The 111,774-nt window shown below is 66.5% G+C and carries 110 protein-coding genes, 2 tRNA genes and 1 pseudogene (2 of these 113 running past the window's edge); 65 read left to right on the top strand and 48 right to left on the bottom strand.

Going from position 1 to position 111,774, the window contains the following annotated elements:
* From C8D95_RS06325 to C8D95_RS06280, 11 genes are all read left to right on the top strand, one after another.
* Positions 1–467: the 3' portion of a LacI family DNA-binding transcriptional regulator gene (locus C8D95_RS06325; RefSeq protein WP_109758314.1), read on the top strand. Its footprint begins 583 nt before the window's first position; the window shows 467 of its 1,050 coding nt (coding positions 584–1,050); the start codon falls outside the window, past its left edge; its stop codon occupies positions 465–467.
* 1 nt (position 468) lies between these two features.
* Positions 469–1,797, top strand: a complete 1,329-nt coding sequence (locus C8D95_RS06320) for a GH1 family beta-glucosidase (protein ID WP_109758313.1) — start codon at positions 469–471, stop codon at positions 1,795–1,797.
* Positions 1,794–2,741: a glucokinase gene (locus C8D95_RS06315; RefSeq protein WP_109758312.1), complete on the top strand. Its 948-nt coding sequence runs from the start codon at positions 1,794–1,796 to the stop codon at positions 2,739–2,741. Before C8D95_RS06320 ends, C8D95_RS06315 begins: the two co-directional genes overlap by 4 nt.
* A gap of 109 nt (positions 2,742–2,850) precedes the next feature.
* Positions 2,851–3,126, top strand: coding sequence for an STAS domain-containing protein (locus C8D95_RS06310; RefSeq protein ID WP_164721676.1), 276 nt, complete (start codon positions 2,851–2,853; stop codon positions 3,124–3,126).
* Entirely contained in the window at positions 3,123–3,488 is a 366-nt protein-coding gene (locus C8D95_RS06305; RefSeq protein WP_109758310.1) for a response regulator, read from the top strand. Before C8D95_RS06310 ends, C8D95_RS06305 begins: the two co-directional genes overlap by 4 nt.
* A gap of 11 nt (positions 3,489–3,499) precedes the next feature.
* Positions 3,500–4,609 (top strand): Hpt domain-containing protein, encoded by a 1,110-nt coding sequence (locus C8D95_RS22470; protein ID WP_241239659.1) that lies wholly within the window; start codon positions 3,500–3,502, stop codon positions 4,607–4,609.
* A 9-nt stretch (positions 4,610–4,618) separates the two neighbouring features.
* Positions 4,619–5,635 (top strand): chemotaxis protein CheA, encoded by a 1,017-nt coding sequence (locus C8D95_RS22465; protein ID WP_241239660.1) that lies wholly within the window; start codon positions 4,619–4,621, stop codon positions 5,633–5,635.
* A 1-nt stretch (position 5,636) separates the two neighbouring features.
* On the top strand, positions 5,637–6,119 hold the full coding sequence (locus tag C8D95_RS06295) for a chemotaxis protein CheW (RefSeq protein WP_109758309.1): 483 nt from the start codon (positions 5,637–5,639) through the stop codon (positions 6,117–6,119).
* Positions 6,116–6,952, top strand: a complete 837-nt coding sequence (locus C8D95_RS06290) for a CheR family methyltransferase (protein ID WP_109758308.1) — start codon at positions 6,116–6,118, stop codon at positions 6,950–6,952. The genes C8D95_RS06295 and C8D95_RS06290 overlap by 4 nt, the downstream gene beginning before the upstream one ends.
* A 27-nt stretch (positions 6,953–6,979) precedes the next feature.
* Positions 6,980–7,366 (top strand): response regulator, encoded by a 387-nt coding sequence (locus C8D95_RS06285; RefSeq protein WP_109758307.1) that lies wholly within the window; start codon positions 6,980–6,982, stop codon positions 7,364–7,366.
* Positions 7,367–7,738 (top strand): hypothetical protein, encoded by a 372-nt coding sequence (locus C8D95_RS06280; protein ID WP_109758306.1) that lies wholly within the window; start codon positions 7,367–7,369, stop codon positions 7,736–7,738.
* Between the two features lie 622 nt (positions 7,739–8,360).
* On the opposite strand, the gene C8D95_RS06275 is transcribed toward C8D95_RS06280, so the two are convergent.
* The 3 genes from C8D95_RS06275 to C8D95_RS06265 all read right to left on the bottom strand — a co-directional run bounded on the left by C8D95_RS06275 (position 8,361) and on the right by C8D95_RS06265 (position 10,394).
* The gene (locus tag C8D95_RS06275; protein ID WP_109758305.1) at positions 8,361–8,945 is read right to left on the bottom strand and encodes an HNH endonuclease; all 585 of its coding nucleotides are present in this window, start codon (positions 8,943–8,945) and stop codon (positions 8,361–8,363) included.
* Positions 8,946–9,093: 148 nt separating this feature from the next.
* A complete protein-coding gene (locus tag C8D95_RS06270) occupies positions 9,094–9,765 on the bottom strand; it encodes an alpha/beta hydrolase (protein WP_109758304.1) in 672 nt (223 codons plus the stop codon).
* Positions 9,762–10,394: a DNA-3-methyladenine glycosylase family protein gene (locus tag C8D95_RS06265; protein WP_109758303.1), complete on the bottom strand. Its 633-nt coding sequence runs from the start codon at positions 10,392–10,394 to the stop codon at positions 9,762–9,764. Before C8D95_RS06265 ends, C8D95_RS06270 begins: the two co-directional genes overlap by 4 nt.
* Before the next feature lie 103 nt (positions 10,395–10,497).
* Here C8D95_RS06265 and C8D95_RS06260 point away from each other — a divergent pair, with 103 nt between their 5' ends.
* From C8D95_RS06260 to C8D95_RS06230, 7 genes are all read left to right on the top strand, one after another.
* Positions 10,498–11,703, top strand: coding sequence for an MFS transporter (locus C8D95_RS06260; protein ID WP_109758302.1), 1,206 nt, complete (start codon positions 10,498–10,500; stop codon positions 11,701–11,703).
* Between the two features lie 215 nt (positions 11,704–11,918).
* The gene (locus tag C8D95_RS06255; RefSeq protein WP_109758301.1) at positions 11,919–13,721 is read left to right on the top strand and encodes an extracellular solute-binding protein; all 1,803 of its coding nucleotides are present in this window, start codon (positions 11,919–11,921) and stop codon (positions 13,719–13,721) included.
* A 6-nt stretch (positions 13,722–13,727) separates the two neighbouring features.
* Positions 13,728–13,844 carry a lipoprotein gene (locus C8D95_RS06250; protein WP_109758300.1) on the top strand — a complete coding sequence of 39 codons (117 nt, stop codon included), beginning with the start codon at positions 13,728–13,730 and terminating at the stop codon, positions 13,842–13,844.
* A gap of 82 nt (positions 13,845–13,926) precedes the next feature.
* Complete coding sequence (locus C8D95_RS06245) at positions 13,927–14,142, top strand: hypothetical protein (RefSeq protein ID WP_109758299.1); 216 nt, start codon at positions 13,927–13,929, stop codon at positions 14,140–14,142.
* Between the two features lie 109 nt (positions 14,143–14,251).
* The gene (locus C8D95_RS06240) at positions 14,252–15,757 is read left to right on the top strand and encodes a class I adenylate-forming enzyme family protein (RefSeq protein ID WP_109758298.1); all 1,506 of its coding nucleotides are present in this window, start codon (positions 14,252–14,254) and stop codon (positions 15,755–15,757) included.
* Positions 15,754–16,407, top strand: a complete 654-nt coding sequence (locus C8D95_RS06235; protein ID WP_109758297.1) for a DsbA family oxidoreductase — start codon at positions 15,754–15,756, stop codon at positions 16,405–16,407. Before C8D95_RS06240 ends, C8D95_RS06235 begins: the two co-directional genes overlap by 4 nt.
* A complete protein-coding gene (locus C8D95_RS06230) occupies positions 16,404–17,612 on the top strand; it encodes a multidrug effflux MFS transporter (RefSeq protein WP_420902625.1) in 1,209 nt (402 codons plus the stop codon). Before C8D95_RS06235 ends, C8D95_RS06230 begins: the two co-directional genes overlap by 4 nt.
* Here the strand turns inward: C8D95_RS06230 and zapE are convergent.
* The 3 genes from zapE to dksA form a co-directional block, all read right to left on the bottom strand.
* Positions 17,609–18,682: a cell division protein ZapE gene (zapE, locus tag C8D95_RS06225; RefSeq protein WP_109758538.1), complete on the bottom strand. Its 1,074-nt coding sequence runs from the start codon at positions 18,680–18,682 to the stop codon at positions 17,609–17,611. The genes C8D95_RS06230 and zapE overlap by 4 nt on opposite strands.
* A 40-nt stretch (positions 18,683–18,722) precedes the next feature.
* Positions 18,723–19,850 (bottom strand): FAD-dependent oxidoreductase, encoded by a 1,128-nt coding sequence (locus C8D95_RS06220; RefSeq protein WP_109758296.1) that lies wholly within the window; start codon positions 19,848–19,850, stop codon positions 18,723–18,725.
* Positions 19,851–19,953: 103 nt separating this feature from the next.
* The gene (dksA, locus tag C8D95_RS06215; protein ID WP_109758537.1) at positions 19,954–20,376 is read right to left on the bottom strand and encodes an RNA polymerase-binding protein DksA; all 423 of its coding nucleotides are present in this window, start codon (positions 20,374–20,376) and stop codon (positions 19,954–19,956) included.
* Between the two features lie 196 nt (positions 20,377–20,572).
* Here dksA and C8D95_RS06210 point away from each other — a divergent pair, with 196 nt between their 5' ends.
* On the top strand, positions 20,573–21,412 hold the full coding sequence (locus C8D95_RS06210; protein ID WP_109758295.1) for an AAA family ATPase: 840 nt from the start codon (positions 20,573–20,575) through the stop codon (positions 21,410–21,412).
* On the opposite strand, the gene C8D95_RS06205 is transcribed toward C8D95_RS06210, so the two are convergent.
* From C8D95_RS06205 to C8D95_RS06195, 3 genes are read right to left on the bottom strand one after another with little or no spacing between them, the layout of a single operon-like run.
* Complete coding sequence (locus tag C8D95_RS06205; protein ID WP_164721677.1) at positions 21,409–21,963, bottom strand: SRPBCC family protein; 555 nt, start codon at positions 21,961–21,963, stop codon at positions 21,409–21,411. The genes C8D95_RS06210 and C8D95_RS06205 overlap by 4 nt on opposite strands.
* On the bottom strand, positions 21,963–22,526 hold the full coding sequence (locus C8D95_RS06200) for an SRPBCC family protein (protein ID WP_109758536.1): 564 nt from the start codon (positions 22,524–22,526) through the stop codon (positions 21,963–21,965). Before C8D95_RS06200 ends, C8D95_RS06205 begins: the two co-directional genes overlap by 1 nt.
* On the bottom strand, positions 22,519–22,857 hold the full coding sequence (locus C8D95_RS06195; protein WP_109758293.1) for an ArsR/SmtB family transcription factor: 339 nt from the start codon (positions 22,855–22,857) through the stop codon (positions 22,519–22,521). Before C8D95_RS06195 ends, C8D95_RS06200 begins: the two co-directional genes overlap by 8 nt.
* A gap of 95 nt (positions 22,858–22,952) precedes the next feature.
* Between C8D95_RS06195 and C8D95_RS06190 the strand changes: the two genes are divergently transcribed.
* The 6 genes from C8D95_RS06190 (at position 22,953) to C8D95_RS06170 (ending at position 28,001) form a co-directional block, all read left to right on the top strand.
* Complete coding sequence (locus C8D95_RS06190; protein ID WP_109758292.1) at positions 22,953–23,849, top strand: AEC family transporter; 897 nt, start codon at positions 22,953–22,955, stop codon at positions 23,847–23,849.
* A gap of 18 nt (positions 23,850–23,867) precedes the next feature.
* Positions 23,868–24,335: a GNAT family N-acetyltransferase gene (locus C8D95_RS06185; RefSeq protein WP_249033312.1), complete on the top strand. Its 468-nt coding sequence runs from the start codon at positions 23,868–23,870 to the stop codon at positions 24,333–24,335.
* Positions 24,332–25,699 carry a DUF2927 domain-containing protein gene (locus tag C8D95_RS06180; RefSeq protein WP_109758290.1) on the top strand — a complete coding sequence of 456 codons (1,368 nt, stop codon included), beginning with the start codon at positions 24,332–24,334 and terminating at the stop codon, positions 25,697–25,699. The genes C8D95_RS06185 and C8D95_RS06180 overlap by 4 nt, the downstream gene beginning before the upstream one ends.
* The gene (locus tag C8D95_RS21965) at positions 25,696–25,863 is read left to right on the top strand and encodes a hypothetical protein (RefSeq protein ID WP_164721678.1); all 168 of its coding nucleotides are present in this window, start codon (positions 25,696–25,698) and stop codon (positions 25,861–25,863) included. Before C8D95_RS06180 ends, C8D95_RS21965 begins: the two co-directional genes overlap by 4 nt.
* Positions 25,863–27,047: a vWA domain-containing protein gene (locus tag C8D95_RS06175; protein ID WP_109758289.1), complete on the top strand. Its 1,185-nt coding sequence runs from the start codon at positions 25,863–25,865 to the stop codon at positions 27,045–27,047. The genes C8D95_RS21965 and C8D95_RS06175 overlap by 1 nt, the downstream gene beginning before the upstream one ends.
* A 261-nt stretch (positions 27,048–27,308) precedes the next feature.
* Positions 27,309–28,001, top strand: a complete 693-nt coding sequence (locus tag C8D95_RS06170) for a M48 family metallopeptidase (protein WP_109758288.1) — start codon at positions 27,309–27,311, stop codon at positions 27,999–28,001.
* On the opposite strand, the gene C8D95_RS06165 is transcribed toward C8D95_RS06170, so the two are convergent.
* Genes C8D95_RS06165 through C8D95_RS22920 form a run of 3 tightly spaced genes read right to left on the bottom strand, consistent with a single transcriptional unit; the run spans position 27,992 to position 29,870 of the window.
* A complete protein-coding gene (locus C8D95_RS06165; protein ID WP_109758287.1) occupies positions 27,992–28,537 on the bottom strand; it encodes an RSP_2648 family PIN domain-containing protein in 546 nt (181 codons plus the stop codon). The genes C8D95_RS06170 and C8D95_RS06165 overlap by 10 nt on opposite strands.
* The gene (locus tag C8D95_RS06160; RefSeq protein ID WP_109758286.1) at positions 28,534–29,727 is read right to left on the bottom strand and encodes an RSP_2647 family RNA methyltransferase; all 1,194 of its coding nucleotides are present in this window, start codon (positions 29,725–29,727) and stop codon (positions 28,534–28,536) included. The genes C8D95_RS06165 and C8D95_RS06160 overlap by 4 nt, the downstream gene beginning before the upstream one ends.
* A 38-nt stretch (positions 29,728–29,765) precedes the next feature.
* Entirely contained in the window at positions 29,766–29,870 is a 105-nt protein-coding gene (locus C8D95_RS22920; RefSeq protein WP_420902626.1) for an RSP_7527 family protein, read from the bottom strand.
* A 194-nt stretch (positions 29,871–30,064) separates the two neighbouring features.
* Between C8D95_RS22920 and edd the strand changes: the two genes are divergently transcribed.
* A complete protein-coding gene (edd, locus tag C8D95_RS06155; RefSeq protein WP_109758285.1) occupies positions 30,065–31,867 on the top strand; it encodes a phosphogluconate dehydratase in 1,803 nt (600 codons plus the stop codon).
* A gap of 31 nt (positions 31,868–31,898) precedes the next feature.
* Positions 31,899–32,537, top strand: a complete 639-nt coding sequence (gene eda / locus C8D95_RS06150) for a bifunctional 4-hydroxy-2-oxoglutarate aldolase/2-dehydro-3-deoxy-phosphogluconate aldolase (RefSeq protein ID WP_109758284.1) — start codon at positions 31,899–31,901, stop codon at positions 32,535–32,537.
* Here eda and C8D95_RS06145 read toward each other — a convergent pair.
* Both C8D95_RS06145 and C8D95_RS06140 read right to left on the bottom strand, forming a co-directional pair.
* A complete protein-coding gene (locus C8D95_RS06145) occupies positions 32,534–32,800 on the bottom strand; it encodes a hypothetical protein (protein ID WP_109758283.1) in 267 nt (88 codons plus the stop codon). The two genes, eda and C8D95_RS06145, sit on opposite strands and share 4 nt — an antisense overlap.
* Complete coding sequence (locus C8D95_RS06140) at positions 32,797–35,598, bottom strand: [protein-PII] uridylyltransferase family protein (protein ID WP_109758282.1); 2,802 nt, start codon at positions 35,596–35,598, stop codon at positions 32,797–32,799. Before C8D95_RS06140 ends, C8D95_RS06145 begins: the two co-directional genes overlap by 4 nt.
* Positions 35,599–35,674: 76 nt before the next feature.
* Between C8D95_RS06140 and C8D95_RS06135 the strand changes: the two genes are divergently transcribed.
* The 4 genes from C8D95_RS06135 to C8D95_RS06120 all read left to right on the top strand — a co-directional run bounded on the left by C8D95_RS06135 (position 35,675) and on the right by C8D95_RS06120 (position 38,184).
* Positions 35,675–36,142, top strand: coding sequence for a YbaK/EbsC family protein (locus C8D95_RS06135; protein WP_109758281.1), 468 nt, complete (start codon positions 35,675–35,677; stop codon positions 36,140–36,142).
* Between the two features lie 152 nt (positions 36,143–36,294).
* A complete protein-coding gene (locus tag C8D95_RS06130; protein WP_109758280.1) occupies positions 36,295–36,726 on the top strand; it encodes a DUF2852 domain-containing protein in 432 nt (143 codons plus the stop codon).
* A gap of 104 nt (positions 36,727–36,830) precedes the next feature.
* Complete coding sequence (locus C8D95_RS06125; RefSeq protein ID WP_109758535.1) at positions 36,831–37,274, top strand: RDD family protein; 444 nt, start codon at positions 36,831–36,833, stop codon at positions 37,272–37,274.
* Between the two features lie 85 nt (positions 37,275–37,359).
* Positions 37,360–38,184, top strand: a complete 825-nt coding sequence (locus tag C8D95_RS06120; RefSeq protein WP_109758279.1) for an arginyltransferase — start codon at positions 37,360–37,362, stop codon at positions 38,182–38,184.
* Between the two features lie 54 nt (positions 38,185–38,238).
* On the opposite strand, the gene C8D95_RS06115 is transcribed toward C8D95_RS06120, so the two are convergent.
* From C8D95_RS06115 to C8D95_RS06105, 3 genes are all read right to left on the bottom strand, one after another.
* Complete coding sequence (locus C8D95_RS06115) at positions 38,239–40,593, bottom strand: TRAP transporter large permease (protein ID WP_109758278.1); 2,355 nt, start codon at positions 40,591–40,593, stop codon at positions 38,239–38,241.
* Positions 40,594–40,603: 10 nt separating this feature from the next.
* Complete coding sequence (locus C8D95_RS06110; RefSeq protein ID WP_109758277.1) at positions 40,604–41,506, bottom strand: TRAP transporter small permease subunit; 903 nt, start codon at positions 41,504–41,506, stop codon at positions 40,604–40,606.
* A 72-nt stretch (positions 41,507–41,578) separates the two neighbouring features.
* Positions 41,579–42,661, bottom strand: coding sequence for a TRAP transporter substrate-binding protein (locus C8D95_RS06105; protein WP_109758276.1), 1,083 nt, complete (start codon positions 42,659–42,661; stop codon positions 41,579–41,581).
* A 210-nt stretch (positions 42,662–42,871) separates the two neighbouring features.
* Between C8D95_RS06105 and C8D95_RS06100 the strand changes: the two genes are divergently transcribed.
* The 6 genes from C8D95_RS06100 to C8D95_RS06075 all read left to right on the top strand — a co-directional run bounded on the left by C8D95_RS06100 (position 42,872) and on the right by C8D95_RS06075 (position 48,951).
* Complete coding sequence (locus tag C8D95_RS06100; protein WP_109758275.1) at positions 42,872–44,290, top strand: cache domain-containing protein; 1,419 nt, start codon at positions 42,872–42,874, stop codon at positions 44,288–44,290.
* The gene (locus C8D95_RS06095; RefSeq protein ID WP_109758274.1) at positions 44,287–44,931 is read left to right on the top strand and encodes a response regulator transcription factor; all 645 of its coding nucleotides are present in this window, start codon (positions 44,287–44,289) and stop codon (positions 44,929–44,931) included. The genes C8D95_RS06100 and C8D95_RS06095 overlap by 4 nt, the downstream gene beginning before the upstream one ends.
* A gap of 232 nt (positions 44,932–45,163) precedes the next feature.
* A complete protein-coding gene (locus C8D95_RS06090; RefSeq protein WP_109758273.1) occupies positions 45,164–46,927 on the top strand; it encodes an acetolactate synthase 3 large subunit in 1,764 nt (587 codons plus the stop codon).
* The gene (locus C8D95_RS06085) at positions 46,927–47,415 is read left to right on the top strand and encodes a CreA family protein (RefSeq protein WP_420902627.1); all 489 of its coding nucleotides are present in this window, start codon (positions 46,927–46,929) and stop codon (positions 47,413–47,415) included. Before C8D95_RS06090 ends, C8D95_RS06085 begins: the two co-directional genes overlap by 1 nt.
* 9 nt (positions 47,416–47,424) lie before the next feature.
* Positions 47,425–47,994, top strand: coding sequence for an acetolactate synthase small subunit (gene ilvN, locus C8D95_RS06080; RefSeq protein ID WP_109758272.1), 570 nt, complete (start codon positions 47,425–47,427; stop codon positions 47,992–47,994).
* Positions 47,995–48,117: 123 nt separating this feature from the next.
* Positions 48,118–48,951: a helix-turn-helix domain-containing protein gene (locus tag C8D95_RS06075; protein ID WP_109758271.1), complete on the top strand. Its 834-nt coding sequence runs from the start codon at positions 48,118–48,120 to the stop codon at positions 48,949–48,951.
* On the opposite strand, the gene C8D95_RS06070 is transcribed toward C8D95_RS06075, so the two are convergent.
* The 7 genes from C8D95_RS06070 to pdxH form a co-directional block, all read right to left on the bottom strand.
* On the bottom strand, positions 48,945–49,403 hold the full coding sequence (locus tag C8D95_RS06070; protein WP_109758270.1) for a DUF305 domain-containing protein: 459 nt from the start codon (positions 49,401–49,403) through the stop codon (positions 48,945–48,947). The genes C8D95_RS06075 and C8D95_RS06070 overlap by 7 nt on opposite strands.
* 252 nt (positions 49,404–49,655) lie before the next feature.
* Positions 49,656–53,336: a vitamin B12-dependent ribonucleotide reductase gene (locus tag C8D95_RS06065; protein ID WP_109758269.1), complete on the bottom strand. Its 3,681-nt coding sequence runs from the start codon at positions 53,334–53,336 to the stop codon at positions 49,656–49,658.
* 421 nt (positions 53,337–53,757) lie between these two features.
* Complete coding sequence (locus C8D95_RS06060) at positions 53,758–54,357, bottom strand: VPLPA-CTERM sorting domain-containing protein (RefSeq protein WP_109758268.1); 600 nt, start codon at positions 54,355–54,357, stop codon at positions 53,758–53,760.
* Between the two features lie 270 nt (positions 54,358–54,627).
* Positions 54,628–54,704 (bottom strand) — tRNA-Pro (locus C8D95_RS06055).
* A 48-nt stretch (positions 54,705–54,752) separates the two neighbouring features.
* Complete coding sequence (locus C8D95_RS06050; RefSeq protein WP_109758267.1) at positions 54,753–55,250, bottom strand: DUF192 domain-containing protein; 498 nt, start codon at positions 55,248–55,250, stop codon at positions 54,753–54,755.
* On the bottom strand, positions 55,202–55,756 hold the full coding sequence (locus tag C8D95_RS06045) for a cold-shock protein (RefSeq protein ID WP_241239661.1): 555 nt from the start codon (positions 55,754–55,756) through the stop codon (positions 55,202–55,204). The genes C8D95_RS06050 and C8D95_RS06045 overlap by 49 nt, the downstream gene beginning before the upstream one ends.
* A gap of 115 nt (positions 55,757–55,871) precedes the next feature.
* A complete protein-coding gene (pdxH, locus tag C8D95_RS06040; protein WP_109758265.1) occupies positions 55,872–56,477 on the bottom strand; it encodes a pyridoxamine 5'-phosphate oxidase in 606 nt (201 codons plus the stop codon).
* A gap of 91 nt (positions 56,478–56,568) precedes the next feature.
* Between pdxH and fabI the strand changes: the two genes are divergently transcribed.
* The 5 genes from fabI (at position 56,569) to C8D95_RS06015 (ending at position 62,175) form a co-directional block, all read left to right on the top strand.
* Positions 56,569–57,384, top strand: coding sequence for an enoyl-ACP reductase FabI (gene fabI, locus C8D95_RS06035; RefSeq protein ID WP_109758264.1), 816 nt, complete (start codon positions 56,569–56,571; stop codon positions 57,382–57,384).
* Between the two features lie 4 nt (positions 57,385–57,388).
* Positions 57,389–57,892 carry a xanthine phosphoribosyltransferase gene (gpt, locus tag C8D95_RS06030; RefSeq protein ID WP_109758263.1) on the top strand — a complete coding sequence of 168 codons (504 nt, stop codon included), beginning with the start codon at positions 57,389–57,391 and terminating at the stop codon, positions 57,890–57,892.
* Between the two features lie 107 nt (positions 57,893–57,999).
* Complete coding sequence (locus C8D95_RS06025; protein ID WP_109758262.1) at positions 58,000–59,838, top strand: peptidyl-prolyl cis-trans isomerase; 1,839 nt, start codon at positions 58,000–58,002, stop codon at positions 59,836–59,838.
* A gap of 1 nt (position 59,839) precedes the next feature.
* On the top strand, positions 59,840–61,351 hold the full coding sequence (gene trpE / locus C8D95_RS06020; RefSeq protein ID WP_109758261.1) for an anthranilate synthase component I: 1,512 nt from the start codon (positions 59,840–59,842) through the stop codon (positions 61,349–61,351).
* Entirely contained in the window at positions 61,348–62,175 is an 828-nt protein-coding gene (locus tag C8D95_RS06015) for a bifunctional allantoicase/(S)-ureidoglycine aminohydrolase (RefSeq protein WP_109758260.1), read from the top strand. Before trpE ends, C8D95_RS06015 begins: the two co-directional genes overlap by 4 nt.
* A 55-nt stretch (positions 62,176–62,230) precedes the next feature.
* Here the strand turns inward: C8D95_RS06015 and C8D95_RS06010 are convergent, their stop codons facing one another.
* The 4 genes from C8D95_RS06010 to C8D95_RS21960 form a co-directional block, all read right to left on the bottom strand.
* Positions 62,231–62,719 carry an ureidoglycolate lyase gene (locus C8D95_RS06010; protein WP_109758259.1) on the bottom strand — a complete coding sequence of 163 codons (489 nt, stop codon included), beginning with the start codon at positions 62,717–62,719 and terminating at the stop codon, positions 62,231–62,233.
* Positions 62,716–64,122, bottom strand: coding sequence for an allantoinase PuuE (puuE, locus tag C8D95_RS06005; protein WP_109758258.1), 1,407 nt, complete (start codon positions 64,120–64,122; stop codon positions 62,716–62,718). The genes C8D95_RS06010 and puuE overlap by 4 nt, the downstream gene beginning before the upstream one ends.
* A gap of 70 nt (positions 64,123–64,192) precedes the next feature.
* The gene (locus C8D95_RS06000; RefSeq protein ID WP_109758257.1) at positions 64,193–65,602 is read right to left on the bottom strand and encodes a uracil-xanthine permease family protein; all 1,410 of its coding nucleotides are present in this window, start codon (positions 65,600–65,602) and stop codon (positions 64,193–64,195) included.
* The gene (locus tag C8D95_RS21960) at positions 65,599–65,754 is read right to left on the bottom strand and encodes a hypothetical protein (RefSeq protein ID WP_164721680.1); all 156 of its coding nucleotides are present in this window, start codon (positions 65,752–65,754) and stop codon (positions 65,599–65,601) included. Before C8D95_RS21960 ends, C8D95_RS06000 begins: the two co-directional genes overlap by 4 nt.
* Here C8D95_RS21960 and uraH point away from each other — a divergent pair.
* The 3 genes from uraH to C8D95_RS05985 are packed head-to-tail and all read left to right on the top strand — an operon-like array spanning position 65,753 to position 68,000.
* Entirely contained in the window at positions 65,753–66,106 is a 354-nt protein-coding gene (gene uraH / locus C8D95_RS05995) for a hydroxyisourate hydrolase (protein WP_109758256.1), read from the top strand. The two genes, C8D95_RS21960 and uraH, sit on opposite strands and share 2 nt — an antisense overlap.
* Before the next feature lie 7 nt (positions 66,107–66,113).
* Complete coding sequence (locus C8D95_RS05990; RefSeq protein ID WP_164721681.1) at positions 66,114–67,016, top strand: glycosyltransferase family 8 protein; 903 nt, start codon at positions 66,114–66,116, stop codon at positions 67,014–67,016.
* A gap of 36 nt (positions 67,017–67,052) precedes the next feature.
* Positions 67,053–68,000 carry a polysaccharide pyruvyl transferase family protein gene (locus tag C8D95_RS05985; RefSeq protein WP_109758254.1) on the top strand — a complete coding sequence of 316 codons (948 nt, stop codon included), beginning with the start codon at positions 67,053–67,055 and terminating at the stop codon, positions 67,998–68,000.
* Between the two features lie 4 nt (positions 68,001–68,004).
* Here the strand turns inward: C8D95_RS05985 and C8D95_RS05980 are convergent, their stop codons facing one another.
* The gene (locus C8D95_RS05980) at positions 68,005–69,225 is read right to left on the bottom strand and encodes a DEAD/DEAH box helicase (protein ID WP_109758253.1); all 1,221 of its coding nucleotides are present in this window, start codon (positions 69,223–69,225) and stop codon (positions 68,005–68,007) included.
* A gap of 329 nt (positions 69,226–69,554) precedes the next feature.
* On the opposite strand from C8D95_RS05980, the gene C8D95_RS05975 reads away from it, so the two are divergent.
* Positions 69,555–70,817 (top strand): urate hydroxylase PuuD, encoded by a 1,263-nt coding sequence (locus C8D95_RS05975; RefSeq protein WP_109758252.1) that lies wholly within the window; start codon positions 69,555–69,557, stop codon positions 70,815–70,817.
* A gap of 82 nt (positions 70,818–70,899) precedes the next feature.
* Positions 70,900–71,457 (top strand): lipid-binding SYLF domain-containing protein, encoded by a 558-nt coding sequence (locus C8D95_RS05970; protein WP_109758251.1) that lies wholly within the window; start codon positions 70,900–70,902, stop codon positions 71,455–71,457.
* 244 nt (positions 71,458–71,701) lie between these two features.
* Here C8D95_RS05970 and C8D95_RS05965 read toward each other — a convergent pair whose 3' ends face one another.
* Complete coding sequence (locus C8D95_RS05965) at positions 71,702–72,574, bottom strand: NAD(P)-dependent oxidoreductase (RefSeq protein ID WP_109758250.1); 873 nt, start codon at positions 72,572–72,574, stop codon at positions 71,702–71,704.
* A 153-nt stretch (positions 72,575–72,727) separates the two neighbouring features.
* Here C8D95_RS05965 and C8D95_RS05960 point away from each other — a divergent pair, with 153 nt between their 5' ends.
* Positions 72,728–75,187, top strand: a complete 2,460-nt coding sequence (locus C8D95_RS05960) for a penicillin acylase family protein (RefSeq protein WP_109758249.1) — start codon at positions 72,728–72,730, stop codon at positions 75,185–75,187.
* Between the two features lie 60 nt (positions 75,188–75,247).
* Here C8D95_RS05960 and hflX read toward each other — a convergent pair whose 3' ends face one another.
* From hflX to trkA, 4 genes are all read right to left on the bottom strand, one after another.
* Positions 75,248–76,525 (bottom strand): GTPase HflX, encoded by a 1,278-nt coding sequence (hflX, locus tag C8D95_RS05955; RefSeq protein WP_420902628.1) that lies wholly within the window; start codon positions 76,523–76,525, stop codon positions 75,248–75,250.
* Positions 76,526–76,527: 2 nt separating this feature from the next.
* Entirely contained in the window at positions 76,528–76,761 is a 234-nt protein-coding gene (hfq, locus tag C8D95_RS05950) for an RNA chaperone Hfq (protein WP_109758248.1), read from the bottom strand.
* 139 nt (positions 76,762–76,900) lie between these two features.
* Positions 76,901–78,406 (bottom strand): TrkH family potassium uptake protein, encoded by a 1,506-nt coding sequence (locus C8D95_RS05945; RefSeq protein WP_109758247.1) that lies wholly within the window; start codon positions 78,404–78,406, stop codon positions 76,901–76,903.
* A complete protein-coding gene (gene trkA, locus C8D95_RS05940; protein WP_109758532.1) occupies positions 78,406–79,782 on the bottom strand; it encodes a Trk system potassium transporter TrkA in 1,377 nt (458 codons plus the stop codon). Before trkA ends, C8D95_RS05945 begins: the two co-directional genes overlap by 1 nt.
* Before the next feature lie 211 nt (positions 79,783–79,993).
* Between trkA and C8D95_RS05935 the strand changes: the two genes are divergently transcribed.
* The 4 genes from C8D95_RS05935 to C8D95_RS05920 all read left to right on the top strand — a co-directional run bounded on the left by C8D95_RS05935 (position 79,994) and on the right by C8D95_RS05920 (position 82,405).
* Positions 79,994–80,410 (top strand): DUF7282 domain-containing protein, encoded by a 417-nt coding sequence (locus C8D95_RS05935; protein ID WP_109758246.1) that lies wholly within the window; start codon positions 79,994–79,996, stop codon positions 80,408–80,410.
* Between the two features lie 144 nt (positions 80,411–80,554).
* A complete protein-coding gene (locus tag C8D95_RS05930; RefSeq protein ID WP_109758245.1) occupies positions 80,555–81,097 on the top strand; it encodes a sigma-70 family RNA polymerase sigma factor in 543 nt (180 codons plus the stop codon).
* Positions 81,094–81,777: an anti-sigma factor gene (locus tag C8D95_RS05925; RefSeq protein ID WP_164721682.1), complete on the top strand. Its 684-nt coding sequence runs from the start codon at positions 81,094–81,096 to the stop codon at positions 81,775–81,777. The genes C8D95_RS05930 and C8D95_RS05925 overlap by 4 nt, the downstream gene beginning before the upstream one ends.
* Positions 81,778–82,006: 229 nt before the next feature.
* Positions 82,007–82,405 (top strand): (R)-mandelonitrile lyase, encoded by a 399-nt coding sequence (locus C8D95_RS05920; RefSeq protein WP_109758243.1) that lies wholly within the window; start codon positions 82,007–82,009, stop codon positions 82,403–82,405.
* 7 nt (positions 82,406–82,412) lie between these two features.
* Here C8D95_RS05920 and ntrX read toward each other — a convergent pair whose 3' ends face one another.
* The 5 genes from ntrX to dusB all read right to left on the bottom strand — a co-directional run bounded on the left by ntrX (position 82,413) and on the right by dusB (position 89,654).
* A complete protein-coding gene (gene ntrX / locus C8D95_RS05915; RefSeq protein WP_109758242.1) occupies positions 82,413–83,837 on the bottom strand; it encodes a nitrogen assimilation response regulator NtrX in 1,425 nt (474 codons plus the stop codon).
* Between the two features lie 13 nt (positions 83,838–83,850).
* The gene (locus tag C8D95_RS05910) at positions 83,851–86,112 is read right to left on the bottom strand and encodes a sensor histidine kinase NtrY-like (RefSeq protein ID WP_109758241.1); all 2,262 of its coding nucleotides are present in this window, start codon (positions 86,110–86,112) and stop codon (positions 83,851–83,853) included.
* Between the two features lie 102 nt (positions 86,113–86,214).
* The gene (locus tag C8D95_RS05905; RefSeq protein WP_109758240.1) at positions 86,215–87,582 is read right to left on the bottom strand and encodes a response regulator; all 1,368 of its coding nucleotides are present in this window, start codon (positions 87,580–87,582) and stop codon (positions 86,215–86,217) included.
* 15 nt (positions 87,583–87,597) lie between these two features.
* The gene (locus C8D95_RS05900) at positions 87,598–88,671 is read right to left on the bottom strand and encodes a two-component system sensor histidine kinase NtrB (protein WP_109758239.1); all 1,074 of its coding nucleotides are present in this window, start codon (positions 88,669–88,671) and stop codon (positions 87,598–87,600) included.
* Entirely contained in the window at positions 88,668–89,654 is a 987-nt protein-coding gene (gene dusB / locus C8D95_RS05895) for a tRNA dihydrouridine synthase DusB (protein ID WP_109758238.1), read from the bottom strand. The genes C8D95_RS05900 and dusB overlap by 4 nt, the downstream gene beginning before the upstream one ends.
* 184 nt (positions 89,655–89,838) lie before the next feature.
* On the opposite strand from dusB, the pseudogene ispF reads away from it, so the two are divergent.
* The 4 genes and pseudogenes from ispF to C8D95_RS05880 form a co-directional block, all read left to right on the top strand.
* Positions 89,839–90,315, top strand: a pseudogene (ispF, locus tag C8D95_RS22460) (2-C-methyl-D-erythritol 2,4-cyclodiphosphate synthase); the annotation flags it as partial.
* Positions 90,295–90,831, top strand: coding sequence for a phosphatidylglycerophosphatase A family protein (locus C8D95_RS22455; RefSeq protein ID WP_170121475.1), 537 nt, complete (start codon positions 90,295–90,297; stop codon positions 90,829–90,831). The pseudogene ispF and the gene C8D95_RS22455, both read left to right, overlap by 21 nt.
* Positions 90,828–91,301, top strand: a complete 474-nt coding sequence (locus C8D95_RS05885; RefSeq protein WP_109758236.1) for a CinA family protein — start codon at positions 90,828–90,830, stop codon at positions 91,299–91,301. Before C8D95_RS22455 ends, C8D95_RS05885 begins: the two co-directional genes overlap by 4 nt.
* Positions 91,302–91,444: 143 nt before the next feature.
* The gene (locus C8D95_RS05880; protein WP_109758235.1) at positions 91,445–92,623 is read left to right on the top strand and encodes an ammonium transporter; all 1,179 of its coding nucleotides are present in this window, start codon (positions 91,445–91,447) and stop codon (positions 92,621–92,623) included.
* Between the two features lie 4 nt (positions 92,624–92,627).
* Here the strand turns inward: C8D95_RS05880 and C8D95_RS05875 are convergent, their stop codons facing one another.
* Positions 92,628–93,569 (bottom strand): sensor histidine kinase, encoded by a 942-nt coding sequence (locus C8D95_RS05875; RefSeq protein ID WP_109758234.1) that lies wholly within the window; start codon positions 93,567–93,569, stop codon positions 92,628–92,630.
* A gap of 100 nt (positions 93,570–93,669) precedes the next feature.
* Between C8D95_RS05875 and C8D95_RS05870 the strand changes: the two genes are divergently transcribed.
* On the top strand, positions 93,670–95,286 hold the full coding sequence (locus tag C8D95_RS05870) for an ABC transporter substrate-binding protein (protein WP_109758233.1): 1,617 nt from the start codon (positions 93,670–93,672) through the stop codon (positions 95,284–95,286).
* 58 nt (positions 95,287–95,344) lie between these two features.
* Here C8D95_RS05870 and C8D95_RS05865 read toward each other — a convergent pair whose 3' ends face one another.
* From C8D95_RS05865 to C8D95_RS05855, 3 genes are read right to left on the bottom strand one after another with little or no spacing between them, the layout of a single operon-like run.
* A complete protein-coding gene (locus C8D95_RS05865; RefSeq protein WP_109758531.1) occupies positions 95,345–96,088 on the bottom strand; it encodes an SDR family NAD(P)-dependent oxidoreductase in 744 nt (247 codons plus the stop codon).
* Between the two features lie 14 nt (positions 96,089–96,102).
* Entirely contained in the window at positions 96,103–97,107 is a 1,005-nt protein-coding gene (locus C8D95_RS05860) for a YcjF family protein (protein WP_109758232.1), read from the bottom strand.
* Positions 97,104–98,567: a YcjX family GTP-binding protein gene (locus tag C8D95_RS05855; RefSeq protein WP_420902671.1), complete on the bottom strand. Its 1,464-nt coding sequence runs from the start codon at positions 98,565–98,567 to the stop codon at positions 97,104–97,106. The genes C8D95_RS05860 and C8D95_RS05855 overlap by 4 nt, the downstream gene beginning before the upstream one ends.
* 105 nt (positions 98,568–98,672) lie before the next feature.
* Between C8D95_RS05855 and hisB the strand changes: the two genes are divergently transcribed.
* The 3 genes from hisB to C8D95_RS05840 all read left to right on the top strand — a co-directional run bounded on the left by hisB (position 98,673) and on the right by C8D95_RS05840 (position 100,857).
* Entirely contained in the window at positions 98,673–99,260 is a 588-nt protein-coding gene (gene hisB / locus C8D95_RS05850; protein WP_109758231.1) for an imidazoleglycerol-phosphate dehydratase HisB, read from the top strand.
* A 10-nt stretch (positions 99,261–99,270) separates the two neighbouring features.
* Complete coding sequence (hisH, locus tag C8D95_RS05845; protein ID WP_109758230.1) at positions 99,271–99,909, top strand: imidazole glycerol phosphate synthase subunit HisH; 639 nt, start codon at positions 99,271–99,273, stop codon at positions 99,907–99,909.
* Positions 99,910–99,993: 84 nt separating this feature from the next.
* On the top strand, positions 99,994–100,857 hold the full coding sequence (locus tag C8D95_RS05840; RefSeq protein WP_164721683.1) for a Vgb family protein: 864 nt from the start codon (positions 99,994–99,996) through the stop codon (positions 100,855–100,857).
* 3 nt (positions 100,858–100,860) lie between these two features.
* Here C8D95_RS05840 and C8D95_RS05835 read toward each other — a convergent pair whose 3' ends face one another.
* The 5 genes from C8D95_RS05835 to C8D95_RS05815 all read right to left on the bottom strand — a co-directional run bounded on the left by C8D95_RS05835 (position 100,861) and on the right by C8D95_RS05815 (position 105,916).
* On the bottom strand, positions 100,861–101,040 hold the full coding sequence (locus C8D95_RS05835; RefSeq protein ID WP_109758228.1) for a hypothetical protein: 180 nt from the start codon (positions 101,038–101,040) through the stop codon (positions 100,861–100,863).
* Between the two features lie 89 nt (positions 101,041–101,129).
* On the bottom strand, positions 101,130–103,040 hold the full coding sequence (locus tag C8D95_RS05830) for an acyl-CoA synthetase (protein ID WP_109758227.1): 1,911 nt from the start codon (positions 103,038–103,040) through the stop codon (positions 101,130–101,132).
* A 78-nt stretch (positions 103,041–103,118) separates the two neighbouring features.
* A complete protein-coding gene (locus C8D95_RS05825; RefSeq protein ID WP_109758226.1) occupies positions 103,119–103,769 on the bottom strand; it encodes a pyridoxamine 5'-phosphate oxidase family protein in 651 nt (216 codons plus the stop codon).
* Between the two features lie 62 nt (positions 103,770–103,831).
* Positions 103,832–105,613, bottom strand: a complete 1,782-nt coding sequence (locus C8D95_RS05820; protein ID WP_109758225.1) for an ABC transporter transmembrane domain-containing protein — start codon at positions 105,611–105,613, stop codon at positions 103,832–103,834.
* A 229-nt stretch (positions 105,614–105,842) separates the two neighbouring features.
* Positions 105,843–105,916, bottom strand: a tRNA-Gly gene (locus C8D95_RS05815).
* 316 nt (positions 105,917–106,232) lie between these two features.
* Here C8D95_RS05815 and ligD point away from each other — a divergent pair.
* The 5 genes in view from ligD to xth are tightly spaced (at most 18 nt apart) and all read left to right on the top strand, a layout consistent with a single transcriptional unit that may run on beyond the window.
* Positions 106,233–108,677: a DNA ligase D gene (gene ligD, locus C8D95_RS05810; RefSeq protein ID WP_109758224.1), complete on the top strand. Its 2,445-nt coding sequence runs from the start codon at positions 106,233–106,235 to the stop codon at positions 108,675–108,677.
* 18 nt (positions 108,678–108,695) lie between these two features.
* Entirely contained in the window at positions 108,696–109,574 is an 879-nt protein-coding gene (gene ku, locus C8D95_RS05805; RefSeq protein WP_109758223.1) for a non-homologous end joining protein Ku, read from the top strand.
* Entirely contained in the window at positions 109,571–110,650 is a 1,080-nt protein-coding gene (locus tag C8D95_RS05800; protein WP_109758222.1) for a tetratricopeptide repeat protein, read from the top strand. The genes ku and C8D95_RS05800 overlap by 4 nt, the downstream gene beginning before the upstream one ends.
* The gene (locus tag C8D95_RS05795; RefSeq protein ID WP_109758221.1) at positions 110,650–111,288 is read left to right on the top strand and encodes an alpha/beta hydrolase family protein; all 639 of its coding nucleotides are present in this window, start codon (positions 110,650–110,652) and stop codon (positions 111,286–111,288) included. The genes C8D95_RS05800 and C8D95_RS05795 overlap by 1 nt, the downstream gene beginning before the upstream one ends.
* Positions 111,285–111,774, top strand: partial view of an exodeoxyribonuclease III gene (gene xth / locus C8D95_RS05790; RefSeq protein ID WP_109758220.1) — the 5' portion only. Its footprint extends 293 nt past the window's final position; the window shows 490 of its 783 coding nt (coding positions 1–490); it begins with the start codon at positions 111,285–111,287; its stop codon lies beyond the right edge, outside the window. Before C8D95_RS05795 ends, xth begins: the two co-directional genes overlap by 4 nt.

The raw sequence follows: 111,774 nt of genomic DNA, 5'->3' as shown, positions 1-111,774 counted from the left end.
CCCTGCGTCGCCTCTTCGGTTTCTCCGATGCGCTCGCCGAACGCAGCCTTCCGGTGGAGGACCGCTGGACCGCGCATGGCGAGATGACCGAGACATACGGCTATGAGACGGTGCGCGGAATGCTCGAGGCTCACGATCCGCCGACCGCGTTCCTCGTCGCCTCGATCATCCCTGCACTCGGTGCGCGGCGCGCGATCCACGACATGGGCCTTCGCATCGGGGACGAGGTGTCGGTGGTGATCCACGACGACGCGCTGTCCTATTTCCGCAACGAGGGGACGCCGCCCGTCTACACCGCCGTGCGGTCGTCGGTCCGCAAGGCGGGACGGCTCTGCGCCGACCTTCTTCTGCAAAGCATAGCCGAACCGAACCGCGCTCCGGATCATATCCTTCTTGAAGCCGAGCTTTCCCTGGGGCAATCGTCAGGCCCGGCTCCTCGCCTGTTCCGCCAGAGAAAGTCCCGCTGACATGAAGGTCTCCCGTTCCGACTTCCCCGAGGATTTCCGCTTCGGGGTCGCCACCTCGAGCTACCAGATCGAGGGGCACGCCTTCGGCGGCGCGGGCCGGACGCAGTGGGACGACTTCGCCCTGACGCCCGGCAACGTGATGCGCGGCGAGAACGGGGCGACGGCCTGCGACCACTATCACCGGATAGACGCCGACCTCGACCTGATCCGCGACCTGAACGCCGACGTGTACCGCTTCTCGACAAGCTGGGCGCGCGTTTTGCCCGAGGGCACGGGCACGCCGAACGCCGAGGGCCTGGATTTCTACGACCGGCTTGTGGACGGACTTCTGGAACGCGGTCTGAAGCCCGCCGCGACGCTCTATCACTGGGAGTTGCCGGTGGCTCTTCTCGACCGCGGCGGCTGGCGGAACGGCGATATGGCTGACTGGTTCGCCGACTATACGCAGGTCATCATGGGCCGCATCGGCGACCGCGTGTGGTCCGCCGCTCCCATCAACGAGCCCTGGTGCGTGGGCTGGCTGTCGCACTTCATGGGGCTGCACGCGCCGGGCGTCCGCGACATCCGCGCCACCGCGCGCGCCATGCACCACGTCCTTCTCGCGCACGGCCGCTCGATCCAGGCGATGCGGTCGCTCGGCATGTCGAATCTGGGCGCGGTCTGCAACTTCGAATGGGCCGAGCCGATCGACCGGACCGAGGCGGCTGCCAAGGCTGCCGCGCGCTATGACGCGATCTACAACCGTTTCTTCTGCGGCGGGCTCTTCAAGGGCGAGTATCCCGCCGAGGCGCTGGAAGGGCTGGAGCCGCACCTGCCGCAAGGCTGGCAGGACGACTTTCCGACGATCCGCGAGCCCGTCGACTGGTTCGGGGTCAATTACTACACCCGCAAGCTTCTTGCGCCGACGGACGGTCCCTGGCCGTCCTATGCCGAGCACGCCGGCGAGCTTCCCAAGACCACAATGGGGTGGGAGGTCTATCCCGAAGGTCTCTACAACATTCTGAAGCGCACCCACGAGGAATACACCAAGGGCCTGCCCATCTTCGTGACCGAGAACGGCATGTCGGCAAGCGACACCCTGGCAGCCGACGGCAGCGTGCCGGATCCGCACCGCATCGATTACATCGAGCGCCACATGACGCGGGTCCGCGACCTGATCGCCGAGGGCGTGCCGGTCGCGGGCTATTACGTCTGGTCGCTCATGGACAACTTCGAGTGGTCGCTCGGATACGAAAAGCGCTTCGGCCTCGTCCACGTCGACTTCGACACGCTGGAGAGAACGCCCAAGGCATCCTACCTTGCCCTGAAAGAGGCATTCGCACGCGCATGACACATGACTCCGACAGGCTTTCGCTGGTCGCCGACGTCGGCGGCACGAACACCCGCGTGGCGCTCGCCGAGGGCTCGCGTCTTCTGACGGACAGCCTCCGGCGGTTCCGCAACGCGGATCATCCCAGTCTCGAAGACGTGCTGTCGGTCTACGTCGCAGACGAATCCGTCGACTGCGCTGCCGCCGCCGTCGCGGTTGCAGGCCCCGTTCGCGACGGCGAGGGACAGCTGACCAACCTCGACTGGTCGATCGACACGGCCATGCTCGCCCGCGTGACGCGCGCCGAACGGCTCGCCGTCCTGAACGACCTGCAGGCCCAGGCCCATGCCCTTGGCCACATCGCGCCCGACAAGCTGCGCACGGTCATCCCCGCGCGCGAAGGACAGTCCGGGTCGACGCGCCTCGTGGTCGGCGTCGGCACCGGCTTCAACGCCGCCGTCGCGCTTGAAACGCCGGGGGGACGGATTGTGCCCCCCGCCGAATGCGGCCATGTCACCATGCCCGTCCGCACGGCCGAGGCCCTGGGCCTCGCCGAGTTCGTCGACGACCGTCACGGCTTCGCCTCGGTCGAGGACGTGCTGTCGGGACGCGGCCTCGAAAACATCTACGCCTGGAAAGCCGGGCGAAGCCGGTCGACGGCCGAGATCCTTTCCGCCGTGGACGACGACCCTGACGCGACCCGGTCGGTCGAGTGGTTCGTGCGCCTGATGGGGGCGGTCGCGGGCGACCTGGCCCTGATCTACCTGCCCTTCGGCGGCCTGTTCCTGATCGGCGGGATGAGCCGTGCGATGACGCCCTATTTCGACCGCTTCGGTTTCGCCGAGAGCTTCTGCGACAAGGGCCGCTTCTCGGACTTCCTGGGCCAGTTTCCGGTTTCGGTGGTCGAGGACGATTTCGCGGCGCTGAGCGGCCTTGCCGCGCACCTCGCCGACAGCAGGACATAAGGCCACTCGCCCCTTCCAGAGTAACCGCATCTTAAGACGCCCCGGTCTAATCAGCACGGGCCGAAGGACGATGATCCGACGGTCTCAGGTCTGGAATCGAGGTGTTTGGATGGCGAAGCGGGTGAAGCTTGACGCTCGGCTGGATTCTGCGGCGGCCGACAGGTTGCGCGCGCAGTTGAAGGAGTCCGCGGACAGCGATCTGACGCTGGACGGCACGGCGGTCGAGATGCTGGGCGGGCTCTGCCTGGAGCTCCTTCTGTCGGCCCGGTCGCTGTGGTCGGCGCGCGCCAGGGCGTTCGCCGTCGATGCGCCCTCGGCGGCCATGATCGACGATCTGACGCGCTATGGCCTGACACCCGCAGCGCTCGCGGGAGACCCGGCATGAGCATCTCGGTCCTCGCCGTCGACGACAGCCGCACCATGCGCGACATGATCACCCTCGCGCTCGTGTCGGAAGGGTTCGAAGTCCACCTCGCCGAAGACGGGCAGCACGGGCTCGAGGTGCTCGACGACATCGAGCCCGACGTTATCATCACCGACATCAACATGCCGCGCCTCGACGGCTTCGGCTTCATCGATGCGGTCCGCGCGCGCGACGACGCGCGCACGATCCCCATCCTCGTGTTGACGACGGAAAGCTCGACCGACCTCAAGACGCGCGCCCGGAATGCCGGCGCCACCGGCTGGATCGTCAAACCCTTCGCGCAGGACAAGCTGGTCCGCGCGCTTCGCATGGTCACAGGATAGGAGCGAGTACCGTGTCCGACCCGATGCAGGAAATCATGGCGTCGTTCTTCGTCGAGTGCGAGGAGTTGCACGAGGCGCTGGTCGATGCCCTCCAGACCATGGCCGACGGCGAATCCGACGTCGAGACGATCAACGTCGCGTTCCGCGCGGTGCATTCCATCAAGGGTGGCGCGGGCGCCTTCGGGCTCAACGAGCTCGTCGAATTCGCGCACCAGTTCGAAACGGTCATGGACGCCTGCCGCTCCGGCGCGCTTGTGCCCGACGACGCGCTTCACGCGCTGTTCCTGCGCTGCGCCGACATGCTGTCGGACCTGATCCGCTGCTCGCGCGATGGCGAGGAGATCGACAGCGGCACGTCGGCCGCGTTGATCGCCGAACTGTCGGGCTACGCCGGCGGGCCCGGCCATGACGAGCCCGCGCCTGTCATCGACTTCCAGCCCATGACGCTGGACCTTCTCGATCTGGGCGGCGGTCTCGACGTCCTGCCCGACCTGCCATTGCTCGACGCGATCGAGCCCGATCCGGCGGCGGTCGGCGTCACGGTCGAATTCCGCCCCGAGGGCGAGCTTTACGAAAGCGGCAACGAGCCCCTGTTTCTTCTCAAGACCCTCGCGGATCTCGGCCCCTGCGAGATCGATTGCGCCTTCGCTCCACCCGAGACCATCCAGGATCTGGACCGCCCCGGCGGCCGCTTGACCTGGACGATCCGCATCGGCGGCGACGCAACGCCCGCCGCGGTGCAGGAGGTCTTCGAGTTCGCCGAGGGCCTCTGCCATCTGAAGGTCATGTCCTCCGGCGGTCCCGCCCTGCCGGTCCTCGAGAGGACTCTCGACGACATGGAAGATGACGACGATGAAGCACTCGCCGCGCCTCCGCCCCTCGCACAGATCCCCGCCGCCCGTGAAGCGCGATCCGAGCCCAGGGCAGCGGCCCCCCAGCCCAAGACCTCGCCCACGGTCCGCGTCGATCTCGACCGCATCGAGCGTCTCGTGAATCTCGTGGGCGAACTCGTCATCAACCAGGCGATGCTGTCGCAATCCATCGCGGAACAGAACATTGCACCCAATTCGCCCGTCAGCGCGGGCCTCGACGAGTTCATGCAACTCACGCGGAACATCTAGGAAAGCGTGATGATGATCCGCGCGCAGCCCGTGAAGTCGCTGTTCCAGCGGATGTCGCGGATCGTGCGCGAGGCCTCGGCTGCCGTGAACAAGACGGTGCGCCTGACCACCGAAGGCGACGGGACCGAGATCGACAAGACCGCCATCGAACGCCTCGCCGATCCGCTGACCCACATGATCCGGAACGCCGTCGACCACGGGCTCGAATCGACCGAAAGGCGCTTGGCCACAGGCAAGCCGAAGACGGGCGAGATCCGCCTCAGCGCCGCGCACCGGTCGGGCCGCGTCATCATCGAGGTGTCGGACGACGGCGGCGGTATCAACCGCGAGAAGGTTCAGTCCATCGCAGCCGCCAAGGGCCTGATCCCCGAGGGCGCGACGCTGAGCGATTCCGAGATCGACCAGCTTCTTTTCCTGCCGGGATTCTCGACGGCGACCGAGGTGTCGGCACTTTCGGGGCGCGGCGTTGGCATGGACGTCGTGAAGACGCAGATCACCTCGCTCGGCGGCCGCGTCACCATCGATTCGGTTGCGGGCGTGGGCACCACCTTCGCGATTTCGCTGCCGCTCACGCTCGCCGTTCTCGACGGCATGGTCGTGACCGTGGCGGGCGAGACGCTGGTGATCCCGCTCAACGCCATCGTCGAGACCCTGTCGCTTTCGCCCTCGGACTTGCGCCTCGTCGGGCCGGGCCAGCAGGTGCTCTGCGTGCGTGAGCAGTTCGTCCCGGTGCTCGATCTCGGCGTCGAGCTCGGCTACCGCGTCGGATCCCAGGTCCGCGAAGGCACCATCGCGCTTCTCATCTCGCCCGAGGAAGGCGTTCTCGTCGCCCTCCTCGTCGACACGATCGAGGACCAGCGCCAGGTCGTCATCAAGGGGTTGCAGGAAAGCTATGGCCGCGTCCCCGGCGTGGCGGCCGCCACCATCCTCGGCGACGGCCAGATCGCCCTGATCCTCGACCCCAACGACCTCGTCCAGAACGTCTCGGGCGAGGACCGCTTCGTCATGCAGAAAAGGGCTTCCTGAGATGACCGCACATGTCGAAAGGGACGGTTCGTCCGCCGATCCCGCCGCCTCCAGCAGGACGGAATACCTGTCGTTCCGGATCGGCGAGAGCGAATACTCGGTCGAGATCATGTCCGTCCGCGAAATCCGCGGCTGGACGCGCACCACCTCGCTGCCGCACGCGCCCAATTTCGTGCGCGGCGTCATCAACCTGCGCGGCACGGTCCTGCCGGTGATCGACCTCGCGCTGAGACTGGGACTGCCCGCCTCCGACCCCGAGGACCGCAACGTGATCATCGTCGTCGACGTGGGATCGCGGGTGATGGGTCTCAGGGTCGACGCCGTGTCGGACATCCTGTCCTTTTCGCGCGACCAGCTTCAGCCGCCGCCCGAGATGACCCAGAAGTCACGCTTCGTGCGCGCACTGACCGTTCTCGACGACCGGATGGTGCGCCTCCTCGACCTCGAGGCCGTCCTGCCGTCGACCGAAGAGATCGCGGCATGACGACGCTTCAGGCCGCATCCCAGGGGGCGCAGCTTTCCGACGCCGAGTTCGCGCGGCTCGCCGCGATCGCCGCGAAGGAAGCCGGCCTGTCGATCCCCTCGTCGAAGAAGTCGCTGGTGCAGTCGCGCATCGCGCGGCGGATGCGCGAGCTTGGCCTCCGGGACTGCGGCGCCTACCTCGCGCGGCTCGATTCCGACGCCTCCGAGACGCGGGAGCTCATCTCGGTCCTGACCACCAATGTCTCGAACTTCTATCGCGAACGCCACCATTTCGAGTATCTGCTCGCCAAGGTCGTGCCGCACCTCGCGGAGAAGCTTCGGCGTGGCGGGCGCGTGCGGATCTGGTCGGCCGGATGCTCCAGCGGGCAGGAACCCTATACCATCGCCCTCGAGCTTCTGAAGGCGATGCCCGAGGCAAGCTACGGCGACATCCTGGTTCTCGGCTCGGACATCGATCCCAAGATCCTACGCCGGGCAGTCGACGGCGTTTACACTCATGCAGACCTCGAGCCCGTCGAACCCGCCGACCGCCGCGCCTTCTTCCAGGCGGCGGGCGACGGCCATATGCGCGTGGCGGACCGCGTCCGCGCACTGGTGCGGTTCCGCGAACTGAACCTGCACGCAACCTGGCCCATGAAGGGCACCTTCGACGCGATATTCTGCCGAAACGTGGTGATCTATTTCGACGACGAGGTACAGCGCCGTCTCTGGCCACGGTTTCGCGAAAAGCTGGAACCAGGAGGCTGCCTCTTCCTGGGACATTCCGAACGCATCCACCCCCTCGACGATACGGGGTTCAGGACCGCCGGCGTCACGATCTATCAGAAAACGTAAAACAAAAACGAGAGGCGCAGGAAATCAATGTCACTGAGAGACCAGCTTCGCGTCATGGTAGTCGACGACATGTCGACGAGCCGGGGCCTGATCACACAGGCACTCGACGCCATCGGCATCCGCAACGTGGCGACCGCGTCGGACGGGAAATCCGCCCTGGCCTCGCTTGCCAAGTCGCCGGTCCATCTGGTGATCTCGGACTACAACATGCCCGAGATGGACGGGTTGCACCTTCTTCACTACCTGCGGAACACGCCGCAGACGCAGAAGACCGGATTTCTGCTCATCACGGGCCGCGCCGACCCCGCCATCATCAACAAGGGCAAGCAACTGGGCATGAACAACTTCCTGCCGAAGCCGTTCCAGCCGGCAGATCTCAAGTCGGCCATCGAAGCGATTGTGGGCCGGCTCTAGGTGATCCAGGACGACCTCCATACGCTGTCGGTCAGACCCGAGGACGTGGCGCGCATCCTCAGCGCGATGGCGCAACTCATGGACCAGATGCACAAGCGCGATCTCGCGTTGCAGGATGCGATCTCGGACCTGACCGACCTCGCCGCGCCGATCCCCGAGAGCCTGCGGCACATCCAGCACATCGACCTTGTCACGCAGACGCACAGCGAACTTGCCCGGTTCCTGCCGCAGCTCGCCGACTGCCTGGTCGGCCATCCGGTGCATCATCGAAAGCTCGCGGGGGCGCTGACGCTTCACAGCCTTCAGAACCTTCTGCTGGGGCAACGGACCGAGGCCGAAAGCGTCGAGGCGGGGGAGCTTTCGTTGTTCTGAGGGAGGAGAAGTCGGGCGATGTGAAACGCGTTCGTCGCGGCACAGAAAGGCGAGTTCCTCAGACGGACGGTCACGCGGGGACAGGCGCGGCTCGGGTTCGCTGGCGTTTCACGCGGACATCAGCGGCTGAGGTGGTGTCCCGGAATACAGTGTTGCGGGGTGAGCGGAGGGTGTGGGCCCGGTGACGACGTGGACCACGCCGGGGCCGGACGCAAGCGAGCGAAACCTTGTGTGGTCACGGTGTCTGGCGGACGATTTCCGCGGTCCGAAGGACATCTACCTAATGAGGGGCCTGCATCTGCCGGTCTCCGCTGCGACACCTTCGGCAATCTGTTAGGCGCTTCGGTCCCGTCCTACCGTCGCCTGCGCGCGCTGATGATCCGCCATACGCCGGGTGCGCAAACAGAAGCCGATTCAAGCCTATGCTGGTCTTCGCATCCGCGCGACCGCTCAGCGGCTGCAGTTTCGGCGCGCGACATGGACGGGATAAGACCCACCCCAGGCGGCGCCCCCATCCTCCGCCGACATCGATGGCTCTGCGCCGGACCTTCCCCGCTGCCGGTCGCTCGTCCTTGTCACGCGCGAAGCCGCGGCAACCGCGCTCCGATCGCCGGCGTCGGCCTCAGGCCTCCAGCTCCGCATCCCAGTAGAGGAAGTCGAGCCAGGTCTCGTGCAGGTGGTTCGGCGGAAACTTCCGACCCTGATTGCGCAACTCCTCGGCGGCGGGCCGGCTTGGGGCGCGAAGCAGGCTCATGCCGGAGCGCGACAGCGACTTCGCGCCCTTGCGCAGGTTGCAGGACGAGCAGGCGGCGACGACGTTTTCCCAACTGGTCACGCCGCCGCGCGCACGGGGCACGACATGATCGAAGGTCAGATCGCCCTTGGCGCCACAGTACTGACAGCGGAATTCGTCGCGCAGGAAGAGGTTGAACCGGGTGAAGGCCACGCGCTTCTGGGGCTTCACGTAGTCTTTCAGAACGACGACCGACGGGATGCGAATTTCGGTCGAGGGACTGCGCACGACCTCGTCGTATTCGGCGATGATCTGCACGCGGTCGAGCCAGGCGGCCTTGACCGCTTCCTGCCAGGGCCAGAGCGACAGGGGATAATAGCTGAGCGGGCGGTAATCGGCGTTCAGGACCAGCGCGGGGTGATTCCGCAGACTGTTCGGCTCACGCACGAAACTCGTTCTGAAATCCAAGCTCATCCGCGACTCCGGCTCCGCCCTGCCTGCCTCATGGCGCCAAGACGAGACGCCCCGCCTCGATACATTGAGGAAACTATATATGGAGGCTCGATACCTGCAACCCCCATGATCGGCCTTACCGGCAGCCTGCAACGATCGTGTGACGGCCTCAAAGGGGATCGTCGATCGACAGCCTCTCGCGCAGGAAGGACAGGGCCACGGAGAGGCCGTCTGGGGCGATGCCGTGCCCGGTCCCTTGCATGACGTGGCCGAAGACCTCGAAGCCCGCCGCCTGAAGCGCCGCGCCCGCCGCCTTCATCTCGGCGAAAGGGACGACATCGTCGACGTCGCCGTGGATCAGGAGGACCGGCAGACGGGACCGCGCTTCGGCCGCGAGAAGCTCGGGCGCCAGAAGCCGGCCCGAGAAGGCGACGATGCCGGCAAGGGGTTCGGCGCGTCGGGGGGCGACGTGGAGGCTCATCATCGACCCCTGACTGAAGCCCACGAGCATCAGGCGGTCCGGCGCCAGTCCCTCGTCCGCCAGCACCTTGTCGATGAAGGCATCAAGGGTCTTGGCGGACCGGCGCAGGCCCTCGGCGGCGGCGGCCTCGGTCGAGCCGTCGATCCAGGGGATCGGAAACCACTGGAAGCCCATGGGGTTCGCCATCGACCGCTCGGGCGCATCGCAGGCAAGGAAGACCGTGTCGGGCATATGCGCCGCCAGCGGTTCGGCCAGCCCCAGAAGGTCGGCGCCGTCCGCGCCGTAGCCGTGCAGGAACAGGACCGCCGACGTGTCCTCGCCCGAGGCCGAGGCCCGCCGCCGGAAATTCAGTTCGCTCATCGGATTCCTTCCCTTTCGCGCGCGACGCGGTAGTAGGCCCAGAGCAGCCGCGCGGCCACGCCGCGCCAGGGCGCCCAGGTCTCGGAGTGGAGCCGCAGCGCGCGTTCGCTCGGCCGTTCGGGCATCTCGAAGAGGATCCGCGCCGCCTCCTGCAGGGCCAGGTCGCCGGGCGCGAAGACGTCGGCGCGACCAAGCGAGAACATGGCATAGATCTCGGCCGTCCAGCGGCCGATGCCCGGCACCTCGACCAGCGTCCGGATGACGTCGTCCGTGGGCATCTCGCGGAGGTCGGCGAAACGGATGCCCGACGCGGCGAGCGCACGGGCATAACGCGCCTTCTGCCGTGAGAGGCCGCAGGCCCGAAGCTCCTCATCGGACGCCCACATGACCTTGCGCGGCCCCGTGAGGCGCGCTGCCTGCAGCCGGCCCCAGATCGCGTCGGCGGCGGCGACCGAGACCTGCTGGCTGACGATGGCGTCGAGAAGGGCCGGAAAGCCGTCCTTGCGGCGGCGGAGCGGCAGAGGTCCGGTCAGGGTCAATGCGTGCGCGAAACGAGGCTCGGCGGCGGCAAGGAAGGCCGCGCCCTCGGCTACGCAATCGGGCGTCTCGATGATGCGTCCGACGGTCATTCGGCACTCTCCCAGGGTCGGGGAAAGCTATACGCCCGTTCCCCGGTGTCAAACCGTCTCTTCGCCGCTTGCCGCTGCCGGTCCGAAGGACTAACCGGCGGACATGACCGCATCCGTCCCCTCTGAAAAGCGCAACCTCGCGATTCTCGTCGCGGCGCAGGGGTTCCTCGGCTCGCAGATGCCGATGATCTTCACCATCGGCGGGCTGGCGGGCCAGTCGCTGGCGCCGAACCCGTGCTTCGCGACGCTGCCGATCTCGCTGATCGTGCTGGGCTCGATGCTGTCGGCGACGCCGCTTTCGGCCCTGATGCAGCGCTTTGGCCGCAGGGTGGGATTCGCGGTCGGTGCGGGCGGGGGCGCCGTCGGTGCGATGCTGGGCGCCTGGGGTCTGTCGACGCAGAGCTTCGGGCTGTTCCTTCTCGGATCGCTTTTCACCGGCGTCTACATGTCCGCGCAGGGCTTCTATCGCTTCGCCGCGACCGACACGGCGTCCGAGGCGTTCCGGCCGAAGGCGATCTCCTACGTCATGGCGGCTGGCCTCGTCAGCGCGATCCTCGGGCCGCAACTTGTCAAGGCGACGGCGGACGCGATGGTGACGCCGTTCCTCGGGACTTACCTCACGGTCATCGCGATCAACCTTTTCGGCTCGCTCCTGTTCGTGTTCCTGAACATTCCCCGCCCCGCCGCCATCGCGGACATCGACCGGGGGCGGTCGCGGATCGAGCTTCTGAAGACGCCGGGCATCCTCGTCGCCATCATCTGCGCGATGGTGTCCTACGCGCTGATGAACCTGGTGATGACCTCGACGCCGCTGGCCGTCGTGGGCTGTGGCTTCGACAAGGGCAACGCCGCCGACGTGGTTTCGGCGCATGTCCTCGCGATGTTCGTGCCGTCCTTCTTCACCGGCCATCTGATCGCGCGCTTCGGGGCGCGGACCATCGTCGCAACCGGCCTTGCTATCCTCGCCGGGGCGGGTGCCGTCGCGCTGTCGGGCACGGAGCTCGAGAATTTCTTCGGCGCGCTCGTCCTTCTCGGCATCGGCTGGAACTTCGGCTTCATTGGCGCGACGACGATGCTGGCCGCGCAACACACGCCGGGAGAGAGGGGCCGCGTGCAGGGTCTGAACGACATGATCGTCTTCGGCTGCGTGACGCTGGCCTCGCTGTCGTCGGGCGGGCTGATGAACTGCTCGGGTGGCACGCCGCAGGAGGGCTGGACGGCGGTCAACCTGGCGATGGCGCCGTTCCTGACCCTGGCCGGCGCGGCGCTGATCTGGCTGGCGTTCCAGGGGCGCGAGTCGCGCGCCTGACGGCTTCGGCACCTTGAGACGAAACGGCCAAAAAAAACGCCCGCACGAAGCGGGCGTTGAGTTATTGAGGCAGGTTTCATACAGGCAAGAAACCTATCGAGCAGTAGGGCAGTTATACGCACGAAATCGCCGCTGTCCAAGCTAAAAGTTTGATAACTCTGGCAACGGTGCCTAGGCTTCGCCAAAGCTCAGCGAAAAAAGGGATTGTCCACATCATGCACCTTGCCCGGCTCGCCGCGCTTGCCGCCAGCGCGTTTTTCCTTGCCGCTCCCTCTCTCGCCGAGCCCAAACATGGCATAGCTATGTATGGCGAGCCTGCCCTCCCACCCGATTTTGTGTCCCTGCCTTACGCCAACCCGGACGCGCCCAAGGGAGGCTCGATCGTGCAGGGCGAAGTCGGCAATTTCGATTCGCTCAATTCCTTCATCGTTAAGGGCCGGGTGCCCTGGCAGTTGCGCTATCTGACGGTCGAGAGCCTGATGGGGCGAAGCTATGACGAGCCCTTCACTCTGTACGGTCTTCTGGCCGAATCGGTCGAGGTCGCCGACGACCGGTCCTGGGTCGAATTCACGCTGCGTCCCGAAGCCGAATTCTCGGACGGAAGTCCCGTCACGGTCGAGGACGTGCTCTGGTCGTACGAGACGCTCGGCACCGTCGGCCATCCCCGCTATCTCGGCGCCTGGCAGAAGGTCGCGGCGGCCGAGGCGACGGGCGAGCGCACCGTCCGCTTCACCTTCACTGAGCGCGACGACGAGCTTCCGCTGCTCATGGGCCTGCGCCCCATCCTGAAGAAGGCCCAGTGGGAGGGCGTCGACTTCGCCGAGTCGGGAACCGAAATCGTGCCCATCACCTCGGCGCCCTACATCATCGACACATTCGAGACGGGCCGGTCCGTCACGCTGAAGCGCAACCCGGACTATTGGGGCGATGGCGTGGTGCCATTCATGACAGGTCAGGCGAACCTCGACGAGATCCGGATGGAGTTCTTCACCGACGCAACCGCCATGTTCGAGGCCTTCAAGGCGGGTATCCTGAACACCATGCGCGAGACCAACGCGCAGAAGTGGGAGACGCAGTACGACTTCCCCGCCGTGACCACGGGCAAGATCGTGAAGTCGATCATCCCCCACGAGCGCCCGTCGGGCATGTGGGGCTTCGTGATGAACACGCGGCGGCCCGAATTTCAGGACTGGCGGGTGCGCGAGGCGCTGATCACCGCCTTCCCGTTCGAATTCATCAACGAGACCATCAACGGCGAGCCCCTGCCCCGTGCTTCGTCCTATTACGCCAACTCGGTCCTGGCCATGGACCCGGGCCCGGCCCAGGGACGCGAGCTGGAGCTTCTCGAGCCCTTCGCCGACAAGCTCCCGCCCGGCGCCGTCGAGGGCTACACCCTGCCCGAGGGCGACGGGACCGAGCGGAACCGCACCTCGACCCGCAAGGCGCTGGCGCTGATGGAGGAGGCCGGCTGGACGCTGGAGGACGGCGCGCTGAAGAACGCGGCTGGCGAGACCTTCGGTTTCGACATCCTGCTGTCGGCAGGGTCAACCGAATACGGCCAGATCGCCGACATCTATGCCCGCGCGCTTGAGCGCCTGGGCGTCGCGGTCACGATCACCTCGGTCGACTCGGCGGAATACAAGGCCCGGTCGGACAAGTTCGACTTCGACATGACCTGGTTCGAGCGCGGCCTGTCGCTGTCGCCCGGCAACGAACAGTACCTCTACTGGGGCGCCGAGGCGGCCGACGTCGAGGGCAGCCGCAATCTGATGGGCGCGAAGGACCCCGCCATCGACGCGATGATCGATGCCATGCTGACCTCGGAGGACCAGGAAGACTTCCGGGCGGCGGTCAAGGCGTTGGACCGGGTGTTGATGGCAGGCCGCTATGTCGTGCCGATCTGGTTCAGCCCCGACGCAAAGATTGCCCACGCGGCTGAGCTGAAGTATCCCGAAACCCTGCCGATGTACGGCGATTTCATCGGATTCCAGCCGGATGTATGGTGGTACGAGGAGTAGGGACACATGAGGAAGATCGTTCTTTTCGCCGCCGTCGCCCTGGCGCTGGCTGGCTGCAACACGCTTGAAGGCGTCGGCGAGGACATCTCGTCGGGCGCGCGCGCGATCGACCGGGCGATCTGACGACCTGCGTTTCCGGGCGTTAAGGATCGCTTAGAGTTCGGCTGTCAGGCTTGGTCGCGACGCAACCGACCGGAGTCAGACGATGAACCGCTTCCGCCACGACCTTGCCGCCCTCGGCATCGACGCCATCTGCGCCCGCTTTCCCTTCGCGACCGTCGACGATGTGGCTGCCGCCGTGGCAGACCCCGACCTTCTGGCACGCTATCTCGCACGAACGCACGACCTGACCCTGGCGGAGGCGGGCGAGATGCTGGACTGGCTGCACGTGGCGGACACCTCGCACCGCGAGGCCGCCTGACCAGGGGAGCCATGTTGTCTCGCCCATCTCGCGGGCGTTCCGGACAGGCCTGCGCCGTCCCGCGCCCAGGCATCTTGCAACCGGGCGCGCGGGGTGTAACTCGTCCCCCATGCGCGCCGTCGACGACAAACGCCCCTCGCCCTCGATCCCCGACCGGCTGAACCTGGCGAGCCATGTCCTTTGGGCGGCAGGCGCGCCCGATGACAAGGTGGCGCTCGTGCTCTTGCGCGCCACGGGTGCGGAACGGTGGAGCTATGGACGTCTGCGCGAGGCGGTGATGCGGACGGCGGGCGGGCTTCTGGCCGCTGGTCTGGCGCCGGGCGCGCGGGTCCTCATGCGGATCGGGAACACGCCCGACTTTCCCGTGACCTACCTGGGCGCCATCGCTGCGGGCCTCGTCGCCGTGCCGACCGCGGCAGCGCTTGGGGCCGAAGAGATCACGAAGGTCGCGCGCGTCCTGTCTCCCGACGCCATCGTGTCGGACGGGACCGTGCCCATGCCGGATCACGACGCCCCCGTCCTGTCGCCTGCCGCTTTCTCAAGGGCCGAGCCCCTGGAGCGGCCTGCCGAGACGGGCGCGAACGATCCCGCCTACATCGTCTTCACGTCTGGCACCTCCGGCACGCCCTCGGGCGTCGTCCACGCGCACCGGGCGATCCTTGCGCGCGGGCTGATGACGGACGGCTGGTACGGGCTGACGCCGTCCGACCGCGTGCTGCACGCGGGCGCCTTCAGCTGGACCTTCACGCTCGGCACCGGGCTGATGGACCCCTGGGCGGCGGGTGCGACGGCGCTGGTCCTCGCCCCCGGCACGGGGCCGGAGATGATCCCGCTTCTGGCGCAGCGGCACGAGGCCACGATGATCGCGGGTGCGCCCGGCGTCTTTCGCCGCTTGCTCAAGTCCGGGATGCCCGCTCTGCCTCGTCTGCGCCACGGCCTCGTCGCGGGCGAGAAGCTGCCCGAGACGGTGCGCACCGCCTGGCGCGACGCTACCGGCACCGAGTTGCACGAGGCCTTCGGGCAGTCCGAGATCTCGACCTTCATCTCCGGTTCGCCCGCGCGCCCCGCCCCCGAGGGCACGCTTGGCTATACCCAAGGCGGGCGCTGCGTCGCGATCCTGTCGGAGGACGGGACACCCGCCGAACGGGGCGAGGACGGCGCCATCGCCATCCACGGCAGCGACCCGGGCCTGATGCTCGGCACGCTCGACGGGCCGCTGGCCGAGCGCCTGACGGGCGAGTGGTTCACCACCGGCGACCGGGGCCTGATGCGCGAGGACGGCGCCATCGAGTACCACGGCCGCACCGACGACATCCTGACCGCCGGCGGCTTCCGCGTCTCGCCGATCGAGGTCGAGGCAGCGATGCAGCGTCATCCGGGCATCGAGGAGGCCGCCGCCGTCGACTGCCATGTCACGCCAGAGACAACGGTGATCGCGGTCCACTACACCGGGCCTGCTGCACTGCCCGAGGCCGATCTGACGGCACATGCAGAAGCACATCTTGCGCGATACAAGCAGCCTCGCCTGTTCGTTCACGCACAATCCCTGCCCAGGAACGCAAACGGAAAGCTCTTGCGCCGAAGCCTTCCCCCTGCGAACGAGACCGCGCCATGATCAAGCTCGACATCCTTTCCGACCCGATCTGCCCCTGGTGCTACATCGGCAAGACGAACCTCGACCGTGCGCTCGAGGCACGGCCGAACCATCCCTTCGTCATCGAGTGGCACCCCTTCCAACTCAACCCCGACATGCCCGAAGGCGGCATGGACCGGCGCGCCTACCTCGAGGCGAAGTTCGGCGGCAAGGAGGGTGCGATCCGCGCTTACACGCCGGTCATGCAGGCGGCCGAGCGCGCGGGCCTCGCCATCGACTTCGAAAGCATGGCGATCACACCGAACACGCTCGACGCGCACCGGCTGATCCACTGGGCGGGGCTCGAGGGCCGGCAGACCGCCGTCGTGTCGCGTCTCTTCAAGGCGTATTTCGAGGACGGCCGCGACATCGGTGACCGCGCCGTACTTCTGGACATCGCGGAAGGCGTGGGCATGGACCGCGCGATGACCGAGCGCCTGCTTGAAAGCGAGGCCGACGCCGAAGAGACCAGCGCCCGCGATGCGCACACCCGGCAGCGCGGCGTCTCGGGCGTGCCGACCTTCGTCATTGGCAACCAGCATGTCGTCAGCGGCGCGCAGCCGACGGACCTCTGGCTGAACGTCATCGACGAGCTGGTGCAGCAGATGTCCGGCGACGGCGCCGACGAGTGACCGAAACCCGCTCCCCCCTCTCGCGCACCGAACTGGTGGCGCTTCTCGCCATGCTCACGGCCACCGTGGCCTTTTCCATCGACGCGATGCTTCCCGCGATCCCCGAGATCGGCGAGGCCCTGAGCCCGGACGCGCCGAACCGCGCGCAGCTTGTCATCGCGGCCTTCGTGGGCGGGCTCGGGCTCGGCACCTTCGTGGCGGGCCCCCTGTCCGACGCCTATGGGCGCAAGCGCATCGCCGTGATCGGCGCGGTGATTTATACCATCGGCGCGCTGGCCTCTGCCGTCGCCCCCTCGATGGAGATGCTGGTGGCCGCCCGCGTTCTTCAGGGACTGGGGGCTGCGGGACCGCGCGTCGCCGGCATGGCCATCGTGCGCGACCTCTTTTCGGGCCGGCAGATGGCGCAGATCATGAGCTTTGTGATTTTCGTCTTCACGCTAGCCCCGGTCTTCGCGCCCTCGCTCGGCTGGGTTCTGGCGGAGGCCTTCGGTTGGCGGTCGATCTTCCTGTCCTTCGCCGTCTTCGCCGTCATCTCTATGACCTGGCTCGTGATCCGCCAGCCCGAGACGCTCGACCCCGCAAAGCGGCGTCCCTTCCGGTTGGGGAAACTCGTCGAAGGCGCGCGCGAGGTCTTCTCCAACCGTCAGGTGATGCTGGCGATCGCCGTCCAGACCCTGATCTTCGCGGCCCTCTTCGCGGCGCTGATGTCGAGCCAGCAGGTCTTCGACCGCGTCTTCGGCAAGGGCGAGACCTTTCCCTTGTGGTTCGGCGGCATGGCCGTGCTGGCGGCGGGATCGAACCTCGTCAACGCCTCCATCGTCATGCGGCTCGGGATGCTGCCGGTCGTGAGGCGCGCGCTGATGATCCAGGGCGGATTCACGGTCCTGTTCCTGCTGGGACAGGTGACCGGCGTGCTCGGCGCCGCGTTCTTCCCGGTCGCCTTCCTGTGGTACACCTCGATCTTCTACCTCGCGGGCTTCGGTATCGGGAACATGAACGCCATCGCGATGGAGCCAATGGGCCACCTGGCGGGCCTGGCCGCATCGATCATCACCGCACTTGCGACCATCGGAGCGGCGATCCTCGCCTCGCCCATAGGGCAAGCCTTCGACGGCACGATCCGGCCACTGACGCTTGGGGTCCTCGGACTCGTCGGCCTCGCCCTTGTCCTCACGTTTCTCCTGAAGGACGGCGAACCGGCCTAGGACGCGCCCCAGTCGGCGGACTGCATCTCGCGCAGGCGGCTGGCGGTGCGTTCGAACTCGAAAACGCCCTCGCCCTCCATGTAGAGCTTCTCGGGCACGTCCGCCGCCGTCGCGATCAGCCGCACCTTCGCCTCGTAGAGCGCGTCGACCAGCGTCACGAAGCGGCGCGCCTGGTTGTAGTTGTCGGAGGACAGGCGCGGGATTTCCTCGAGGATCAGAAGGCGGACAGCCTGCGCCAGCGCCAGATAATCGGCAGGGCCGAGAGGACGTCCGCAGAGGTCGAAGAAGGTCGCCCGCGCCATGCCGTGCGCGAAGGCCGAGATCTCGACACGCCGTCCTTTGACGTGGAGCACAAGTGCGTGGGTTTCGCCATGCGTGAGGTCGGTCCAGATCGCGTCGACCGCGGCTCGCGCGGTGGCATCGGCGGGAGTGAAATAGACCTCCTCTCCGGCCAGACGGTTCTGCCGGTAATCGCGGGGCGAGGCGAGTTCGCGGACGGACAGACGCTCTTTCATCAACTCGATGAAGGGCAGGAAGAGGGCGCGGTTGAGCCCGTCCTTGTAGAGGTCGTCGGGGTGCCGGTTCGATGTCGTGACGACCGTCACGCCTGCGTCGAGCAGGTTCTGGAACAAGCGCCCCACGATCATTGCGTCGGCGATGTCCGAGATCTGCATCTCGTCGAGGCAGAGCAGACGCAGGCTGTCCGCGATGCCCTTTGCGACGGGCAGGATGGCGTCATCGACATGGGTCTTCCGCGCCTCGTGCAGACCCGCCTGGACCTCCTGCATGAAGGCGTGGAAGTGGACGCGCCGGCTGTGCGGCCCGCCCGCGACTTCGTGGAACAGGTCCATCAGCATCGACTTGCCGCGCCCTACGCCGCCCCAGAGGTAGAGCCCGGGCACAGGCTCGGGCTTGCGGTGGAACAGGGACGACAGGCCGCGCCTCTCGCCCGTCGCGGCGAGACCCTCGGCGATGCGGTCGAACTCGGGGAGGATGGCAAGCTGCGCCGGATCGGGCTCCAGCCCGCCCGCCGCGATGCGCTGTTGGTAAGCCTCGGTGACGATGCCCATGACGCCGGAGAAACCCGAATTGTCCCGGAAGGACAAGGGGTCAGTCGGTGACGTCGTGGCGGTAAAGCCAGTCGTAGCGGCCGAGAAGCCGCGCGGGGGCAAGGCGATCCAGAAGCCGAAGTGCGTTGAAGCCGATGAACCGCGCGGGCGGGAAGGCATGGTGATAGTTGCGCGCATTGGACGAGGCCGCCTGCACGACCTGCGCCGCGCGCGGCCGCCGTTCGTTCTGGTAGGCCGCGAGAGCGGTCTCGACGGCTTGGCCGCGCAGAGATCGCGCCAGCACCCAGGCATCCTCGAGCGCGAGGTTCGCCCCTTGCGCCAGGAAGGGCAGCGTCGGATGGGCGGCGTCTCCCAGGATGACCTGCCGCCCGTGCCACCAGCGGTCGGCCACGGAATGGCGGAAGAGACCCCAGAGATGGACAGTCCCCACCTTCTCGAGCCAGGACGGCACCGGGTCTGCGAACCGCGCGAAGGCGGCGCGGAGCTTCAGCGCGTCGTCCTTGTGGCTCCAGCCCTCTGCCGCCCAGCCCTCCCGCTCCTCCACGGCGACGATGTTCCGCCGCCCTCCGGGCAGGGGATAGGTTACCAGGTGGCGATGCGGTCCCATGTGAACCTCGACCACGGGCGGCACGTCGGTCTCGGGCAGGACCGCACGCCAGGCGACCTGCCGTGTGAAGAAGGGCTTCGACGCGTCGTCTACCCGCGCCCGCACCTTCGAGTGCAGCCCGTCCGCCCCCACCAGCAGGTCGTCGCCCTCTAGCGGCTTGCCGGCCGGGGGCGGCAGGATCTCGTCTCCGGTTTCCACAACGGCGCCAGCGTCTTGCGCGCCGACCTTCAGGATTTCGATGAGGGGTGCGCGATGGATGAAGTGCCAGGCCAGGTCGGGCGCATCCCGCTTGAGGTTCATCGTCACCACGGGCTTTCCCGTGAGCCCGTCGACCAGACGTACCGCTTCGGCGCGGATCGACGCCTCGGCCAGCGCATCGCCCAAACCCAGGGCGCGCATCACGGCCGCACCGTTCGGGCTGATCTGGATGCCGGCGCCCACTTCCTCGATCCGGGGTGCCTTCTCGGCCACGCGCACGCGGTGGCCGTCGCGGGCCAGCGCCGTCGCCGCGGCCAGCCCCCCGATGCCTGCGCCGGCGATGGTGATGCGAAGGCTGTCCATGTCGTCCTTCTGCCCTTAACGAAAGACGCCCGCCTTGAGTCATGTCAAGACGGGCGTCCAAATCTCTGGCAGGCCGCGATCTTTCGCGGCCGTGCAGCGCGGATCAGTCGTCGCGGTGGACGCGCTCGGCCCGCTCGTGCCGCTCCTGCGCCTCGAGCGAGAGCGTCGCGATCGGACGTGCGTCGAGCCGCTTCAGCGAGATCGGTTCGCCCGTTTCCTCGCAATAGCCGTATTCGCCTTCGTCGATCCGGCGGAGCGCCGAGTCGATCTTGGCCACGAGCTTGCGTTGCCGGTCGCGGGTCCGAAGCTCCAGAGCGCGGTCGGTCTCTTCGCTGGCGCGGTCGGCGATGTCGGGGATGTTGCGGGTGGAGTGCTGAAGACCTTCGATGGTCGACTTGGAGTCGTCCATCAGCTCGGACTTCCACATCAGCAGCTTCCGACGGAAGTACTCGAGCTGGCGGTCGTTCATGAACGGCTCGTCCTCGGCGGGCTGGTAATCGTCCGGAAGAAACACCTCAGCCTTCATGGTCTTCCCTTTTTTGTTCATTCTCGAACCATTCCGGACGGGCTTGCGACTGCTACGCTCACACTGGTCCGGCTCCTCATCATGGCGGGCACATACCCTATCGTCCGGACCTTGTCACTACACGATTCCCTTCGCTTGTGGGGCCTTCGTGAGCAGGCTAGGCTTGCCCGGCGCAACGGAAAAAAGCGAGGCAGGCATGAGATTTGAGGGCACCGACAGCTATATCGCGTCGGACGATCTGAGGATCGCGGTCAACGCCGCCATCACGCTGGAACGCCCGCTTCTGGTCAAGGGCGAACCGGGTACGGGAAAGACCGAGCTGGCGCGTCAGGTGGCCGGCGCCCTGGGCCTTCCGATCATCGAATGGCACGTCAAGTCCACGACGCGCGCGGCGCAGGGACTTTACGAATACGATGCTGTCTCGCGGCTGCGCGACAGCCAGCTTGGCGAGGGCCGCGTCCATGACGTCGCCGCCTACATCCGCCCCGGCAAGCTGTGGGACGCCTTCACGGCAGAGGGGCGCGTCGTCCTCCTGATCGACGAGATCGACAAGGCCGACATCGAGTTCCCGAACGACCTGCTGCAAGAGCTCGACCGCATGGAGTTCCACGTCTACGAGACAGGCGAGACAGTGACCGCGCGGCAGAGGCCGGTCGTCATCATCACCTCCAACAACGAGAAGGAGCTGCCCGACGCCTTCCTGCGCCGCTGCTTCTTCCACTACATCCGCTTTCCCGACACCGAGACCCTGACCGAGATCGTCCGCGTCCATTTCCCCGACATCAGGGATCGCCTGTTGTCCGTTGCGCTGACCCGGTTTTTCGAGATCAGGGAGACGCCGGGCCTGAAGAAGAAGCCGTCGACCTCGGAGGTGCTGGATTGGCTGAAGCTGATCCTGTCCGAAGACCTGTCGCCGGAGGACCTTCAGAGGGACGCGAAGGACAGCCTGCCGAAGCTGCATGGTGCGCTCCTGAAGAACGAGCAGGACGTGTCGCTGTTCGAACGGCTGGCGTTCATGTCGCGAGGGCGGGGTTAGGCGCTCTCGCGTTCCCTCTCGAAGCGCTGCCTTGCCGCCTCGAGATCCCGCGCCACTCCGCTCTCCTTGTCGGGCGGAAGCTGGGGCCAGACCGATCCGACGCCGTGGAGCTTGAGAAGCGCGTCCTCGAGCAGGCGGAAGGTCGAGCCCCAGCCGTGGCCCTCGAAGTGCTCGGCGTTCGGGAAGCCGGTCTGGACGAAGTGCAGGCCGGTTCGCTCTCCTTTGTCGGTGAAGCCGATGGACACGGTCGACCTGATGTCGAAGGCGTCGAAACGGTAGCTGAAGACCAGCCGCTCGGGCGCGCGGATCTCGTGGTAGACGCCTTGGGTCCAGTGGCTGTCGTCGCCCTTCACCATGTTGAAGCGCCAGGCGCCGCCGGGGCGGAAGTCGATCTCGCAGGTCTTCAGGCGATGGCCCTCGGGCCCCCACCAAGGCGACAGAAGCGCGGGCTTCTGCCAGAGGGCGAACACGAAGGGACGCGGCGCAGGCATGGTCCGGTCGATCCGCAGGACCTGCCCCGGGGCATCGGCTGGAAGTGCATCAGCCGCCATCACGCGCGTTCCGTATCGCCGGTGGTCTGCTCGGCCTCGAACCGCTTGCGGGCGGCTTCCAGGTCGGCGGCAAATCCGTCCATGCCGTCGCGGTCGGCGGCGAACCTCGTCGCACCGCTCCCGGCCAGAAGGGCCGTCTCCATCATCGCGAGAACGGCATTCCATCCGTAGGCATGTTCGTCTCGGGAGCCGGAATCCGGAAAGCCAGTCTGGCGAAATGCCATCCGAGTGCTGCCGTCATTGGGTGTCAGGTCGACCGAGACGGTCGAGAAGAAGTCCGTCCCGAGATAGCGGTAGCTCCACACAAGCCGGCTGTGAGGCCGCACCTCGTGGAAGACCCCCTCCTCGCGCTCTTCCACGCCGGGCTTCACGTTCCGCAGGCTCAGCACACCGCCGGGCCGGGCGTCGATCTGCACGTCCTGCGCACGGAAACCGTGCGACGCGGCGTTCCAGACGCGCACCAGTTCGGGCCGCGTGAACATGGCGAAGACCATTTCGGGCGGCGCGGAGAAACGCCGTTCAATGCGAAGGACGTTGTCGGGATGGTCGGCTGGTTCAGTCATCGGGTGTCTCCGAAAAGGACAGCGTGTTCAGGTAGTCTTCCATCCGATCGAAAGCCTGATCCCAGTGGGCCCGGTACCGGGCGACCCAGTCCGCGACCACTTTCAGGCCCTCGGGGTCGAGGCTGCAGGGACGCGTCTGCCCGACGCGGCCCCTCTGGATGAGGCGTGCCCGCTCGAGGACGTTCAGGTGCTTGGTGATCGCCGGCTGCGACAGCGGATGAAGCGACACGAGATCGCCGACAGTCCGCTCTCCTCCCGACAGGGCCGCAAGGATCGAGCGGCGCGTGGGATCCGCAAGGGCCGAAAAGGCGAGGTCGAGATCCTGTGCCATTACATATCCAATGAGTTATATATCTAACTAGCGATATATCGAACGTCCGTCAATCGCGGATTGCGCCGCACCGAGCGGCAGATACTGTCCCGCCGATGCTCACCGTCCTGACCCACGACATCCTCCCGGTCTTCGCCATGCTGGCGCTCGGGTTCGTCATGGGGAAAGCGAAGACGGCCAGTGTCGACGAGGCGCGGGCGATCAACCGCATCGCCTTCCTGACGCTGCAACCGCCGCTGCTGTTTCTTCTGCTGACAGGGATCGACCTTCCGTCGGTGCGGTTCGATGCCATTGGCCTCTATGCCCTCTGCGAGGCGGTCGCCTTCGCCGCGTCCTTCCTTCTTGCACGACGGGTGTTCGGCGTGCCGCTTGCCGAGGCGTGGCTTCTGGGAATGGCGGTCGTCTTCGTCAATTCGCTGCTCTACATCTGGCCGGTCACGGTCCTGATCTATGGCGAGGCCGAGACGCTGCCGATCACGGCCATCGTGGCGCTCGACGCGTCAGTGACCTTCGCCTTCTTCATCGTCTCGGTCGAGTTCGTGACAGGCCGCCCTGCCCGTGCGGCACTGCCACGGCTCATCCGCAACCCCGTCCTTCTCACCATCGTCCTGTCGCTGGCGCTCAATATCGCCCATGTGCCCATTCCCGAACCGCTGCTGACGGCGGCGGAGTTCGCGGGCAAGGCGGCGGCGCCCATGACGCTTTTCGCGCTCGGCGTCGTGCTGTCGTCGCAGCCGGTGACGCCGGGACCGGCCGCGACGGGAATTGCGGCGATGAAGCTTGTCGCATTCCCAGCGCTCGTGTGGATCGCGTTCGCCCTCCTGTCGCCCGCGAACCCCTGGACGGATCTCTTCGTGCTGAACGCTGCAGGACCGTCGGGGGCCATGGCCTTCTCGCTTGCGCTTCTCCACGGCGTGCCCACGCGCAACATCGCCCCGGTGATCGTCTGGACGAGCGTGCTGTCGCTCGCCTCTCTTGCGTGGCTCGCGTGAGGCTGGCGTCCGTCCGGCATGGCGGCTAGACAGGTCCCGATGACCTGCGTCGTGCGACACCTGAAACCCGAGGACGAGGCCGAATGGCGCCGCCTGTGGACGGCCTATCTCGACTTCTATGAAACGCGCGTGCCGGAAGAGGTTTACCGGACGACCTTCGCGCGGCTTCTGGGCGACGATCCGCAGGATTTCTCGGGCCTCCTGGCCGAGGTCGACGGACGTCTGGCGGGGCTGGCGCATTACCTGTTCCACCGTCACGGATGGAAGGTCGAGAACGTCTGCTATCTTCAGGATCTCTACGCCGACCCCGAGGTGCGCGGACAGGGTGTCGGACGCGCGCTGATCGAGGCGGTCTACGCCGAAGCCGACGACGCGGGCGCGCCCGCCGTCTACTGGCTGACGCAGGATTTCAACATGACGGCCCGACGGCTCTATGACCGGATCGGCACCGTGACGCCCTTCATCAAGTACGCGAGGCCTGCATGAGAGTTCTACCCGCGGCGTTTTTGATGCTTCTGGTCGCCTGCTCCCCGGTGGCGGAAACGACCCGACGCGCTGCGCCCGACCTTGCGCTGCCACCGATGAACACCTTCGCGCAGTCGACGCCCACCCTGCCCCGCGTGCCGAACGCGGTCATCGCGCGCGACTTCCTGGACCTCGTGTTCCGGCTCGAGAACGGCGACGAGGTTCCCGTCTTCAGCCGCTTCGAGGGGCCAGTGACGGTCGGCGTCAGGGGGGCCGCTCCCGCGACGCTCGAGGGCGACCTCGAGCGGCTTATCGGCCGGCTGCGACGCGAGGCGGGCATCGACATCCGCCGTGCCGCGGACGGCGGGCCCGCGTCGATCACGGTCGAGGCCATCCCGCGCGCGAGCATCCAGCGCTTCGCGCCCTCGGCGGCCTGCTTCGTGCGGCCGAACGTGTCGAGCTGGGACGAGTACCGCGCCCGCCGCAGCGACCCCGCGACCTTCTGGAACCGGTTGACGACGCGCACGCGCATGGCCGTCTTCGTGCCCGCGGACGTGAGCCCTCAGGAGGTGCGCGACTGCCTCCACGAAGAGATCGCCCAGGCGCTCGGCCCGGTCAACGATCTCTACCGGCTGACGGATTCGATCTTCAACGACGACAACTTCCACACCGTCCTGACCGGCTATGACATGCTGATCCTGAAGGCCTACCACGATCCGGCCCTGGAAAGCGGCATGACGCGCTACGAGGTCGCCTCGCGGCTGCCGTCGATCCTGGCGCGGCTGAACCCGAGGGGCGGCTTCCAGGGCATCGCGGATCCGCTGCCGTCGTCGGGGGCCTGGTCGCAGGCGGTGATCAAGGCGACCGCGACGGGCACGGCGCGCGGACGGCGCACCGCCTATGCCGAGGAAGCGGTCACGATCGCCCGGCGCGACGGCGGAACGGATACCGAGCTGGCTTTTTCCTATTACCTTCTCGGACGCCTCGCGCTCGCCAACGACCCTAACGTCGCCTTCCGGGCCTTCGAGGCTGCGGGGCGCATCTATGGGTCGCGACCCGACACGCGCATTCAGGCGGCGCATGTGGCGCTTCAAATGGCGGCCTTCCAGCTTTCGGCGGGCGAGGCCGAAGAGGCGATCCGGCTTGTCGACGCGAACGCAGGCCCGATCCGCGACAGCCAGCACGCGGCCCTTCTGTCGCTGATGCTGATGGTGAAGGCCGAGGCGATGGAAGTCATCGGAAAGGCCAACGAAGCGGGGGCCGTCCGGACCGAGGCGCTTGCCTGGGCGCGCTACGGCTTCGGCTCCGAGGCCGAGATCAGTGACAGGATGGGCGAGATCCTGGCCATTTCGCCCCGTTCGCGCCGGGAAGGCCGGCCGGCATGATCGTCGTCGTGATGGCGCTTCTCGGCATCTTCGTGGGCGTCTCGACCGCCCGGCGGCACGAGGGGGGGCGGCTGGACCAGCTTCAGTATGGCGCTGTCTTCGGCATCGCCTTCACTCTTCTCGGCCTGTTCGCGACCGTCCTCATCGAGCGCCTCGCGAGCTGATGTTCCTTCCGTTCTTCGAAGAGCTTCGACGGCATGGCGTCCCCGCCTCGCCGCGGGAGTTCCTGACCTTCCTCGGCGCCCTCGATGCGGGGCTCGTCACTTATGACGTCGACGGCTTCTATTACCTCGCCCGCGCCTCTCTGGTGAAGAACGAGGCGCACATCGACCGCTTCGACCAGGCGTTCGCCGCGTCCTTCGCGGGGGTCGAAGCGATCCCGGCCGAGGCCGTTCTCGACGCCCTGAACCTGCCCGAGGACTGGCTGCGCCGGATGGCCGAGAAGCACCTCACGGACGAGGAGAAGGCCGAGATCGCATCGCTCGGCGGTTTCGACAAGCTCATGGAGACGCTTCGCCAGCGATTGAAGGAGCAGGCCGGACGGCACCAGGGCGGATCGAAGTGGATCGGCACCGCCGGCACCTCTCCCTTCGGCGCCTATGGCTATAACCCCGAGGGCGTGCGTGTCGGACAGGACGCCTCACGCCACCAGCGCGCGGTCAAAGTCTGGGACAAGCGCGAGTTCCGCGACCTCGACGACACGCGCGAGATCGGGACGCGCACGATGAAGGTCGCGCTGAAGCGCCTGCGGCAGTGGGCGCGTGAGGGCGCGGCCGAAGAGCTGGACCTGGACGGTACGATCCGGTCCACGGCGCGGCAGGGGTTTCTGGACGTGAAGACGCGGCCCGAACGCCGGAACGCCGTGCGGGTCCTGCTGCTTCTGGACGTGGGCGGCTCGATGGACGCGCATGTGAGCATGGTCGAGGAGTTGTTTTCAGCCGCACGGACCGAGTTCAAGCACCTCGAACACTTCTATTTCCACAACTGCCTCTACGAGTTTCTCTGGCGCGAGAACGCGCGCCGTTGGAATGCGCGCACGCCGACTTGGGACGTGCTGAACCGTTATGGGCCCGGATGGAAGTGCATCTTCGTGGGCGACGCGTCGATGTCGCCCTACGAGGTCGCGGTGCCGGGAGGCGCCAACGAACACTGGAACGACGAGGCGGGCAAGGTCTGGCTGCGGCGGGCACTGGCCCAGTGGCCGGACCTGCTTTGGATCAATCCGATGGCGGAAAAATATTGGGAGTACACCCAGTCGACAGCGATGATCCGCCACATCATCGGGGCCGAACGGATGGTGCCGCTGACACTGGATGGGCTGACGCGGGGAATGAAACTTCTGGGTTAGTCGTCGCGTACCACAGCGCGCGCCGACGACTTCTCGTCGAGATGGCGAAGCATCTCGGCGAACCGCTCGGGCAGTTCCGACGGCACCTTGAAGACACGCTGTAGCGTGCGCTCCATGATCTGCCTGTCAGTGGGTGGTTCTGCGTACCTCATGCTGGAAGAATGCCGCGCGGTACAGCACGGTTCCACTTTTAATATTAACGGGAGATGATTTCCGCGTGACAATCTTGGCGCTGTTGCACTCAAGTCCCATATTTCCACCATGTTGAAGTTCCTTCCCCTTCTTCTTGCCGTCGTCTGGGGGCTGGTCATGTACCGGTTCTCGGTCTGGAACAGCAAGCGCGACCTCGACCAGCGCTCGTCCGAATTGGCCGATGCGGGCCTTTCACGTGTGACGAAACGGATGGCCGAAGCGCTGGATCTCCCGCGAATCCGGGTTTTTCTCTACGAGGTCGAGCCGGTGAATGGGCTTGCCTCTCCGGATGGCAGGATCTTCCTGACCCGCGGATTTTACCAGAAATACGTCGATGGCAAGGTGTCGGCCGAAGAAATCGGGTCTGTCATCGCGCACGAGTTGGGTCACGTCGCATTGGGCCACGCGCGGCGGCGGATGATCGACTTCTCGGGCCAGAACGCGATCCGCGTGGCCCTGATGATGGTGCTCGGCCGCATCCTGCCGGGGCTCGGCATCTATGTCGCGAACCTCCTGACATCGGTTCTCGCCGCGCGGCTGTCGCGGGGGGACGAGTACGAGGCGGACGCCTATGCCTCGGCCTTGCTGGTCAAGGCGGGCATAGGCACGGATCCGCAGAAGTCGCTGTTCCGGAAATTGCAGGACCTGACGGGCATGAAGGGGTCGGGAATGCCGGTCTGGCTGATGAGCCACCCGAAGGTCGAGGAGCGGATCGCGGCGATCGAGAAGAACGAGGCGCGCTGGAAGGTGCCTCAGTCCTGATCGAGCGCCTTGGCGAGCCTCGGCAGACGTGCCCGCTTGAGGATCGCCCTCTGGTTCGAGGTGTCGATGCCATGCGCGGCGGCGCGGGTCAGGACGTCTTCGACGATAGCGCGCAGCCCGTCCGGGTCCGCGTGAAAGGCCTCCAGCAGGAACTCGTCGGGGTGGCGTCTCAGGATGCCCTCTCCCGCCAGATGGTTCGTCGGAAAGTCCTTCACGTTCAGCGTCAGTAGTTCGTCCGCGCCTCCGTCGATTGCGGCGGCGAGGACGTGCTCGTCATCGCGGTCCTTCAGGGTCACACGCGACAGCGTGTCGGGGGACACCGTTACGACGGCGGACGGAAAGGCCGCCCGCGCCGCGGCGATCTCGGCGTCGGCCACCGCGCCGTCCGCGGGTCCGAGCCTTGCCGCCGCCCGCCGCCATTCCTCGAGGATGCGCTCGGACCAGAGCGGCGTGAAGGCGCCGGTCGCGGCGGTCCCGAGGACGATCTCGCGCAGGACGGTCGGAAAGAGGACGCAGGCGTCGATCAGGACCTTCAAGGAAGAAGCCGGAACGTCATCGCCTTGAGGTAGCCGCTTTCCGTGAGAGAGGGATGCAAGGGGTGGTCTGGTCCGGCGAACCCGGTCCGCAGGATCTGCACCTTGCGACCCGCCCGGCCGATGCCCCGGAGGCAGGCCGTGCGGAACGCGTCAAGATCGACGGCGTGAGAGCAGGAGCAGAGCGTTACCGTGCCCCCCGGAGCCACCAGCGGCGCGGCGAGGCGTGCCACCCTCTCATAGGCGCGCAGGCCTGCGTCGAGGGCGTTCTTCGACGGAGCGAAAGCCGGCGGATCGCAGACGACGGTGCCGAAGGTACGGCCCTCCTCCGCCAGGGCGGTCAGCGCGTCGAAGGCATCGGCCTGCCGCGTCTCGAAGCGGTCGGCGACGCCGGTGGCCTCGGCCCCCTGCGCGGCCAGCGCAAGCGCAGGCGCCGATCCATCGACGGCCAGCGCGCGCGTGGCACCGCCGACGAGGGCAGCGAGCGCAAAGCCTCCGACGTGGGAAAACACGTCCAGCACCTCGGTCCCGCGCGCCAGGCGCTGCACGAAGGCATGGTTCGGCCGCTGGTCGTAGAAGAGGCCGGTCTTCTGACCGCCTTCGAGGTCGGCCAAGTAGGTCGCACCGTTCATCGGCACCCGCACCGCACCCGACAAGGCGCCACGCGCCACAAGGCTCGCATCGTCGAGACCTTCGAGCCCCCTCGCCCGTCCGCCGGCGTTCTTGAAGATGGTCGTCACACCCGACACCTCGGACAGCACGTCCGCCAGATCGTCGAACCGCGCCTCGATCCAGGCCGAGTTCGGCTGGATCACGCAGGCCTCGCCGAAGCGGTCGATCACCGTTCCGGGAAAGCCGTCGGCCTCGGCATGGACGAGGCGATAGAAGGGCGCGTCATAGAGCATGTCGCGCAGGTCGAGCGCCGCCCGGAGGCGCCCGGCAAGCCAGTCGTGGCCGACTTCCGCCTCGGGGTCGAGGTCGAGGACACGTCCCATGATCTTGGAATTCGGATTGACCGCGACGGTCGCCAGCGGCTGGCGATCGGCATCCTCGAGCGTGGCGATGCTGCCGGGCTCGAGCGCCTTGGTACGGCGGTCGACGACAAGCTCGTTGTCGTAGACCCAGGGAAATCCGCGCCGGATGCGGCGGGGATCGGTTTTGGGGCGGAGGCGGATGACCGGGCGGGAAGACATGTCCCCCCTTACCCGGTCGGCCGGCGCTCCGGAAGGGCTCAGCGCCTGCGGCGGAACAGACCCGAGAGATACTGCGCCCGCAGCAGGCGGGCCTTGCGTTCGATCCGGTCGACGTCGATGCGCGTGTCGGAGGTGCTGGTCATGTCGGATGCCTTTCGGTTAGCGTTGACACTGAAGCTAAGGGGCTGATCCGGCAGGAAGCACCCCGAATGTCGACATTACCGCCATGCACTTGGGACATGACGACTGACCTATCCGATGCGCCTTCCTCCGCTAAGTTGTTAGCGGTAACGCAATCTGTTAGAAAAGCGCCGATCCCCCGAGGAGACTCACGGCCATGCTGAACGACACCGTCTCTCGCGTCACAGACCGCATCGTCGAGCGCTCGGCCCCGCTGCGCGGACGCTACCTCGACAAGATCGCGCGGGCCCAGGACCAGGGTGTCGCGCGCGCGCACCTCGCCTGCGGCAACCAGGCCCATGCCTATGCCGCCATGGGCGAGGACAAGTCCCGGCTGGCCGAGGAGCGGGCGCCGAACATCGGGATCGTGACGGCCTACAACGACATGCTTTCGGCGCACCAGCCCTACAAGGACTATCCCGACCGCATCAAGGCGGCAGCCCGGCGCGCGGGTGCCACGGCCCAGGTCGCGGGGGGCGTGCCCGCCATGTGCGACGGCGTCACCCAGGGCCAGACCGGGATGGAGCTGTCGCTCTTCTCGCGCGACGTCATCGCGCTGGCCGCGGGCGTCGCGCTGTCGCACAACACCTTCGACGCGGTGCTCCACTTGGGGATCTGCGACAAGATCGTGCCGGGCCTCGTCATCGCCGCGGCGACCTTCGGGCACCTGCCGTCGATCTTCGTCCCCGCCGGCCCGATGCCGAGCGGCCTGCCGAACGACGAAAAGTCGAAGGTCCGCCAGCAGTTCGCGACCGGAGAGGTCGGGCGCGAGGCGCTGATGGCGGCCGAGATGGCCTCCTACCACGGTCCCGGCACCTGCACCTTCTACGGCACCGCGAACACGAACCAGATGCTGATGGAGTTCATGGGTCTCCACATGCCGGGCGCGTCCTTCGTGAACCCGAACACACCGCTCCGCGACGCGCTGACAGACGAGGCGACGACGCGCGCGGTTCAGATCACGGCGCAGGGCAACGACTATCGCCCGGTGTCCGACATCCTCGACGCGCGCGCCTTCGTGAACGGAATGGTGGGGCTGATGTCGACGGGCGGCTCGACGAACCTTGTTCTGCACCTGCCCGCGATGGCGCGGGCGGCTGGCGTCGTCCTCGACATCGAGGATTTCAACGATCTCTCGTCCGTCGTGCCGCTGATGGCTAAGGTCTATCCGAACGGCCTTGCCGACGTGAACCATTTCCACGCCGCGGGAGGCCTCGGCTACATGATCGGCGAGCTTCTGGAGGGCGGATTCCTGCACCCCGACACCCGTACCGTGGCGGGCGACGGCCTGGCGCTCTATACGACCGAGCCGAAGCTGAAGGACGGCGTGCTCGTCCGCGACGAAGGTCCGAAAGAAACGCTCAACGACAAGATCCTGCGGCCCGTCGGCAATCCCTTCCAGGCCACGGGCGGGCTGCGCGAGCTGAAGGGCAACCTCGGACGGTCGATGATGAAGGTCTCGGCGGTCGCGCCCGAGCATCGCGTGATCGAGGCCAGGGCCCGCGTGTTCCACGACCAGGAGGCGGTGAAAACGGCGTTCAAGGCGGGCGAGTTCACCGAGGACACCATCGTCGTCGTGCGGTTCCAGGGTCCGACCGCCAACGGGATGCCCGAGCTTCACGGCCTGACACCCACGCTGTCGGTCCTTATCGGACGCGGGTTCAGGGTGGCGCTGGTGACGGACGGGCGCATGTCGGGCGCGTCGGGCAAGGTTCCCGCCGCGATCCACCTGTCGCCGGAAGCGGCGGCTGGCGGCCCCATCGCGAAGATACGAGACGGCGACCGCCTGCGCGTCGATGCCGAAGCCGGCACCATCGACGTGCTGGAACCTGACTTCGAAGACCGCGCCCCTGTCGAGGTGGATCTTTCCGCCAACGAGACGGGTCTCGGACGAGAGCTTTTCGCCGCCTTCCGCCACCATTGCGGCCACGCCTCGGACGGCGCGGCGCTTGTGGTCTGACCCCGCAGACATTGCCCGAGGAGACGCACGAATGACCCCGACCGAAGCCAGCGCCCGATCGCTCGAGATCTGCCGCCTCGCGCCCGTGATCCCCGTCCTGACGGTCGAGGACGCAGCAACCGCCGCCGACCTCGCCCGCGCGCTGGTCGCAGGCGGCCTTCCCGCGCTCGAGGTCACGCTGAGGACGCCCGCAGCGCTCGAGGCCATCCGCGAGATGGCAGGCGTCGAGGGTGGGGTCGTGGGGGCAGGCACGCTTCTGACGCCAAAGGACGTGCAGGCAGCCGTCGACGCAGGCGCGCGCTTCGGCGTGTCGCCGGGTGCCACCGACCGGCTTCTCGACGCGGCCGAGGAAGCGGGGCTGCCCCTCCTTCCCGGCGCCGTCACGCCCTCCGAGGTGATGCGACTTCTCGAGCGCGGCTACACCACGATGAAGTTCTTCCCCGCCGAGGCCTCTGGCGGCGCCCCTGCCCTCAAGGCCTTTGCCGGCCCCCTGCCCCGCGCGGTCTTCTGCCCCACGGGCGGCGTCAGCCTGAAGAACGTGCGCGACTACCTGTCGCTGCCGAACACCGTCTGTGTCGGCGGCTCGTGGGTGGCGCCCGCCGACAAGGTGGCGGCCACGGACTGGGCCGGGATCGAGACGCTGGCGCGGGAAGCGGCGGCTCTGTCCTAGGCCTCGCTTCGTCCCCTGCGGCCGCCCCTCCGACGCGCGCTTGGCGGATTCTCGAGGGCGTCTGTCAGGATGGCCGTCATTGGATGGCCCGGCGCGGTCCCGCCGTGGCGCTCGAGAAGCGTGCGGATCGTCGGCGCCACGGCACCGTCGGGCGCCGAGATGGCCCAGTCGAGGAAGATCGACCGGCATTCCTCGGGCGTGATGCCCTCGATGTTGTAGCTTTCGCGGATCAGCCCGCGCGGGTCCGGGTCGGTGTCCGTCATGGGGTGCCCCTGTCGTTCAGATGCGTGTCGGCAATGGTGCGGATCTCGTCGGCCCAGGCCGCGATCCGAACGGCCAGATCGTCCAGCGTGTCGGTTCCGGTGCCGCGCAGCAGGAAGGCCGTCGCACTTGCGCCGAAGTCTGCTGCGCTGTCGGCGTCGCCCAGGACCAGCCGGCGGCCGGCCTGCACGCGCCAGAACAGGGCTGCGGCCTCCTCAAGCCTGTCCCGCTCGATCTCGGTCAGGCTGAACGAGGCCGCGGCCGCCGCGAGCTGTTCGTGCATCCGACGCTCGGGCGAGGCGGCGAGAAGCGTGCCTGCCTGGACGAAAAGCTCGATGTCCTGCAGCCGCCCCGGGCCGGGCCGCGTTTCCAGACCCTCGCGCGCGGGCTTTGCCTCGGCAAGACGGACGCGCATGTCGGCCACGTCGGTCTTCACCTGGTCCGCATCGCGGGGCAAGGCCAGCACGTCGCGCCGGATCGCCTCGATCTCGTCCATGAGATCGGGCGGCCCCGCCATCGGGCGGGCACGGGTCAGGGCAAGGTGTTCCCAGGTCCAGGCTTCGGTCTTCTGATAGGTGCGGAACGACTCGAGCGATGTCGCCACCGGCCCCTGACGGCCCGACGGCCTGAGCCGCATGTCGACCTCGTAGAGCCGTCCCTCGGCGGTCGGAGCGGAAAGCGCCGTGACCAGCGCCTGCGTCAGCCGTGCGTAGTAGGTGCGCGTCGGCAGGGCGCGGCGGCCGTCCGACGTCTCGACCCCCGCGCCGTCGTAGATGACGATCAGGTCGAGGTCCGAGGCCGCGTTCAGCCTCTCGGCACCGAGCGATCCCATCCCGAGGAGCGCCGCGCCGCGCCCGGGCGGCCCGCCATGCTTCTTCGCGAATTCGGCGGTAACCACGGGCCAGAGCGCCCCCACCACGGCGCCGGCAAGGTCGGCATACTGGTGCCCGCTGGCGTCGGGATCGACGAGGCCGCGCAGGAGGTGGACGCCGATGCGGAAGTGCCATTCCCGCGACCAGATCCGCGCAAGGTCGAGCCGCTTTTCATAGTCGTCCTCAGCCGCAAGGCTGCGGGTCAGCATCCCCGCCAGGGCTGCGCGTCCCGGCCAGTCGGCGAAGAACTGGCCGCCGATCACTGCGTCGAAGACGCCGGAATTGCGCGAAAGATAGCGACCGAGTCCGGGCGCCGTGTCGACGATATCGACCACGAGGTCGAGAAGGGACGGATTGGCCTCGAACAGCGAGAAAAGCTGCACGCCCCCCGGCAGACCGCCGATGAAGCCCTCGACGTTCAGAAGCGCCTCGTCGGGGTTCTGCGCCCGGTCCAGCCGTTCGGCCATGCGCGGCCAGACACGGCGGAAGATCTGGCGCGAACGCGGGCTGCGCAGCGCCGGAAAGCCGTTCCAGCGTTCGAGCATCGTCTCGCTCGACGGAATCGAGGTCGAGACGTCTGAGGTCGCGGCCGGTCGGGCGTCGGGAACGAAGAACCCTTCGGTCAGGCACGACACGCGGGTCAGGCGCTCTTCTATCTCGCGGGCGTAGTCGTCGGTCTCGCGACCTGCGAGGGCGGCGAGGCGGGCGAAATCCTCGGCGGTCTCGGGCAGGCAATGCGTCTGCTGGTCGGCGATCATCTGGACGCGATGCTCGGCCTCGCGGTGCGCCCGGTAGTCGGCGATCAGCGTTTCGGCGTCTTCGTCGCCGACCCAGCCTTTCGCGGCGAGGACGCGCAGGCCGCCGACGGTGTCGCGCGTCCGAAGCTCGGGGTCGCGGCCCCCGGCGATGATCTGGCGGGTCTGAGTGAAGAATTCGATCTCGCGGATGCCGCCCTGCCCCAGCTTCAGGTCGTGCCCCTTGTGCGAGGGCGCGCCGTGCAGACCCTTGTGGTCGCGAATGCGAAGCCGCATGTCCTGCGCGTCCTGGATCGCCGCATAGTCGAGGTGCCGCCGCCAGACGAAGGGGGTGAGCGTGTCGAGGAACCGCTGGCCCGCGGCCACGTCGCCGGCGCAGGGCCGCGCCTTGATGTAGGCGGCACGCTCCCAGGTGCGGCCGAAGCTCTCGTAATAGCGCTCGGCCGCTCCCATCGAGATCGCGACCGGCGTCACCGACGCATCGGGCCTCAGGCGCAAATCGGTGCGGAAGACGTATCCCTCGGCGGTTCTCTCGGACAGGATCTGCGTCATGGTGCGGACGGCCCGGACAAAGCCCGTGCGCGCCTCGGCATAGTCCTCGGGGTCGAAGCGGGTCTCGTCGAAGAGGCAGATCAGGTCGATGTCGGACGAATAGTTCAGCTCGAAAGCGCCCATCTTGCCCATTGCGAGGACCGCGAGCCCCGCGCCGGTGTCGACGTCGTCTTCGGTCTGGCCGGGAATGCGCCCTTTTCCGACCTCGCGCAGAAGGGCAGCACGCAACGCCGCAGCGACGGCGCGGTCGGCGAAGCGCGTCAGCGCCCCCGTCACCTCCTCGAGCGTCCAGACGCCGCCGAGGTCAGCGAGGGCCACGAGAAGCGCTGTCCGGGACTTCAGACCGCGCAGCGTCACGCCCGCGTCCCGCACGTCCTCGAGAACCGGCGTCGCGAGGATCGCCTCCATCGTCTCTTCGGGCGGGACGACCAGCGCCTGGGACAGCCATTCGGCGTCGCGGCGGATCAGGTCGCAGAGATAGGGCGACGATCCGGCCGCCCCCCGGACAAGCTCGGCCGCCCGCGCAGGCAGGTCCGGCACGAGGGCCAGAGCCTCGTCCCCCCGGTCGGGATCGTGGGCGCGCGGCGCGCGGGCGATGCGGTCCGAAAGGGTCGTCGTCATGGCCGGACGCTAGCAGCCCGGCCCGCCCCCCGGAAGAGCTTGCAGAACGCGTCGGTGGCGGGTCAAAGTCGCGCCCATGAGCAAAAGCCTCGCCCGCGTGACCTCCGCCCTCGCCGCCCTGGGGATCGAGACCGATGTCATGGAAATGCCGGGCGAAACCCGCACGGCGCAGGACGCCGCGCGCGAGGCGGGTTGCGCCGTCGACCAGATCGCCAAGTCGATCATCTTCCGCGGCGAGGCCAGCGACGGCGTCGTCCTTTTCATCACGGCGGGCGGAAACCAGGTCGATGCCGGGAAGGCCGGTGCGGTCGCGGGTGAACCCCTCGGGCGTGCCGACGCGGCCTTCGTGCGCGACCGGACGGGCTTCGCCATCGGCGGCGTCGCCCCGGTCGGTCACCTGACGCCAAGCCGCATCTTCTTCGACCCGAGGCTTCTGGATTTCGACGTCGTCTATGCCGCCGCCGGGACGCCCCGGCACATCTTTCCCGTCGCTCCGGCGCTTTTGCTGAACGCCACGGGCGGTCACGAGGCCGATTTCACCTGATCGCAGGCGGGGCGAGACGCGTTTCGGCGCTTGTCTGCAAAAAATGTAAAAATCGTTCACATACCCTCTTGAAGGCAGGTCGCCCCCTTCCGATATTCGGGATGTGAAAGCAATTCACATAGACCCGCACCATTCGGAGAAAGGACCCGAAGATGACCACCGCGACACTCAACGCCATGCCTGCCCGCCGCGGGGGCAACCCCATCAGGCGCGCAGAAGGATGGCTCGACGCACGCGGCAAGGCCGCATGGATCGCCGCGACGGTGGTCGGCTTTGTCGTCTTCTGGCCGATCGGGCTCGCTCTTCTCGCCTACATGATCTGGGGAAAACAGATGTTCAAAGGTAACTGCTCCACCGCCCGCCAGGGCCGCTTCGGACACACCGCGTTCCGGTCCTCCGGCAACACCGCGTTCGACTCCTACAAGGCCGATACGCTGAAGCGCCTCCAGGACGAGCAGGATGCCTTCGAAGCCTTCCTCCAGAGGCTCCGCGACTCCAAGGACAAGGCCGAGTTCGACCAGTTCATGGAAGACCGCGCCCGCAAGCAGAAAACGGACGTCGAGGGCGACGCTCTCGACGCCTGACACCGGAGGGGCTTCCGCACTTTCGGCGGCGGCCCCTGCCAACCGTCCCCTCCAAGGGGCCGCCGACACTTCCTATCTAAAGGGGACAGGAGACACCGATGGACATGACACACGACATCCGGACCGGCCTTCCCGATCCAGACACACATCCCGAGTTCTACGACGACGTTCCCGTCAAGCGCCTGATGGCCTGGGTCGTCGACGTGGGCCTGATCGCCGTTGTGACGGCCGCGATCTCGGTCTTCACGCTGTTCCTCGCTCCGCTCTTCCTCCCGCTGTTCCTGGTTGTCGGCTTTCTTTACCGCTGGATGACCATCTCGGGCGGCTCTGCGACGCTCGGCATGAGGCTGATGGCGATCGAGCTGCGCGCGGCGGACGGCGAGCGGCTGGACGGGCTGACCGCGTTCCTTCATGTCGCGGGCTATACCGTTTCGGTCATCACCTTCCCGCTTCAGCTCATCTCGATCGTGCTGATCCTGACGACCGCGCGCAAGCAGGGGCTGACGGACATGGTCCTTGGGACTGCGGCCATCAACCGTCACGCCTGACTACAGCCATAATGGGGGATTGGCGCTTCGGGATCGGGGCGCTAGTCTTTGAGTCCGAAAGCCAGTCCCGCCGCCTTAGGTTACCATGCGCCACACCCTTCCACTCGCGCCGCAATTCTATGTCACGGCGCCCCAGCCCTGCCCGTATCTCGACGGCAGGATGGAGCGGAAGCTGTTCACCGCCCTTCAGGGCGACTATGCCGAGCAACTGAACAACGCGCTGTCGAAGCAGGGATTCCGCCGCTCGCAGAACGTGCTCTACCGTCCCTCCTGCGCGGAATGCTCGGCCTGCCTGTCGGCACGCATCCGGGTCGCGGATTTCGAGCCCTCGCGCAGCCAGCGCCGGAACCAGAAGCGGAACGACGGTCTGCGCCGCGACGCGACCTCTCCCTGGGCGACCGAGGATCAGTACGCGCTGTTCCGCGCCTACCTCGACGCCCGCCACGCCGACGGCGGCATGGCCGACATGGACATCTTCGAGTTCGCCGCGATGATCGAAGAGACCCCGATCCGCTCGCGCGTCGTCGAATATTCGGACCGCGTCGACCGCCAGAAACGCCTGCGCGCCGTGTGTCTCACCGACGTTCTCGATGACGGGCTGTCGATGGTCTACAGCTTCTACGATCCCGATGTCGCGGACCGGGGCCTGGGCACCTATGTGATCCTCGATCACGTGGAGATCGCGCGCGAGGCGGGGCTGCCTTACGTCTATCTCGGCTACTGGGTGCCGGGATCGGCGAAGATGGGCTACAAGGCCAACTTCTCGGCGCTCGAGGTCTATTCTCGCGGCGCCTGGCAGAACCTCGGCGACCCCGACAGCTATTCCGCCGACACGCACCCGCTGTCGACCGATCCCATCGCAGAGCAGGTCGCGCGCATCAGCCTGCCCGATACGCGACCCACGCGCTGACCCATCCCCACCGTCGAAATAAGACGTCCCGCCGTGGCGGGACGCTGCGTGGCGTCAGTTGTTTGGCATCAGGTCGGGAACGATCGTCACGACCTCCGGGAAGAACCACAGAAGGGCCAGCCCCAGGATCTGGATCAGCACGAAGGGAATGATGCCGCGATAGATATGCCGCGTCGTGACCTCGGGCGGGGCGACGCCGCGCAGGTAGAACAGCGCGAAGCCGAAGGGCGGCGTAAGGAACGACGTCTGAAGGTTCACCGCGATCATGATCGTCACCCACTTCGGGTCGAAGGTGCCGCCATAGATGACGGGACCGACGATCGGGATGACGATGTAGATGATCTCGAGAAAGTCGAGCACGAAGCCCAGGAAGAACAGCACCAGCATCACGATCAGGAAGACAGTGAACTCGTCGTCGAAGCTCTTGAGGAAGTCCTGGATGTAATGTTCGCCGCCGAAGGAGATCACCACGAGGTTGAGAAGCTGCGACCCGATGAGGATGGTGAACACCATGCTCGTGACCTTTGCCGTCTCGCGGACGATAGGCCCCAGGACACCCGACGCGAGCAGGACCCAGCAGGCGTAGAACAGCCCGAAGAGCGCGAAGAGATACGTCGCCTGGGCAACGAAGAAGGCGATCCAGTTCTCGGTCGTGGTGTTCGACCCGACGCGGAGGTCGAAGTTGAACCCGATCAGCAGCATGATGACCAGCGCGAAGCTCGACATGATGATGACCCGGCCGCTGCGGTTCTGGTCCTTCCGCTTCCTGTAAGCCGCCAGCAAGATCGCGCCGCCGGCACCCAAGGCCGCCGCAGGGGTCGGGTTGGTGATGCCGCCCAGGATGGATCCCAGGACAGCCACGATCAGCACCAGCGGCGGGAAGACGACGCGCAGAAGCTCGTTCCGGCCCAGACGCTCGACCGCGATGCGGCAGGCCCAGATGACGATGGCAAGCGGGATCAGGAGATAGACGAAGGTCATCCCCGGCGTCGTGGTCGGCATGATGAGGAAGGCATCGACCAGAAGCGCCAGCACCACCCCGCCCAGGCCGATCCACAACGGCCTCGGGTCCGAACTGGGCGACACGCCGAGGGCGGTCGTCAGGACGAGCGACAGGATCAGGAAGCCGACGGCGACGCCGGTGCCGATCGGCGCGGCGTCGAGGATCTTCTGCATCGTGCGCTGTGCGCGCTCTTCCTCGGTCAGCTGCACGGCCTGTTCAACGCCGCCCGCGGCATCGATCTCGGCCTGCTGCTCAAGCGCCCGATCCCAGGCCGCCTGGCCATGAAGCTCGATCATCGCCTCCTGGCACTGGAGCGAAACCTTGGTGCGCAGTGAGGCGGTCTGGCCCGCCTCCGAGAAGCTGTCGACACGCGTGCTCTGGTTGCCGACGACCCCGAAGGACATCGCGACGATCAGCCCGCCGATCAGGAGGATGGGCGCACCGAGATACCAGGTCAGCGCCTCGTTCCGGGTCACGATCTCGGAGGTCGATTCGCCGAATTGAACGGCCGGCGCCTTGGACGGGTTCAGAAGAGCGAAGCCGAAGGCGTAAAGGCCATAGAGCACCGCCAGAAGGATCCCCGGCAGCAGCGCTGCCTGGAACAGCGTGCCGACCGACACGACCGCAGGCTCGCCCAGGTAGGTCAGCGCATCCGAGCAGCCGACGAGCGAGGCGCGCTCCTCCTGCGCGGCGGCGTAGAGGTCGCCGGCGAGGGTGCCCAGAAGCACGATGACGATGGAGGGCGGAATGATCTGGCCCAGCGTGCCGGAGGCGGCGATGACGCCGGTCGCAAGCTCGGGCGAGTAGTTGTTGCGCAGCATCGTCGGCAGGGCGAGCAGGCCCATGGTCACGACGGTGGCGCCGACGATCCCCGTCGAGGCGGCGAGGAACGCGCCCACCACGACGATAGACACCGCAAGTCCTCCCGGAAGCGGTCCGAAGACCCGCGCCATCGTCAGAAGCAGGTCGTTGGCGATCTTCGAGCGTTCGAGCGTGATGCCCATCATCACGAACATCAGCACGGCCAGCAGCGTCTCGATCGACGCGCCGGCGAGCACGCGCTCGTTCATCCGGTTCACGATGAACGACACGTTGCGGTCCATCGCCAATTCCCAGCCCTGCGGGAAGACGGGCACGCCCAGGCGCGGCAGGTCGGGATAGGAGAACACCGATATGGCGTCGGGTCGTATCCCTTCTCGAACCAGAGCGGAGTAGTCGGCGCTCGACGTGTCGATGGCCTGGTGGATCAGCAGACCCGCGCCGTCGAGCCCGGCGATGATCGCGAACGAGATCACCGCCGCGCCGCCGATGGCGAAGGCCACGGGGAAGCCCGACAGGATGCCGCCGAAGAGACATAGGAAGACGATCAGAAGACCGATCTCTACGCCGTCGAGTCCAAGAAGCATCTGTCAGTCCTCAGTGATGTTCATCGATGGCGTGCACGAGCTCGGCATTGGGATCGCCAAGGGCATCGCGGTCGAGATACTTGCCTTCGCTCTCCGGCCCTTCCTTCCACTCGAGGAACGAGCGGTAGAAGAAGGCGATGGCCTGGATGAACACCATCGCGCAGAAGGCCAGCAGCAGGACCTTGAACAGGAAATAGCCGTTGAAGCCGTTCGGGCTGAAGCCGATGGTCTCGACGTTCCACCGCAGGGCGCGCGCCTTCATCATCGTCTGTTCCAGCGTCTGGCTGGCCGAGGGCTTGGGGACGACGAGGTGACGCCACAGGAAGTACCAGGCGTACATCCACGTCAGGACTGCCGTCGGGATCATGAAGAACAGCGAGCCCAGCATGTCGAGGACGCGCTTGGTGCGGTACGAGACGCCGGAATAGATCAGGTCGACCCGGACGTGACCACCTTGGATGAAGGTGTAGGACACGCATAGGCACACGACGAGCGCGTTCCAGAGCTTCAGTTCCTCGGACCACCACGAGACATCCTTGGTCAGCGGCGTGCCGAAACCGAGCGTGATCTGGGCGCTGGCGAAGACCCGCTGGACGAAGATGATGATGATCTGCTGAATCACCATGATGAGGCCGGCCCAGGCCGCAACGCGGCCCACGGCGTTGCCGAACCCCTCGAGGATGCGGACAGCGCCCCACATGATGCCGTTCTTCCACAGCCCCAGCCCCGTCAGGACAAGGAAGGCCACGAAGACGATGAAGAAGAACTCGACCGAACCGCCGTAATAGATCACCCGGCTCACGGCTTCGGGGTCGCCCATGTCCAGCCACAGGTTCGGATGGGTGATGGCGTAGAAGAAGTTATAGAACGCCAGGGCGATGTTCGTGAAGAACCACGAAAGACCTTCGACCACTGTCCCCTCCCGAATGGTCCGTCTGTCTTGGAAAGGGGCCCGGCTGGGCCCCTTTCGTCGTTGAGGTCAGTCTCAGCCCAGGACGCGGTCGCGCTGCGCAAGGTAGGCGCCGGTCGACTTGGCGATCCATTCGGACGAGGACCGCATCGAGGCCATCGCGCTGTCGTAGATCTTCTTGTAGAGCTCGTCGCCCATGTTCTCGTCGTGGACTTCCTGGCTTGCACGGCCGAAGGCATCCCAGACCGCATCCGGGAATTCGCGGACCGTCACGCCGGCCGACTGAAGACGCTGGAGCGCCGCGGCGTTCTCGGACAGGAACTGTGCGAGGTTCCACTGGTGGCACTCGGCCGAGGCGATCTCGATGATCTTCTGTTGCGTCGGCGTCAGGCTTTCAAAGACCTCGCGGTTGGTGGCCAGCGACAGGCCGGCACCCGGCTCGTGGAAGCCCGAGGTGTAGTAGATCTTGGTGATTTCCTGGAAACCGGCCTTCTCGTCCGCCCAGGGTCCGATCCACTCGGTCCCGTCGATGGCGCCCGAGGCAAGCGCCTGGTACACTTCGGCGCCGGGCAGGTTCTGGACGCTCGCGCCCAGCTTGCCGAGGGCCTGGCCGCCGAGGCCGGGCATCCGGAACTTGAGGCCCTGGAAATCCTCGGGGCTGTTGATCTCGGACTTGAACCAGCCGCCCGACTGCGCGCCGGTGTTGCCGGCGAGGAAGGACTTCAGGCCGAAGATCTGGCCGAGCTCGTCGTGAAGCTCCATGCCGCCGTCCATGTAGTACCAGTTGACCAGCTCCTGCGCCGTCATGCCCATGGGCACGGCGGTGAAGAAGGCATAGCCCGGATGCTGGCCGACGAAGTAGTAGTCGGCGCCGTGGTACATGTCGGCCTGGCCGGAGGTCACCGCGTCGAAGACCTCGAAGGCGCCGACGAGTTCGCCCGCGGCCTTGAGGTCGACGGTGACCTGGCCGTCCGTGAGCGCCGTGATGTTGTCGGCGACGCGCTGCGCGCTGTCGTGCACGCCGGCAAGGCCGCGGCCCCAGGTGGTGACGAGCGTCAGCGTGCGGTTGCCCTGGGCATAGGCCGGGGCCGCCAGCGAGGTGGCGGCGGCCGCCGAGCCGCCGATGGCGGTGTTCTTAAGGAATGAACGACGATCCATGTGGTTATCCTCCCAAATACGCATGGCCCGCTTTCACAAGCGGATCGTTGCAAGTGGCGCGACACTAGAGGGAGCCATGTGTCAGGGGAATACCCGTTATTGAGTAGACGCAAGGGAATGCGGGGCGTTTTTCGCCCTGTTAGCGCCGCATGCGGATGCGGCGAGCCTTGCCCGGCAGGCGGCGACCTGCAATGAAACCGGCAGGGACGAATGACGAGACGCGGCATCGAAACACTCGACCAGCGCCTGTCGCGGCGCTATCGGCGGAAGTTCCTGCTTCTGGCCGCCGTTCCCCTCGTTCTTGCCGTCGCGGCGATGGCCGCGTTCGTGGCGCTCCAGTCGCGCACGCTCGCCGAACGCGAGATCGCGGCGCTGGAGCGCGAGTTGATCGCGGCCAAGAAGGCGGAGCTGAAAAATTACATCTCGATCGCCCGAACCGCCATTGGCGCCGTCTACGGCAACGCCTCGCCTCTCGACGAAGAGGCGAAGGTCGAGGTGATGCAGTCGCTGGCGGCGATGATCTACGGGCAGGACGGATACTTCTTCGTCTTCGATTACGACGGCACCAACCTCGTCGCACCCCGCCAGACGCATCTCATCAACCGCAACTGGCTGGATCTCGAGGGCACGGACGGCACGAAGATCGTGCAGCGCTTCATCGAACTCGCCCGCTCGGGCGGCGGCTACCAGACCCACGACTGGCCCAAGCCCACGACCGGCCGGCAGGCCGAGATGATCTCCTATGTCGTCGGCTTTCAGGACTGGAGATGGGCGCTTGGCACCGGCATCTTCATCGACGACGTCCGCGAGACGGTCGCTTCGGCGCGTGCCGGCGTCGAGGCGCGGGTCCGTCGCAACTTCCTGTGGATCGGCGCCATCGCCGCCGGGGCGCTCGTCGCGGTCTTCGCTTCGGGTCTCTTCGTCAACATACGGGAGCGTTCCCTCGCCGACGCCGCGCTCAAGCGCCTCACGCAGCGCATCATCGACACCCAGGAGGAGGAACGCGGCCGCGTCGCGCGCGAGCTTCATGACGGGATCAGCCAGATGCTCGTGTCGGTGCGCTACGCGCTCGATCTGGCCGAGAGGCGGTTCCGCTCGGGCGACGGACGTGCGGCGGAAAGCCTGCGGAAGGGCCTCGACGGGCTGACGACCGCGATCCAGGAGGTGCGCCGCATCAGCCGCGACTTGCGTCCAGGCACGCTCGACGACCTGGGCCTGGGGCCGGCCCTCAAGACCCTGACCGACGAGTTCACCGAGCGGACCGGCATCGCCTCCGAACTCGAGACGGTGGTGTTCCGCAACCGGCTGGATGACGACGCCAAGATCGCACTCTTCCGCGTCGCACAGGAGGCGCTGACCAACATCGAGCGGCACGCAGTCGCCTCCGAAGTGAAGATCCGCGTCTACGGCCACCGCAAGGGCGCCACGCTGCGCATCCAGGACGACGGCCACGGCTTCCGTCCAGACCAGGTGTCGGGCGGTCTCGGCCTGCGCAACATGCAGGAGCGCGTCGAGCAGCTTGGCGGCACCTTCCGCATCCTCGCCTCGTCCACCGGCACCGTGATCGAGGCCGAGGTGCCCCTGACCCACCTTCTCAGACCAGACACCGAAACCAAGGAAAGCGCATGACCGCACCTGTCCGCGTCCTCATCGCCGACGACCATCCGATGGTGGCCGAGGGGATCGAAGCCATCCTCGACACCTACGACGACCTCGAAGTCGTCGGCACCGCGCCGGACGGGCGCGCGGCGGTCGAGGCGGCCGAAAGGATGAGACCCGACGTGGTGCTGATGGACCTCAACATGCCCGGCCTCACCGGGCTTGCCGCAACCGAACTGATCCTCGAGCGCTGTCCCGACATGCGCATCCTGATCCTGTCGATGCACGACAGCGCCGAATACATCTCGACGGCGCTCGCGCACGGCGCGAAGGGCTATGTCCTGAAGGACGTGCCCACGGACGAGATCAAGATCGCTATCGACGCCGTGATGCGGGGCGAGACCTATCTCTGCACCGGCGCCAAGTCGCAGCTCTCGCCGAAGAAGATCGCGGACGGGCGCGAACCGCTGACCTCGCGCGAGCAGACGATCCTTCTCCAGCTCGCGCAGGGCCGCTCGAACCGCGAGGTCGCCGACAGCCTCGACATCAGCGTCCACACGGTCGAGACGCATCGGAAGAACATCCGCCGCAAGCTGGGGATCAGTTCCACAGCCGGTCTGACGCGCTACGCGCTCGAGCACGGCGTCCTGCAGGGCACCGGCACCTTCTGATAAAAGTTGCGCGAGGTGCCGCCGCCACGCAAGAAATGGAAATTTGGCGGTTGACGCTCCCCACCCTCCTGCATAGTGTCCCGGGACCGATAGGAGACCTTCGTGGAACGGATCGTAGTCGTACTTGTAGGACGGTGGTGCATGGGCCGGTAACGGACGCCATAACGGTTCCCATGCGCCCTCGGATCACTCCCGGGGGCTTTTTTATGCGCAGGACAAGGACTTGGGCGCGATGAGCAAGAAGCAGATGACCGGAGCGAGAATGGTCGTGGAGGCCCTGAAGGACCAGGGCGTCGAGGTGGTGTTCGGCTATCCCGGCGGCGCGGTTCTTCCGATCTACGACGAGATTTTCCAGCAGAACCGGATTCGCCACGTCCTCGTGCGGCACGAACAGGGCGCGGTTCACGCCGCTGAAGGCTATGCCCGCTCGACCGGCAAGCCGGGCGTCGTCCTCGTGACCTCGGGGCCCGGAGCCACCAATGCCGTGACCGGCCTGACCGACGCGCTACTCGACTCGATCCCGATCGTCGTGCTGACAGGCCAGGTTCCGACCTTCATGATCGGCACCGACGGCTTCCAGGAGGCCGACACCGTCGGCATCACCCGGCCCTGCACCAAGCACAACTGGCTGGTGAAGGAGACCGACCGCCTGGCGCCCGTGCTGCACGAGGCGTTCCACGTCGCCGTGTCGGGCCGTCCCGGTCCGGTGCTGGTCGACATTCCTAAGGACGTCCAGTTCGCGACCGGCACCTATGTCTCACCCAAGGACACGAAGACCTCGCACTATGCGCCCCGCACCAAGGGCGACGCGGACATGGTCCGCGCGCTGGTCGAGGCCATCGAGGGCGCGAAGCGTCCCGTCTTCTATACCGGCGGCGGCGTCATCAACTCCGGCCCCAAGGCCTCGCGCCTTCTGCGCGAGCTGGTCGACACGACGGGCTTCCCGATCACCTCGACGCTGATGGGCCTCGGCGCCTATCCCGCCAGCGGCAAGGGCTGGCTCGGGATGCTGGGGATGCACGGGCTCTACGAGGCCAACCTCGCGATGCACGACTGCGACCTGATGATAAACGTCGGCGCCCGCTTCGACGACCGCATCACCGGCCGCATCCAGGATTTCAGCCCCAACTCGGTCAAGGCGCACATCGACATCGACCCGTCCTCGATCAACAAGGTCATCCATGTCGAGATGCCGATCATCGGTGACGTGGCCTCGGTCCTCGAGGATGTGCTGGCGGTCTGGAAGGAGCGCGGCTCGCGCGTGAATGGCAAGGCGCTGAAGGACTGGTGGAAGCAGATCGCCGAGTGGAAGGCCATCGACTGCCTGAAGTTCCGGCAAGAGGGCAAGACCATCAAGCCGCAGCACGCGGTGCAGCGCCTCGAGGCGCTGACGAAGGATCACCCCGACCGCTACATCTGCACCGAGGTCGGACAGCACCAGATGTGGGCCGCGCAGTACATGGACTTCGACGAGCCGAACCGCTGGATGACCAGCGGCGGCCTGGGAACCATGGGCTATGGCTTCCCGGCGTCCATCGGCGTGCAGATGGCGCATCCCGACGCGCTCGTCATCAACGTCGCGGGCGAGGCATCGTGGCTGATGAACATGCAGGAGATGGGCACCGCGATCCAGTACCGCCTGCCCGTGAAGCAGTTCATCCTGAACAACGAACGCCTCGGCATGGTCCGCCAGTGGCAGGAGCTGCTGCACGGCGAGCGGTATTCCCACTCGTGGTCCGAGGCCCTGCCCGATTTCGTCAAGCTCGCAGAAGCCTTCGGCGCGAAGGGCATCCGCATCGACGACCCCGCCGACCTCGACGAGGGCATCCGCGAGATGCTGGCCTACGACGGCCCCGTGATCGTCGACTGCCTGGTCGAGAAGCACGAGAACTGCTTCCCCATGATCCCCTCCGGCAAGCCGCACAACGAGATGATCCTCGGCGAGAACGCGGACACCAGGAACGCGATCAAGGAAGGCGGGGCGGTGCTGGTGTGATGCGAAAGTCCTTCGGCACCCACGCCTTGCGTCGCGTCCTTGCCCTCGCCACGCTTCTTGTCGCCCCCTTTGCGGCATGGGCAGAAGAGGTCGGCAAGGTCGGCGTCGACTGGGTCGGCAACGACATCATCGTCGAGGCGATCAACGATCCGCAGGTGCCCGGCGTCACCTGCCACGTCGCGTACTTCGAGCGCAGCCTCATCGACCGGCTGTCGCAGGGGAACTGGTTCGAGGATCCCTCGAACGCCTCGATCGCCTGCCGTCAGACCGGCCCCATCACCATCGGCGACATCGACCGCTCGAAAGAGGGCGAAGAGGTGTTCCGCCAGTCCCGCAGCCTTGTTCTCAAGTCGATCCGCATCAAGCGGATCTACGACGAGGCGAACCAGACCCTCATCTACCTCGCTCACGCCCGCGAGTTGACGGAAGGATCGGCCAAGATGTCGATCTCGACCGTTCCGCTCTGGCAGGCCGGCACTCAGGACTAGGAAGCACAGATGTCCGCCTTGAAGATCAAGAAAGGCTCCTCCAGCCATTCCGCCTACGACCTGCGCGACCCCAATGTGCAGACGGTCGAACGTCACACCCTCGCGGTGATCGTGGCGAACGAGGCGGGCGTGCTGGCGCGCGTCATCGGCCTCTTCTCCGGCCGGGGGTACAACATCGAGAGCCTGACCGTAGCCGAGGTCGATCACGAGGGGCACCGGTCGCGCATCACCGTCGTCACCACCGGCACGCCCTCGGTGATCGAGCAGATCAAGGCCCAGCTTGGCCGCATCGTCCCGGTCCACGAGGTCCACGACCTCACGACCGAAGGTCCGGCGGTCGAGCGCGAGCTGGCGCTCTTCAAGGTCTCCGGCAAGGGCGAGCGCCGGGTCGAGGCGCTGCGCCTCGCGGACATCTTCCGCGCCAACGTGGTCGACTCGACGCTGGAAAGCTTCGTCTTCGAGGTCACCGGCACCTCCGAGAAGATCGACGCCTTCGCCGACCTCATGCGTCCCCTCGGTCTGGACGAGATGGCGCGCACGGGAATCGCGGCGCTGTCGCGGGGCAAATCGGGTCTCTGACGCCCGCACCTTCCCCGATCCCCACTTGCTTTTCGACCCACCAGGGCTAACTCTGGGTTGAATGCAATTTTCTCTTTGTCTGTCGCTATTTAGCGACAATGGTGGGGGGCTGGTGGTGCGACCATGAGAGCGCCCACACCGCAGCAGTTGCGGGACCGCTTCGGCAAGAACCTCAGGGTTCTGATAGAAGGAACGACGTCAGTCTCGCAGGTCTGCCGCGACATCGGCGTGAACCGAACGCAATTCCTGCGTTACCTTTCCGGCGAAGCGCACCCCCGGCCGGACGTCCTGCATCGCATCTGCAAGCACTTCGGGGTCGATGCCCGCATCCTCCTCGAACCGATCGAAACGCTGCGGGAGGAAGACGACCCCGGCCCCGATCCGGCGCTCGGCTTCCCGGCCTTCCTGTCGCGCATGCGCGCCTTCGATCACGGAGTCATGCCGGACGGGTTCTACCGCCTTCTGCGGCCGACGTTCACGGTCCCCGACATGGTCTCGGCAAGCCTGATCCTCCTCAGCAGCCTGCCCGACGGATCGGCCCTGGCGAGGACGGCCATCGACTCCGTCCACTTCGGAGGCAAGAACCAGCGCCTCACCTGGCGGCAGCGCCGCGCACGGTCGCTTGCCTTCCAGAACACTGTCGGCACCGCGTTCCTGTTCCTCACCACGACCGTGCGCCCCGCGATGTACCTGTCGTACTTCACCCACGGCCACGACGCCGACAATCAGCTCTTCTTCGGTTACACCGCGATGATGCGCTCGAACGAGCAGCACCACGCCCTCCTCCTCCCGTCCATCCTCGAACGCGCGGGTCCGCGCCTGCGCGACGGGCTGGCCGCCCGCCGAAGGTGCGGCGTGTTCCATTGGGACCGCCTGATGGAGACGGAGAGGCTGTTCTTCGAGGACTGGAATCCCTTCGGCCCCTTCACCCCGCGCTGGATCAAGGGACTCTACTGACCGCCCGAGCCCTCCAGGTCGGCGATCAGCGCCTTCATCTCGCCGATCTCGCGGCGCTGCGCCTCGATGATGCTGTCCGCCAGGTCACGCACCCTCGGGTCGGTGATCGTGGCGCGTTCGCTGGTCAGGATGGCGATGGAGTGGTGCGGGATCATCGCCTTCATCCATGACACGTCCTCGACCGTCGACTGACTGCGCATGAGCCAGAGCGACACCGCGAAAAGCAGGGCCGCCGCGGCCAGGATGCCAATCTTCGTCCCCTGCCCCTCGTACATGCCCCACATAAAGGACAGCATGACGACCGCCATCACGGCGCCCATGTACCCCACCATGTAGATGCGGCTTTCGCTGAACGTGACGTGATCGAGGGACCAGACGTTGAGATAGGTCATCGCGTACATGGCCACCATCGACGTGCCGATCATGGCGAAGAAACGGGCGTAGCTGGACATAGTGTTCCCCCTTCAGAGTTCGCCCTGCCAACGAAGTCCGCCCCGAAAGAGTTCCGGAACGTCCGAATCGCACAGAAAAAGGGGGCCACGAGGGCCCCCTGTCAGTTTCGCTTGTCAGGCTCTGTGTTTATACCGCCCGGTTTCTGCCTGCGGCCTGACCCGCGTTCAAGGGCGAGCGCACCCGCCCCGTGACCGAAAGTTCGCGAAGCGAACCTTTCGTAGAGCAGGGCGCCAGGCGCCCCACCCGATTCCTCAGCTACACCCGCTCGTTCCGCCACAGGTGTTGCACTTCATGCAGGTGCCGTTGCGCACCAGCGTGTAGTTGCCGCAGTCGCCGCAGGGATCGCCCTCGTAACCCTGCATCCTCGCCTTCTGCCGCAGGTCCATCTTGACCGTGCCGCTGCCGACCGCCGTCTCGGAGGACGTCATCGGCGCCAGGTCCGGCGCCAGAGCCTGAAGCGCTGCCGAGGGATCTGCGGTTCCGGCGAAGGCCGTGGCGCCCATGCCGCCCTGGACCAGCACCAGTTCCTGCGGGACGCGGCGGCGGGTGAAGCCGGCCGAGGCCACCTTCCTCAGCACTTCGACCGCATCCGACCCGGCCGATCCCGGCACCTCGGAGAAGTTGCGCTTCCCCTCGTCCTCGCCCCGGCCCATCTCATCGAAGGTCTGGCCCTCGGGCTTGACGTGGGCAAGGTCGGTCCGGTCGAGGTAGGACACCGCCAGCTCGCGGAAGATGTAGTCGAGGATCGAGGTCGCGTTCTTGATCGCCTCGTTGCCCTGGACCATGCCGGCCGGCTCGAACCGGGTGAAGGTGAAGGCGTCGACGAACTCCTCCAGCGGCACCCCGTATTGCAGGCCCACCGATATCGCGATGGCGAAGTTGTTCATCATCGCCCGGAAGCCGGCGCCTTCCTTGTGCATGTCGATGAAGATCTCGCCGAGCGTGCCGTCCTTGTATTCGCCGGTCCGGAGATAGACCTTGTGGCCGCCCACGATGGCCTTCTGGGTATAGCCCCGGCGCCGCTCGGGCAGCTTGTCGCGGCCGCGGGCGATTTCCTGGACGATGACCTTCTCGATGATCTTCTCGGCCAGCACCTGCGCCTTCTCGGCGGGATTGCCGGACGCCAGCACCTCTTCGGCCTCGTCGTCCCCTTCGACCAGCGCCGAGGCCAAGGGCTGCGACAGCTTCGAGCCGTCGCGGTACAGCGCGTTCGCCTTGACGCCGAGGCGGTGCGAAAGCTCGTAGGCCGCCTTGCAGTCCTCGATGGTGGCGTCGTTCGCCATGTTGATCGTCTTCGAGATGGCGCCCGAGATGAAGCTCTGCGCCGCCGCCATCATCGTGATGTGGCTCTGGACCGACAGGAAGCGCTTGCCCTTCTTGCCGCAGGGATTGGCGCAGTCGAACACGACGTAGTGCTCCTGCTTCAGGAAGGGCGCGCCCTCCAGCGTCATCGTCCCGCAGACGTGGTCGTTCGCAGCCTCGATGTCGCGGCGCGAGAAGCCCAGGTGCCGCAGCAGGTCGAAGGACGGATCGTTCAGCTTCGCCACAGGGATGCCGAGCGTGCGGGTGCAGAAATCCTCGCCAAGCGTCCATTGATTGAAGACGAAGCGGATGTCGAAGGCCGAGGGCAGAGCCGTCTCGATCTTCTCGATCTCCTTCTGGCCGAAGCCGTGGCCGATCAGCGCGGTGTGGTTGATGCCGGGCGCGTTGCCGAGCGTGCCGTGACCCACGGCATAGCTCACGATCTCCTCGATCTGCGCCGACCCGTAGCCGAGCGTCTCGAGCGCCGCGGGCACCGAACGGTTGATGATCTTGAAGTAGCCGCCTCCGGCGAGCTTCTTGAACTTCACCAGGGCGAAGTCGGGCTCGATCCCGGTGGTGTCGCAGTCCATCACGAGACCGATGGTGCCCGTCGGCGCGATGACGGTTGCCTGCGCGTTGCGATAGCCGTGCTTCTTGCCCAGTTTCAGCGCTTCGTCCCAGGCGGCCCGGGCAAGCTTCACAAGCTTCTGGTCCGGGCAGTTCGCGTCGTCGAGCGGAACGGGATTGACGTTCATCGCCTCATAGCCCGCCGTCTCGCCATAGGCGGCGCGGCGGTGGTTGCGGATGACGCGCAGCATGTGCTCGGCGTTGCGCTCATAGCCGCCGAAGGCGCCAAGCTCGCCCGCCATCTCGGCCGAGGTGGCATAGGACACGCCGGTCATGATCGCGGTCAGCGCGCCCGCCATCGCACGCCCCTCGTCCGAGTCGTAACCGAGGCCCATGTTCATCAGCAGCCCGCCGATGTTGGCATAGCCGAGGCCGAGCGTCCTGAACTCGTAGGACAGCTGCGCGATCTCCTTCGAGGGGAACTGCGCCATCATCACGCTGATCTCCAGCGTGACCGTCCACAGGCGCGTGGCGTGCATGTAGTCCTCGGCCTGGAACACGCCGTCCTTCCAGAAGGTCAGCAGGTTCATCGAGGCCAGGTTGCAGGCCGTGTCGTCGAGGAACATGTATTCCGAACAGGGGTTCGAGCCCCGGATCGCGCCGTCTTCCGGGCAGGTGTGCCAGGCGTTGACGGTATCGTGGTACTGGATGCCCGGATCGGCGCAGGCCCAGGCCGCGTGGCCCACCTGCTCCCACAGGTCGCGGGCGTCGATTTCCTTGGACACGCTGCCGTCCTTGCGGTTGGTCAGCTTCCATTTCTCGTCGGCGTCGACCGCCTTCAGGAAGGCGTCGGTGACGCGGATCGAGTTGTTGGAGTTCTGGCCAGAGACGCTGCTGTAGGCCTCGGAATCCCAGTCCGTGTCGTAGGTCGGGAATTCGATCGAGGAATACCCCTGCCGCGCATAATCCAGGACCCGCTTGATGTAGGTTTCGGGGATCGCGCATTTCTTCGCGGACTTGACCGCGGCCTTCAGCGCGTCGTTCTTCGCCGGGTCGTAGGCGTCCTCGACGCTGCCGTCCCAGGCGCGGATCGCCGCGAAGATGCCATTGAGCTCACGCTCGTGCATCTTCGAGCCGGCGACGATCGACGCGACCTTCTGCTCCTCGAGAACCTTCCAGTTGATGAAGGCCTCGATGTCGGGGTGATCGGCGTCCACGATCACCATCTTCGCTGCCCGACGGGTTGTCCCGCCCGATTTGATCGCGCCGGCCGCGCGATCGCCGATCTTCAAGAAGCCCATCAGGCCCGAGGATTTTCCCCCGCCCGAAAGCTTCTCGCCCTCGCCCCGAAGGTGCGAGAAATTGGTGCCCGTGCCCGAGCCGTACTTGAAGAGCCGCGCCTCGCGGACCCACAGGTCCATGATCCCGCCCTCGTTCACGAGGTCGTCGGCGCAGGACTGGATGAAGCAGGCATGCGGCTGCGGATGCTCATAGGCCGAGGCCGACTTGGTCAGCTCGCCCGTGCGGTAGTCGACGTAATAATGCCCCTGGCTGGGACCGTCGATGCCGTAGGCCCAATGCAGCCCGGTGTTGAACCACTGCGGCGAATTCGGCGCGGCCTTCTGCGTCGCCAGCATGAAGCGCATCTCGTCGAAGTAGGCCTGAGCGTCCTCTTCGTCGGTGAAATAGCCGCCCTTCCAGCCCCAATAGGCCCAGGCGCCGGCCAGGCGGTCGAAGACCTCCGTGGCCTTCGTCTCGCCGCCGAAACGCTCGTCCTCGGGCAGCTCGGCCAGGGCCTTCTCGTCGGGCACGGACCGCCACAGGAAGGACGGCACGTCTTTTTCCCGCACCTTCTTCAGACGCGCGGGCACGCCGGCCTTGCGGAAATACTTCTGAGCGATGACGTCCGACGCCACCTGGGTCCAGCGCGACGGCACGACGACATCGTCCAGCCTGAAGACGATGGTTCCGTCGGGATTGCGGATCTCCGACGCGGTCGTCGTGAACTCGATGGCCGCGTAAGCGTCCTTGCCTGCCTCGGTAAAGCGTCTTTCGATCTTCATGCCCGGTCCTATCTTTTGGCCCGTTTTTCGGACCTGCCCCTTCGCACCGGCCGGGTCTCCGAGAGACAGAAAAGTCCCGACCCCCGGATCCTGCGATCCGAACGGCACGTCCCCTTGACGGAGCGTTTTCAGGAGGCTTCTACTTCCCCTACCGGAGCCCACTATATGTTGTGGCTATCCCGACCGGCCTGCACAACTTGAAGCATCGGGGCGGGATTCGTCAACGGCCTTTTGGACATCCGCATGGCATTTTCGTGACAGGGGCGTTCCGGGAAAATCACCCCGGGCCGAAAAAGCGTGAGACCGTCGCGGCTTAAGCCGTGCGGTTCAGACCCTGCATGATGTGGAAAAACCGGGGCCACCCGAGGCGGCTGGCGGATCGCGCCCAACGAGGCGGGCGCGATCCCGGTTGAGTGTCGGGTCAGGCCTTGCGGCGTTTGACCGCGACGAGGCCGAGAGCGGACAGAAGCAGCACGCCGCCAGCCGGAAGCGGAACTTCCGATACCGGGTCGACGCTGACGCTGCGAACCTTGAACTCGTCCCACCAGTTGGCCACGCCGATGGCGAAGGCCGTCGAGGCGACGGTGTCGCCCAAAGTCACGGTTGCTCGATCCGTGTTCTTGCCGAGAAGGTTCGACACGCCGAAGTCGCCGGAGGCGATCATCTCGTAAAGCCCGCCCACCAGGGCGTAGACACGGTAGCCGTCGGTACTGTCGACGAATCCCGCCATGAAGCTGGTGAGGTTGACCTTGCGACTGAATTCGAACAGCGCGAATTCATTCGTGTCGATATAGACGTCGCCCACTGACAGGCCGAAGTCCTTGTGCGCACTGACGCTTCTTGCGGCGCCATCATAGTCGCCGCCGCTGACCGTCATCGTCAGACCGTCGTCGCCCGCCATCGTGAACGAGTTCATCGAATAGCGAGCGGCATCGGTCAGATCGAATGTGGCTGCGCACGCCGCAGTCGCCGCCACGGCATAGAAGGCCGCAGCGGTAAAAAGGTGTGTGAGTTTTCTCATCACTATCCCTGCACTGATACTTATCCGCCAAGGCATGGCGTGACTCACCCTGCCCTCCGGACACAGAGACGACATAGCACCGCCACAATCGGCGGCAAATGGCCCACGACGCCTGTTGCCGGACACATCTTCCCTCAGACTGAAACAATGGGCGCGCAGATGTCCGGCACTTGGCGCAAGCGCCCCGCCCGTCTCGTTTTCCGTATCACGGCAAAGGTGAAGCGAAGCTTGAGGTCCGGACGCCCTGCCCGGCAAACGACGGCTTCGAAGTGGTCGGGGCGGAGAGATTCGAACTCACGACCCCCTGTTCCCAAAACAGGTGCGCTACCAGGCTGCGCTACGCCCCGACGACGTCTACCTAGACCCTGCCGGGCGGCGTGAAAAGCCCAAAGGGGTCACTCGCCGCAGGGCCAGGCCGCAATGTCGCCAACGCTCGGATGAAGCATCTCGTAGCCCTCGGCGATGCCGAGGCGCTCGGCGAGGCCGCCGTTGATCTCGAGCACGAACTTCACGTCTTCCCCGCCGTCGATGCCGGTCTCGTCCAGGGGCACCGCTTCGGAATGGACATGCGTCACCTCTCCCGTCTCGTCCATGAAGATCATGTCCAGGGGGATGAGGGTGTTGCGCATCCAGAAGACGGCACGCTGCGGACGCTCGTAGACGAAGAGCATGCCCGCGCCTTTCGGCATCGAGGGCCGGTTCATCAGCCCGACGGAACGCTCGCTCGGGTCGTCCGCGACCTCGACCGAGAAGGCGGCCCGGCCGCCATCGCCGCGCAATTCGACCCGGCCTTCGTCGCACGCGGCGGCAAAGGCTCCGGCAGGCAGGACAAGAAGGACGAGTGCTAGGCTCCGTCTTCCGTTTCCGGCTCCGAACGAAGGGCAGATTCCCATGAAGTCACCTGTGTCGCCATGCGGCCGCGCTTTCCCTCGACCACACGAAGCGACACCGCTTCGCCCGGCTGAAGGTCCGCCAGTCCGGACCGACGCAGAACCTCGATGTGAAGGAACACGTCCTCGCCCCGCCCGAAGACGTTGGCAAATCCGAATCCCTTCGCCTTGTCGAACCACTTCACGCGGGCCGGCACGAGGGGAAGCGACAGGTCGACAGGCTCGGCGATTTCGCCGCCCGACGAGGCCAGCTCGTCGGCGTCCATCGATGCCGGAGGCTCTATGTGAAGAACCTCTATGGCTTGTATACCGCGCGCCGTCTCCTGCACGATCACTTCGATGCCGGCTGCGTCCGCCACCGAAGACTGGCCGAAGTTCCGAAGAACGTTGGCATGCAGGAGAATGTCCGGTCCGCCCTGATCGGAAACGACGAAGCCGAAACCCTTCGACGGATCAAACCACTTAACGGTACCGGTGACGCGCGCCCCGTCTTTTTCGGCGTCGGTCATCTGTTGCATCATCCCTCGGGTCTTCCACCCATTATTATTGCACTAGTGGGCTGTAAACCTGAGTTTATGCAACTTTAATCCGGGGCGATACGACTTTTTTTCGCCGAGCGCCCGCCTAGGGATACAGACGTGTGACTCTCCAAGCACGGTCCGCCGCCGACCTGGTCCATCGGAAGCGGTCATGGAGACGGAACTCGCCGTCTGCCCAGAACTCGATCTCGACCGGGTCGATCCGGAACCCGCCCCAGAACGGCGGCCGCTTCGGGTCGAGACCGTGCACCACCGTCATCTTCGCCGCCTCGGCGACCAGTTTTTCGCGCGACGACAGAGGTGTCGACTGCTTCGACGCCCAGGCGCCGATGCGGCTCTTCAGGGCGCGGCTCCGGTAATAGGCGTCGGCCTGCGGGCCCACCTCGCGCGTGACGGTTCCCCGCACACGAACCTGCCGCCTCAAGCTCTTCCAATGCATCACGAAAGCGGCTTTGGGGGTCTGCCCTAACTCGGCACCCTTGGCGCTGTCGTAGTTGGTGTAGAAGACGAAGGCGTCGTCTTCGATGTCCTTCAGCAGTACCATGCGCACGTTCGGCAGACCCTCGGCGTCGACCGTGGCCAGCGCGATGGCGTTAGGATCGTTGGGCTCAGACGCCTCGGCCTCGGCCAGCCAGCGGCGCGCGATCGCGATCGGGTCGTCGCCCTCGAAAATGCCGCCTCGGTCCGCCATTTGCCCTACACTCCGCATACGGTCCGCATACTTGATGCAGACACCGTGATGACATAGACCCTGAGCGAGATAAACGGGTCGGGGGCTGAAAATGACCGCAGGACTGATGGCCGGGAAACGCGGCCTCATCATGGGGCTGGCCAACCACAGCTCGATCGCCTGGGGCATTGCGAAAGCCTGCGCCGAACAGGGGGCCGAACTGGCCTTCTCCTACCAGGGCGAAGCGCTTCTGAAGCGGGTCCAGCCACTGGCCGCGCAACTCGGCTCCGACATCGTCCTGCCCTGCGACGTGGGCGACGCCGACAGCGTCGACGCGCTCTTCGCCTCACTCGAGGAAAAATGGGGCAAACTCGACTTCCTCGTCCACGCCATCGGGTTCTCGGACAAGGCCGAACTGCGCGGTCGTTACATTGACACGTCGCGTAACAACTTCCTGATGTCCATGGATATTTCCGTCTACAGTTTCACCGCCGTCGCGCGCCGCGCGGCCGCGATGATGCCTGACGGCGGATCGCTTCTGACCCTGACCTATTACGGCGCCGAAAAGGTCATGCCGCACTACAACGTCATGGGTCTGTGCAAGGCCGCGCTCGAGGCCAGCGTGCGCTACATCGCCGAGGACCTGGGGCGTGACGGCATCCGCTGCAACGCGATCAGCGCGGGCACGATCAAGACGCTGGCCGCCTCGGGGATCGGCGATTTCCGCTATATCCTCAAGTGGAACGAATATAACTCGCCCCTGCGCCGGAACGTCTCGATCGAGGACGTGGGCGGCGCGGCGATGTATCTTCTGTCCGATCTCAGCCGAGGCGTCACCGGAGAGGTCCACCACGTCGACTCGGGCTACCACGTCGTCGGCATGAAAGCGCTCGATGCGCCCGACATGACCTACGACAAGAAAGAGTGACGCCATGAACGACCGCCTGCCGCACGAGAAGGGCTTCCACGTCTCCTGGGATCAGATCCACCGTGACAGCCGGGCGCTGGCCTGGCGGCTGGATGGACGTGGCCCGCTCAACGGCGGCTGGAAGGCCGTCGTCGCGATCACCCGCGGCGGGATGGCGCCGGCGATGATCGTGGCGCGCGAACTGGACATCCGCACCGTCGACACGATCAGCGTCAAGTCCTACGACCACCAGTCGCAGAACGAGGCTCAGGTGCTCAAGGCGCCCGACGCCGAAATGATGGGCGATGGCACCGGCATCCTCGTCGTCGACGACCTGGTCGACAGCGGCAAGACCCTGGAGCTTGTCCGCAGGCTCTATCCCCAGGCCCACTTCGCCACGGTCTATGCCAAGCCCAAGGGCGAGCCGATGGTCGACACCTTCATCACCGGGGTCAGCCAGGATACCTGGATCTTCTTCCCCTGGGACATGGCGCTTCAGTACGTCGAGCCCTACCGCGGCAAGGACTGAGCGGCCTTTCCCCCATCCCGATGTCCCTTGCCCTGCATCCCGGGTCGCGCTAGATCGACGCGACCCTTTTTCCTAAGGGCTTCGGGGCACGAGGAGGACGACCGCGCATGGCCGGCAAGAAGAAAACCAACCCCACCGTCGTGGTGATCCTTCTTCTTCTGGTCATGGGGCTTGCCGGCTTCGGCGTGACGAACTTCGGCGGCTCGCTTCGCACCGTCGCCACGGTCGGATCGGCCGAGATCGGCGTCAACGACTACGCCCGCGCGGTCGAGGCCGAAGTGCGACGCTTCCAGCAGACGACGGGCCAGCCGATGACGGTCCAGCAGGCACAACTGATCGGGCTCGACCGTCAGGCCCTGTCGCGCGTCGTGACCGAAGCCGCGCTCGAGGACGAGGCCCGGCGCATCGGACTGTCGGTCGGCGACGCGAACGTGGTGAGCGAGATCCGCCAGGCCGACGCCTTCCAAAGCGCCGCCGGGTTTGACCGCACGACCTACGAAATGGCGCTCCAGCAGAGCAACATCTCGGTCTCCGACTTCGAGACGCGCGTAAGGTCGGACCTCGCCGAGGGCCTTCTGCGGCAGGCCGTCGCGTCAGGTGTCGAGACGCCGCCGTTCTTCACCGACACCCTCTTCGCCTTCGCGCGCGAAACCCGCGACGTCACCTGGGCCCGGCTGACCGAGGAAGACCTGGCGGAGCCGCTGCCCGAGCCGTCCCTCGAGGATCTGGCCGCCTATCACGAGGCCAACCCCGACGCTTTCACCCGTCCTGAAACCAAGGTGATCTCTTACGCCTGGCTCACGCCCGACATGCTGGTGGGCGATGTCGAGGTGGACGATGCGCAGCTTCGGACCCTCTACGACGAGCGCCAGGAGGAGTTCATCCAGCCCGAACGCCGCCTCGTCGAACGGCTGGTCTACGGCAGCGAGGCGGCGGCCGCGGAAGCCAAGGCGCGTCTCGATGCGGACGATGCCACCTTCGACGACCTCGTCGCCGAGCGCGGCCTGCAACTGGCGGACATCGACCTGGGCGACGTATCGCTCGAGGATCTGGGTGAGGCCGGCGAGGCGATCTTCGCGCTGGAGGAACCCGGCGTCGTGGGCCCCCTGCCGTCCAGCCTTGGACCTGCGCTCTACCGCATGAACGGCGTCCTTGCAGCGCAGGAGACGAGCTTCGAGGAGGTCCGCGACGAATTGGCCGGAGAAGCCGCCGCCGACCGCGCGCGGCGCATCATCGTGGAGTCGGCTCCCCAGATCGAGGACATGCTGGCAGGCGGCGCGGACATGGCGCTTCTGGCCGAGCGGACCGATATGGAGGCGGGCACGATCGAATGGAACGACGAAGTCTTCGACGATATCGCGGCCTATGACGCCTTCCGTGCAGCGGCTTCACAGGCCACGCCGGACAGCTTTCCCGAGGTGATTGAACTCGAGGACGGCGGCATCGTCGCGCTGAAGGTGGACGAGGTGAAGGCCCCCGAACTGCGGCCGCTCGAAGAGGTCAAGGACGACGTCCGCACGGCCCTTCTGACCGAGCGTCGCCAGGAAACGCTCGCCGCCCAGGCCGAGACGATCGCTGACCAGGTCCGCAACGGCCGCGAGATGGCGGCGCTCGGCCTCGATCTCCAGACCGACAGAAGCGTGGGACGCGACGCTCTCGTCGAGGGCACGCCGCCCGATTTCGTCACGACGCTGTTCCAGTTGAAGCCCGACGAGATCGCGGTCCTTGCCGCGGACGGCGACGCCTGGGTCGTCCGGCTCGACGCCGTGAACGTGCCGGACGGCACCTCGGAGGAAGCCGCGCGTGCCAAGGCGGCCTTCTCGGAAGGGATTGCCCGCGACTTCTCGGGCGCACTGCTGACCGCATATACGTCGTCGCTTCTCGATACCCGCGAGGTCGAGGTGAACCAGTCGGCGATCTCGGCCGTCAACGCGCAACTTCAGTAGAATGACGCTTCAGCCGGCATACGACGCCTTCGCGTCGGGCTTCGAGGCGGGGCGGAACCAGCTCGTCTACACGCGCCTGGCCGCCGACCTCGACACGCCGGTATCGCTGATGCTGAAGCTGACCGGCGCCCGCCGCGACGCCTTCATGCTGGAAAGCGTGACGGGCGGCGAAGTGCGGGGGCGGTACTCGATCATCGGCATGAAGCCTGACCTCGTGTGGGAATGCCGCGGGACGCAGGCGCGCATGAACCGCCAGGCCCGCTACGACCGCGAAAGTTTCGAGGCCGAGGCGTCGGACCCCCTCGCCTCGCTGCGAGCGCTGATCGAGGAAAGCCGGATCGACATCCCGGACGACCTGCCCGCCGCCTCGGCCGGGCTTTTCGGCTATCTGGGCTACGACATGATCCGGCTGGTCGAGCACCTGCCGGACGTGAACCCCGACCCGCTTGGCCTGCCCGACGCGGTACTCCTGCGCCCCTCAGTCGTCGCAGTGCTGGACGGGGTCAAGGGCGAGGTCATCGTCGTCTCGCCGGCCTGGGTGTCCTCCGGCCTCTCGGCTCGCGCCGCCTATGCGCAGGCGGCCGAACGGGTGATGGACGCGGTCCGCGATCTGGAACGCCCCGTGCCAGAGGCGCACCGCGACTTCGGCGAGGACGTGCCCGTGGCCGAGCCGGTCTCGAACTTCTCGAAGGAGGCCTACAAGACCGCAGTCGAGAAGGCGCGCGAATACATCGCGGCAGGCGACATCTTCCAGGTCGTCCCCTCGCAGCGCTGGAAGCAGGAGTTCCGCCTGCCGCCCTTCGCGCTTTACCGGGCGCTGCGGCGGACGAACCCCTCGCCCTTCATGTTCCACTTCGATTTCGGCGGGTTTCAAGTCATCGGCGCAAGCCCCGAGATCCTCGTCCGCGTCTTCGGCGGCGAAGTGACGATCCGCCCGATCGCCGGAACCCGGCCGAGGGGCGCCACGCCCGAGGAAGACCGCGCCTTCGAAGCCGACCTCCTGAGCGACCAGAAGGAACTGGCCGAACACCTGATGCTTCTCGATCTCGGCCGCAACGACGTCGGCCGCGTCGCGAAGATCGGCACCGTGCATCCGACCGAGGAATTCATCGTCGAGCGCTACTCCCACGTCATGCATATCGTCTCGAACGTCGTGGGCGAACTGCGGGAAGACGAGGACGCGCTGTCGGCGCTTCTGGCGGGCCTGCCTGCGGGAACGGTGTCCGGCGCGCCGAAGGTCCGCGCGATGGAGATCATCGACGAGTTGGAGCCCGAGAAGCGCGGCGTCTATGGCGGCGGCGTGGGTTACTTCTCGGCGGGGGGCGACATGGACATGTGCATCGCGCTCCGGACTGCCGTCCTGAAGGACCAGCAGCTTTACATCCAGTCGGGCGGCGGTGTCGTCTGGGACAGCGACCCCGAGGCCGAATGGCAGGAGACGGTCAACAAGTCGAAGGCGCTGCGGAAGGCCGCCGAGGAAGCCGGCCGGTTCGAGAGGGGCGGCAACGCATGACGGTGAACACCTACTATTCGCTGAAAGGCGGCAAGCCGGACCCCACGACCCTCGTCACCGACCGCGCCGTCTTCAAGGAGGCCTACGCCTTCATCCCGCGCCGCTGCGCCAAGGACATCACGGCAAGCTTCTTCCCGAACTGGGAAAAGACGCGCGGCTGGGTTCTGGCGCGGCCCCTGTCGGGCTTCGCCGAAACCTTCGCGCAGGTCGCGATGGAGGTCTTCGCCATGGGCGGCACCAACCGCCCCGAGGATGACCCCGAGGCGGAATGCGTGATCTTCGTCACCGAGGGCGAGATCGAACTGACCATCGCGGGCATTCTCCACCGCCTGACACCCGGCGGCTATGCCTATATCCCTCCCGGGGTGCCCTGGGCCCTGTGGAACCGGGGCGCGATCTCGGCCTGTTTCATGTGGGTCCGGAAGAAGTATCAGAGGGTCGAGGGCCTGCCTCTCCCCGACGTGCTGATCGCCAATGAGAACGCTGTCGCGCCGGTCGCGATGGAGCTGTCGGACGGCCGCTGGAAGACGACGCGCTTCGTCGACCCCGCCGACCTCCGCCACGACATGCACGTCAACATCGTCACCTTCGAGTCGGGCGGCGTGATCCCCTTCGCCGAGACCCACGTCATGGAGCACGGGCTTTACGTGCTCGAGGGCCGGGCGGTCTATCGCCTGAACGACGACTGGCTCGAGGTCGAGGCGGGCGACTTCATGTGGCTGCGCGCCTTCTGCCCGCAGGCCTGCTACGAGGGCGGGCCGCAGAGGTTCCGCTATTTGCTCTACAAGGACGTCAACCGGCAGATGCCGCTCGTGCCGTTCTGAGGACGGGGGGCGCTGCCCCCCGGATCCCCCCGGCGTGTTTCAGGCAAGATGAAGATCAGCGCTCCGACACGATCCAAGGCGTCTCGAACCAGTGCTCCTCGAGGTTCGCCCCATTTCCGATCCGGTCGACGACGGCGAAGAGGCCCGGCGCGTGAAGCGGGGTCAGCACGCCGTGCCAGGTGCCTCGGTGGACATTCACGCCCTGCCCCGGTTCCGTCAGGAAGGCGCGGGGTGTTCCAGGCACGCCGCCGTCATCCAGCGCCGCGATCACGAGGAACGGATGCTGCGTCATCGGAAGGAAGGCCTGGCTGCCCTCCGGGTGGCGTTCGACCATTTCGAGCGTCAGGGGCAGCGTCCGCGGCTCGGCGAGAAACACGCTGATCCCGGCGCGGCCATCCGAGAAATCGAGAGCGGCGAGGTCGTGAAAGCGCCCGCAGAGCCCCTGGTTGATGATGCGGTCGGGCACGCCCGCCGCCTCCAGAACGTCGCCGAAGGGTGCGAAGGATGCCGCCGTAAGCGGCTCGCAACGAATCTCGCGGCTCACCCGAGCTTGTCCATGAGGCGCAGCTCGGCGATCCGCTCGACCTGCCTGCAGGCCTCGGCGAATTCCTCCGCCCTGTCATGCGCGATCCGCGTCTCGAAGGCGCGCAGGATGCCGGCCTTGTCATGGTCTCTTACGGCGATGATGAAGGGGAAACCGAATTTCTCGACATAGGCCGCGTTCAGCCGCTCGAAATCCTCGCGTTCCTTGTCCGTCAGCGCGTCGAGACCTGCGGAGGACTGTTCGGAGGTCGATTCCGCCGTCAGTCTCTTCGCCTGAGCCAGCTTACCGGCGAGGTCGGGGTGCGCCTTGAGGACACCCAGGCGCTCCTCTTCCGAGGCCGAGCGGAACACGCGGGTCAGCGCGGAGTGGACGCCTCGTGCGGTGTCGTGCGTCGGACCCAGCTCCAGCGCCCGGGCCCGTTCGGCAATCCAGGGCGAATGCTCGTAGACGCCGCCAAAGGCCGCAACGAAGTCCTCGCGCGTCATCTCCGAGGGACGTGGGGTCTTGGAGGGTGGATGCAGCCGAGCCCAATGCTCGGCGATGTCGAGGCGCGTGGCGAACCAGACGCCGTCGTGCGCCGCCATGTGGTCGAGCGCGCGCTTCAGCGCCAGTGCCCGTCCCGGCCGCCCGATGAGGCGGCAGTGAAGGCCGATCGACAGCATCCGCCCGCCCTCGGCATAGAGCATGTCGAAGCTGTCCTTCAGGTAGTCCTCGAACTCTCGCGGCCCGCCGAACCCCGCCGCGACCGCGAAGCGCATGTCGTTGGCGTCGAGCGTGTAGGGCACGACAAGTTGGTCGCGTTCGCCGACCCTGATCCAGTAGGGAACATCGTCGGCGTAGGCGTCGGCGACATAGGCGAAACCGCCCTCCTCCGCCGCCAGCCGGACCGTGTTCATCGACGACCGGCCGGTGTAGATGCCGTGCGGGCGCTCGCCCGTGACCTCGGCGTGCAGGCGGATGGCCTCGATCAGGTCGGCGCGCTCCTGCGCCTCCGGGACGTCCTTGTACTCGATCCACTTCAGACCGTGCGACGCGATCTCCCACCCGGCCGACTTCATCGCCGCGACCTGCTCGGGCGCGCGGGCCAGGGCGGTGGCGACGCCGTAGACCGTCACGGGCAGGTCCTTCAGCATCCGGTGCAGCCGCCAGAACCCCGCACGAGCGCCGTATTCGTAGATCGACTCCATGTTCCAGTGCCGCTGACCCGGCCACGGGGCCGCGCCCACGATCTCGGACAGGAACGCCTCCGACGCCGCGTCTCCGTGCAGGATGTTGTTCTCGCCGCCTTCCTCGTAGTTGAGCACGATCTGCACCGCGATCCGCGCGCCCTTCGGCCATTGCGGATCGGGCGGCGTCTCGCCGTGGCCGGTCATGTCACGAGGATATCGGGGGGCGTCGGTCATGGAATGGTCCGGGGCTACGTCTGCCCCAGGAGGATGCCCCTGCCCGCCAGAGCGGGCAAGGGCGGTTCGTTCAGGCCCGCGAACCCGACAGGCCGCCGGAGATCTCTTCGGTCGCCTCGTCCTCGAGCGTCTCGGGCAGGATGAGGTTCAGCACGATGGCGAGACCCGCTGCCGGCAGCAGCCCGCTGGTAAGCAGGATCTTCGCCGTGGCCGGCAGGTGTTGAAGCGCATCGGGTTCAAGCTGAAGCCCAAGGCCGAGCGATAGCGAGATCGCGAAGATCACCATGTTGCGCCGGTTCCAGTCGACCTCGGACAGCATCGATACGCCTGCCGCGACGACCATGCCGAACATGACGATGACGCCGCCGCCCAGAACCTCGATCGGGACGGTACGGATCAGGCCGCCGACCTTCGGGATCAGACCGCAGACGATCAGGAAGATCGCGCCGATGGTCACCACATGCCGGCTCATCACGCCCGTCATGGCGATCAGCCCCACATTCTGGCTGAACGAGGTGTTGGGAAGCCCGCCGAAGACGCCCGCGACCGCCGTTCCCAGACCGTCGGCGAAGGTGGCGCCGGTGATCTCCTCCTCGGTCGCCTCGCGTCCCGCGCCGCCCTTGGCGATGCCCGAGACGTCGCCCACGGTCTCGACCGCCGAGACGATGGCCATCAGGCTGAAGCCGATCACGGCTGCGAACGAGAACTCGAAACCATAGCGGAACGGGTCTGGCAGCGCGAAGGAGGCGGCGTTGGACCAGCTTGCGGCGATGGACGACACCGGCAGCATCCCTGTCAGGATCGCGACGGCGTAACCGACGAGAAGCCCCACCAGCACCGCCGAGATCGACAGCATCCCGCGCGCGAAGAACTTGAGGCCAAGGGTCACGACGATGACGATCAGCGCGACCGACCAGTTCAGCAGGCTGCCGTATTCCGGCGTGCCGATGGCCGGGACGCCGCCCGCCGCGTACTGTACGCCGACACGCACCAGCGCGAGACCGATCATCGTTACGACAAGGCCCGTCACCAGCGGCGGCAGCGCGAACCGGATGCGACCGATGAAGAAGCCGAGACAGGTGTGGAAGATGCCGCCGATCACGATGCCGCCGAAGAGAGCTGCGAGACCATCGACGCCCTTGCCCGCAACGAGCGGGATCATGATGGGAATGAAGGCGAAGCTGGTGCCCTGGACGACCGGAAGGCGCGCGCCCACGGGGCCCACGCCGATGGTCTGGAACAGCGTGGCGATCCCGGCAAAGAGCATGGACATCTGGATCAGGTAGAGAAGCTCCGGAAAGTCCGGGCTGTTCGATCCGAAGCCGAAACCCGCAGCCCCCGCGACGATGATCGCCGGTGTCACGTTCGACACGAACATGGCCATGACGTGCTGGATGCCCAGAGGCACGGCCTTCATGAGAGGTGGTGTGTAATCCGGATCGCGTAGCTGCGCCGGCGTTCCGATGGAAGTGTCCGTCATTTTTCCCGTCCCTTGATTTTTTTGTTTGTGGCGACAGGAAGCTCGCGGAACTGCCGCTCCGTCAACGAATTTCGCACCTGCGTTTTCAGGTTGCATCGACGGCCGGTTTCCGCTGCACAGGTGTTGGACACATGTGCGCGAGGTTTGGCCATGACGGGATTCCTGACGACACACGTTCTCGATACGGCGCGTGGAGCTCCAGCAGCCGGCATCACGATCGAGCTTTACCGGATCGACGGCGAGGCGCGCACCTACCTGCATTCGCGCAGGACGAACGGCGATGGCCGGACCGACACGCCGATCCTCGGGGCCGAGGAGTGGCGGCCCGGGACCTACGAGCTGGTGTTCCATGCCGGGGCTTATTTCGACGCTCACGCGGCCGATCATCCGACGCCGCGCTTCCTCGACGTGGTCCCGGTCCGCTTCGGGATGGCGAAGGAGGATCACTATCACGTCCCGCTCCTCCTCTCGCCCTACGGCTATTCGACGTACCGGGGCAGTTGAGGCCAAGGTGACGCCCCGGCTTCCCGACGCCCCCGAGGGCACGGCGACGGTGACCTGGGCGCTGGATGCGGGCTTCGCGCGCTGCACGCTGGTTTCGCTCTTTTCCCTTCTGAGGACGGCGTCCTGCCCGGTGCGGGCCGTGTTCCTCTGCGCTGGCGACCTGGGCGACTTCCCGGATCGCGTCCGGCGAATTGCCGCGGCCTTTCCCGGAACCGAAGCGGTCTTTCTCGATCCCGGACCCACTGTGACGGACGACCGCAAGCATGTCTCGGCGGCGACGCTTCTGCGTCTCCGCCTGCCCGAAGTGATCGAAGGGCGCGTGCTCTATCTCGACGGAGATACGCTGGTGCGGTCCGACGTGGCGCCCCTCGCCTTCGCCGACCTCGCAGGCCAGCCCGTGGGCGCAGCTCCCGACCCCGCGGCCGTTCGGTCCGTCGCGTCGGTCCGGTGGCACAACCTGCCTTGGTGGCGTCCCGGGCATATGCGCTTCGTGCGGCACCTCCAGAGCCTGGGCATGCGCCGCCCGGGCACCTACTTCAATGCGGGCGTGATGGTCCTCGACTGCGCGCGTATCCGCGCGCTTGGCCTCGACGGCGCCATGGACGACGCAGAGGCGGCGGGGCGCTATCGCTTGCGCGACCAGGATCACCTGAACGTCGTCTTTCAGGACCGAGCCACCCTGGTCGATCCCGCCTGGAACGCCATCTGGGGCAACCACAGGACCGCCGGACCGCCCCTGAGGCGCGCGGATGTGGACCGCTTCGCCGCCTCGCGCCGCGACCCGCGCATTTTGCACTTCACCGGGGCCGGCAAACCCTGGACCGCGCCACCCGAAACCCTGCGCGTGCCGCAGTGGGCGCGGGAATGGCTGGATGCCGAAGCCGCCCTCAAGAGATTGGAAACGCGATGAAAGCCCCGACCCTGCCGAAAGGCGCGCGCGCTTGTGATGGGACACTTCTCGACATTCGGCGACACCGAGGTGCTCAAGGTCGTCGAGGGATGGCTGAGCGAGGCGGGCCTCCCCTTCGACATCGCTCCCTATGCGGGAAAGGTCCGACTGGGCAACCCCGACTGGGTCGATCCGCGCGCCCTCGACGCTGCGCGCTATTCTCACCTTCTGGTGGTCTGCGGCCCTTTCTCGCAGAAGATGTACGAAGGAATGGCCGACATCTTCGCCGCCTTCGCACATTGCACCTGGATCGGGGTGAACCTGACGATGGTGGCGCCGCTCTCGACGTTCCAGCCCTTCGACGTCCTTCTCGAGCGCGACAGCGACCGGCTGGTGCGAACCGACCTGTCCTTCACGACGCCCGTGACACAGGTGCCTGTCGTCGGCCTCTGCCTGGCCACGCGCCAGTCGGAATACGGAGCCCGTCGCCGCCACGACGAAGCCGGCACGCTGCTCCGGGACCTGATCCGCGCACGCGGACTGTCAGCCGTCGAGATGGACACGCTCTGGCCGCCCGAAACAAACCGCACCCTGACCGAGACGGCGGACCAGTTCACCGCCCTCGCCGGACGGCTCGACGTGCTGCTGACGACACGGCTTCACGGGTTGGTTCTGGGGCTGAAGGCGGGAACCCCGGTCCTGGCGCTCGATGCCATCGCAGGCGGTGACAAGGTGACCAAACAGGCAGGAGTTATAGGCTGGCCCGAGGTCGTGGGCATCGACGACGCCACGCCCGAGGGGCTTTCGGACGCTCTGGACCGATGTCTTGGGGACGAGGCGCGAAGCAGCGCGAAGGACTGCGCGACACGGGCGGCGAAGGTGGCGGGCGCACTCAGGAAGGATGTCCTGCGAAGCCTCGCTGTCGCACCCGGCGCGCACCATGTCCTCCCGCTTCCCCCGGCCCGGCGCCTGAAGCGCCGGATCAGGAGACTGTTCGGACGCTGAACCCTCAGGCCGCGTACTTGACGCCGCCGCGCGGCTTGCGGCTGCGGTTGCGGGGACGTGCGGTCTTGGCGCGCGTCTGATCCTTGGCATGCTCCGCGGCCCAGGGACGGCCCCCGACGACGGCGATACGCGTCTTCAGAAGCTTCTCGATCGCCTGGAACTCGCCGAATTCGTCCTCGGCGCAAAGCGCGATGGCCTGGCCCGAAGCCCCGGCCCGCGCGGTGCGGCCGATGCGGTGGACATAGTTCTCGGCCACGTTCGGCAGTTCGTAGTTGTAGACATGGCGCACGTCGGGGATGTCGATGCCCCGCGCGGCGACATCGGTCGCCACCAGAATGTTCAGCTTGCCCGCCTTGAAGTCGCGGATGGCGCGGTCGCGCTGGCCCTGGCTCTTGTTGCCGTGGATCGACACGGCGTCGAAGCCCGCCGAAACGAGCGTCTTCATCAGACGCTCGGCACCGTGCTTGGTGCGCGCGAAGACAAGGGACAGGTCGCCCCGGTGCGCGCCCAGAAGCTGGATCAGCAGGTCGGTCTTGCCGGCCTTCGGCACGAAATGCACCGACTGCTCGATGCCGTTCGCGGCGATGCCCGGCCGCGTGACCTCGACCCGGACGGGGTCGGTCAGGAACTTGCCGGCCAACTCGGCCATCAGTTTCGGCATCGTAGCCGAGAACATCATCGTCTGGCGGTCAGCGGGCAGAAGCGGCGCGATCCGGCGCAGCGCGTGGATGAAGCCCATGTCGAGCATCTGGTCGGCCTCGTCGAGAACGAGGAAGTTGGTCTCGTTCAGCCGCACGGCACGGCGCTCGATCAGGTCGATCAGGCGGCCCGGCGTCGCGATCAGAAGGTCCGCGCCACGGCGCAGCGCCTCGATCTGCTTGCCCATGGAGGCGCCGCCGACGACGACGGCGACCTTGAGGTGGCTGCCCTTGGTGAAGGTGCGCATCGCCTCGGCGATCTGGTTCGCCAGTTCGCGCGTCGGTGCCAGGACAAGGCCGGCCGCCGTCTGGGGCGCGGGGGCGATCCCGCGCGTCATCAGCGCGTGGATCATCGGAAGCCCGAAGGCGGCTGTCTTGCCGGTGCCGGTCTGGGCGATGCCCAGGACGTCGCGGCCGTTCATGGCATGCGGGATCGCCTGCGTTTGAATCGGAGTGGGGTTGGTGATGCCCTGATCGATCAGAGCCTTAACGAGACGGGGCTGAAGCCCCAACATATCGAAATCCATGTAGTCCTTTCGGTGCGAAGACAGCATGCCTCCGCGATAAATCTTGCCCGCCGGGCCAAAGGCCCGCGGGTGTTGCGGTCAGAGTGCGCCCGGGCCGTATTGACCCGTCGCTGCCTCCACGCGTGATGTCGGATGCATCGAACGCGACACCTGATCGGCCGACTTGGGCCACCTGCTCACGCGGCAGGGCGTCTGCGTTCGAGGGACACATGGCGTCACTCTGCGCCCCTGTCAAGCGCCGCGTTGCAGCGAGGCCGGCCTCACGCCGCCCTTGTCATCCCCATGCCGCATGCGTCACATGACACCCGAGCATCAGCGGAGAGCCGCCCATGACCGACATCGCCATTCTCTGGGACTGGTTCGAATTCGCCGTGCGCTGGCTGCACGTCGTGACGGCCATCGCCTGGATCGGCTCGTCCTTCTACTTCATCGCCCTCGATCTTGGCCTGAACCGAGACGTGCCCGGCCCGGCGGACGGCGAGGAATGGCAGGTCCACGGCGGCGGCTTTTACCATATCCAGAAATACATGGTCGCGCCCGCCGCGATGCCCGAGCACCTGACGTGGTTTAAGTGGGAGAGCTACTGGACATGGATATCCGGCGCAGCACTCCTGATGATCGTCTACTGGGTCGGCGGCGAACTTTACCTGATCGAGCCGTCCAAGGCCGATCTGACACTCTGGCAAGGCATCCTGATCTCCGCCGCGAGCCTCAGCATCGGCTGGCTTGTCTATGATTTCCTGTGCAAATCATCTCTCGGCGAGCGTCCGACGACGCTGATGCTCCTGCTCTTCGCCATGCTTGTCGGGATGAGCTGGGGCTATCACCAGATCTTCACCGGCCGAGCGGCGCTCCTGCATCTCGGCGCCTTCACGGCGACGATCATGACGGCCAACGTCTTCTTCATCATCATGCCGAACCAGAGGATCGTCGTCGCCGACCTGAAGGCCGGACGCACGCCCGATCCGAAGTACGGCAAGATCGCCAAGCTGCGCTCGACCCACAACAACTACCTGACGCTGCCGGTCGTCTTCCTGATGCTGTCCACTCACTATCCGCTGGCCTTCGGAACCCGCTTCTCCTGGGCCATCGCGGCGCTTGTGTTCCTGATGGGCGTCACCATCCGCCACTGGTTCAACACCCGCCATGCCCGGAGAGGAAATCCCCATTGGACCTGGGCGGTTACAGTGGTGATCTTCATCCTGATCGCCTGGCTCTCGACTGCGGGCAACGGCGAGACGGTCGAGGCGGCCGAGGCGCGCGCCCTGACGCCGTCCGAGGCACGCTTCACGCAAGTCGCCGAGTGGGAGGAGGCCGAAAGCGTCGTCATGGGCCGCTGCTCGATGTGCCATGCCCGCGAGCCGGTGTGGGAGGGGATCCTGCAGCCGCCCAAGGGTGTCGTGCTCGAGACGCCGGGCGACATCGCGCGCCATGCCCGGCAGGTCTATCTCCAGGCGGGCCTCAGCCACGCCATGCCTCCCGCGAACATCACGGGGATGGAGCCTGCCGACCGCGCCGCCCTCGTCGCATGGTATCGCGCCGCGAGGTCAGGAGGTGAGACCGATGGTCCGCCGCACCACTATGGAGGGTGACTCTGTCCGCGCCCTCCCCTATACTTTGCGGCGAACGGCCAGATAAGGCCGTCGTTCGAGGTTCAATAAAAGGGCAGACCCCATGACACGCATTTCCCGCCGCGCCCTCCTGATGGGCGCCGCCGCGGCGCTGGCGCTTTCCGCCTGCGGCAACGGCATCGGCAGCCAGGGCGGCGCCAACATCGACGCCCGCGTCGACGCGACGCTCGGCTATCTCGAGAACAACTATCCCGGCACGCGAGACCTCCAGGCCAAGTCCGTCGGCATGCTCGTCATGCCGCTGGTGACCGAGGCGAGCCTCGGGTTCGGCGGCTCCTATGGTCGCGGCGCCCTACGCGTGAACGGGATCACGGTCGACTACTACTCGGCGGCGCAGGCCAGCTTCGGCTTCCAGATCGGCGCGCAGCAGTATGCGCACGTCCTCTACTTCATGACCGAGGAAGCGCTGGCCGAGTTCCGGGCCTCCTCCGGATGGGCCGCCGGCGCGGACGTGAAATACGCGATGAACGACCGGGGCGGGAACCTTTCCGCCGACACGACGACGGTCCTCGCTCCCGTGATCGCGGTCGTCTTCGGGCAGGCCGGGCTCATCGCGGGCGCCTCTGTCGAGGGCACCAAGTACTCGCGCATCATCCCCTGATCCGGGCGGCGGAGGGGGCTCTGCCCCCGCCGCGCTTCGCGCGTCTCCCCCGGGATATTTGCGGGACCGATGATAACGCCTCGTTTACCGTGACGTGTCATCGGAGAGGGGCGGTACAGGCGGGGACGCCGATGACCGCGACCGGTGAAAACCGAACGGCCCGTCCCCGATCCGGGGCGGGCCGTTGCTTTCATCGGTCCCGAAATATCCCGGGGAGCGCGAGGGACAGCGCCCCTCGCCCGCGTCACCCGAGCTTGCGCAGGCGCTTGAGCAGGCTCGACGTGTCCCACCTGCCGCCGCCCATCTTCTGGACGTCCTTGTAGAACTGGTCGACGAGGGCCGTGACCGGAAGGCTCGCACCCGTCTCGTCGGCGGTGTCGAGGCAGATGCCCAGGTCCTTCCGCATCCAGTCGACCGCGAAGCCGTGCTCGAAATGATCGTCGAGCATGGTTTCGAAACGGTTCGACATCTGCCAGGACCCGGCCGCGCCCTGGCTGATGACCTCGACCACCGCGCGGCCGTCGAGGTCGGCCTTCTCGGCGAAGTGAAGCGCTTCGGAGAGGCCCTGCACCAGCCCGGCGATGGCGATCTGGTTGCACATCTTCGTCACCTGTCCGGCACCCGATCCCCCGATCCGCCGGCAGATCTTGGCATAGGTCTGCATCACCGGTTCGGCGCGGTCGTAGGCGCCCTGATCGCCGCCGCACATGATAGAAAGCTGACCCTTCTCGGCCCCCGCCTGTCCGCCCGAGATCGGGGCGTCCACGAAGGAGAGGTTCTTCTTGTCGGCCTCGGCGTAAAGCTCCCTCGTTACCTTGGCGCTGACCGTGGTGTGGTCGACGAAGATGGCGCCCGACTTCATACCCGCGAAAGCGCCGTCGGGGCCGAGACAGACCGAGCGGAGGTCGGCGTCGTTACCGACACAGGCCATGACGAACTCGGCACCCTGTGCCGCCTCGCGGGGCGTCCTCGACGCCGTGCCGCCGTGCTTCGACGCCCAGTCTTCGGCTTTCGAGAAGGTCCGGTTGTAGACCGTCACCTCGTAGCCTCCCGCCTTTAGGTGCCCCGCCATGGGAAAGCCCATGACCCCAAGTCCCAGAAACGCGATTTTCGTCATGGCATCCTCCCGGCTTCACGCCTATCCTGCCCCCGACCTATCGAACCCTCAGGCGCAGTCAATAGCGCCGGGCCAACGCGGACAGGCGCGCATGACCATTCGTCTTGCCCGACAGGCGACGACCGCCGCCCCTCGCCCGTCAAGGGTCGCCTGATGCTGCGCCTTTTCCGCTGGCTGTTGCGCATCGTGACGGGCATCCTCGCCCTCGTCCTGCTCGCGGCCGTCGTGCTCTACTGGTTCTTCTCGCGCTCGATCCCGGAGTATTCGGGAACGCTGACCGTCGCCGGCATCTCGGCGCCGGTCGAGATCGTGCGGGACAACGCCGACGTCCCCCATATCTTCGGGGCAACGGACGAGGACGTCTACTTCGGGCTCGGACTTGCTCATGCCCAGGACCGGCTGTGGCAGATGACCATGCTGCGGCGCACCGCACAGGGCCGGCTGTCCGAGATCTTCGGCGCGCGGACCGCGAAGGTCGACGAGTTGCTGCGGCGCTTCGACCTCTACGCCCTGTCGGTGAAGTCGCTCGAGGCCCAGGACGACTATACCCGGACCGCGCTTGCCGCCTATGCCCGGGGCGTCAACGCCTGGCTCGAGGAGGTCAATACCGGCGCGCGCGGTCGCGGCGCGCCCGAGTTCTGGCTGTTCGAGCCGTCGATCGCCCCCTGGCAGCCGGCCGACAGCATCGTCATCGGCAAGCTCATGGCCCTGCAACTGTCGGGCCATCTCCAGACCGAGGTGCTTCGCGCGCGGGTCTCGCAGATGCTGCCCGACGAGCGTCTGGCCGACATCCTGCCCGACACGCCGGGGCCGGGCGTGGCCGCCCTGCCCGAATACGCCTCGCTCTTCGACGCGCCCCTGCCGACCTATGCCCAGGTGACCTGGCCGGATCGACTGTCGCCGGTCGCACCCCGTGGAATGGCGGGCGCGTCCAACGTCTGGGCCGCGGCGCCCTTCCGCTCGGCGGCCGGTGGGACCCTTCTGGCGAACGATCCCCACCTCGAACTTACGGCGCCCTCGATCTGGTATCTGGCCCGCTTGGAACTGGCCACGGGCGGGGTGATCGGCGGCACGATTCCCGGCGCTCCCGTGGTTCTGGTGGGCCGTTCGGAAAATCTGGGATGGGGCCTGACCTCGTCCTATGCCGACGATCAGGACGTGTTCATCGAGAAGCTGAACCCCGACAACCCCGAGGAGGTTCTGACGCCCTCGGGCTGGAAGAAGATGGCGGAGCGCACCTCGCTCATCACGATCAAGGACGCGGATCCGATCACCCTCACGCTGCGCTGGACCGACAACGGTCCGGTCCTGCCGGGCTCGCACTACGACCTCGCGGCGGTGACGCCGAGAGGTCATGTGGCGTCGCTTGGATGGACGGCACTTGGACCGACCGACACCTCGGTGCAGGCGCTTCTCGGCGTGATGCGCGCCGGCACGGTCGACGAGGCGCTGGAGGCCGGACAGGCCTTCGTCGCGCCGCCCCAGAACCTGACGGTCGTCGACAGCGAGCGGATCGCGATGAAGGTGATCGGCGCGCTGCCGCGCCGCGCCGCGCGTCACCAGACCCAGGGACGGATGCCCGCTCCCGGCTGGCTGGCCGAGAACCGCTGGCAGGGGCGGCTGTCGGACGCATCCAACCCCGAGTTCGTCGACCCCGAGGGCGGCATCCTCGGCAACACCAACAACAAGGTCATCGACCGTCCCTTCCCGCTCCACATGTCGTTCGACTGGGGGGACACGCAGCGCATCCAGAGGTGGGAGCGCCTGATGCAGTCGCGCGAGGTCCACACCCGCGAGAGCTTCATCGAGGCGCAACTCGATACCGTGTCGATCACGGCGCGCACGCTTCTGCCGCTTGTCGCCCGCAACCTGTGGTTCACCGGAGAAGCGGCCGCCGAGGGCACACCCGAACGCCGGCGCCGGGATGCGCTGGACCTGCTGGCGGGCTGGAACGGCGAGATGAACGAGCACCTGCCCGAGCCGCTGATCTACATGGCGTGGATGCGGCGGCTTCAGGACCGGCTGATCCGCGACGAACTCGGCACCCTGGCCGACGCCTTCCCGCATCTCGAGCCGATCTTCGTCGAGCGCGTGTTCCGCAACCGCGACGGGGCCTCGGTCTGGTGCGACGTGATCCAGTCGGCGCCGGAGGAGACCTGCACCGACATAGCGCGGCTGGCGCTCGACGACGCGCTCGTCTGGATCGACGAAACCTACGGTCAGTCGCTCGAGTCGCTCAGGTGGGGCGACGCGCACGAGGCCACACACGACCATCCTGTCCTCGGTGACGTGGGCTGGTTCTCGTGGCTGGTGAACATCCGGCAGTCGACGAGCGGGGGCGACCACACACTCTTGCGCGGGCTGACGTCGGGGCGCGATCCGAACCCGTTCCAGAACACCCACGGCGCGGGCTACCGGGGCGTCTACGACTTCGCCGACCCCGACAGTTCGGTCTTCGTGATCTCTACGGGGCAGTCGGGCCACCCGCTGTCGCGGCATTACGACGATCTGGGCGAGTTGTGGCGGCGAGGGGAATACATCCCGATGACGCTCGACCCCGACCTGGCTCGCGCCGGAGCCGAAGGGATAACGCGGCTCGAACCTGCAGAGTAAGGGGCGCTGCCCCTCGGCCCCTTGGGGTCTCACCCCGAAGTGGTTTCCGACAGTACAATCTCAGAGCTGTGCGAAGCGGGCCGCCTGGATCGCGGACCACGACACGTCCAGCCGCCATCCGTCCTCGGTCTCGTCCTCGTTCGTCACGACGCCCTGCTCATAGAGCCAGGCCCGCTTGCGGCCATCGTCGTGCGGGATGTCCAGGCGCTCTTGCCGGCGGCCTTCGTCGAGGGCGGCCTCGACAATCGGCAACAGGGTGGAAAGGCCGTCGTCGGTCAGCGCCGAGGTGACGATGGTGTCCTCGCGCCGTTCGGCCGCGGTGCGCAGGGGCTCCTGCGCCTCGGGCGGCAGGCGGTCGATCTTGTTCCATACCTCGATCATCCGGCGATCCTGACCGACCCCCAGGTCGGACAGAACCGAGAGGACATCCTCGCGCTGCTCTTCGGTCTGGGGATGCGAGATGTCGCGGACGTGGAGGATGATGTCGGCGGCCAGCACCTCTTCGAGGGTGGCGCGGAAGGCGGCAACGAGCTGCGTCGGCAGGTCCGAGATGAAGCCCACTGTGTCGGAGAGGATCGCGGGCCGGCCCGAAGGCAACTTCGCCAACCGCATCGTGGGATCGAGCGTGGCGAACAGCATGTCCTTCGCCAGAACGTCGGCTCCAGTGAGGCGGTTGAAGATCGTCGACTTGCCGGCGTTCGTATAGCCCACAAGCGCCACGATCGGGAACGGCACCTTGGCGCGCGCCGCCCGGTGCAGCGCGCGGGTCTTCACTACCTTCTCGAGCTGGCGCTTCAGACGCACGAGCTGGTCGTCGATGGCGCGGCGGTCGGCCTCGATCTGGGTTTCGCCGGGGCCTCCGACGAAGCCCAGCCCGCCACGCTGACGTTCGAGGTGGGTCCAGGCGCGGACAAGCCTGGTGCGCTGGTAGCTGAGCGCGGCCATCTCGACCTGGAGAACACCTTCGCGCGTCGCGGCGCGGTCCGAGAAGATCTCGAGGATCAGCCCGGTCCGGTCGAGAAGCTTGACCGACCATTCCTTTTCGAGGTTGCGCTGCTGCACGGGGGTAACCGGCCCATCCACCAGAACGAGCTCGACTTCGTCCGCCTTGATGCGCGCCGCAAGCTCCTCGACCTTGCCGGTGCCGAACAGCTTGCCCGGCTGCGGCTTCTTCAGCCGAATGACCTCCGCACCCACGACCTGAAGCCCAGGCAAGGCAGCGGCAAGCGCCACGGCCTCGTCCAGGGCATAGCCGGCATCGCGCCGGTCAGGATTGCCGGTGATGTCGGGATGAAGGACGAGCGCCCGAGTAATGGACCGACCGTCCGCGTTCTCCACCCCTATTCTTCACCTTCATAGAGCGAGATCGGCTGTGCCGGCATGATGGTGGAAATCGCGTGCTTGTAGACAAGCTGCGACTGACCGTCCCTGCGCAGCAAAACGCAGAAATTGTCGAACCAGGTGATGACGCCCTGGAGTTTGACGCCGTTGATGAGGAAAATCGTTACGGGAACCTTCGTCTTCCTGACGTGGTTCAGAAATGCGTCCTGCAAATTCTGTCTGTCCGAAGCCATGTTTCATAGCCTTCTTATTGCGGCCGTTGATCGACCGACCCTTCGTGGTGATGGGATATTACGGACAGATTCGCCATGTGCCACCCCCAATTGAGATCGCGGGGGCCGGTTTATGGTGGATTTGCCTCGTCTTGCGGCATCAACGCCAGAATTCCGGGTTGAGAAGCGCGATAATCGCGAGCGCTTCGAGCCGGCCGAGGATCATGGCGGCGCACATGATGCCCTTCGTCGCTTCGGAGTAGGCCGCCAGATCGATCGGCTCTCCACCCGCCACTGCGGTCAGAGGACCAGTCGTCGAGAGCGTCGCGATGGTCAGGATCATCGCCTCTTCGAAGCCCATGCGACCGACGAGGGTGAAGGCTCCCACCACCAGCGCGATCGAGATGGCGAAGAGCATGAAGAACACCCAGGCCGCATAGGCGCCCTGACGCCGGAAGCGCCGCCCGTGCCGTCCCGAGCCGCCGACCGAGCGGGGGTGGACGAGCTTTTCCATCTCGCGGAGGCCGTGCTGGTAGAGCGAGAACACGCGGAGGAGCTTGACACCGCCCGCCGTGGTGGCAACGCCCCCGCCGAAGACGGCGAGCCCGACGAGAAGAACGCCCGGCGAACTTACCCCCGACCAAAGCTGCGCCGTGTCCCAGTCGGCGGCGACGAAGCCGGTCGTCGTCAGGAAGGACAGCACGGTGAAAAGCGCGCCCCAGACGCTGCGCAGGCCCTCGAGCACCCGAAGCTCGGTCCCGTCTTCAAAGCTGACGACCCAGTGGCGCAGGAAAAGAAGGACGGCAAGCGTCCCGGTGATCGCGAGGCCCAGTCGGATCTCGGGGTCGTTCCAGAGGCTTCGAACGCCGTCCGGGCGCTCCTCCGATACAAAAGTCACGCGCGACAGGGCGAAGATCAGAAAGAGGAAGACGATGAACTCGCCGACATAGCCCGATCCGGCTGGTTCGAGACCGCCCAGCACCGAAATGCCCGAAGTCGAGAGTGTCGACATCGAATGTACCAGGCCCACGATGGCGCGGTCGCCTGAGACGACAAGCGCGATCCAGAGGGCGACCGTCAGACCCAGATAGACCGGAAACAGCCGCGCTCCCACGCGCCGGATGCGCTCGGACGGCTCGGCGGTGCGGCGGCTTTCGCGCGCGCCCTGCCCGATCTCGGCGGCCGAGGTCAGTTCGAACCCGCCCAGGTTCAGGGGCGCCATGATCGCGATGGCCGTGACCCAGACGAAGAAGCCGCCCATCCAACCGACCATCGCGCGCCAGAAGTGGACCGCGTCAGGCAGGCGCTCGGGCGCGAAAAGCGTGGCGCCCGTCGTCGTCAGGCTCGACACCATCTCGACATAGGCGTTGAGGAATGTCGTGTCTGGGACCGCCTCCGAGAAGGGCACCGCCAGCATCACGGGCAGCACGGCATAACACGCCACGATCGAGATCAGGTGGCTTCGACCCTGTCGGCGGATCCGGATGTTGGCCGTGGCCAGCGCGACCATGCCGAACAGCATCGAGAAAAGCACCGATGGATAGAAGAACGCCCGCGCCGTCTCGTTGTCGTTGACGACCGAGGCATAGACGGCAGGCACCATCATCGCGGCGGCGCCGATCCCCATGAGGATGACGATGAAAGGCAGGTCGTAAAAGCGGCTCATCAGAAGAAGTCGATCGAGACCTGGAACAGGCGCTCGACCTCGGGGACGTCGGCGGCGAGCGCGAAGACGACGATGACGTCTCCTTCGTCGATCCTCAGATCGCCCGTGGGCTTCACCACCTCGCCGTTCTTCATCACCGCGCCGACCAGCACGCCCTCGGGGAATTCGATGTCGCGGATCAGGCGCCCGGCCAAAGGCGAGGGCGAGAGGATCTGCGCCTCGATCACCTCGGCCTCGGCGTCGCCGATGGAATAGACGCTGCGCACCCGCCCGTGCCGGATGTGCCGCAGGATCGAGCTTACCGTGGTGGCCCGCGGGTTGATGTAGGCGTCGATGGCCAGAGGCTCCATCAGCGGGATCAGCGTCGGATCGTTGATGAGCGCAATGGCCATGGGGCAGCCCAGCTGCTTGGCGCGCACGCTGGCCAGAAGGTTGGTGTTGTCGTCGTCGGTCACGGCGAGGATGGCGTCGGCCCGGTCGATCCCTGCCTCGTTCAGCAGGTCCATGTTCATGCCGTCGCCATGCAGGACGATGGTCCGCTCCAGCGCGTCTGCGGCGCGTTCGGCGTTGAAGCGGTTCTTCTCGATCACGCGGGCGCGCAACCGTTCGGCCCGCCCTTCCAGCGCGCGGGCGACGGCGAGGCCGACGTTGCCGCCGCCAAGGATCACGACGCGCTCCTGACGGTGGACCGTCTTGCCGAAGATCTCGAAGGTCCGATTGATGTCCTGGAAGTGGGCCATCACGTAGACCTGGTCGTCGGGAAAGAGCTGATCGCCCGGCTCGGGCGCGAACAGCTTGCCGTTGCGACGTACGCCGACCACGATCGCCCGAAGCGTCGAGAACAGATCGGTGAGCTGCCGCAGGGGCGTGTTCACCACCGGGCAGTTCTCGTCGAGCTGGATGCCCAGAAGCTGCGCCTTGCCCTCGAGGAACATCTCGGTGTCGAAAGCCGCGGGCGCGTTCAGGCGGCGAAGGGCGGCCTCGGCCACTTCGCGTTCGGGCGAGATCACCACGTCGATCGGCATGTGGTCGCGGCGGTAGAGGTCGGAGTAGATCGCCGTCAGGTAGCTTTGCGCGCGAAGCCGCGCGATCTTGCGTGGCACCTCGAAGATCGAGTGGGCGACCTGGCAGGTGACCATGTTCACCTCATCCGAATAGGTCGCGGCGATGATCATGTCCGCGTCGCGGGCGCCGGCCCGCTCCAGCACGTCGGGATAGCTGGCGTGGCCCGCGATCCCCTGGACGTCGAGCGCATCGGTCGCGCGGCGCACCAGTTCGGCGTTGTTGTCGACGACGGTGACGTCGTTCCTTTCGCCGGAAAGGTGCCGCGCGATCTGCCAGCCGACCTGGCCCGCGCCGCAGATGATGACCTTCATGAAGGGCCCCTTGCCGCCTTCCGTCGCGCCTCTGTCGCATGAGGCGGTGCGGCGATCAAGCGTACAAAGCCGGATGGCCTCGCGAGCTTCGAAAATTTCCGCCATTTTTCAGTTAGTTGCGGTAGCGGGCGCGGCATTTGCGCTGGCACGCGAAACTCTGGCGCGCCGTGGGGCGTGGGTAGGACAGTGAATGAAAACGGAGGAACCGTACATGAAGACCCTTTCGATCGCCGCACTTGCCCTCGCCGCCTCGACCGGCATCGCGCTGGCCGCAGCCCATGCCATGAACCCCGCCGTCATGGCGGCCGATCAGGACGTGTCGAACGGCATCGTCTCGGCTGACATGATCACCGCGACCGAGAACGGATGGCTGGTCGTTCACCGCACCGACGCCGAGATGAAGCCTGGCCCCGTCGTGGGCTATGCGCCCCTGCGCGCCGGTGAGAACACCGACGTCGCCGCCATCCTTCAGGAAGAGGTGGCCCCCGGCGACATGCTTATGCTCATGGTCCACTCGGAAGCGGGCGGCATGTCGACCGGCGTCTTTGAATATACGCTCGGCGCCACGGAAGACGGCCCGATCCGCGTCGACGACCAACTCGTGATGCAGGTCATCACCGCTCAGTAACTGAAAACCATCTTCGCGGGCGGTTCCGGCACGGCTGGAACCGCCCGCAAGATTCCGGGCCGGCAGCCGCCATGACGGTTGCGCCCCCCCGAAGTCCAAGGCACCCTCTCGCAAGACGCGGCGGTACGAAGGAACGGGCCGAACATGACCCCACAGGATCGGATCGAAGCCCTGATCGCCCGCGTGGCACTGGGAGAAAGAGCGGCATTTTCAGACCTTTATGACGCGACGAGCGGGAAACTTCTCGGCGTTTGCCTGCGTGTGTTAAACGACCGTGCAGCAGCCGAGGATGCCATGCAGGACGCCTACGTCAAAATCTGGAAGAAGGCCGACCGTTACCAGGTCAACGGCCTTTCGCCGATGACGTGGCTCATCACCATCGCGCGCAACACCGCCATCGACCGGCTGCGTGCGCGGCGGCCCGAATCCGCGACCGAGGCGATGCTCGATACCCTTCCCTCGCCCCGCCGCTCGCCGGAAGGGGATGTCATCGCGGCGTCCGAGGCGCAGCGCATCGTCGACTGCATGGACGAATTGGCCGAGGACCGCCGCGCGGCGGTTACCGGCGCCTATCTGAACGGCCAGAGCTATGCCGACCTGGCGTCGCGCTTTGACGTGCCGCTCAACACCATGAGAACATGGCTGCGCCGCAGCCTGATCTCGCTGAGGGAGTGCCTGTCCCGATGATGCCCTCCGACCTTCCGGAAGATGACGCGATCCTCGCGGCGGAACTGGCGCTCGGCCTGCTCGACGGGGACGAGGCCCGCGCCGCCGAGGCACGCGCGCTGACCGAACCGGCCTTCGCCCAGGAGGTGACCTTCTGGCAGGCACGTCTTGCCGATCTGGCCTCCGACGTCGCCCCGGTTCAACCGTCTGCCGCCGCACGCCGCCAACTCCTCGCCCGTGTCTTCGGGCAGGAGCAGAAGCAGGGATGGCTGGCCCGCGCCGGGTTCTGGCAGGCTACTGCCGCCGCCTCGCTCGCCCTCGCCGCCGTCCTTGGATACGAAGTCGCCACTCAGGTGCGCGTGCCGATCCTCTATGCCACCGTGCTCACCTCGGAGGATGGCGCGCTTCGGGTCCTCGCCGTCTACGACAGCGTCACGGGGCACATCCGCGTCACGCGCACGGACGGCTCTGCCGCACCGGGCCGCGACCTGGAGCTTTGGGCGATTGCGGACGGCGAGGCGCCCGTCCCTGTAGGCCTTCTGCCCGACGACGCCGCCCGAGCCGGCTACGAGGTTCCCGAAGCCGTCCGCAGCGCGCTCGAAGGCGTGACGCTCGCAATCTCGGACGAACCCGACGGCGGTTCCCCGACGGGCCAGCCCACGGGAGAGATCCTCTCGGCGGCAGGCGTCGAGGAAATCTGACCGACGCATGAAACCCGGGCGCGCCGTCTCCCGTGACTCCTCTGGGGTCGGGACTGCGAACCCGTCCCTGCATGTGCGAGTGCCCCCTGTCCCCTGGCAGGGGCGTCCCCTGGCGGCGTCTTTGCCCGGTGTCTTTGGTTCCTCCGAAGGCGTCGGGTCGCCGGGGGACGGAATAAGCCGTCGCGCCTTCCCGCTTCAGCGTCTAGGGTTCCCGGAAACGGAGGACCGCATGAAGATCACCCGCAACGGCACAAACCCCTCACGTCCCGGCCCGGCCGAGTATTTCACCGGCACCGTCCGCTTCGACACACCGTTCGAGACCGAGGCCCCGGCCCGCGTCTCGGGACTGACCGTCACCTTCGAGCCCGGCGCGCGGACGGCGTGGCACACGCATCCCTACGGCCAGACACTGATCGTGACGGCAGGTGTGGGCTGGGCCTGCACCGAGGGCGGCACGCGCGAGGAGATCCGTCCGGGCGACGTCGTCTGGTTCTCGCCCGACACGCGTCATTGGCACGGAGCGACGGACCAGACCGCCATGACCCACATCGCCATCGCCGAGGCCCGCGACGGAAGCCGCGTGACCTGGGAGGAGCATGTCTCGGACGAGGATTACCTGAGGGGCTGAGCGCCCCTCAAGCGTCCTCTTCCAGGTCCGCCTCCTCGTCCAGCACGCTTGCGATGCGGGCGCCCGAGCGGGACGAGGTCACGACGTTCAGCGACTTGAGCTTGCGGTGCAGCGCAGACCGCTCCATGCCGACGAAGCCCGCCGTGCGGCTGATGTTGCCGCCGAAGCGGTTGATCTGCGTGAGCAGGTATTCGCGCTCGAACAACTCCCGCGCCTCGCGCAGGGGCAGCGTGGCGAGGCTTCCCGACAGCACGACACGGCCTTCCTCGGAAGACTCGGGCGGCGTCTCGGACGGGATCTCGGAGGCCTGAATGTCGCCCCTGTCGCCGCCAAGGATCAGGACGCGCTCGATGACGTTCTTGAGCTGTCTCACATTGCCGGGCCAGCCCATGGTCTGAAGCATCGTCACGGCCTCTTCCGACAGTTTCCGAAGCGGAAGACCCTGCGCCTTGTTGAAGCTGTGGATGAAATGCGTGGCGAGTTCGGGGATGTCCTCGCGCCGTTCGGCCAGCGCCGGCACGTCGATCGGCACCACGTTCAGTCGATGGAACAGCTCCTGGCGGAAGGTGCCGCTCTCGACCTCGGCCTCGAGGTTGCGCGTGGTGGACGAAATCACGCGCAGGTCGACCCGCACCTTGTCGCCGCCGCCGACGCGCTGAAACTGCTGTTCGGTCAGGACGCGCAGGATCTTGGACTGCGTTCCAAGCGGCATGTCGGCCACTTCGTCGAAGTAGATCACCCCGCCATGCGCCTGCTCCAGCAGACCCGGCTCGATCCCGCGGCCCGAGCTTTCACGGCCGAAGAGGACCTCCTCCATCCGCTCGGGCTCGATCGACGCCGAGTTGACGGTGATGAAGGGGCCGTCTGACCTCTCGGAGTGGGTGTGGATGTAGCGCGCGGCAATTTCCTTCCCCGCGCCCGACGGGCCGGTCAGCATCACGCGGCCGTTCGACTTCGTCACCTTGTCGAGCTGCGATTTGAGCGTGCGGAAGGCCGGCGACATGCCGATCATGTCCGTCGTCGTCACGTCCTTCCGTCGCAGTTCGGAGTTTTCGCGCCGAAGCCGCGACGTCTCCATCGCGCGGGTGATGACCACCATGAGCTGGTCGATGTTGAAGGGCTTCTCGATGAAGTCGTAGGCGCCCTGCTTGATCGCTGCGACCGCGATCTCGATGTTGCCGTGGCCCGAAATGATGATGATCGGCACATCCGGGTTGTCGCGCTTCACCGTCTTGAGGATGTCGATGCCGTCCATCCGGCTGTCCTTCAGCCAGATGTCGAGGATCATCAGCGCCGGCGGCTCCTTGTTCAGTTCGGCCATCGCGTCGTCCGATGTCCCGGCCAGACGAGTGGTGAACCCCTCGTCCTTGAGGATGTCCGAGATCAGTTCGCGGATGTCGCGTTCGTCGTCTACGATCAGAATGTCGCCCATCAGTGCATCTCCATCATTCGGCGACTTTCAGGTCGCCTGTCTGCTCGTCTTGTGCCGCAAGCGGCAAGGTTATCTCGGCCCGCGCGCCCACCTTGCCGGTGGCGTCGAGCGGCTCTGCATCGGTGAGGGTCAGCTTGCCGCCGTGTTCCTCGATGATCTTCTTGACGATCGGCAGCCCGAGGCCCGTGCCCTTGGCCCGCGTCGTCACGTATGGCTCGAACAGTCTCGACCGATCCTCGGGCAGCCCGATCCCGTTGTCCGAGACGGTGATATGCGCTGTTCCCTTGGAAGCGGTCAGCGAGACGTGGACGCGGGCCGTGTGACCTTCCGGCGTCTTTCCGCTTTCATGCAGGGATTCAATGGCTTCACCTGCGTTCTTGATGATGTTCGTCAGCGCCTGCCCGATCATCGTCGCGTCCAGCTCGGCAAGGACGGGATGGGTCGGAACGTCGGAGGTCATCCGCACCTCGCCCGCCGCCGCCTCCTGGAGTGTGACGGCGTCGCGTACGATCTGTGCGAGATCCTGAAGGCTCCGTTCGGGTTCGGGCATGCGGGCGAACTTGGAAAATTCGTCGACAATCCGCCGCAAATCCTCGGTCTGGCGCACGATGACATCGGTCAACTGACCCAAGGACTCGGACTGCTCGGCGCTGAGCGCATCGCGGAACTTGCGCTTGATGCGGCCCGCGGAAAGCTGGATCGGCGTCAGGGGGTTCTTGATCTCGTGCGCAATGCGGCGCGCGACGTCGCCCCAGGCCGCCAGGCGCTGCGCCGCCACCAGGTCGGTCACGTCGTCGAAGGCGATCACGTGGCCCTCGTCCTCGCCCTCGGCACCCTTTCGCGTCGCGATGCGAACGAGAAGGGTCTCGGCGATACCGTCGCGCGAGATGCGGATTTCCTCCTGCTCGACCGACCGCCCCGAGACCACGAGCCTGTCGAGAAGGCCGCCGAACTCGGGGACGGCGACGTTCAAATGGGCCGCCTGGACCTCCTCTCCGATCGCGAGAAGACGCTCGGCGGACCGGTTGACGAAGGTGATGCGACCCTGCGGATCGAGACCGATCACGCCCGCCGTGACGCTGGATAGCACGCTGTCAAAGAGCCGCCGCCGCGCCTCGATCTGCTGGTTGGTGTTCATCAGCGCGTCGCGCTGACCCTTCAACTGACGCGTCATCTGGTTGAACAGCCGCCCCAGCATGGCGATCTCGTCGTCGCCCGGCTCCTCGCGCACCTGCACGTCCAGGTCGCCCCCGCCGACACGCTGCGCCGCGCCTGCGAGCCGTCCGACGGGTCGGGCGAGCCTTTCGGCGAACCACAGCCCGACCCAGATCGCGGCGAGGATCAGGATGACCGCGAAGCCGAGGTAGAGAAGGCCGAACTCGAACACCAGCCGACCGCGTTCCCGCTCCAGCTGGTTATAGAGCTGGGCCGTCTCGGCTGCCTCGTCGAGAAGGCCGAGGATGCGACCGTCGACAGCGCGCGAGACGTAGAGGAAGCGGTCGGGAAAGGCGTCGAGGCGCACCAGCGCACGCAATTCGTCGGTGGCGAGGTCCTGGACCACCGCCGTCTCACCGGCGGCGGCCGTGGCCAGCGTCGCGGCGTCCGGCATCTCGAAGTCGAAGAGATAGGATCGTTCGCCCCGGGCCCGGATCTCGCCCGTCCCGTCGATCACGAAAGCCTCGCGCAGGCCACGCTGGATCAGGGCCTGCCCCTGTCCCAGAAGCTGCCGAAGCTCGCCGTCCGACACGAAGGCGGAACGCCGCCGCGCCGAATCCAGCACCTCGGCGAGCGCACCGACATCCTCGACCAGGTCGCGGCGCTGGTCTTCTTCATACGCCTCGGCAGCGGCGAGCGACGCTCCCACCACGCCCGACACGCGGTCCGAGAACCAGCCTTCGAGACCGACGTTGATGGTCATGCCTGCGAAGATGGCGACCAGCACCGTCGGAATAAGCGCGATCATCGCGAAGACGCCGGTCAGGCGCAGGTGGAGGCGAGATCCCGCCGAACGCGCGCGGCGCGCCGAAATCATGCCGGCGATGCGGATGCCGACGAGCGTGGCGACGACAAGTGCGTAAACGAGGTCCGCCATCAGAACGAGTCGCAGAGGCAAGGCCGTCGCCGCGCGGTCGAGCGGGCCGAGAACTGCGAAGGTCATCAGGACGAGAACCGGACCAAGCAGGACCAGCCCCAGACCCGCAGCATTAGAATAGCGCTGCAAGCGTCTGAGGTTGCTCACCTTTTCCCAGGTCAGCGCCCTGGCGCGAGACGTCACGCCGGTCTCCTGTATTCGCCTTGTCGCATAGTGCGACGACCGCCCATATTGTTCTGGACCGTGGGACCGGAGTCACGCATCGGCCACTGTTATGTTGCGGTTTTACATCAACTTGCGGCGGCGTGTCACGCGGATATCAAGGTCGGTGATCTTCTTGCGCAGCGTGTTCCGGTTGATGCCCAGAAGATCGGCACACTTCGCCTGGTTGCCCCCTGTCGCGTCGAGCGCGATGCCGATCAGCGGCGTTTCGACCTCGCGGAGGATGCGCTGGTAAAGGCCCGGCGGGGGAAGCTGGCCTCCGTGCAGGTCGAAATAGCGGCGCAGGTGCTTGGCGATCGAGGCCGAGAGCTTGTCGTCGTCGCTTCCCGTCAGCGGCTCTATCGCGGGCTGATTGCCCAGAACGAGCTCGATCTGGCTGCGCGAGACGGTGTCTTCTCCGCCGGTGAGCGCCAGACGGCGAATGGTATTTTCAAGCTGCCGGACGTTTCCCGGCCAGGAATAGGCTCGGATAAGGTCCATCGCCTCGGGACTGAACGTCCTCACCGGCAGGCCGTCACGCTCGGCCTTGGCCGCGAAGTGATCGGTCAGGGGCCGGATGTCCTCGACCCGCTCGCGCAACGACGGCACATTAAGCGCAACGCCAGAAAGACGGTAGAACAGGTCCTGCCGGAACTGTCCCTTTTCGAGCCGCGCGGCGAGGTCGGCCTGGCTTGTCGCCATGACGCGGGGGCCGCTGTCGCCGAAGCTGTCCAGCATCCGCACGATCCGCGCCTGTGCCTCTTCCGGCAGATCCGCCACCTCGTCGAACAGAAGCGTTCCGTTCCGCGTGCGGCTGATGAGGGTGGCCGGTCCCTCCATCGTCTCGAGGTCCTGGGCCGTCGCCACCACGAAGGGCAGCGTGCGCCTGTCCGACAGGTCGTGGATGGTGCGCGCGATCAGCGACTTGCCGGTGCCGCTTTCGCCCGTGATGAGGACAGGCAGGTCGGCGTTCATCACCCGCGCTATGAGCTGGTAGAGCGACTGCATCGCAGGCGTCCGACCGACGAGCGGCAGGTCGGAGGCGGTCTTTTCGGGCGACTTCGGCGCATTGGCCGACGGCGCGCGGCGCTTGACGTCCAAGGCGCGCCCTGCCCGCTTCATCAGGTCCGGCAGGTCGAATGGCTTCGGCAGATAGTCGTAGGCCTCGGCCTCGGTCGCCTGGATCGCGGTCATTATCGTGTTCTGGGCAGAAATCACGATCACGGGCAGGCCCGGACGCAGGGCGCTGATCTTCGGCAACTGGTCGAGCCCGTTGCCGTCCGGCATGATGACGTCCGAGATGACGAGGTCGCCTTTCCCTTCCTCGACCCACCGCATCAGCGTGACGAGCGACGAAGTCGCATGGACCTTGCAGCCCGCCCGCGTCAGGGCCTGGGTCAGGACCGTGCGGATCGTCCTGTCGTCGTCCGCCACCAGAATCGTGCCGTCCATGCTCTCAAACCTCCGTTATTGCTCCTCGGCCTGCTTGGGGGCGACCGGGAGAGAAATCCTGAAGACCGTGCGGCCGGGGATGCTGTCGACGCTCACCCATCCGTCGTGGTCGGAAATGATCTTCGAGACCAGCGCAAGGCCAAGGCCGGTGCCGTTCTCGCGGCCCGACACGAAGGGCTCGAAGACGTCCTGGGCGATCTCGGGCGGCAGGCCGGGGCCGTCGTCGATGATTTCGACGTTGAGCGGCAGCGTCGCGGTCTTGTCCTTGCGCCTCAGACGCAGGCTCATGTCGTAGAAAGTCCGGATCGTGATCTGGCCCGGCGACCCCTTCGACGCTTCGGCGGCGTTCTTGAGAAGGTTCAGAAAGACCTGCACCATCTGGTCGCTGTCCACGAAGGTCGACGGCAGCGACGGATCATAGAGCTCGGCGATGGTCATGTGCGCGGCGAAGCCCACGGCGGCGGACTTGCGGGCGCGGTCGAGAAGGTCGTGGATGTTGACCGCGCGCCGCGCGGGCGGGCGCAGGTTGCCGAACTGCTCGACCTGTTCGAGAAGGGCGAGGATGCGGCGCGTCTCGCTGACGATCAGGTCGGTCAGCTCGGCATCCTCGGGGGCGAGGTTCATCGACAGAAGCTGCGCCGCGCCGGTGATGCCGGCGAGCGGGTTCTTGATCTCGTGCGCCAGCATCTCGGCCATGCCGATGGCGGATTTCGCGGCCGACTTGACCGACAGCGACCGTCCCAGACGGTCGGCCAGCACGCGGGGCTCCATCAGCATCAGGACGAAGCCCGGCATGTTCGACATGGGCGCGATCTGGATGTTGCAGCTCACGGGCGCGAGGTTGCCGCCGCCGACATCGACGTTGTTCATGAAGAGGCTCGCCTGCTCGCTGCGGACGCGGCCAATGTTGTCGTCGAGGGGCGCGTCGATGGCGAGGGTGTCGAAGACCGGAGTGCCGCGCAGGGAACGGGCCGAGGAATTGAGAAAGCTCTCGGCGGCAGGGTTCGCCTCGACAAGGACGTCGCCCGGGTCGATCAGGAACGCCGGGATCGGCAGCGACAGCCAGAGGTTCTGGAGAAAGACGTTCATGCCGCGCGCGCTCTCTGGAAGCCGACCGACAGGGCGGCTGGAAGCGAGGCGCGAACCTCGCGCGGGGTGCCGGTCAGAACGTGTTTCCTGAGATCCGCCGAGGTCCCCGCCCGGTCCATGTACCATCCGAGGTGTTTGCGGATCACGCGCGCGCCGAGGTCCTCGCCGTAGAAGGCGAGCGTGGCGTCGTAGTGACCCCGCACCATGTCGGCCAGAGCGTCGCCCTCCGGGATGACCGGCGCGGGGCCCATACCCAGGCCGTGTGCGATCTCGGCCAGCCGCCAGGGCGCACCCTGGATGCCGCGTCCGACCATGACGCCGTCGGCACCGGAGCGCGTCAGGGCCTCACGAGCGTCGGCGGCGGTGACGATGTCGCCGTTCGCGATGACGGGGATCGAGACGGCGTCCGTCACGGCGTGGATCGCGGACCAGTCGGCCCGCCCCTTGTAGAACTGACAGCGAGTGCGGCCGTGGACGGTAACCATCCGCACGCCAGCCGCCTCGGCGCGAGCGGCGAGGTCAGGTGCGTTCAGGCAATCGTCGTCCCATCCGAGCCGCATCTTGAGCGTCACCGGCACCGAGACGGCGCCGACGACCGCTTCGATCAGGCGCAGCGCGTGGTCGGGCGTGCGCATCAGGGCCGACCCGGACAGGCCGCCGGTCACCTTCTTGGCGGGGCAGCCCATGTTGATGTCGATGATCTTCGCGCCGTTGGCCTCGACCATCCGCGCGGCCTCGGCCATCCAGTGCGGGTCGCGGCCCGCCAGTTGGACCGAGGTCGTGGCGTCTCCCAGTCCCAGTTCGGCCCTCTCGCGCACCCCGGGTTTGGCCTGCACCATCTCCTGGCTCGCAACCATCTCGCTGACCACCAGCCCCGCGCCGAAGGAGGCGACGAGTTGACGAAATGGGAGATCCGTAATCCCGGCCATGGGAGCCAGGAGGACAGGCGGATCGAGGGAAACGTCGGCGATACGGAGGACCATGCCTAAACCTTGTGCATCGATGTCACAGATACGGGGGCTTTCGGGACGATCCCATGTCGCGTCGGCCAAAAAGCCCCTGAAACCGGCATATGCCTAAAAATTAGGCCAAACAAGTGGTGTCGGTCGCCATTGTCAGCAACAGCGACACGGCCTAGACCGGATCCCACACCGAAGGAAAGGGCCAGACGGCATGGATATCCGCGTCGGCAACGGCTTCGACGTCCATCGCTTCGAAGAGGGCGATCACGTCGTTCTCTGCGGGGTCCCCGTGCCCCATGACAAGCGGCTCGCAGGGCATTCAGACGCCGACGTATCGATGCATGCGCTGACGGACGCGATCTATGGCGCGCTTTCGGCAGGCGACATCGGCCAGCACTTTCCGCCGTCGGATCCACAATGGAAAGGCGCCAACAGCCGCATCTTCCTGCAGCACGCCGTGGCGCTGGCGGCCGAGCGCGGCTTCCGCGTCACCCAGGCGGACGTGACCCTGATCTGCGAGCGGCCCAAGATCGGTCCCCACGCGCCCGCCATGCGCGAGGCGCTGGCCGGCATCATGGGGCTCGATCCGGCGCGCATCAGCGTCAAGGCCACGACCTCCGAAAGGCTCGGCTTCACCGGGCGCGAGGAAGGCATCGCCGCGATGGCGACCGCGACGCTGGTCGCCGAGGGCGGTCTGCCCCCTCCGCATCGCCGTAGGGTGCTGTCCTTCTTCGGCGTGGGTTTCCTGCGTCCGGCCCCCGGCACCTGGGGGTCGCTCGCCGCCCTGCCCTTCGCCTGGATCCTGAACGCGCTTGGCGGGCCCCTGTTTCTTGCTATCTGCGCCATCGTCCTGTTCTGGATCGGCTATCGCCTGACGCGCGCCGAGATCGAGGGCTCGGACGACCACGACCCGTCCTGGATCGTCCTCGACGAGGTGGTGGGCCAGTGGATCGCCGTCCTTCCCGTCGCGATCGGTGCGGCGCATGTCGGCCTAGATCCGCTGCGGCTTTGGCCGGGCATCGTCGCTGCATTCCTTCTCTTCCGGCTCTTCGATGTCTGGAAGCCCTGGCATGTCGGCCGCGCCGACGGGCGGGGGGATGCCTTCGGGCTGATGGCGGACGACGTCTGGGCCGGCGTCTTCGCTGCCGTCATCGGCATCCTGCTGGCCGGCGTGTCGCACGGAGTAATGGCGCTGTGACCGCAGCGCGGCTGATCGACGCCGCCCGGGCAAAGGGCGTTCGCATCGCCACCGCGGAAAGCTGCACCGGCGGCCTCGTCGCGGGTGCCATAACGGACATCGCCGGATCGTCGGACGTCTTCGAATGCGGCTTCGTCACATACTCCAACCTCGCCAAGGTACGGATGCTGGGTGTACGCGAGGCGACGCTTGCAGCCCACGGTGCCGTGTCCGAAGAGACGGCCCGCGAGATGGCGGAAGGCGCGCTGTCGCGGTCGGGCGCCACGCTCGCTGTGTCGATCACGGGCATCGCCGGACCGGGCGGCAGCGAGCACAAGCCCGAGGGGCGGGTCTGCTTCGGGATCGCCTCGTCCGGGGGCACAAGGACGGAGACGGTCGATTTCGGAGCCCCGGGACGTGCCGAAGTGAGGCGCCTCAGCGTCGCGCACGCCTTGTCGCTTCTCTCCACTGCCGTCGACAAACTGCCCTGAAGTCAGGCGACGCCCGCCCATTTCGCCTGTTTTGAAGGCATTCGTAAAAGTGCCTTCCAAAATGGCATCTTCGGACGCATCTGCCTCTTTTCCGCGCGCCCACCCTGCGGTTTCTCACCGCGAACGACCATAGGGAGGGGAACATGGTAGGAGCGGACACCGCCTGGATCATCGTCGCGACGGCGCTGGTTCTTTTCATGACGCTGCCTGGGCTGGCGCTGTTCTACGGCGGTCTTGTGCGGTCGCGAAACGTGCTGAGCGTCTTCATGCACTGCTACGCCATCGCTTGCCTGATGAGCATTCTCTGGCTCGCCTGCGGCTATTCCATCGCCTTCGGAGGAGAAGGCTTGCTGTGGGGCGGGCTCGGCAAGGCGTTCCTGGCCGGCGTCGATGCCGACACCGTGGCGGGCACCCTGCCCGAGGTGCTGTTCTTCGCCTTCCAGATGACCTTCGCGATCATAACGCCGGCCCTGATCGTCGGCGCTTACGTCGAGAGGGTCAGCTTCGGCTTCGTCCTGTTGTTCTCGGGCCTGTGGATGCTGCTCTGCTATGCGCCCGTCGCCCATTGGGTCTGGGGCGGCGGCATGCTGGCCGACGGCGGGATCTTCGGCGAGACGGGGGTTCGCGACTTCGCGGGCGGCATCGTGGTTCACGAGACCGCGGGCCTCGCCGCCATCGTCCTTGCCCTGATGCTGGGGAGACGGCGCGACGCGACGAAACCGCCGCACAACCCCGGCTTCGTGATGATCGGCGCGGCGATGCTGTGGGTCGGCTGGTTCGGCTTCAACGGCGGATCGCAACTCGCCGCCGACGGCGGCGCTGCCATGGCGCTGACGGTCACGCATATCTCGGCCTCGGCGGCGTCGCTGACATGGGCGTTGTGGGAGCGGATCAAGTACGGCAAGGCGTCGCTGGTGGGCATCGTCACCGGAACGATCGCAGGCCTCGCCTCGATCACGCCGGCCTCGGGCTTCGTCGGCCCGGTCGCGGCTCTGGTCATCGGCGGCATCGCAGGCATCCTCTGCCAGGAGACGGTCGTGGTGATGCGCAATCGCCTGAAGATCGACGACACGCTCGACGTCTTCGCCGTCCACGGCGTCGGCGGTATTTTCGGAACGGTGATGATCGCGGTCCTGGGCGCCGGGTCGTGGGCGGCACAGCTGGGCAGCCTTCTGATCGTGGGCGTCTTCACCGTGGTGATGACCTTCGTCCTCGCCGCCGTGGCGCGTGCTCTTGTGGGGATGCGCGTGGATGTCGAAACCGAAACGACAGGCCTTGACCTCGCGCAGCACGGCGAGCGGGCCTACGACATCACGTCCTGACGGCTCAGGAGGCGCGGGCGACCGCGCCTTCCCCTGCGAGGACGGCGCCGGGCAGCGTGACGGTGACCACGCTGCCCGATCCGTTTTCGGGGCGCGCCACCAGCAGAGTCCCGCCCCGCGCACGGATCAGGCGGCGCAGACCGACGAGACCGAAGCCCGAGTCATGCCGCATCTCGCCGCCCGAAAGAAACGCCTTCGCCGGGTCCTCGAAGCCGCGGCCATCGTCCGACACACCGATTGCGATCTGACCTCCTGAACGCTGTTCCGCCCAGATGCGCAGGGACAGCCGTGCCGCTCCGCCATGGCGGATGGCGTTGTCGACGAGGTTGCGCAGCACGATCTGAAGCACCGGCCGTTCGACATCGAGCGTCGCCTCGCCCGCGCTGAGATCATGCCGGCCTTCGGGATCGAGCATCGCGAAGATCACCCGGCAGAGTTGGCCCAACTCCACGAGTGTCGTCGGCACGTTCGCGACGGTCGATGCCTGCACCGCTGCCAGCACGTCCGCCAGAAGCTCTTGCGCGCGTGTTGCGATGCCGACGATGCGCCCCGCCGTTTCGGGGTCGTCGTGAGCGTCCTCGCAAAGGTGGATGATGTTCCGCAGGGGCGTGCGGAGATCGTGGGCCGCCATGCCGAGAAAAAGCTCCCGTTCCTGGTCCTGCGCCGCGGGGGGAAGCGTCACGACAAGGGCGTCGCGGCCTGGCACGGGCCAAAGGGACACCGCGCCGAGGGTGCCGGGCGCGGCCCCCGATCCGCCCGGAGGCGGAAGGCGAAGCGCCGCCGTTCCGAGCACGTCGTCCACGCGGCGACCGAGGACTTCGGCCCTGCCAAGCCCGGTCAGCCGTTCGGTCGTCCGGTTCCAGAACACGATCCTGGCCCGCGCGTCGGCGGGCATCAGGACGAAGACCGGCGCTTCAACGCCGTCGAGCCATTCGAAGCCTGTCATGTCCTACGGACTAGCCCCGAAGGCTTAAGCGGGGCTTAAAGCCCGGGCTTGCCTTCCGGGGGCCGGCCCGATTGAATGGCGAAAAGTGAGGGAGACACGCATGACCACGAAGGAAAGCTACATCCGGCGCCAGGCCAGCAAGCTGACGGCCGGCCAGATCAACCGCCGCCGCTTCATCATGTCGGCGCTCGCCACGGGTGTGACGCTGCCGACCGCGCTGTCGCTCGCGAGCCGCGCCCAGGCGCAGACGCCAAAGGCGGGCGGTCTCTTCCGCCTCGCCTCCAGCTACGGCTCGACCACCGACATCCTCGACCCCTCGACGGCCGAGAACGCCTTCACCCAGATGCTGATCCACTCGCGCGGCAACATGCTGACCGAAGTGTCGAACACGGGCGAGCTGATCGGCGAACTGGCCGAAAGCTATGAGCCGTCGAACGGTGCCAAGACCTGGGTCTTCAACCTGCGCAGCGGCGTCGAATTCCACGACGGCAAGACGCTGACTGCGGACGACGTGATCGCCAGCCTGAATTACCATCGCGGCGAGAACACGAAATCCGCCGCGAAAGGCCTCGTCGCCAGCGTCACCGACATCAAGAAGGACGGCGACAACCGCGTCATCGTCGAGCTCGAGTCCGGCAACGCCGACTTCCCGATGATCGTCTCGGACTATCACCTGATGATCATGCCCTCCGAGAACGGCGAGCTCGTCGATCCGAACGGCATGAACGGCACGGGCGGATATGTCCTGAACGCCTACGATCCCGGTGTGCGGGCGCAGTTCACGCGGAACCCGAATTACTGGAAGGAAGGTCGCGCGCACTTCGACGAGGTCGAGATGCTGTCGATCCTCGACACCACCGCGCGCCAGAACGCGATCATGAACGGCGAGGTCGACTATGCCGACACGATCGACCCCAAGACCGTAGCCCTTCTCGGCCGGGTGCCGACGCTCACGATCCTCGAGACGACCGGCACGCAGCACTTCACTTTCCCGATGCGTCTCGATGTCGAACCATTCGGCAACTACGACCTGCGGATGGCGCTGAAGTACGCGATCAATCGGCAGGAGCTCGTCGACAAGATCCTGCTCGGCCACGGGGTCGCGGGCAACGATGTGCCAGTCAACGGGTCGATGCCCTTCTTCAATACCGAGCTGCCCGTCCACGAGTTCGACGCCGAGAAGGCGGCCGAGCACTACAAGAAGTCCGGCCACTCCGGGCCGATCCAGCTGTCCGTCTCGGACGCGGCCTTCGCGGGCGCGGTCGATGCGGCACAGCTCATGGCGGCTTCGGCCGGCCAGGCGGGCATCCAGATCGAGGTCGTGCGCGAGCCCTCGGACGGATACTGGTCGAACGTGTGGAACAAGAAGGGCTGGTGCGCCTGCTACTGGGGCGGACGTCCGACCCAGGACTGGATGTATTCCTCGGCCTACGTCGCGGACACCGAGTGGAACGATACCGCCTGGAAGGGCACCGAGGCGGCGGACAAGTTCAACGACCTGGTCGTTTCGGCCCGCTCCGAGACCGACGACGCCAAGCGCAAGGACCAGTACTGGGAGGCGCAGCGCCTGCTTCAGGACGACGGCGGCGCGATCGTCGCGATGTGGGCGAACTATATCGCCGCACACGGCAACGGTGTCGCCCACGACGAGGCGGTCGGCGCGAACTGGGTCAACGACGGCCTGAAGGTCGCCGAACGCTGGTGGTTCGCCGGCTGAGCCGCAGACCGACCTGAACGAGACGGGACGCGGGGGAAACCTCGCGTCCCTGTCGTTTCTAGACCCCCGCCGACTGCCCGCCGTCCACCGTCACAAGGCTGCCCGTCATGAAGCGCGAGGCGTCGGAGGCGAGAAGAAGGAATGGCCCGGTCAGGTCGTCCAGTTCTCCGAACCGCGACATGGGAATGCGGCGGCGGATCTTGTCGCCCACCTCTCCCGCGAGCGCGTCCTCGTTGATCTCGGTGTCGAAATAGCCGGGCGCCAGAGCGTTTACACGTATGCCTTTCGTCGCCCACTCGAGCGCCAGTGCCCGTGTCAGGTTGGCGATCCCGGCCTTCGAGGCGGCATAGGCGGCAACCGATTTGGCCGCGCGCGAGGCGAGGATGGAGGCCACGTTCACGACGACGCCCTGCCGCCCCTCGGCGATGTTGAGCGCCATCGCGTCGCGGGCGAGACGGAACGGACCCGTGAGGTTGGTGTCGATCACGCGCTGCCATTCGTCGTCGTCGGTCTTTGCTGCAGGTCCGAGGTTGGACACGCCGGCGTTGTTGACGAGGATGTCCAGCGGTCCGGCCTTCTTTAGCGCGTCGGCGCAGGAGGCGGCGTCGGTCACGTCGAGCGCCACGGTTCTGACCCATCCTCCCGTGGCTTCGATCCTCTCTGCCAGCTCCGCGAGGCGATCTTCCCGGCGCGCGGCTGCGACCACCTCGGCCCCGGCCCCGGCGGCGACGAGCGCGAAATGTGCGCCGATGCCGCTGGAGGCTCCGGTGATGAGGATGCGCTTGCCGTCGAGCCTGAACATGTCCGCCACCCCGCTCATGTCCGGTCGAAGAGGCCCGTCAGCGCGCGCCCGATGACGGCGGTGACACGCGGGCGGCGACCTGCCCCGAAGGGCAGCGGGCGGCAGACCTCCATCGCCGCGATCCCCACCCGTGCGGTCAGCGCGCCGTTGATCATGCCTTCGCCGAACCGCCGCGAAAGCTTGGCGAGGACGTGACCGCCGCCGACCGAACCGATGAGGTCGTCGCCGACCGCCACAGCGCCCGTGGCAACCAAGTGGGTCAGGACCGCGCGCGTCAGCCGCCAGGCGCCGAGCGTGCCCGACCGGCCGCCGTAAACCTCGGCGATGCGGCGGATCATGCGCAGGTTCGAGGTCAGCGCCGCAGCGACGTCGGCGAAGGCCAGCGGCACCAGCGCCGTCACCGTCGCCACCTGCCGCGCCGCCGCCTCGACCTCGCGCAGGGCCATGGCGTCCAGGGGGGCGAGAAGCGAATCCTCGGCGAGCGTGATGAGGACATCGGGGTCGAAGCTCTGCTCGATCCCTTCCTCCAGCCGCTGACGGCCCCACTTGGTGTCGTCGCGCCCCGCGTAGAACGAGGCCAGGTGGCGGGCCAGCGTACGGGCGCCTTCGGTGCCGCCCGAGGCGATGACGCGCGCGGCCTCGTCGTGCAGACGCTCGACGCGGGAAAGTCGGGCCAGTGCCGCCGCCTCGCGCAGGATGATGGCGAGACAGACGAGGACGAAGAGCACCAGGAGCGTCAGCGCAACGGCCCCCAGCACCTCGTTCCGCGCAATGAGCGAGGCCGTCCAGTCCCAGAGCGCCACACCCGCGAAGAAGGTGACGACAGCCCCCAGAAGCCGCCAGAACCATGCCGCCAGCGCCGAACGCGGACGTCCGGCCAGCGTGGCGACCGTCTGCATCGCCTGCCCCGTGGGCGCGGCTTCGGGTTCGGCCACGGCGGGCGCGTCCGCCGGGCTTTGCATCTCGGAGCGCGGGTCGAGGTCGATCAGGACGGGGCCGTGGTCGCGGGTGTCGGTCATCTCAGGCGATCTCCGATCAGGAACTCGGCGGCGCGGTCGAGCCTGATGTGGGGCGGGCCGTCGCCGGGCTTGAGGGTCACCGGCTGCGGGGCGAAGGTCATTATGCTGTAATCCTGTTCCAGCCAGCGGTCGGCACCCTGACGCGACGGGATCAGAAGCTTGCCTGGATCCTCGGGCAGGCGGCCGGGGTACATCGCGACGCTCTTGCCACCGTCGAGAAGCCGGCCCCGCACGAGATCGAGCGTGCGCCCGCCCTGCTCCACCCGGTCTTCGGTCGTGGCGCGGAGAGCGGCGATCGACATGGCCTGCGTCTCGGCGCCCGCGAAGTCGGCACGGGTCTTTGCGTCGGCCAGAAGAGCGGCGGCGATGGCGGTAAGTTGCGCGTGCTGCGCGTGGTGCAGGTGGTCGGCCTTGGTCGCGGCGAAGAGGATCTTCTCGACCCGCTTGCCGAGCAGCAGCTTCGAAAGGAAGGCATTCCGGCCCGGACGGAAAGCGCCGAGAATGTCGGCGAGCGCAAGCCGCATGTCTTCGACCGCCTTCGGCCCCGAATGGATGGCGCCGAGGACGTCGACCAGCACCACCTGCCGGTCGATGCGGGCGAAGTGGTCGCGGAAGAAGGGCTTCACGACCTGGCGCTTGTAGGCCTCGTAGCGGCGCGCGAACTCGCGCCCGAGGCTGCCCCTCGGCCAGTCCTGCGGCGGCAATGGCGCGAAGGTCAGGGCGGGCGAGCCCTTGAGATCGCCCGGAAGCAGGAAGCGGCCGGGCGTGCAGTCCGAGTAGCCGGCGTCGCGCAGGGCCTGGAGCGAGGCGGCGAAAGCCTCGGCGAGGGACTTTGCGGCGACCTCGTCCAGCTTGGCGTCCGGATTGGCTGCGGCCAGAGCCTCCTTAAAGGCAGCGGCCTCGGGGCGTGGATCGTTGCGCGCCAGCGTGTCGCGCGACCATTCCTCGAAGGTCTTGTCGAGAAGGCCAAGGTCGAGGAGCCACTCGCCGGGATAGTCCACGATGTCGAGATGAAGGGTTCGCGGACCCTGAAAGCCGGACAGAAGACCCGAGGGCCGCACGCGAAAGGACAGCCGCAACTCACTGATCCCGTTCGTGCTTTCCGGCCAATGGGGGTCCGGACCCGTCATCGCGGCGAGATGCGCCTCGTAGTCGAAGCGCGGGACCGTGTCGTCGGGTTGCGGCTGGAGCCAGGCGGTGTGGATCCGGCCCTCGGCCGCGGCCCTGAGCGCGGGCATCCGGCCGCGCGAGATGAGGTTGGCCACGAGCGAGGTGATGAAGACCGTCTTGCCGGACCGGGCAAGGCCCGTCACGCCGAGGCGCACCACGGGCTCGAAGAAGGCGCCGCTGACGGTGCTCATCGTCGCCTCGACGCCGCGCGTCAGTCCGTCCGCAATGTCGCCGAGTATCACTGCCTGCCCCTTCGCTTCGACCTGAACATATGTCGCGCCGGGCGGCATTGCCATCGTGCAGCCGCACAACACCCCGATTCGCGAGAGAAAACCGGGCTTTCCCGGTTTCCCTTCGCCGCCTATAAGCGGCCTCGCTGCAAGGAGATCCAGGCGATGCGCAACGCGACCGTGACGCGGACGACGGCCGAAACCGACATCACCGTCGAGATCGACCTCGACGGGACCGGAACCTATGACAACGACACCGGCGTGGGGTTCTTCGACCACATGCTGGACCAGTTGGCGCGGCATTCGCTGATCGACATGACGGTCCGCGCCAAGGGCGACCTCCACATCGACGACCACCACACGGTCGAGGATACGGGCATCGCTCTTGGTCAGGCGCTGGCGAAGGCGCTTGGCGACAAACGCGGGATTCGGCGCTATGGCGCCTGCCTTCTGCCGATGGACGACGCGCTGGTGCGCGCGGCTCTGGACCTGTCGGGGCGGCCGTTCCTGGTGTGGAATCTTGTCCTGCCGACGCCTAGGATCGGCACATTCGACACCGAGCTTGTGCGGGAATTTTTCCAGGCTTTCTCGACACATGGCGGGATCACGCTGCACGTCGACGCGCTGCACGGGATCAACAGTCACCACATCGCCGAGGCGGCCTTCAAGGCGGTGGCACGGGCGCTGCGCGAAGCGGTCGAGACCGATCCGCGGAAGGGCGATACGATCCCGTCCACCAAGGGCGCGCTGTGACGGCTGTACCATGCTGACCGTCCTGATCGACTACGGCGCGGGGAACCTTCATTCCGCCGAGAAGGCGTTCCAGCGCATGGCGCGCGAGACGGGGGCGGGCCGCGTCCTCGTGTCGGACCGGACTGAGGATGTGGCGCAGGCGGACCGGTTGGTGTTGCCGGGGGACGGGGCGTTTCCGGCCTGCATGGCGGAACTTCGGGGACAGGAGGGGCTGTTCGACGCCTTGGTGGAAGGCGTTGAAATCAAAGCGAAACCTTTCCTCGGCATCTGCGTCGGGATGCAGCTCATGGCGCGGGCGGGGCATGAGTACGAGACGGTCGCGGGGCTTGGCTGGATCGACGGCGAGGTGCGGTGGATCGAACCGTCGGACCCGTCGCTGAAGGTGCCGCACATGGGGTGGAACGACCTGGTTATCGACCGGGCGCATCCGGTGACCGAAGGGTTAAGTACCGGGGATCATGCGTATTTCGTCCACTCCTACCAGATGGAGATGAATGACCCGACGCAACTGATCGCGCATTGCGATTATGGCGGGGCGGTGACGGCTATCGTCGGACGGGACACCATGGTCGGGACGCAGTTTCACCCCGAAAAGAGCCAGGCGGCGGGTCTGCGGCTGATCGCGAACTGGCTGCGCTGGATGCCCTGAACGCCACGTCGGTATCGCGTCGGTATCGCGTCGGTATTGCGTAGGTGTCTGGCGCCGCGTCCCGCCCGTGCTAGCATCATGGTCATGCGCAGCCTTGCCCTCCCTCTCCTACTCCTCTCCAGCCCTGCCCTCGCCCAGGAGGCGCCCCCGTTTGCGAGCTTCGACCTGGCGAGCGAGCCCGTCCTGAACGACCCGCACGACCTTGCGATGGGGCCTGACGGCCGGCTCTATGTCGCCGACAAGTTCGGCGCGCGGATCGCCGTCTTCGACCCCGAGACGCTGGAGCTGATCGAGATGCTGGGCGAAGGCTTCCTGCCAGGGGTCCACGACATCAGCTTCGGGCTCAACGGATCGATCGCCGTCGCGGTCACGAACGCCGGCGCGGTGGCGATCTACGAATCGCTCGACGTCCTGGGGGACGAACCCGACATCGGCGTGACGGCTCCGGGCACCGAGGGTGCGCTTCTGCATTCGAACGGCGACCTCTACGCGATGGCGAGCGCCATCGGCGTCCTCGCGCGGTTTCGCGACCTGAAGCTGGTTTCGACGGTCGAAGGGCATCCGGGCGCGCACGACGTGGCCGAGGCGGCGGATGGCGCGATCTGGGTCGCGGACAACGCGGCGCGGCGGCTGGTCAAGTATTCGCCGGACCTGGAGCGGCTACAGGTGATCGAAGGTCCGGCCTTCGGGTTTCGCGGTCCGCGCTATCTGGACGTGACAGAGACCGGGATGCTGGTGGTGGCCGACCAGGACGCGCATCGCATCCTGATGATCGACCCGGACGCGCCCGGAGGCGGAGCGCTGGTGGGGGTGTTGGGAGATGGGACGCCGGGTCTGGGACCGAACCGATTCGACGATCCCGAGGGTGTGGCGGTCGATGGCAGCCGCTACTTCTTCAGCGACTCGGACAACAACCGGATCGTTCGCTATTCCGTGGTGCTGAATTAGGTCTTACGCGTCGTCGCGGTCTTCGGACCGGATGTCGAGCCAGTCGGACACAAGCGCCATCGTCAGGACGAGGCTGCCGGTCAGCACGTAAGCCAGGAAGGACAGCGCCAGCGAGCCCGTCGCGTCCCAGGTCGAGATCGCGATCGCGAGCGCCGCGATGATGCTGATCGACAGATGAACCATGTGAAACCTCATCCCTGGGTTGTCGGGACAAGGTCACATCGAAATCTGACCAAACTGTGACTCGACCGTGGGCAAGATTTGGGCAGGCATTATTTAATACCTCGATTTTTAGGCGGATTGTCCGCCCATCTCCACGGACGGGTGAAGGGCGCCAGCGCTCTGGTGACGGCTGCATCGTCGCATCCCTCGCGTCCCGAGAGGCAGGCGACGAGGCCGAGCTTCTTGTCCTCCTCGACATGCGCAACCCCCGCGGGAAGACCCGCCGCTTCGAGCGTTGCGTCGTAGATGCGCGAGATGGCGCTGCGGCGGAGGTCGGGTTTGAAGACCTTGCCGACGGCGGTCTTGGGGATCTCGGGCAGGATCTCGACATACTTGGGGATCGCCGCGCGTTCGGAGACGCGCTCCTTCAGGAAGTCGAGCAGCTCCCCGGGGGTGGCGGTGCCGCCGGCGACGAGCTCGACGTAGACGCAGGGCACCTCGCCCGCGTGGGCGTCGGGCTGGCCGATGGCGCCGACGACGGCGACGGCCGGGTGGCCCGCCAGCGCCTCCTCGATCAGCGCGGGGTCGATGTTGTGGCCGCCGCGAATGATGAGATCCTTGGCCCGGCCGGTGATCCAGAGATACCCCTCGTCATCGATCCGGCCCAGATCGCCGGTGCGCAGGTAGCGGTCGTGGTGGTAGAGCTTCGCGTTCTTGTCGGCCTGCGTATAGGTGTTGCCGGGCCAGACGCCGGGGTTCGAGACGCATATCTCGCCGACCTCGTCCACGGCGCATTCCCTGACACCCTCGGCGGTTTCCGTGAGGATCTTCACGTCGGTATAGGGGAACGGAAAGCCGACTGAGCCGATCTTCTTGACGCCGCCGATGGGGTTGCAGGAGACGAGGCAGGTCGCCTCGGTCAGGCCGTAGCCCTCGACCACCTCGACGCCGCAGGAGGCCTCGAACCGCTTGAAGAGTTCGACCGGCAAGGGGGCGGAGCCCGAGAAGGCCATCTTCACCGACGAGAGGTCCGCGTTCACGGGCCGCTGCATGAGGGCCGCGAAGGCCGTGGGTACGCCGATGATGAAGGTGGCGCGCCAGCGTTCGACGAGCTTCCAGAAGTTGTCCATGACGCCGTCGCCGCGATACCCGGCGGGCGTCGGGAAGACGACGTGCGCGCCGGCGGACAGGGCCGACATCAGGACGGGTTCGACCGCGAAGACGTGGAACAGCGGCAGCGGGCACATGATGACGCTTTCGTGGTCGAAGAGAAGGTTCGCCCCGATCCAGCCGTTGTAGATCATGCCCTGGTAGCGGTGCTGGGCGATCTTCGGCATCCCCGTCGTGCCGCCGGTGTGGAAGAGTGCTGCGACGCGGTCCTGGCCGCCGTCCGCGAAGGTCAGCGTTTTCGGCTGCTTCGCGAGTTCGGCGTTGAAGTCGAGGACGCGCGCCTTGTGGGCCACCTTGTTCTTCGGGCGGATCAGCGGGACGATCAGCGTCTTGATCCCCTTGAGGTAGCGCAGGAGGTCGACTTCGAGAACGGTGGTCACGCCCGGCGCCTGTTCGATGGCGGCGGCGGCCTTCTGGGCGACCTCGGTCTTGGGGAAGCTCTTCAGTGTGACGACGAGCTTGGCGCCCGTCTCGCGCAAGAGTGCCGCGATCTGGTCGGTCTCGAGGAGCGGGTTGATCGGGCTGACCTTGCCCGCGATCATGCCGCCGAGAAGCGCGTAGGCCGTTTCCAGCGAGTTGGGGAGGATGCAGGCGACGACGTCGCCCTCGCCCACTCCGAGACTGCGGAAGAGGTTCGCGGCCTGGCAGCTTTTGTCGAGGACGGTCGACCAGTCGACGGTCTCGGATTTCGACGCCGGGTCGGAGAGGAGCTGGAACGACACCGCCGGACGGTCGCCGTGGACCTTGGCGGTGGCGTCGAGGCGGGCGTGGATGGTGCGGGGCTGGTCCCGATCCTGCCACGTCATCTCGGCCTCGATCGCGTCCCTGCGCTCGCGCGAAGAAAATTCCATCCGCTCCTCCCCTGTTGCGCAAAGTCTCACCGGAAATGGGCAACCGGGCAAGCGCGACCGGGCGTCAGGGACGCGGCGTCAGTAGAGAGAGCGGCGGTAGGCTTCCTCGAGATCGGCGTCGAGCTTCTTCAGCGTGCCCTCGTCGGCGGGGGCGCCGGCGGTCTGGTCGGTGAGCATCGCCATGAGCGAGGGCATCTCGGCGCGGTCGCGGTGCTGCGCCGGGTCCCAGAGGCGCGAGCGGCGGAGCGCCTTGGCGCAGTGGAGGAAGACTTCATCGACGCGCACGACGATGGCGAGGCGCGGGGCGCGGCCGTCGACGGCGAGGCTGTCGAGGAGAGCGGGATCGGTGACGAGGCGGGCGCGGCCGTTGATGCGGAGCGTTTCGTCGAAGCCGGGGACGAGGAAGAGGAGGCCCACGACGGGGTTCGCGGCGATGTTGGCCAGCGTGTCGAGGCGGTTGTTGCCGGGGCGGTCGGGGATGGCGAGGGTGCGGGCGTCGAGGAGGCGCACGAAGCCTGCAGGGTCGCCACGCGGGCTGACGTCGGCGCGGCCCTCGGCGGTCTGGGTGCCGATGCAGAGGAAGGGCGAGCGCGCGATGAAGTCGGCGGCGTGGCGGTCAATGTGGTCGAGGCACTTGAGCGCGGCCATCGTGTGCGTGGCCGGGTAGAGCGCGCGCAGCGACGCCTCGTCGGTGATCGTGTGGGCCGCGTCGAAGTCCGTGTCCGCCATGCTCTGTCCTTTCGTCGCCGACCGCGACAGGGCTAGCGCATCGCGCGCCCGGGTGAAATGCCTCAGAGCTCGGCGCCGTCGGTGAACTGGAGCCGCGCGAGGCGCGCGTAGAGACCGCCCTCGGTCACGAGGCTGTCGTGGGTACCCTGGGCGACGATGCGGCCGTGGTCGAAGACGAGGATGCGGTCGGCCTTCTTCACCGTCGCAAGGCGGTGCGCGACGACAAGCGTGGTGCGGCCCGAGGACAGCCGCTCGACGGCGTCCTGCACGAGGCGTTCGCTTTCGGCGTCAAGCGCGCTTGTCGCCTCGTCGAGAAGGAGGATCGGCGCGTCGCGCAGGATGGCGCGGGCGATGGCGATGCGCTGCTTCTGGCCGCCCGACAGCATCACGCCGCGCTCGCCGACATAGGTGTCGTAGCCATCCGGAAGGGCCGCGAGGAAGTCGTGGGCGGCGGCGGCGCGGGCGGCGTCCTCGACCTCGGCATCCGTGGCGTCGGGGCGGCCGAAGCGGATGTTCTCGCGCGCGGTGTCGGCGAAGACGACGGGCTCCTGCGGGACGAGGGCGACGTGGCGGCGGAAGTCGGACCGGGCCAGCGTCGTCAGGTCGTGGCCGTCGATGCTGACGCGGCCCTTCGCCGGATCCCAGAAGCGGAGGAGAAGCTGGATCACGGTCGACTTGCCGGCGCCCGACGGCCCGACGAGCGCCACCGTCTCACCTGGAGATACGTCGAAGCTGACGTCTTCCAGCGCGGCGGCGTCGGGCCGGGACGGATAGCGGAACGAGACGCCCTCGAACGCCACGCGACCCGCGACGGGCGGGGTCAGAGCCTCGGGCGCTTCGGGGTCGGACACGGTGTCGCTGGCGTTCAGAAGTTCGACAAGGCGCTCGGTGGCGCCGGCCGCGCGCTGAAGCTCGCCCCAGATCTCGGACAGCGCGCCAACCGCGCCCGCGACCATGACGGCGTAGATGACGAACTGCACCAGCTCGCCCACGGTCATGGTGTCGGCGCGCACGTCGCGCGCCCCGATCCAGAGAACGCCGACGACGCCCGAGAAGATCAGCGTGATGACGATGACCGTCATCAGCGCCCGCGTGCCGACCCGCTTTCTCGCCGCGACGAAGCTTTTTTCGGTCACGTCGGCGAAGCGCGCGCGGCTCTTGCCTTCGTGCGTATAGGCCTGCACCGCCTGCACCGAGAGCAGCGTCTCGGAAGCCGAACCGGAAGACGAGGCGATCCAGTCCTGGTTCTCGCGGCTGAGAACGCGCAGGCGGCGGCCGAGGACCACGATCGGGACGATGATGACGGGCACGATCAGCAGGACGAGGCCCGCGAGCTTGGGCGAGGTGACGAAGAGAAGGACCAGGCCGCCGATAAGGATCAGCACGTTCCGCAGCGCCACCGAGACCGACGACCCGATGACGGACAGGATGAGCGTCGTGTCGGTGGTGATGCGGCTCAGGACTTCGCCCGTCATGATGCGCTCGTAGAAGGCGGGGCTCATGCCGATCATGCGGTCGAAGACGGCGGTTCGGATGTCGGCCACGACCCGTTCGCCCAGACGCGTGACGAGGTAATAGCGAACGCCCGTCCCGATGGCGAGGAAGACGACGATGGCGAGTGCGGCGCTGAAATAGCCGTCGAGAAGCTCGGAGGCCGAGGTTTCGAACCCGTCGACCACGCGGCGGACGGCCACGGGCAGGATGAGGGAAATCATCGCCGTGACGACGAGGGCGACACCTGCGGCGAGGAGCATCCGGGGATATCGCCAGACGAACGGCCAGAGGGCCCTCAGCGCGCCGACGTTGCGGGACGTCGCCCGGTCTTCCGTTTGTGATGCGGCCATGAGCTCTCCCTCGTGCGGGCCGGATACCCAAGGGGCGGCGGGGCCGCAAGGTTCAGGTCGTCACAGGGCGGTGCGGAATTCGGGAGGGGGTCTGGAGCGGGCGGCGGGAATCGAACCCGCGTCATCAGCTTGGAAGGCATGCGTCAGCACTCGAACTATTCAATCTAAATCAGCAAGTTAAGCTGACCTAGGCTAGTGCTTTGCAGGTAAAATGTCGGAAAGTATTTTGTGGAGCGGGCGGCGGGAATCGAACCCGCACGTTCAGCTTGGAAGGCTGACAGGCTACCACTACATCACGCCCGCGCAGATTTATTCGGTGAGTATTTCAATGGTCGTGCGGGGTCAAGCATATGTCCTGAACGGGCGGCGCTGACGTCCTGCAGCACCGTCCTGCATCGCATGTCGCTTCTGCACACCTCCCGCCCCTGCCCTCCGGTATGACAAAGGCTGGGATGTAGCCAGCGGGCTTGCCCAACATCTACGTCTGTTCCCGGACTACGCGATCGTAATTGCAATGGTCGACACGGTCTCGGCTTTGCGGGATTTTCCGGACCTCTGCGTGCTTAATCCTCTATAAGGATCCAGTTGTATCTGATGTCGCTACGTTAGGAATCACTGGTTGCGAAAGCCGGAGCTCGACCCCTACCGCGCCAAGCGGAACTTCAAGCGGACGCCGGAGCCAGCGGGCACGCGGACCGAACTGGGGCAGCAGCGTTTCGTCATTCACAAGCATCACGCGACAGCCGACCACTACGACCTTCGCCTCGAACTCGACGGCGTTCTGAAAAGCTGGGCCGTGCCGAAGGGTCCGTTGCTCGACCCGTCGCAGAAACGCTTTGCAGTCGAGACTGAGGACCATCCTGTCGAATACCTTGATTTCGAGGGCGTGATCCCCGCCGGCGAGTACGGCGGCGGCCCAATGATCGTGTGGGACACCGGCACCTGGGCTCCAATGGGCGACGCGGTCGCGGACCTCGCCTCAGGCGGGTTCAAGTTTCGGCTGTGGGGCGAGAAGCTCAAGGGTGGCTGGATGCTGGTCCGGCTCAAGAAGAAGCGCGGCGAGGACAAGGCAGGCTGGCTCCTGTTCAAGGAACATGACCAGAGCGCGTCGACTGAAGGAGACATTCTCGTCGATCGCCCCGAGAGCGTGAAGTCTGGCCGTCGCATCGAAGATCTCGTTGCGCCACTGCCCGTCCCGAAGCGAACAGCGAAGCCGCGTCCCGATCGGTTGAAAGGGGCGGTGAAGTCGCCGCCTCCCGCCGGCTTGAAGCCGCAACTCGCGTCGCCCGCCGCGCGCCCTCCTGAAAGCGACGATTGGTTGCACGAGATCAAGTATGACGGCTACCGCACTCTGGCGCAGATCAGCGGCGGCGACGTACGCCTGGTCACTCGAGGCGGGCTCGACTGGACAAAGCGCTACGGTGCTCTCGCCGACGCCTTTGCCACGTTGTCATGCCGGGAGGCACTCATTGACGGCGAGATCGTCGTTGCGGACGCGCAGGGCATCAGCCGCTTCGCTCTGCTCCAGAAAGCCTTGTCCGAGGGACCTTCGACCCAGCTCTTGTTCTACGCCTTCGATCTGCTTTACCTCAACGGCTGGGACCTGACCGCGTGCACGCTCTCGAAGCGCAAGGCGCTCCTGGTCCGGCTTCTCGCCGAGCAACCGAAAAATCACGCAATCCAGTATTCCGACCACGTCGAGGGCGGGGGGGTGTCGTTTTTCGAGCGGGTGTCCGAGATGGGCCTGGAGGGCATCGTCTCAAAGCGAGGGAACGCGACCTACCGGCCGGGCCGCACCCTCACCTGGACCAAGACCAAGGCGCTCAATATCGGGGACTTCGCGATCGCGGGCTATTCGGTATCGGAGGCGGCAGGAGGTCTGGCTGCGCTGGCGCTTGCAGAGGTCGAGGGCGACGGTCTCAGGTATGTCGGCAAGGTCGGGACAGGGTTCGACCGGGCAACGGCACAGGACCTCTTGGCCCGGCTTGAGCTGCTGCGGGATCCAGGTCTCTCCCTGGACGGAGCGCCGCGGGACGTGGTGGCCGTTCGGCCGGTTTTGACCGCTCACGTGCATTATGCGACCCGCACCGCGACCAACGCCTTGCGCCATGCCGTCTTCAAAGGCCTGCGGACGGTGAGCTTCGGGACCGATGCGCCGTCAAGACGCACGCGGCTGATCTCAGACGCCGACCTGGCTGCGATCTGGGTAACAAACCCGACCCGGCGTCTTTTTGGCAGGAACGGCCCGACCAAGCTCGACGTCGCGGTCTACTATGCCCGAATAGGCGACTTCATGCTGCCACATCTGTTGAACCGACCCGTCTCGTTGGTGCGCTGCCCGACTGGCCGGCCCCAGGACTGCTTCTTCCAGCGCCACGCGTTCACCGGAATGCCGGCCTCGGTCGGCACCTTCCAGAGCCGCGCGTCGGATAGCGACGACAAGACCTATCTCAGCATCGAGGACGTACCCGGATATCTGGCGCTGGCCCAGTTCGGCGTCGTCGAGTTCCACACCTGGGGTTCAACCCGCACGAGCCTCGAAAAGCCTGATCGGGTCACCTTCGACCTTGATCCGGGCGAGGACCTGCCCTGGCGCGAAGTGGTCGAGGCGGCGATCCATGTGCGCGAGGAACTCCGCAGGATCGGTCTCCATCCGTTTGTGAAGACCACCGGTGGCAAGGGACTGCATGTGCTCGTCCCGATCAGGCCCAGGCTGAGTTGGGACAGGGTTCACAAGGCGACGGGGGCAATTGCTGAAACCCTCGCCGCCGGCGCCCCGAATGTATTCATAACCACTATGGCCAAGAACAAGCGCAGGGGTCGGATCTTCATCGATTTCCATAGGAACGCCCGCCATCAGACGGCCGTCGCCCCATATTCGTTGCGCGCGAACACCAATCTCCCTGTTTCGACGCCGATCGCCTGGTCCGATCTCGAGACCGTCGACGCGGCAGGGGATCTGAACTATTCTACTGTACCGGGGCTTGTCGCGGGCTCCGGAGATCCGTGGGCCGACATCGCAAGCTTGGCCCGCGACCTTCCGGAGAACGTTGAGGCGAGCTGACAACGCGGAGTTATCGACATGGCGCCCAGAGCAAGCTGGAAGGGCTATCTGAGACTGAGCCTCGTGACCTGTCCGGTCCGGCTTTACCCGGCCACCAGTACGGCGGACCGGATCAGTTTCAATCAACTGCACAAGGACACCCACAACCGGATCAACATGAAGCCGGTCGATCCCGAGCTCGGGCTGGTTGAACGCTCCGATCTGGTGAAGGGCTACGAGTACGAGGACAAGAAATACATAATCATCGAGGACGAAGACCTCGAGGCGGTGAAGATCGAGGCAAACCACACCTTGAACATCGAGGCGTTTGTGGACGCCTCCGAGATCGAGCCGATCTATCTCGACGCGCCGTATTACCTGGCACCTGACGGAGCGATGGCCGAGGAGACCTTCATCGTCTTGCGGGAGGCGCTGCGGGCGTCGGGCAAGGCAGCAATTGCGCGTCTCGTCCTGTCGAGCCGCGAGCGCGTGGTTGCCATCGGTGCGCTCGATGCGGGGATGTTCCTACAGACCCTCCGCAACCCGAACGAGGTCCGGGGTACGAGCGCCTACTTCGACGGCATCCCGACCGGGAAACCCGACGCCGACATGCTGGCGATGGCGGAGAAGCTGATCGAGCAGAAGACCGTCACGTTCGATCCCGCATCCTACGAAGACCGCTACGAGGTCGCGCTGATGGAAATGATCAAGAACAAGCTTAAGGGTCACAAGCCGATCTACGCAGCGGCTCCGGAACGCGGCAACGTGGTGAACCTGATGGATGCGCTGAAGGCGAGTCTGTCGGAGCAGAAACCTCCGGCCAGGAGTCAGAGCAAGTCGTCCAAAGGGACGGCGACGACGAAGGCCGCCCCGAAGAAGACCGCTTCTGGCGGTCGCGCCTCCAAAGCCGGAAAGTGAAACCGCTCGCTGGCAGGACCTTCGGTATCGTCGGTGCGCTGGAGGCCTTCCCGTACCGGATCGCCAGACGCGAGATCGAGCGGCTGGGCGGTCGCTTGCGGCGCAGTTCGGGTCGAGGCATCACCACCGTCGTCTACGGCCGAAAGCTGCTGCGCCGGGCCAGCCTCGACGGTGTCGTGACCTCGTTTCGTGCGCTTGTTGCAGAGCGACGGCGACCGATCAGCGAGGCGGGGTTCCTGCGTCGAAATGGGCTGTCACCCGACGCGGACCAGGGCTCGCATCCGCGCAGCGTGATGATCGAGAAATCCGGGCTGCCAGCCGAGACCTTCGACCTGCTGGCGCTCTTCGACGCCTTCGAGCGCGACGTGGAGCCGTTCACGTTCCGCGACCTGATCCTCGCCCGCAAGTATCGCGGGCTGAGCGAGGCCGGCGCTGACTGGGACGCGATTGCCCGTGCCGTCCACAAGGTGCCGCAGGTCGGCGCCCTGGCAGCTCTGACTCTGGACGTCGAGGCGCGGGAAATCATCGAGCGGCGGGATGGCTGGACCTGCGAACTCTCTGGTCAGGGTCTGCTGGACCTCGGTTACGACGGCGTTAACATAGACGATCTGTTCGAAAGCGCCGAGGCGGCAGAAACCTCCGGCGACCTGGAAGCGGCCGTGGGTCTTTACGGTCGATGCCTGGCCGTCGACCCGACCGACAGCGTCGCCTCCTTCAACCGCGCCAACTGCCTGCGCGAGCTTGGTCGATCGGTGGAGGCGGCACAGGACTACGCGCGCGCAGCCAAGCACGATCCGGGGTTCGTCGAGGCCTGGTTCAACCTCGCCGCCCTGATGCTCGACGAAGGTCATCCCGACAGCGCGCGGCGGCACCTGAGGCGTGCCCTGGCGCTCGATAGAAGTTATGCGGACGCTGCGTTCAACCTGGGCAAATTGGAGTTCGACGCCGGCGATTTGTCCGAAGCGCGACTTTGGTGGAGCCGCTACCTGGAGCTCGACCGCCACAGCGAGTGGGCGCAACGCGCGCGGAACGGCTTGCGCTTGATCGCCATGCAGGCGGAAGCGGAGACCGGCTGATGGACTTCCTTGTCGACGGTCCGCAGGACGCCTCTGTGACCGTCCTGTTCGCCCACGGCGCCGGTGCGCCGATGGACTCGCCGTCGTTGGATGCGACTGTCAAGGCGTTCGCCGGGCGCGGACTTCGTGTTGCCCGGTTCGAGTTCGGCTACATGGCAGCGCGCCGCACGGGCACGCGCAGACCCCCGCCGCGGGCAGAGGCCCTAGAACCGGAATACTTCGCCGCGATCGATGCGCTGGAGCGGCCGGGCAGGCTCGTGATCGGCGGCAAGTCGATGGGTGGCCGCGTCGCCAGCATGGTCGCCGAGGCGCTCTATGATGAAGGCAAGATCGCGGGGCTGCTTTGCCTCGGCTATCCGTTCCACCCACCCAGCAAACCTCACCAGTTGCGGACACAACACCTTCTCACACTGACCGTGCCCACCCTCATTTGCCAGGGCACGCGGGACGAGTTCGGCGCCGTCGAGGAGGTGCCGGGTTACGCACTTCCTCAGAGTATCGAGATACTCTGGCTCGAGGACGGCAACCACGATCTAACGCCGCGCAAGAAGATATCCGGCCACACCAAGTCGGAACACCTCGATCGGGTCGCAGACCGGGTCGCTGAATGGGCGCAAGGTCTCGCTGCCCGGGGATGAAGATCGCCACCTTCAACATTAACAATATCCGCAAACGGTTGCCAAATCTCCTTGCCTGGCTTGCCGAAGCCGAACCGGATGTCGTGTGCCTGCAGGAGCTGAAGACCACTGACCGCCAGTTCCCGTCGAGCGCGCTTGAGAAGGCGGGCTACTCGTCGGTCTGGCTTGGACAGTCGACATGGAACGGCGTTGCGATCTTGTCCCGGGACCGTGCGCCGGTCCTGGTCCGCTACGGTCTTCCCGGCGATCTAAACGACCGCCAGGCTCGCTACATCGAGGCCGCGGTTGACGGCGTTGTAATCTGCAGCCTCTACGCCCCCAACGGCAATCCCCAACCGGGCCCGAAGTTCGATTACAAGCTTGCCTGGAACGAGCGCCTGATCGCCCATGCAGCCGAGCTTCAGGCCACAGGCGTCCCTGTCGTCTTGGCCGGTGACTTCAACATTGTGCCGGAATCCTGCGACGTCTATCCCTCCCGGTCCTATG

The sequence above is a fragment of the Silicimonas algicola genome (assembly GCF_003148765.1).
GTDB lineage: Bacteria > Pseudomonadota > Alphaproteobacteria > Rhodobacterales > Rhodobacteraceae > Silicimonas > Silicimonas algicola.
Note: the sequence above shows the minus strand (reverse complement) of the source record. Positions and strands in the feature narration are given on the sequence as shown.

Bases quoted from the DNA above. Each gene is read 5' to 3' on its own strand.
- C8D95_RS06210 (WP_109758295.1), top strand. From the start codon at position 20,573: ATGAGATTTGAGGGCACCGACAGCTATATCGCGTCGGACGATCTGAGG.
- dusB (WP_109758238.1), bottom strand. From the start codon at position 89,654: ATGGTCCTCCGTATCGCCGACGTTTCCCTCGATCCGCCTGTCCTCCTG.
- C8D95_RS05855 (WP_420902671.1), bottom strand. From the start codon at position 98,567: ATGCCGCCCGGCGCGACATATGTTCAGGTCGAAGCGAAGGGGCAGGCA.
- C8D95_RS06085 (WP_420902627.1), top strand. From the start codon at position 46,927: ATGCGAAAGTCCTTCGGCACCCACGCCTTGCGTCGCGTCCTTGCCCTC.
- C8D95_RS06250 (WP_109758300.1), top strand. From the start codon at position 13,728: ATGAGGAAGATCGTTCTTTTCGCCGCCGTCGCCCTGGCGCTGGCTGGC.
- C8D95_RS06310 (WP_164721676.1), top strand. From the start codon at position 2,851: ATGGCGAAGCGGGTGAAGCTTGACGCTCGGCTGGATTCTGCGGCGGCC.
- C8D95_RS06240 (WP_109758298.1), top strand. From the start codon at position 14,252: ATGCGCGCCGTCGACGACAAACGCCCCTCGCCCTCGATCCCCGACCGG.
- C8D95_RS06100 (WP_109758275.1), top strand. From the start codon at position 42,872: ATGACGAGACGCGGCATCGAAACACTCGACCAGCGCCTGTCGCGGCGC.
- C8D95_RS06315 (WP_109758312.1), top strand. From the start codon at position 1,794: ATGACACATGACTCCGACAGGCTTTCGCTGGTCGCCGACGTCGGCGGC.
- C8D95_RS05865 (WP_109758531.1), bottom strand. From the start codon at position 96,088: ATGTTCAGGCTCGACGGCAAGCGCATCCTCATCACCGGAGCCTCCAGC.
- C8D95_RS06195 (WP_109758293.1), bottom strand. From the start codon at position 22,857: ATGGCACAGGATCTCGACCTCGCCTTTTCGGCCCTTGCGGATCCCACG.
- C8D95_RS06185 (WP_249033312.1), top strand. From the start codon at position 23,868: ATGGCGGCTAGACAGGTCCCGATGACCTGCGTCGTGCGACACCTGAAA.
- C8D95_RS06220 (WP_109758296.1), bottom strand. From the start codon at position 19,850: ATGGACAGCCTTCGCATCACCATCGCCGGCGCAGGCATCGGGGGGCTG.
- C8D95_RS06255 (WP_109758301.1), top strand. From the start codon at position 11,919: ATGCACCTTGCCCGGCTCGCCGCGCTTGCCGCCAGCGCGTTTTTCCTT.
- C8D95_RS06295 (WP_109758309.1), top strand. From the start codon at position 5,637: ATGACCGCACATGTCGAAAGGGACGGTTCGTCCGCCGATCCCGCCGCC.
- C8D95_RS05905 (WP_109758240.1), bottom strand. From the start codon at position 87,582: ATGGACGGCACGATTCTGGTGGCGGACGACGACAGGACGATCCGCACG.
- C8D95_RS21965 (WP_164721678.1), top strand. From the start codon at position 25,696: ATGATCGTCGTCGTGATGGCGCTTCTCGGCATCTTCGTGGGCGTCTCG.
- C8D95_RS05965 (WP_109758250.1), bottom strand. From the start codon at position 72,574: ATGACGAAAATCGCGTTTCTGGGACTTGGGGTCATGGGCTTTCCCATG.
- C8D95_RS05875 (WP_109758234.1), bottom strand. From the start codon at position 93,569: ATGACAGGCTTCGAATGGCTCGACGGCGTTGAAGCGCCGGTCTTCGTC.
- C8D95_RS06285 (WP_109758307.1), top strand. From the start codon at position 6,980: ATGTCACTGAGAGACCAGCTTCGCGTCATGGTAGTCGACGACATGTCG.
- C8D95_RS06200 (WP_109758536.1), bottom strand. From the start codon at position 22,526: ATGACTGAACCAGCCGACCATCCCGACAACGTCCTTCGCATTGAACGG.
- C8D95_RS06320 (WP_109758313.1), top strand. From the start codon at position 469: ATGAAGGTCTCCCGTTCCGACTTCCCCGAGGATTTCCGCTTCGGGGTC.
- hisH (WP_109758230.1), top strand. From the start codon at position 99,271: ATGCTGACCGTCCTGATCGACTACGGCGCGGGGAACCTTCATTCCGCC.
- C8D95_RS06175 (WP_109758289.1), top strand. From the start codon at position 25,863: ATGTTCCTTCCGTTCTTCGAAGAGCTTCGACGGCATGGCGTCCCCGCC.
- C8D95_RS06095 (WP_109758274.1), top strand. From the start codon at position 44,287: ATGACCGCACCTGTCCGCGTCCTCATCGCCGACGACCATCCGATGGTG.
- C8D95_RS06265 (WP_109758303.1), bottom strand. From the start codon at position 10,394: ATGACCGTCGGACGCATCATCGAGACGCCCGATTGCGTAGCCGAGGGC.
- uraH (WP_109758256.1), top strand. From the start codon at position 65,753: ATGACGGGATTCCTGACGACACACGTTCTCGATACGGCGCGTGGAGCT.
- C8D95_RS05870 (WP_109758233.1), top strand. From the start codon at position 93,670: ATGACCACGAAGGAAAGCTACATCCGGCGCCAGGCCAGCAAGCTGACG.
- C8D95_RS06070 (WP_109758270.1), bottom strand. From the start codon at position 49,403: ATGTCCAGCTACGCCCGTTTCTTCGCCATGATCGGCACGTCGATGGTG.
- C8D95_RS06170 (WP_109758288.1), top strand. From the start codon at position 27,309: ATGTTGAAGTTCCTTCCCCTTCTTCTTGCCGTCGTCTGGGGGCTGGTC.
- puuE (WP_109758258.1), bottom strand. From the start codon at position 64,122: ATGACCGACGCCCCCCGATATCCTCGTGACATGACCGGCCACGGCGAG.
- C8D95_RS06060 (WP_109758268.1), bottom strand. From the start codon at position 54,357: ATGAGAAAACTCACACACCTTTTTACCGCTGCGGCCTTCTATGCCGTG.
- eda (WP_109758284.1), top strand. From the start codon at position 31,899: ATGACCCCGACCGAAGCCAGCGCCCGATCGCTCGAGATCTGCCGCCTC.
- C8D95_RS06160 (WP_109758286.1), bottom strand. From the start codon at position 29,727: ATGTCTTCCCGCCCGGTCATCCGCCTCCGCCCCAAAACCGATCCCCGC.
- C8D95_RS05860 (WP_109758232.1), bottom strand. From the start codon at position 97,107: ATGACCGACACCCGCGACCACGGCCCCGTCCTGATCGACCTCGACCCG.
- C8D95_RS06050 (WP_109758267.1), bottom strand. From the start codon at position 55,250: ATGGGAATCTGCCCTTCGTTCGGAGCCGGAAACGGAAGACGGAGCCTA.
- C8D95_RS06075 (WP_109758271.1), top strand. From the start codon at position 48,118: ATGAGAGCGCCCACACCGCAGCAGTTGCGGGACCGCTTCGGCAAGAAC.
- C8D95_RS05980 (WP_109758253.1), bottom strand. From the start codon at position 69,225: ATGGATTTCGATATGTTGGGGCTTCAGCCCCGTCTCGTTAAGGCTCTG.
- C8D95_RS05975 (WP_109758252.1), top strand. From the start codon at position 69,555: ATGACCGACATCGCCATTCTCTGGGACTGGTTCGAATTCGCCGTGCGC.
- C8D95_RS06090 (WP_109758273.1), top strand. From the start codon at position 45,164: ATGAGCAAGAAGCAGATGACCGGAGCGAGAATGGTCGTGGAGGCCCTG.
- C8D95_RS05935 (WP_109758246.1), top strand. From the start codon at position 79,994: ATGAAGACCCTTTCGATCGCCGCACTTGCCCTCGCCGCCTCGACCGGC.
- C8D95_RS05795 (WP_109758221.1), top strand. From the start codon at position 110,650: ATGGACTTCCTTGTCGACGGTCCGCAGGACGCCTCTGTGACCGTCCTG.
- dksA (WP_109758537.1), bottom strand. From the start codon at position 20,376: ATGAAGGCTGAGGTGTTTCTTCCGGACGATTACCAGCCCGCCGAGGAC.
- ntrX (WP_109758242.1), bottom strand. From the start codon at position 83,837: ATGGGCGACATTCTGATCGTAGACGACGAACGCGACATCCGCGAACTG.
- pdxH (WP_109758265.1), bottom strand. From the start codon at position 56,477: ATGGCGGACCGAGGCGGCATTTTCGAGGGCGACGACCCGATCGCGATC.
- C8D95_RS05835 (WP_109758228.1), bottom strand. From the start codon at position 101,040: ATGGTTCATCTGTCGATCAGCATCATCGCGGCGCTCGCGATCGCGATC.
- ilvN (WP_109758272.1), top strand. From the start codon at position 47,425: ATGTCCGCCTTGAAGATCAAGAAAGGCTCCTCCAGCCATTCCGCCTAC.
- C8D95_RS06140 (WP_109758282.1), bottom strand. From the start codon at position 35,598: ATGACGACGACCCTTTCGGACCGCATCGCCCGCGCGCCGCGCGCCCAC.
- edd (WP_109758285.1), top strand. From the start codon at position 30,065: ATGCTGAACGACACCGTCTCTCGCGTCACAGACCGCATCGTCGAGCGC.
- C8D95_RS06045 (WP_241239661.1), bottom strand. From the start codon at position 55,756: ATGACCGACGCCGAAAAAGACGGGGCGCGCGTCACCGGTACCGTTAAG.
- C8D95_RS05825 (WP_109758226.1), bottom strand. From the start codon at position 103,769: ATGGCGGACACGGACTTCGACGCGGCCCACACGATCACCGACGAGGCG.
- C8D95_RS06065 (WP_109758269.1), bottom strand. From the start codon at position 53,336: ATGAAGATCGAAAGACGCTTTACCGAGGCAGGCAAGGACGCTTACGCG.
- C8D95_RS05930 (WP_109758245.1), top strand. From the start codon at position 80,555: ATGACCCCACAGGATCGGATCGAAGCCCTGATCGCCCGCGTGGCACTG.
- C8D95_RS06125 (WP_109758535.1), top strand. From the start codon at position 36,831: ATGACACACGACATCCGGACCGGCCTTCCCGATCCAGACACACATCCC.
- C8D95_RS05945 (WP_109758247.1), bottom strand. From the start codon at position 78,406: ATGAGCCGCTTTTACGACCTGCCTTTCATCGTCATCCTCATGGGGATC.
- C8D95_RS05840 (WP_164721683.1), top strand. From the start codon at position 99,994: ATGCGCAGCCTTGCCCTCCCTCTCCTACTCCTCTCCAGCCCTGCCCTC.
- C8D95_RS05960 (WP_109758249.1), top strand. From the start codon at position 72,728: ATGCTGCGCCTTTTCCGCTGGCTGTTGCGCATCGTGACGGGCATCCTC.
- trkA (WP_109758532.1), bottom strand. From the start codon at position 79,782: ATGAAGGTCATCATCTGCGGCGCGGGCCAGGTCGGCTGGCAGATCGCG.
- C8D95_RS06115 (WP_109758278.1), bottom strand. From the start codon at position 40,593: ATGCTTCTTGGACTCGACGGCGTAGAGATCGGTCTTCTGATCGTCTTC.
- C8D95_RS06025 (WP_109758262.1), top strand. From the start codon at position 58,000: ATGGCCGGCAAGAAGAAAACCAACCCCACCGTCGTGGTGATCCTTCTT.
- C8D95_RS21960 (WP_164721680.1), bottom strand. From the start codon at position 65,754: ATGGCCAAACCTCGCGCACATGTGTCCAACACCTGTGCAGCGGAAACC.
- fabI (WP_109758264.1), top strand. From the start codon at position 56,569: ATGACCGCAGGACTGATGGCCGGGAAACGCGGCCTCATCATGGGGCTG.
- zapE (WP_109758538.1), bottom strand. From the start codon at position 18,682: ATGGGCATCGTCACCGAGGCTTACCAACAGCGCATCGCGGCGGGCGGG.
- C8D95_RS06180 (WP_109758290.1), top strand. From the start codon at position 24,332: ATGAGAGTTCTACCCGCGGCGTTTTTGATGCTTCTGGTCGCCTGCTCC.
- C8D95_RS22465 (WP_241239660.1), top strand. From the start codon at position 4,619: ATGATGATCCGCGCGCAGCCCGTGAAGTCGCTGTTCCAGCGGATGTCG.
- C8D95_RS06275 (WP_109758305.1), bottom strand. From the start codon at position 8,945: ATGAGCTTGGATTTCAGAACGAGTTTCGTGCGTGAGCCGAACAGTCTG.
- C8D95_RS06245 (WP_109758299.1), top strand. From the start codon at position 13,927: ATGAACCGCTTCCGCCACGACCTTGCCGCCCTCGGCATCGACGCCATC.
- C8D95_RS06205 (WP_164721677.1), bottom strand. From the start codon at position 21,963: ATGGCGGCTGATGCACTTCCAGCCGATGCCCCGGGGCAGGTCCTGCGG.
- C8D95_RS22920 (WP_420902626.1), bottom strand. From the start codon at position 29,870: ATGACCAGCACCTCCGACACGCGCATCGACGTCGACCGGATCGAACGC.
- C8D95_RS06145 (WP_109758283.1), bottom strand. From the start codon at position 32,800: ATGACGGACACCGACCCGGACCCGCGCGGGCTGATCCGCGAAAGCTAC.
- gpt (WP_109758263.1), top strand. From the start codon at position 57,389: ATGAACGACCGCCTGCCGCACGAGAAGGGCTTCCACGTCTCCTGGGAT.
- C8D95_RS06235 (WP_109758297.1), top strand. From the start codon at position 15,754: ATGATCAAGCTCGACATCCTTTCCGACCCGATCTGCCCCTGGTGCTAC.
- hfq (WP_109758248.1), bottom strand. From the start codon at position 76,761: ATGGCTTCGGACAGACAGAATTTGCAGGACGCATTTCTGAACCACGTC.
- ku (WP_109758223.1), top strand. From the start codon at position 108,696: ATGGCGCCCAGAGCAAGCTGGAAGGGCTATCTGAGACTGAGCCTCGTG.
- C8D95_RS06015 (WP_109758260.1), top strand. From the start codon at position 61,348: ATGACGGTGAACACCTACTATTCGCTGAAAGGCGGCAAGCCGGACCCC.
- C8D95_RS05900 (WP_109758239.1), bottom strand. From the start codon at position 88,671: ATGAACGTCTTTCTCCAGAACCTCTGGCTGTCGCTGCCGATCCCGGCG.
- C8D95_RS06135 (WP_109758281.1), top strand. From the start codon at position 35,675: ATGAGCAAAAGCCTCGCCCGCGTGACCTCCGCCCTCGCCGCCCTGGGG.
- C8D95_RS05920 (WP_109758243.1), top strand. From the start codon at position 82,007: ATGAAGATCACCCGCAACGGCACAAACCCCTCACGTCCCGGCCCGGCC.
- C8D95_RS05925 (WP_164721682.1), top strand. From the start codon at position 81,094: ATGATGCCCTCCGACCTTCCGGAAGATGACGCGATCCTCGCGGCGGAA.
- hisB (WP_109758231.1), top strand. From the start codon at position 98,673: ATGCGCAACGCGACCGTGACGCGGACGACGGCCGAAACCGACATCACC.
- C8D95_RS06130 (WP_109758280.1), top strand. From the start codon at position 36,295: ATGACCACCGCGACACTCAACGCCATGCCTGCCCGCCGCGGGGGCAAC.
- C8D95_RS06305 (WP_109758310.1), top strand. From the start codon at position 3,123: ATGAGCATCTCGGTCCTCGCCGTCGACGACAGCCGCACCATGCGCGAC.
- C8D95_RS06270 (WP_109758304.1), bottom strand. From the start codon at position 9,765: ATGAGCGAACTGAATTTCCGGCGGCGGGCCTCGGCCTCGGGCGAGGAC.
- C8D95_RS06190 (WP_109758292.1), top strand. From the start codon at position 22,953: ATGCTCACCGTCCTGACCCACGACATCCTCCCGGTCTTCGCCATGCTG.
- C8D95_RS06290 (WP_109758308.1), top strand. From the start codon at position 6,116: ATGACGACGCTTCAGGCCGCATCCCAGGGGGCGCAGCTTTCCGACGCC.
- C8D95_RS06105 (WP_109758276.1), bottom strand. From the start codon at position 42,661: ATGGATCGTCGTTCATTCCTTAAGAACACCGCCATCGGCGGCTCGGCG.
- C8D95_RS05970 (WP_109758251.1), top strand. From the start codon at position 70,900: ATGACACGCATTTCCCGCCGCGCCCTCCTGATGGGCGCCGCCGCGGCG.
- C8D95_RS06000 (WP_109758257.1), bottom strand. From the start codon at position 65,602: ATGACGGACACTTCCATCGGAACGCCGGCGCAGCTACGCGATCCGGAT.
- C8D95_RS05820 (WP_109758225.1), bottom strand. From the start codon at position 105,613: ATGGCCGCATCACAAACGGAAGACCGGGCGACGTCCCGCAACGTCGGC.
- C8D95_RS22455 (WP_170121475.1), top strand. From the start codon at position 90,295: ATGGCGACCGCGACGCTGGTCGCCGAGGGCGGTCTGCCCCCTCCGCAT.
- C8D95_RS06260 (WP_109758302.1), top strand. From the start codon at position 10,498: ATGACCGCATCCGTCCCCTCTGAAAAGCGCAACCTCGCGATTCTCGTC.
- C8D95_RS05830 (WP_109758227.1), bottom strand. From the start codon at position 103,040: ATGGAATTTTCTTCGCGCGAGCGCAGGGACGCGATCGAGGCCGAGATG.
- trpE (WP_109758261.1), top strand. From the start codon at position 59,840: ATGACGCTTCAGCCGGCATACGACGCCTTCGCGTCGGGCTTCGAGGCG.
- C8D95_RS06120 (WP_109758279.1), top strand. From the start codon at position 37,360: ATGCGCCACACCCTTCCACTCGCGCCGCAATTCTATGTCACGGCGCCC.
- C8D95_RS05880 (WP_109758235.1), top strand. From the start codon at position 91,445: ATGGTAGGAGCGGACACCGCCTGGATCATCGTCGCGACGGCGCTGGTT.
- C8D95_RS05985 (WP_109758254.1), top strand. From the start codon at position 67,053: ATGGGACACTTCTCGACATTCGGCGACACCGAGGTGCTCAAGGTCGTC.